A 105,446-nucleotide genomic window follows, 5' to 3' on the forward strand; every position below is an offset into this window, starting at 1 on the left:
CATCGAACCAGAGCTGGCCCGCCCGCTCCCAGGAACTGCCGCCGAGCGCGGTCGCCAGCAGGTAGACACGGCCCGGCGGCCGGGCCGTGACCCGCACGGCACTCCCGGCCCTACCGGGCCCGCCTGCGGAAGAAGTAGGCACCGCAGGCCGCGCCCGCGACGAACATCACGATCAGCCACACGTACAGCGGCATGGTCACCAGCGGGATGATCAGACGGACCTCGACGTCCTTGGTGTTCTCGGCGATGAACACGACCGACAGGACCGCGATGACGAGGACCAGGATGCGGGCCGGAGTGAACGCGCCCGAACCGCCCTTGCCACCGCTCGACACATCTTTCGGGCTCATGGAGCGGCCCCTTCCCTGCTCCGGGGCACATTGCACCCGGAGCACCAGGATGGCTCCACGGCCGCCCCGGCGGGCCGCTCTGTACCGCCGTTCGGGTGAACGGTGGTGCGGAGCGGCCCCCGGGGCGCTCAGCTCGGCGCGGGGGTCTCGACGGTGAGGGTGGCCGGGGTGCCGTCCCCGGGGGCGTCCAGGACGGCGGGCACCCCGAGCGGGACGGTGAGCCCCGTGGGGCCGTGCCCGAAGCCCAGTTCCTCGACGACGGGGACGCCCAGCGGAGCGAGCCGGTCGACGAGGACCGCGCGCACCGCCTCGTACGGTCCGCAGCCCTCCCACGATCCGCAGGCGACCCCGGCGATCCCGTCGAGCGCCCCGGCCCGCAGGAGCTGGGTGAGGATCCGGTCGAGGCTGTAGGGGTCCTCGTGGGTGTCCTCGATGAGGAGCAGTCCGCCCCGGGCCGAGGTCCGGGCGTGCGGGGTGGCCAGATCGGCGGCCAGCAGGCTGACACAGCCGCCGTACGTGATGCCCCGGGCCCGCCCCGGCACCAGGCTCCGCGCGCCGGGGAGCCCCAGCACGCGCGCCGATCCTGGCGCGAACAGGGTGGTCCGCAGGGACTCCTGGGTCGCCGGGTCCTTGAGGAAGGTGTCCGTGCCCACCATCGGTCCATGCAGGGTGGCGAGTCCGGTCCGCAGCGCGAACGCCTCGTGCAGGACGGTGATGTCGCTGTAGCCGACGAACACTTTGGGCCCGGCGGCCCGCATCGCCGCCCAGTCCACCAGGTCGACCATGCGGTGGGCCCCGTAGCCGCCGCGCGCGCAGATCACCGCCTCGACCGACGGATCGCACCAGGCGTCCTGGAGGTCCTTGGCGCGCGCCGCGTCCGCCCCCGCCAGGTAGTCCAGCTCCGGGTGGACGTCGAGCACATGCGGCATCACGACCGGGTCCAGGCCCCAGCCGCGCAGGAGGTCGAGTCCCGGCTCCAGCCGGTCCGCCGGGACCGGGCCGCTCGGGGAGACGACGGCGACCCGGGACCCGGCCCGCAGCCGGGGCGGCCGGGTCAGGGGGACGAGTCCGGTGTTCATGTGCGCAGCTCCAGACGCGGTACGTCGTCACGGTCGATCCCGAACGTCTGGAGGTACAGGGAGAGTTCGGACTCCAGGGCACTGATCATGGTCTCGGCGCGGCGGAACCCGTGCCCCTCGCCGGCGTAGGTGAGGTAGGCGTGCGGGACGCCGCGCCCCTCGACCGCCGCCAGGAAGCGTTCGCACTGGACGGGCGGGCAGATGGGGTCGTCCTCCCCCTGGAGCAGCAGGAAGGGGGTGGCGAGCCGGTCGGTGCGGGTGATCGGGGAGCGCTCGCGGTAGCGGTCGGGGACCTCGGCGAGCGGGCCGACGAGCGACTCCAGGTACTGGGACTCGAAGTCGTGGGTCTCGTCGGTGCCCCAGCCGGTGAGGTCGAGGATGGGGTAGATGATCGTGCCGCAGGCGTAGACGTCGGTGCCGGTCAGCGAGGCGGCGGTGGTCCAGCCGCCCGCGCTGCCGCCCCGGACGGCGAGCCGCGCCGGATCGGCGGTGCCCTCGTCGGCGAGCGCCCGCGCCACGGCGGCGCAGTCCTCCACGTCGACGACGCCCCACTGTTCGCGCAGCCGGTTGCGGTAGGCGCGTCCGTAGCCCGTGGAGCCGCCGTAGTTGACCTCGGCGACGCCGATGCCGCGCGAGGTGAAGTAGGCGATCTCCAGGTCGAGGACGAGCGCGGCGTGCCCGGTGGGTCCGCCGTGCGCCCAGATGACGTAGGGCGGCAGTTCGCCGTCCGGGCCGGTGTATTCGGGGTGGTGCGGTGCGTAGACCTGGGCGTGGATCTCCCGTCCGCCGGGGCCGGTGAAGGTCCGCACGACGGGCCGGGGGTAGTACGCGGGGTCGACCGCGTCCCGGTGGGGGGCGCCGATGACGCGGGTGTGCCCGGTGGCGGTGTCGAGTTCGACGATCTCGTACGCGCGGTGCGGGCTCGCGGCGACGCCGACCACGCGGCTGCCCCGGACGGCGAGGGTCTCGGCCCAGGCGGTCCAGGGTCCGGCGATGTCGGCGAGCCGTCCGGTCTCGGGGTCGAGGACGCCGAGCGTGGTGGAGCCCGTGCCGTGAAGGGTGGCGATCAGTCCGTTCTCCAGCGGCTGGAACCAGGTGAGCCCGATCTTCCAGAGCGGGCCGGCGAACTCCTCCTCGCGGGCGCAGAGTCCGGCGGCCTCGCCCCCGCCCCCGGCGTCGAGGCGGTACAGGTTCCACCAGCCGTCGCGGTCGCTCGCGAACAGCAGGCGCCCGGCGCCGTCCCAGCGGATCTGCGGAACGGACTCCTCCGGGCCGCCCACGAGCGGACGGGCGTCATGGAAGGTGCCGTCCTCCCCGATGTCGGCGAGGATCACCTCGGTGCCGTCCCACGGCATCCGGGGGTGGTCCCAGGCGATCCAGGCGGCGCGCCGCCCGTCGGGCGAGACCTCGGGCCCGGTGACGAACCGGTGTGCTCCGTCGGAGAGTTCGCGTACGGCGGTGCGGTCGTCGGCCGCCGAGCCGTCGAGCGGCACGGCGGCGATCACCCGGCGCAGCTCGGTGGGGCCCTCGCCGGTGAACTCCTCCAGGACGCACCAGATCTCCCCGGCCGCGCCGCGCTCCGGCCGCGGGCGGGGGTCGGCCCAGCGCAGTCCGCCGCCGGTGGCGGAGACGGGGGTGAGCGGCCGGGGCGGGGTCCCGCTGTCGGGTTCGTAGGCGTAGAGCCGCTGGTCGTCGAAGTGGACGAAGACGATCAGCGGGCCGCCCTCGGCGCGTTCGGTCCCGGCCCAGGGCTGTCCGCCGTACTCGATGACGCGGCTGCGCGCGTTCCACGGGGCGGGCAGCTCCGTGGTGGTGCCGTCCGCCAGGCGGCGGACCAGGGCGCGCCGCCCGGACTCGGCGGGACGCGGCTCGGTCCACCACAGTTCCTCGCCGACCGCCCCGAGGTATTCGGGGCGGCCGTCGTGGGAGGCGGCCAGCGCGGCGTCGATGGGTGAGGGCCAGCTTCCGTGGGCCCCGGTGGTTGCCATGATCGATTCCCCCGTGCGGTTCAGGCGGTGCGCAGATAGTGGTCCAGGACCCGGACGCCGAAGTGCAGCGCGTCCACGGGGACGCGTTCGTCGACGCCGTGGAAGAGGGCCTGGTAGTCGAAGCCGTAGGGCAGCTTCAGCGGCGAGAAGCCGTAGCCCGTGATGCCGAGCCGGGAGAACTGCTTGGCGTCCGTGCCGCCGGACATGGAGTAGGGCACGGTGTGCCCGTCCGGGTCGAAGCGTTCGACGGCGGCCCGCAGCTTGGCGAAGGTCGGCGAGTCGACGGGCGCCGTGAGGGGCACCTCGCGGTGGTGGAACTCCCAGTCGACCGAGGGGCCGGTGAGCCGGTCGAGGGTGGCGTGGAACTCCTCCTCGCCGCCGGGGACCATCCGGCCGTCGATGTACGCGGTGGCGTGCCCCGGGATCACGTTGACCTTGTAACCGGCCTCCAGCATCGTGGGGTTGGAGCTGTTGCGGACGGTCGGCGCGATCAGGGCGGCGGCCGGGCCGAGCTTGCCGAGGAGTTCGTCCACGTCGAAGCCGGGGGCGTCGAGGTCGGGGTGGATGCCGTGCAGGGCGGCGATCTCGGTGAGGGCGGCGCGGACCGTCGGGGTGAGGCGGACCGGCCAGTCGTACTCCCCGATCCGGGCGACGGCGGCGGCCAGGGCGCTGACGGCGTTGGCGTGGTTGACCTTGGAGCCGTGCCCGGCCTTGCCGTGGGCGGTGAGCTTGAGCCATCCGGTGCCGCGTTCGCCCGCGGCGATGGGGTAGAGCGGCATGCCGGGTCCGGCGTGGAAGGTGAACGCCCCGGACTCGCTGATGCCCTCCGTACAGCCGTCGAAGAGCGCGGCGTGCCGCGCGGCGAGGAATTCGGAGCCGTCCTCGGCGCTGGCCTCCTCGTCGGCGGTGTACGCGATCACGATGTCGCGCCGGGGGCGGATGCCGGACCGGGCCCAGAAGCGGGCGACGGACAGGATCATCGCGTCCATGTTCTTCATGTCGATGGCGCCCCGGCCCCAGACGACGCCGTCGCGTACCTCGCCGGAGAACGGGTCGACGCTCCAGTCGGCGGCCTCGGCGGGCACCACGTCCAGGTGCCCGTGGACGAGCAGGGCGTCGGCGGAGGGGTCGGTGCCGGGGATCCGGGCGACGACGTTGGTGCGTCCGGGGGTGCGTTCCAGCATCGCCGGTTCGAGCCCGGCGCCGGCCAGCCGCTCGGCGACGTACTCCGCGGCCGGGCGTTCGCGGCAGTCGCCGCCGCCCCGGTTGGTCGTGTCGATGCGGATCAGTTCGGAGGTGAACGTCACCACCTCGTCGAGCGCGGTGGCGTCGATGCCGACGCCGTCCCCGCCGCCGTCGTGCCGCATGCTCGCCTCAGCCATACTGCTCCTCCACGGCGGACGACACGAGGGTCGTGACCGCCTTGAACGTGCGGATTCCTTCGTACATCGTGGCGCTGGTGTAGGAGACACGCCTCTCGCCGACGACGGCGACGCCGGGGACGACGGTCGCGGCGGCAGCCAGGTGCTCGGCGTCGAACTCCAGCTCCACGGTGAACGGACCGCCCTCCACCGGGGTGTACCGCCCGGCCAGGGGCACGGCCCGCGCGGCGGCCTCCCGGATGTCGGCGGCGGTGCGCGCCGGGGTGCGGCACACCGCCGCGTAGCGCGACACGTAGTCCTTGACGGCGACCTTGCGGGCCTCGGGGGCGTACCCCTCGGCGTCCACGCAGGTGAGGTCGTCCCCGGTGACGAGGACGACGGGGACGCCGTACTCGGCGGCCACATGGGCGTTGAGCAGCCCTTCGCTGGCCCGGACGCCGTTGAGCCAGACCCCGGTGATGGAGTTGGCGAGGTAGGTGTGCGCGAGGACGCCCTCCGTACCGGCGCCCGTGTGGTAGCCGACGAAGGCGACCGCGTCCACGTCGCCGTGCTGGATGCCCTCGACCATGCTGAGCGACTTGTGCTTGCCGGTGAGCATCTGGACGCGCTCGTCCAGCCGCTCCAGCAGCAGGTTGCGCATGGTCCAGTGCGCCTCGTTGATCAGCACCTCGTCCGCTCCCCCGTCGAAGAAGCCGAGGGCGGCGGCGTTGACGTCGGAGGTGAACAGGGAGCGGCACCGCTCCCACTGCGGGGTGCCGGGCAGCACATCGGCCGGCCAGGTCACGCCGGTGGCGCCTTCCATGTCGGCGCTGACGAGGATCTTCATGCGGCCACACGGTACGCGCCGCCGAACGCGCAGGCCAGGGGTGGTGAGCCCGCCACAGGTCCATGCCTCTGACGGGGGATGCGGACGAGGCCGCATCCCCGGGACGGCGTACGCCTCAGCGGCGCCGGGCGCCCTTGAGGAGCTTGTCGATCGCGGTGAGCTCCTTGGCGTCGAACTCCAGGTTGCGCACGGCCTCGACGCTGTTCTCCAGCTGGGCCACGCTGCTCGCCCCGACGACCGCGGAGGTGACCCGGCCGCCGCGCAGCACCCAGGCGAGGGCCATCTGGGCGAGGGACTGGCCCCGGGCGGCGGCCAGCCGGTCCAGTTCCCGGAGCCGGTCCACGAGGTCGGGGGTGACCGCGTCGGCCGACAGGAAGGGGCTGCTGCCGGCGGCGCGGGAGCCCTCGGGGATGCCGCGCAGATAGCGGTCGGAGAGGATGCCCTGCTCCAGCGGCGAGTAGGCGATGGAGCCGACACCCAGCTCGTCCAGGGCGGTGAGCAGCCCGTCCTCGACCCAGCGGTCCAGCATCGAGTAGCGCGGCTGGTGGATGAGGAGCGGGGTGCCCAGCTCCTTGAGGATGCGGGCGGCCTCGCGGGTCTGCTCGGCGGAGTAGTTGGAGATGCCGACGTACAGGGCCTTGCCCTGGCGCACCGCCGTGTCCAGGGCCCCCATGGTCTCTTCGAGCGGGGTCTCGGGGTCGGGGCGGTGCGAGTAGAAGATGTCGACGTAGTCGAGGCCGAGCCGCTCCAGGCTCCGGTCCAGCGAGGCGAGCAGGTTCTTGCGCGAACCCCACTCCCCGTACGGGCCGTCCCACATCAGATAGCCGGCCTTGGTGGAGACGACGATCTCGTCCCTGTGGCGGGCGAAGTCCGTGGCCAGCGCCCGGCCCATGGCGGTCTCGGCGGAACCGGGCGGCGGACCGTAGTTGTTCGCCAGGTCGAAGTGGGTGATGCCGAGGTCGAACGCGCGTCGCAGGATGCGGCCCTGGGACTCCGGGGTCCGGTCGCCGCCGAAGTTGTGCCAGAGGCCGAGCGAGAGGGCGGGCAGCTTCAGGCCGCTGCGTCCGGTGCGCCGGTAGGGCATGTCCTGGTAGCGGCCGGCGGACGGGATGTACATGCGGGACTCCACAGCGAAGGGGGTACGGGGGTCGCGGGGCGGGTCGCGGAGCCGGCCCGGACGGGGTGCGGGCTCCAGGCTCGCGCACTTCGATCCAGCGGTCCAACAGGAGATTCCGCTGGGATTCAGCGCCTATATTTCTCAATCATGGAGTTGCGCCAGCTGGAGCATTTCGTCGCGGTCGCCCGCGAGCAGCATTTCACCCGGGCCGCCGAGCGCGTCGCCGTCTCGCAGTCAGGGCTCTCGGCCTCGGTCCGGGCGCTCGAACACGAGCTGCGCACCCCGCTGTTCAGCCGGACCACGCGCCGGGTGCGGCTGACCGAGGCGGGGCGCGCCCTGCTGGTGGAGGCGGAGCGCACGCTGGCGGGCGCGCGGGCGGCCCGGGACGCGGTCGACGCGGTGCGGGGGCTGCTGCGCGGCACGCTGTCGGTGGGCGTGGAGCAGTGCGTGGCGGGGGTGCGGCTGCCCCGGCTGCTCGCGGCGTTCCACCGGGCCCATCCGCAGATGGAGATCCGGCTCCGGCAGGAGGGCACGACGCATCTGGTCGAGGGGGTGGCGGGCGGGCGGCTGGACATCGCCTTCGCCTCCGGGGTCGCGCCGGGCGAGTGGCGCGGCGAGCTGGTGCCGCTCGCCCGCGAGCCGCTGGTGCTGCTCTGCGCTCCGGGGCACCGGCTGGCGTCGGCGGAGCGGGCCGGGTGGGGCGAGCTGCCGGAGGAGGCGTTCATCGACTTCCATCCGGACTTCGGCCCGAGGCGCGCGGCCGACGCCGCCTTCGCCGCCGCCGGGGTGCGGCGCACGGTGGCGCTGGAGGTCAGCGATGTGCACAGTCTGCTGGAGCTGGTGCGCGAGGGGCTCGGGATCGCGGTCGTGCCGCACCACTTCGCCCGCAAGCCCGAGGCCGGTGGGCTGGCGGCGGTCGCGCTGGACGGCGCGGACCGGCCGTCGTACGAGAGCGTGATGGTGCTGCCGGAGGCGCAGGCGATGAGCCCGGGGGCGCGGGCGCTGATGGCGCTCGTCCGGGAGGACACCGGCCGCTGAGCGGCGGGGGCCGGGGCGCCGCTCGCGGACCGGAGCCGCCCGTGGGGGCTCCGGTCCGGACGGGGCTCAGTCCTCGTGGCCGAGTTGGAGATCGCGTTCGGTGCGTCCGCCGCCCGCGACCTGGAGGACGGTGGCCACCGGCGGGTAGCCGGCGGCGATCACGGTGTACTCGCCGGTGGACAGGTCGACGAAGCGGAACGCCCCGTCAGCTCCGGTGGTCTGGGTGTCGACGACGTTGCCGGCGGCGTCCAGGAGGGTGACCCGGGCGTCCTCGACGGGGCGTCCGCCGGTCGCCCGGACGATGCCGCGCAGCACGGCGCCGCCCGCGAGTTCGATGTCCTGCCGGGTCTCCCTGGCCGCCTGGACGCTGACGGGCAGCGCGGCGGGCCGGAAGGCGGGCGCGGAGGCGGCGAGGGTGTACTCCCCCGCGACCAGTTCGCCGATCACATAGCCGCCCTCGCGCCCGCTGCGGGTGGAGGCGACGACCTCGCCGCGGACGTCGGTGAGGGTGACGGAGGCGTCGCGCACGGGGATGCCGTCCGCCGTCAGCACGGTCCCGGCGAGCCGGCCGGCGCCGCCGAGCACCACGTCGAGGTCGACGGGGCGTTCCCCGACGGTGACGCTGACGGCCTGCGGCTGGTGGCCGCCGGCCGCGGCGATGAGGACGTACGATCCGGCGCCGGGCGCGCTGAGCGCGTACCGCCCGTCGTCGCCGCTGGCGCCTCGGCCGACCTGCCGGCCCTGGACGTCGATCAGGGTGAGGGCGGCGCGGGGCACCTTCGTGCCGTCGGGGTGCTGGACGGCTCCGCAGACCGGGACGCCGCCGGGGTGGACGGGGGCGGGGGTGCCCGGGTCCGTGCGGGCGGAGGGGATCGTCGCGGGCTCGGCTTCGGTTTCGGGGCTGTGGTGGGACACCAGGGGTTTCTCCTTGAGGAAGAAGGCGAGGACCAGGCCGAGCACGAGGACCGGCACGAGGTAGAGGAAGATCCGGGGCATGGCGTCGGCGTAGGCCCGGATGTAGGCGTCGCGCAGCGCGGGGTCCATCGCGTGGACCAGTTGCGGCGTGATCGATTCGGCGTCGGGCAGATCGCTGCCGGTGGGCAGTCGTACGGCGAGCGCGTCGGCCAGCCGGCCGGCGAAGAGCGTGCCGAACACGGCGGCGCCGACGCTGCCGCCGATCTGCCGGAAGTAGTTGTTGGCGCTGGTGGCGGTGCCGAGGTCGGCGGGGCGTACGGAGTTCTGCACGGCGAGGACGAGGACCGGCATGATCAGCCCGATGCCGAGGCCCAGGACGGCCTGGGCGATGCTGTACTCGATGCGCGGGGTGTCCGTCTCCAGCCGGGAGAGCAGCCACATGCCGACGGCGGAGACCGCGCTGCCGGCGATCGGGTAGACCCGGTAGCGCCCGGTGCGGGAGATCAGCTGGCCGGAGACGACGGAGGCGCCGACGATGCCGCCCATCATCGGGAGCATCAGCAGCCCGGACTCGGTGGCGGTGGCGCCGTCGACCATCTGGAGGAAGGTCGGCAGATACGAGGCGGCGCCGAACAGCGCGACGCCGACCACCGCGCCGACCAGAGCGGTGACGTTGAAGATCGAGTCGCGGAACAGCCTGAGCGGGATGATGGGTTCGGGGGCGCGGTGCTCGACGGCGACGAACAGCAGAGTCGTTCCGGCAGCTCCGGCGGCGAGGCCCAGGATGGTGCCCGACCCCCAGGCGTACTCGGTGCCGCCCCAGCTGGTCAGCAGCACCAGACAGGTGGAGGCGGCGGCCAGCAGGATCGCGCCGAGGATGTCCAGGCGGGGCCGGACGGCCGGTTTCGGCAGCTTCAGCACGAGGGTGATGACGGCCAGGGTGACCAGCCCGAACGGTACGTTGATGTAGAAGCACCAGCGCCAGGAGGCGTGGTCGGTGAAGAAGCCGCCGAGCAGCGGGCCCGCGACGGAGGCGAGACCGAAGGCGGCCCCGATCAGGCCCATGAACCGGCCGCGTTCGCGGGGCGGGACGACGTCCGCGATGATCGCCTGCACGCCGATCATCAGCCCGCCGCCGCCGACGCCCTGGAGGGCGCGGAAGGCGATGAGTTCGTCCATGGTGCGCGACCAGCCGGCCAGCGCGGAGCCGATGACGAAGGTGACGATCGCGAACTGGAAGACGCCCTTGCGCCCGAAGAGGTCGCCGAGCTTGCCGTAGACCGGCAGTCCGATGGTCGAGGCGAGGAGGTAGGCGGTGACCGCCCAGGACATCTTCTCCAGGCCGTGCAGTTCGCCGACGATCTTCGGGAGCGCGGTCGCGACGATCATCTGGTCGAGCGCCGCGAGCAGGAGTGTGAGCATCAGCCCGACGAAGACGAGCCGGATCCGGCGGGGATCGGTCACCGCCCCCTCGGGCGCGGCCGGTACGGCCGGTTCCGGGGTCGTGCCGGGGGGCGGTGGGGCGGCCGCCCCGGGCGGTCCTCCGGTGCCGTCCGTCCCGTCCGGCTCGTCCTTCACCAGAGTGATGCCACCCACCACGTGCCGCTCCCCTCGTCGCGCTGCCGCACATTTCTCGCATTGACTGACAAGCGAGGGCAAACGCGACGAGGGGGCGCCGACGGCGCACTCCGGGGCTTAATCCCCGGTCGGAGCCACTACGGCGCACCACCGGAGGTCCGGAAAGACCACCCGAACCGGTGAGGCCGCACAGCGGGCCCGGGGACTACTTCTCGACCTCGGCGGCGAGGTTGGCGAGGAGTTCGTCGTAGATGCGCCCAAGTCCCTTGGGGGCGAAGGTCTTCTCGAAGAATCCGCCGATGCCGCCGGCGCCGTTCCAGACCGTCGAGACGACGGCCTTGGCGCGGCCCTCGCCGGCCGGGGTGACGGTCCAGGTGGTGACCATCGAGGAGTTGCGGTCCTTCTCGACGAGCTGCCCGTCGGTCGGCTCGCTGACCTCCAGCAGGCAGTCGCGCACCCGCTTGCTGGTGGCCTGGAGCTTCCAGTGCACCAGGGTGCCCTCGCCGTCGCCGCCCTCGCGCACCTCGTACTCGCTGAAGTGGCCGGGCAGCACCTTGCCGCGCACGTCCTTGTAGTCGGCCAGCGCGTCGAACACCGCCTCCGCGTCCGCCGCGATGATCCGCTCCGTCGTGGCCTCGACCTGCGCCATGCCTGCTCCTCCAGCACTCGGTTGTTCGGGGTCCCGCTGAGCCAACCACCTCGGCGGCCGGGCTCAAAATCCGGTCCGGGACGAAGGGGAGAAAACGATCAAGGGAACACATGTTCTATTCTCGGGGCAGTGCTACCGAGGAGGCGTCCATGCGCTGGGACCATCTGGCCGAGAACAGCTCCGGTGCGCCCGCGACCGGTGCGGGTGCGCTCTTCGCCGCCGACGCGGTGACCACGAGGACCTTCGACACCCCGGAGTTCAGGGGCATCACCTTCCACGAGGTCCGGGCCCGTTCGATCGTGAACCGGGTGCCCGGGGCCTCCCGGATGCCGTTCGAGTGGACCGTGAACCCGTACCGGGGCTGCTCGCACGCCTGTGTCTACTGCTTCGCCCGCAAGACCCACAGCTATCTCGACCTCGACACCGGGCTCGGCTTCGACTCGCAGATCGTCGTCAAGGTCAACGCGCCAGCCCTGGTCCGCCGCGAGATCGCCTCGCCGCGCTGGCACGGGGCGCACATCGCGATGGGCACCAATGTCGACTGCTACCAGCGCGCGGAGGGCCGCTACCGGCTGATGCCCGGCATCCTGGCCACCCTGCGCGACCACGCCAACCCCTTCTCGATCCTCACCAAGGGCACGCTGATCCTGCGCGACCTCGATCTGCTGCGGCAGGCCGCCGAGGTCACCGAGGTCGGGGTCTCGGTCTCGGTCGGCTTCACCGACCCGGAGCTGTGGCGCACGGTGGAGCCCGGCACCCCGGCCCCCGAGCGCCGCCTCGACGTCGTCCGGACGCTCGGCGAGCACGGGATCGGCTGCGGGGTGCTGATGGCGCCGGTGATCCCCTTCCTCGGCGACCGCCCGGAGCAGCTGCGCGAGACCGTCCGCGCGATCGCCGCCGCCGGGGCCACCTCGGTCACCCCGCTCGTCCTGCATCTGCGGCCGGGCGCGCGGGAGTGGTTCATGGAGTGGCTGGGACGGCACCACCCGGAGCTGGTGGGACGGTACGAGCGGCTGTACGCGGACGGGGCGTACGCCCCCACCTGGTACCAGCGCCGGATCACCCGGCACGTCCACGAACTCGCCGCCGAGTACGGCATCGGCCCCTCGCACCGGGGCACCCCCCGGGCGCTCCCCCGGCGCGAGGCCCCGGAAGCCGGACCGGCCGCCGCTCCGGGCCCGACACAGCTCACGCTCCTCTGACCCGAGCCGCCCTCCCGGCGCACGTTCCGGCGCGTGCGCGGGCAAACGGGTCATCTCTCACCGGAACAGGTCCTTCCGACCCCGAATGCGGGGAGCATGCGGCCGGGGCTGCGTCGCGCGCAGCCGTGCTCCCCGTCACGGAAGGCCCTTATGACGAACCGTTCAGGAACCCGCCCAGGACTGCTCCTCGCCGTCGGGGCGACGGTCGCCGGTCTGGTGACCGCGGCCCCGGCCACGGCGAGCGCCGGCACCGGCGCCCGCGCCGCCGCGCTCGCGTGGACCGACTGCGCCACCGCGTCCGCCCCGACGCTCCAGTGCGCCACGGTGCGCTCCCCGCTCGACCACGACGATCCCACGGGCCGCACGGTCACCCTCGCGCTGACCCGGGTGCCGCACACCGCGAAGACCTTCCAGGGCCCGCTGCTGGTCAATCCGGGCGGCCCCGGCGGCAGCGGCCGGTCGATGGCGGCGTTCGTCGCCTCCGCGCTGCCGGAGTCGGTGGCCTCGCAGTACGACGTCATCGGCTTCGACCCGCGCGGTGTCGGCCGGAGCCGGCCCGCGCTGGACTGCGTGCCGAAGTACTTCGACCCGGTCCGCCCCGACCCGGTGCCGCAGTCGCTCACGGACGAGCGGGTCAACCGCGACCGCGCCCGCGACTTCGCCGCCGCCTGCGGGACGAAGTACCCCGACCTGCTCCCGTTCATGGACACCGTGAGCGCGGCCAAGGACCTCGACGTGATCCGGCGCGCGACCGGCGCGCGGCAGCTGAACTACTTCGGCTACTCCTACGGCACCTATCTGGGCGCGGTCTACGCCAAGCTCTTCCCGGAGCGGGTGCGGCGGCTCGTCCTCGACTCCAACGTGGACCCGGACGGCGTCTGGTACGACGACAACCTGGACCAGGACTACGCGTTCGACGCCCGGCACAAGGCGTTCGCCGCCTGGGTCGCGAAGCACGACGACGCCTACGGGCTCGGCACGGACCCGGCCGGGGTCGAGCGGGCCTGGTACCGGATGCGGGACGCCGTCGCGAAGCGTCCGGCGGGCGGCACGGTCGGCCCCGGCGAGCTGGACGACACCTTCCTGCCGGGCGGCTACTACAACGGCTACTGGCCCACGCTGGCCACCGCGTTCGCCTCCTATGTGCACGACAAGGACGAGAAGGCCCTGGTCAAGGCGTTCGAGCGGTTCGGCGCGGTCGACGCCGGGGGCGACAACGGGTACGCGGTCTACACGGCCGTCCAGTGCCGTGACGCCCAGTGGCCGCGCGACTGGAACGTGTGGCGCAACGACACCGCCCGGATCCACGCCAAGGCGCCCTTCATGGCCTGGGGCAACACCTGGTACAACGCGCCGTGCGCCGACTGGCCGGTGGAGCCGCTCAACCCGGTCCGGGTCTCCAACCGGTCGCTGCCCCCGGCCCTCCTCTTCCAGGCGACGGACGACGCGGCCACCCCGTACGCGGGCGGGGTCACCCTGCACCGCAAGCTCAAGGGATCCAGCCTCGTCGTCGAGCGGGGCGGCGGCAACCACGGCATCACGCTCAGCGGCAACGACTGCCTGGACCGCTATCTGACGGACTACCTGGCCGGGGGCACGGTGCCCCGGGGGCGGGGCGGCGACGCCGACGCGGTCTGCGCGAAGACGCCAGATCCGAAGCCCGCGAGCGCCAAGTCGGCCCGGCCGGCGTACCGTTCGGAGGAGAATGGCCGGGGGAGCATCCTGCACGGACTGCTCGGCTTCCGGCGCTGAGACGGCACGGCGTGCGGTGAAGAGGGCGGGGTGACCCGCCCCCTTCACCGCGCCGGGAGCCTGCCGAGCGCGGCGGAGGCGGCGGCACCCAGCCGCGGATGGGGCAGCGCCGCCTCCAGGACCGGGCGGGCCCGGACGTCGCCCAGCGCCCCCAGCCCCTCCACGCAGGCCAGGGCCACCCGCCAGTGGGGCTCGTCGGGGCCCAGCAGCCGGGAGAGCGTGGCCATCAGGGCGGGGGCGGACTCCGGGGCGCGCAGCACGGTGAGCAGACGGACGGGGTGCAGGGCGTAGGCCGTGCGCAGGGAGTTGGTGGCGAGCGCGGCGGCCGCGCGGGGGGTGCGGGGGTCGCCGAGGCGGGCCAGGGCGTGGGCGGCGCCGACGCAGCGTTCCGGGTCGCGGTGGTTGAGCAGCAGCACCAGGGGCTCGAAGGCGCGCCGGTCGCCGCCGCAGCCGAGCCGGAACGCCGCGATCTCCCGGGCCCAGAGCGGCCGTTCGCGTTCGACGAGGACCCGGGCCAGCTCCTCGTCGTCCTCGGTGGCCAGCAGTCGGCGGTACTCCGCCGACTCCCCCGCCTCGTCCGCCAGTCGGTGCGCCAGTGAGCGGAACTCCTCATCCATGACGCTCAGCGTATCGCCGCGCACACAGCGTGCCGATGGGGGCGTCGGCTGTGAGCGGGGCCACAGAAGCGAGGGGCTGGTGCGCTCATTACCCGTCGGTTAATCTCAAGTGAGCGGGACACACTCCCCGCTTGCTCCGGTGGCCTGGTGACGCAGCCTCCGGAGTGTCGGTCGGTTCGGCAGTTCTGCCAGACGTGACTCCGGGACAGGGTCCGTCGCCCCTCGTGGGCCGTGTGCGCTCCGCGCGCACCGGTCCGAGCACTACGACAGGTATTTCCCGCGCGCCGGTCGGGCTCCTCGCCCCTCGCATCGGCCCCGCGTCCCCCAGTCGTCACTCATCCCTGGAGTCCCGTGATGGACACCCCCTTCAGCACCATTGCCGTCGTCGGCCTCGGCACCATGGGCACCGGCATCGCCGAGGTCCTGACCTGCGCCGGCCACGAGGTCGTCGGTATCGACGTCAGCGAGGAGGCGGCCCGGCAGGCCGTCGCCTCCCTGGAGGCCGCCACCGCCCGTGCCGTGCGACGCGAGCGGATCACCGAGCAGGAGCGGCGCGACGCCCTCGCCCGGTTCCGCACCTTCTCCGATCTCCAGGCCGCCGCGGACGCGGAGCTGGTGATCGAGGTCGTGCCGGAGAACTACGAACTCAAGCAGCAGGTCTTCCGGGAGCTGGACGCGGTCGTCGCCCCGGCCACGATCCTGGCCACCGGCACCAACGCCCTGTCCGTGACCCGGCTCGCGGCCGAGTCCCGGCACCCCGAGCGCGTCCTCGGACTGCACTTCTTCAACCCTGCCCCGGCGATGAAGCTGGTCGAGGTGGTCTCCTCGGTGCTGACCGCGCCGCCGGCCGTCGAGGCCGTCACGGCGTTCGCCCGGCAGCTCGGCAAGGAGCCCGTCGCGGTCGGCGACCGGCCGGGCTTCGTCGCCGACGGGCTGCTGTTCGGCTATCTCAACCAGGCCGCCGCCATGTACGAGGCGAACTACGCCTCCCGCGAGGACATCGACGCGGCGATGCGGCTCGGCTGCGGTCTTCCGATGGGGCCGCTCGCCCTGCTGGACCTGATCGGCATCGACACGGCGCGCACGGTGCTGGAGGCGATGTACTCCGCCTCGCACGACCGGCTGCACGCCCCGGCCCCGATCCTCGGCCAGCTCAGCGAGGCCGGGCTGACCGGCCGCAAGGCGGGCCGCGGCTTCTACACGTACGCGGAGCCGGGCAGCCCGGACGTGGTGCCGGACGCGCTCACCCCGGCGCCGGACCGCGCGGCGGACGCCGGGCGCCCGGTGCGTTCGGTGGGTGTCGCGGGGTCCGGGACGATGGCCTCGGGCATCGCGGAGGTCTTCGCCAAGGCGGGGTACGACGTGGTGCTGGCCGCGCGCGGCCGGGAGAAGGCGGACACCGCCAAGGCCCGGATCGCCACGTCCCTGGAGCGTTCGGTCGCCAAGGGCCGGCTGACGGCCGAGGCGCGGGACGAGACGCTGGCCCGGATCGTCCCGGCCGGTTCGCTGGACGCGTTCGCCGAGGTGGACCTCGCCGTGGAGGCGGTCGCCGAGGACCTGGCGGTCAAGCGGCAGCTCTTCGCCACGCTGGACAAGGTGTGCCGGCCGGGCGCGGTGCTCGCCACCACCACCTCCTCGCTGCCCGTCGTCTCGATCGCCCGCGCCACCACACGGCCCGAGGACGTCATCGGGATGCACTTCTTCAACCCCGCGCCGGCGATGAAGCTGGTCGAGGTCGTCCGCACGGTACTCACCGCCGACAACGTCCGCGCCACGGTCCGCGAGGTCTGCGCCAAGGTCCGCAAGCACCCCGTGGACTGCGGGGACCGGGCCGGGTTCATCGTGAACGCGCTGCTCTTCCCGTACCTGAACAACGCCATCAAGATGGTCGAGGAGCACTACGCCACCCTCGACGACATCGACGCCGCGATGAAGCTGGGCGGCGGCTACCCGATGGGCCCCTTCGAACTGCTGGACGTCGTCGGGCTCGACGTCTCGCTGGCCATCGAGAAGGTGCTGCACAGCGAGTTCCGCGATCCGGGCCTGGCGCCCGCCCCGCTCCTGGAGCATCTGGTGGCCGCGGGCTGCCTCGGCCGCAAGACGGGCCGCGGCTTCCGCGAATATGCCCGGCGCTGACCCCGGGGCCGGTTGGGGCGGGCTGCTCGGACCCCCGGGCGGCCCGCCCCCGCAGGCGCGCTCCCCGGGACCGATGCAGTACGTTCACACCATGTCCCAGCCCGCCAGGTCCCCCCGTGTGTCCGCCGCGCCCGACGTCCCGGAAAGTTCCGCGGGCACCCGCGCCGCCGCCCAGCGGCTCAAAATGCGCCGCGAACTGGCCGCCGCGGCGATGGAGCTCTTCGCCACGAAGGGGTACGAGGCGACGACCGTCGACGAGATCGCGGGCGCGGCGGGCGTCGCCCGGCGGACCTTCTTCCGCCACTTCCGCTCCAAGGAAGAGGCGATCTTCCCTGACCACGACGACACCCTCGTCCGGGCCGAGGCCGTCCTGAACGCGGCCCCCGCGCACGAGCATCCGCTCGACACGGTCTGCCGGGGCATCAAGGAAGTCATGCGGATGTACGCGGCGAAGCCGGCGGTCTCCGTGGCCCGCTACAAGCTGACCCGCGAGGTGCCCACCCTGCGCCAGGCCGAGATCGCCTCGGTGGCCCGCTACGAGCGGCTGTTCACCCGCTATCTGCTGGGCCATTTCGACGAGCGCGAGCACCAGGCCGGCAACGACGACCCGTTGCTGGCCGAGGTCGCCGCCTCCGCCGTGGTCACCGCGCACAACCACGTGCTGCGCCGCTGGCTGCGCGCCGACGGCCGGGGCGATGTGGAGGCCCAGCTCGACCAGGCCTTCGCGATCGTCCGGGACACCTTCGGCACGGGGATCGGCGCCGGCCGGAAGGCCGCGTCCGAACCCGCCAAGCCGGCCGCCTCGGTGAGCACGGAGGGCGAGGTCCTGGTCGCCGTGGCCCGGACCGACGCCCCGCTGGACGAAGTGATGCGCACGATCCAGCAGGCCCTCGGGGAGCGCTGAGCGGGCCGAAACCCGATTGCCGGGGCCGCCGCGCGGTGCTGGGGTGGCCGGATGGACTCGCACCCCGCCGCCCGCGCGGCCGAACTCCTCGCCGTCTTCGACCGCGAGATGCGTGAGCACGCCCGCCCCGACGGCCCCGGCGTGCGCGTGGAGCGCACCGCCGACGTCGTCCGCCAGGTCGGCACCGATGACGACTGGAACGGGGTCGTCTGGTCGGCGCCCGACCTGGACGGCGCCCGCGCCGACGCGGCGATCGCCGCGCAGGTCGCGCTCTGCGAGGAGCGCGGGTACGGCTCCTTCGAGTGGAAGCTCTACGCGCACGACCGGCCGGCCGATCTGGGGGACCGGCTGCGGGCTGCCGGTTTCGTGCCGGAGGAGCCGGAGACGCTGCTCGTGGCGCCGGTCGCGGAACTGGCCACGGACGTACGCCTCCCCGACGGGGTCCGGCTGGTCACGGTGCGCGACGAGGCCGGCGCCGCACTGATGGCGCGCGTCCACGAGCGGGCCTTCGGCGACGACGGCGAGCGGCTGCGCAGGCAGCTCGTGGCCCGGCTCCGCGAGGACCCGGAGCACATCGTGGCGGTGGTGGCCCTGGCGGACGGGGAACCGGTCTCCTCGGCCCGGATGGAGCTGTACCCGGGCACCGGCTTCGCCGGGCTGTGGGGCGGCGGCACGGTCGCCGCGTGGCGGGGGCGGGGCATCTACCGGGCGCTGATCGCCCACCGGGCGGGGATCGCCGCCTCGCGCGGCTTCCGGTACCTCCAGGTCGACGCCACCGAGGACAGCCGCCCGATCCTCCAGCGGCTCGGCTTCACGGCCCTGGGCACGACGACCCCGTACGTCTACCGCCCCTCCGTCTGACCACCCGTAACGGGGCATATCGCATCAGACCGGCCCCCCTGTTGCTCATGCGTGGCAGGCGAATGACAATTGAGGGAAATTACTGGCACGCAGTGCCTTGTCAGCTGTCACGGAGTGCCATACGTTGAAGACGTCCGGGCGGCCGGCGCAGCGAGACCTCGCGTACGCCGGCTGTCCCCGCGGGCCAGGTGCCCGCGCGCCCGGACGCCTGCGTCACAGGCGAACCCTTCTGCTCCACAGAGCGACCCAGCCGAGCACCACCCGCCGAACCGACGGCACACCTCCACGCTCCACCGCTCCCCCTGCACCGCAGGCCCCTCAAGCGTTCCCTCAACGCCGCACCGCCGGAGGCACACCGTGAAGGAAATCCTGGACGCGATCCAGTCCGAGGACAGCACCGCCGCAGACTTCGCGGCCCTGTCCGTTCCCGAGTCGTACCGCGCGGTGACCGTGCACAAGGACGAGGCGGAGATGTTCGCCGGCCTCGCCTCCCGCGACAAGGACCCCCGCACCTCCCTCCACCTCGACGAGGTGCCGGTCCCCGAACTCGGCCCCGGCGAGGCCCTGGTCGCCGTGATGGCCAGTTCGGTGAACTACAACTCCGTCTGGACCTCGATCTTCGAGCCGGTCTCCACCTTCGGCTTCCTGGAGCGCTACGGACGGCTCAGCGAGCTGACCAAGCGCCACGACCTGCCGTACCACGTCATCGGCTCCGACCTCGCGGGCGTCGTCCTGCGCACCGGCCCCGGCGTCAACGCCTGGAAGCCCGGTGACGAGGTCGTCGCGCACTGCCTCTCCGTCGAGCTGGAGTCCTCCGACGGCCACAACGACACGATGCTCGACCCCGAGCAGCGCATCTGGGGCTTCGAGACCAACTTCGGCGGCCTGGCGGAGCTGGCCCTGGTGAAGTCCAACCAGCTGATGCCGAAGCCCGGCCACCTCTCCTGGGAGGAGGCGGCGGCACCGGGCCTGGTCAACTCGACCGCGTACCGCCAGCTCGTCTCCCGCAACGGCGCCGGGATGAAGCAGGGCGACAACGTCCTCATCTGGGGCGCCAGCGGCGGACTCGGCTCCTACGCCACGCAGTTCGCGCTGGCCGGCGGCGCCAACCCGATCTGTGTGGTCTCCAGCCCGGAGAAGGCGGACATCTGCCGGGCGATGGGCGCCGAGGCGATCATCGACCGCAACGCCGAGGGCTACCGGTTCTGGAAGGACGAGCACGACCAGGACCCGCGCGAGTGGAAGCGCTTCGGCAAGCGCATCCGCGAACTGACCGGCGGCGAGGACGTGGACATCGTCTTCGAGCACCCGGGCCGCGAGACCTTCGGCGCCAGCGTCTACGTGACCCGCAAGGGCGGCACGATCGTCACCTGCGCCTCCACCTCCGGCTACAACCACGAGTACGACAACCGCTACCTGTGGATGTCGCTGAAGCGGATCATCGGCTCGCACTTCGCCAACTACCGCGAGGCGTGGGAGGCCAACCGGCTGGTCGCCAAGGGGAAGATCCATCCGACGCTGTCCAAGGTCTACTCCCTGGAGGACACCGGCCAGGCCGCGTACGACGTGCACCGCAACCTCCACCAGGGCAAGGTCGGCATCCTGGCGCTGGCCCCGCGCGAGGGCCTGGGCGTGCGCGACGAGGAGATGCGCGCCCAGCACCTCGACGCCATCAACCGCTTCAGGAACGTCTGACATGGCCGGCCGCCAGAAGGACCGCCCCTGGCTGATGCGGACGTACGCGGGCCACTCCACCGCCGAGGCGTCCAACGAGCTGTACCGGCGCAACCTCGCCAAGGGCCAGACGGGCCTGTCGGTCGCCTTCGACCTGCCGACCCAGACCGGCTACGACCCCGACCACGTGCTCGCCCGCGGCGAGGTCGGCCGGGTCGGCGTGCCCGTCTCGCACCTCGGGGACATGCGCCGGCTGTTCCAGGACATCCCCCTGGAGCAGATGAACACCTCGATGACGATCAACGCCACCGCCATGTGGCTGCTGGCGCTCTACCAGGTCGTCGCCGAGGAGCAGGGCGCCGACCCCGCGAAGCTCCAGGGCACCACCCAGAACGACATCGTCAAGGAGTACCTCTCGCGCGGGACGCACGTCTTCCCGCCGGGCCCCTCGCTCCGGCTGACCACCGACATGATCACGTACACGGTCGGCCGGATCCCCAAGTGGAACCCGATCAACATCTGCAGCTACCACCTCCAGGAGGCGGGGGCGACCCCGGTCCAGGAGATCGCGTACGCCCTGTCGACGGCGATCGCCGTGCTCGACGCGGTCCGCGACTCCGGCCAGGTGCCACAGGAGAAGTTCGGCGATGTGGTCGCCCGGATCTCCTTCTTCGTGAACGCGGGCGTCCGCTTCATCGAGGAGATGTGCAAGATGCGCGCCTTCGGCCGGCTCTGGGACCGGATCACCCGGGAGCGCTACGGCATCACCGACGCCAAGCAGCGCCGGTTCCGCTACGGCGTCCAGGTCAACTCGCTCGGGCTGACCGAGGCCCAGCCGGAGAACAACGTCCAGCGCATCGTCCTGGAAATGCTGGCCGTCACCCTGTCCAAGGACGCCCGCGCCCGCGCCGTGCAGCTGCCCGCCTGGAACGAGGCGCTGGGCCTGCCCCGGCCCTGGGACCAGCAGTGGTCGCTGCGCATCCAGCAGGTGCTGGCCCACGAGAGCGATCTGCTGGAGTACGAGGACATCTTCGCCGGCTCCCACGTCGTCGAGGCCAAGGTCGACGAGCTGGTCACCGACGCGCTGGCCGAGATGGACCGGATCGAGCGGATGGGCGGCGCGATGGCGGCCGTCGAGTCCGGCTACCTCAAGTCAGAGCTGGTCTCCTCGCACGCCGAGCGGCGGGCCCGGATCGAGGCGGGCGACGAGAAGATCGTCGGCGTCAACGTCTACGAGACGACCGAGCCCAGCCCGCTCACCGCCGACCTCGACGCGGCGATCATGACCGTCGACCCGGCGAACGAGGCCCGGGTCGTCGCCGCGCTCCACGAGTGGCGCGACAACCGCGACGAGCCCCGCGCCACCGAGGCGCTGGCCGCGCTGAAGAAGGCCGCGGCGGGCACCGGGAACCTGATGGCGGCGACCCTGGAGTGCGCCCGCGCGGGCGTCACCACCGGTGAGTGGTCCTGGGCGCTGCGCGACGTCTTCGGCGAGTTCCGTGCGCCGACCGGGGTCTCCTCGGCGCCGGTCGCGGTGACCGCCGAGGAGGGCTCGCCGCTCGCCCTCGTACGGGAAAGGACCGCGCGGACCGCCGAGGACCTGGGCGTCGGCCGGCTGCGGCTGCTGGTGGGCAAGCCCGGCCTGGACGGGCACTCCAACGGCGCCGAGCAGATCGCCGTACGCGCCCGCGACGCCGGCTTCGAGGTCGTCTACCAGGGCATCCGCCTCACCCCCGAACAGATCGTCTCGGCCGCCGTCGCCGAGGACGTGCACTGCGTCGGTCTGTCGATCCTGTCGGGTTCGCACGCCGAGCTGGTGCCCGACGTACTGACCCGGCTGCGCCGCACCGGGGCGGGCGACATCCCGGTGATCGCCGGCGGGATCATTCCGCCCGCCGACGCCGAGGCCCTGATCAGCGCCGGTGTCGCCGCCGTGTTCACCCCGAAGGACTTCGGTATCACGGAGATCATCGGCCGTATCGTCGACGAGATCCGGAAAGCGAACAAGCTCGACCCTCTGGAGGTCCCCGCATGACTGCCGCCGTCAACCGTCTGCGCCCGCGCCGCTCGTGCCTGGCCGTGCCCGGCTCGAACCCGCGGTTCCTGGAGAAGGCCCAGGGCCTCCCCGCCGACCAGGTCTTCCTGGACCTGGAGGACGCCTGCGCCCCGCTCGTCAAGGAGAGCGCCCGCCACCACATCGTGGACGCGCTGAACAACGGCGACTGGACGGGCAAGACCCGGGTGGTGCGGGTCAACGACTGGACGACCCACTGGACGTACCGCGATGTGATCACGGTCGTCGAGGGCGCCGGCCCGAACCTCGACTGCATCATGCTGCCGAAGGTCCAGGACGCCCAGCAGGTCGTGGCGCTCGACCTGCTGCTCACCCAGATCGAGAAGACGATGGGCTTCGAGGTCGGGCGGATCGGCATCGAGGCGCAGATCGAGAACGCCAAGGGCCTCGTCAACATCGACGACATCGCCGCCGCGTCGCCGCGCCTGGAGACGCTGATCTTCGGCCCGGCCGACTTCATGGCGTCGATCAACATGAAGACCCTGGTCGTCGGCCAGCAGCCGCCCGGCTACCCGGCGGACGCGTACCACTACATCCTCATGCGCATCCTGATGGCGGCCCGCGCCCACGACCTCCAGGCGATCGACGGCCCCTTCCTCCAGATCCGCGACGTGGACGCCTACCGCGAGGTGGCCGGCCGTGCCGCGGCGCTCGGCTTCGACGGCAAGTGGGTGCTCCACCCCGGCCAGGTCGACGCGGCCAACGAGGTCTTCTCGCCCTCGCAGGAGGACTACGACCACGCCGAGATGATCCTCGACGCCTACGACTGGTGCACCTCCGAGGAGGGCGGCAAGAAGGGCTCGGCGATGCTCGGCGACGAGATGATCGACGAGGCCAGCCGGAAGATGGCCCTGGTGGTGGCGGGCAAGGGACGCGCGGCCGGGATGCGGCGCACCACGAAGTTCGAAGCGCCGGAGGCCTGAGCATGCAGTTCGGACGCACCTACGAGGAGTTCGAGGTCGGCGCGGTCTACAAGCACTGGCCCGGCAAGACGGTCACCGAGTACGACGACCACCTCTTCTGTCTGCTGACCATGAACCATCACCCGCTGCACATGGACAGCAACTACGCGGAGCGGACGACCGACTTCGGGAAGAACGTCGTCGTCGGCAACTACATCTACTCGCTGCTGCTCGGGATGTCGGTCCCGGACGTCTCCGGCAAGGCCATCGCCAATCTGGAGGTCGAGTCGCTGAAGCACGTGGCGCCGACCTTCCACGGCGACACGATCTACGGCGAGACGACGGTGCTCGACAAGACCCCGTCGAGGTCGAAGAACGACCGCGGCATCGTGTACGTGGAGACCAAGGGCTACAAGCAGGACGGCACGCTGGTCTGCGTGTTCCGCCGCAAGGTCATGGTCCCCACCGAGACGTACATCACGGAGCGGGGCGGCGAGCAGCCCGGCCGCCCGGAGCTGAACCAGCCCTCGCAGAAGAACGTGGAGAAGTAGCCATGACGCGACTCGCCCAGACGGCCGGGCTCACCGAGGTCCAGCGGGAGATCCTCTCCACGGTCCGGGATTTCGTCGACAAGGAGATCCTTCCGGTCGCGACGGCGCTGGAGCACCGCGACGAGTACCCCACGGAGATCGTCGAGGGGCTCAAGGAGCTGGGCCTGTTCGGCCTGATGATTCCCGAGGAGTACGGGGGCCTGGGCGAGTCGCTCCTCACCTACGCGCTCTGCGTGGAGGAGATCGCCCGCGGCTGGATGAGCGTCTCCGGGATCATCAACACGCACTTCATCGTGGCGTACATGCTCAAGCAGCACGGCACGCAGGAGCAGAAGGACACCTTCCTGCCGCGGATGGCGCTGGGCGAGGTGCGCGGGGCCTTCTCCATGTCGGAGCCGGCGCTGGGCTCCGACGTGTCGGCGATCAGCTCCAAGGGCGTCAGGGACGGCGAGGAGTACGTTCTCAACGGCCAGAAGATGTGGCTGACCAACGGCGGCACCTCCTCGCTCGTGGCGGTGCTGTGCCGCAGTGACGAAGGCCACCCCGAGGGGACGGCCCCGCACAAGTCGATGACGACCTTCCTGGTGGAGAAGGAGCCGGGGTTCGGCGAGGTCCGGCCCGGCCTCACCATCCCCGGGAAGATCGACAAGATGGGGTACAAGGGCGTCGACACCACCGAGCTGGTGATGGACGGACTGCGCATTCCGGCCAATCGTGTGCTGGGCGGGGTCACCGGCCGAGGGTTTTACCAAATGATGGACGGCGTCGAGGTTGGACGGGTGAATGTCGCCGCCCGTGGCTGCGGTGTCGCGCAGCGTGCGTTCGAACTGGGCGTTTCCTACGCACAGCAGCGGCAGACCTTCGGAAAGCCGATCGCCCAGCACCAGGCGATCCAGTTCAAGCTGGCCGAAATGGCCACCAAGGTCGAAGCGGCCCATGCCATGATGGTGAACGCGGCACGCAAAAAGGACTCCGGGGAGCGAAACGACCTGGAGGCAGGGATGGCGAAGTACCTCGCCTCCGAATACTGCAAGGAGGTCGTCGAGGACGCCTTCCGTATCCACGGCGGCTACGGCTTCTCCAAGGAGTACGAGATCGAGCGCCTCTACCGGGAGGCGCCGATGCTGCTGATCGGTGAAGGTACCGCCGAGATCCAGAAAATGATCATCGGGCGCCGACTCCTTGAGGAGTACCGTTTCCAGGGGTGATTATCCCTTTTGGGGTGATTTAACCGCGAAGAACATCACACCCTGTCATCCTCAACCGGTGCCTTCCCCATGTCCGACTCGGCTGCTGGCTTGCCCAGTTGCTGGCCGCAACCGATAACATCGCCGGAAAAGCCGCCGTCCCCCATTGCCAACGCGGCCTCATCCGCTACGAAGGTCAACCATGCCCGACAGCCATTCCTCCGCACCCCGCGGCGGGGTCCGCCTTGCACGCGGAGCTTCGCCGTGGCTCCTGCCGACCGTCGCCACCGCCGCACTCAGCCTGTCCCGGGCCCGCAGGTCCGGACGCTGGGCGGCGGTGGCCGTGCCCACCACCGCGCTCGCGGCGGGCATGCTGTGGTTCTTCCGCGACCCCGAGCGCGAGATCACCCAGGGGCGCGTCATCTCGCCGGCCGACGGCGTGGTCCAGAGCATCATGCCGTGGAAGGACGGGCGCACCCGCGTCGCGATCTTCATGAGCCCGCTGAACGTCCATGTGAACCGGGCCCCCCTGGCCGGCACCGTGACGTCCGTCGAGCACGTGCCCGGCGGCTTCGTCCCGGCGTTCAACAAGGAGAGCGAGAACAACGAGCGCGTTGTCTGGCACTTCGACACCGAGCTGGGTGACATCGAGATGGTGCAGATCGCGGGCGCGGTGGCCCGTCGCATCGTCCCGTACATCCCGCAGGGCACCAAGGTGGAGCAGGGCGAGCGCATCGGCCTGATCCGCTTCGGCTCCCGGGTGGACATCTACCTTCCGGAAGGTGTCGATGTCGCGGTCGAGGTCGGCCAGGCCACCACCGCGGGGGTGACTCGAATTGACCGTGATTGATCCGGACACACAGACCGGCTGGGTCCCGGAGGCCGAGGCGGAGGACGACTCCGAGGACATGCCGCTCTCGATGCGGCTGTCGATAGCGGACACCCTCACGCTCGGCAACGCCACGTGCGGATTCATGGCGGTGTACTTCACCACCACCGGAATCCTCATCCCGCACCTCACGGGCAGCGACGAGAGCGGGATGGCGCGGCACTCCGCGGCCACCGCCGTGATCCTCATGCTCATGGCGGCGGTCTTCGACCTCTTCGACGGGCTCGTGGCGCGCAAGCTGCGGTCCTCGCCGATGGGGGCCGAGCTGGACAACCTCTCGGACCTGATCAGCTTCGGGCTCGCCCCGGCGTACTTCGTCCTCGTGTACGGCATGGTCGCGGACGACGCACACCAGCGGGTCTCGGCGCTCGCGGCGATCGTGGTGCTGCTGGCGGTGGTGCTCAGACTGGCGCGGTTCTCCTGCGTGACCATGAAGGACGGCATGTTCCAGGGCATGCCGAGCCCCTTCGGAGCGCTCACGGTCATCTCGATCGTGCTCCTGGAGCTGCCCTTCGTCCCGACGCTGCTGGCGATCGTCGGCGTGGCGTGGCTGATGGTCAGCCGGGTCGAGTACCCGAAGCCGCGGGGCGTCCTCGCGGTGGCGATGCTCGGCTGGATCGTGGCCGCGATGGGGCTGCTGGCGGCCTGGGCGTTCGACGCCCCCGGCGGCCAGCTCCTGCTCCAGACCGGCTGTGCGCTCCAGGTGGTCCTCGGCGCGGTCATCCCGCTCTTCGCGACCGCCCGCCGGGTGAACACCTTCCGCGACAACCGTCGCGAGGCCCGCGCGGCGCAGCTGCCGTAGCGGACCGTACGCACGACGCGAGGGCCCGGACGCCGGAAGGCGTCCGGGCCCTCGCGCGTGGGCGGGGGCGGGTCAGCCGGTGCCGTACAGGTCCGAGAGGCTGATGCCCGTCGTGGAGCCCGCGCCGCCGAGCGGCACCTCGTGGTCGAGGCCGACGAACTTGCCGTTCTCCTGCCACAGGGCGGTCTTGAGGAGGGCGTACTTGGCCTCGTCCCAGGTGGCCCAGTCGTAGCCGAGGAGACCGCCGGTGTCACCGGAATTGGGGTTCAGGCACCAGAAGGTCTGGCTGATCCGGTTGTCGACGACGAGGTCGCGCAGCGCCTTCATCCACTTCTCGTTGGGGCCGTTGTCGAGGAAGCCGCCCCATTCGCCGATCAGCAGGGGCGCGGTGTCGTTCTTGTGGAGGTAGAGCCAGTTCGGGCCCCAGACGTCGCGTTCCAGGGTCGTACGGTTCCAGTCGCCCTGGAACCAGGGCTGCTGGTAGACGAGCGGGCCGTAGTCGTGCGGCGAGTAGACCAGCTGGTCCTGCTGGGCGCCGAGGTCCACGGGGTGCTGGGCGGCGCCCCGCAGGTTCCCGCCCCACCAGACGGAGTCGTAGTCGGCCGCCGAGGTGGACGTCCAGTCCGTGCCGTTCTTGGGGTAGACCTCGATGCCCTCGCAGAGGATCAGCACCTTGGGATTGACGGCCAGGATGCGCCGGCCCGCGGTCTGGCAGGCGTACTTGAAGTTGTCCGGGTCGGTGGAGCCGTCCCACTTGGCGCGCGGGCTCTCGGAGGGCTTGCCGTGCGGCTCGTTCTTGATGTCCATCGCCACGAGGGTGTCGTCGTCCTTGTAGCGGCCGGTGACCCATTCCCAGGCCGAGTAGAACTGCTCGGTGGTGATCGATCCCTTCCACCACACGGGGTGGATGTGCCCCGAGTTGTCCGCCTCGGCGCTGTGCACGTCGAGCATGACCTTGATGCCGTACTTCCGGGCCGTCGCGAGGAAGGCGTCGAAGACCTGGAGCGTGGTCTTGTCCTTCAGCTCGGGGTTGGCCCAGGTGTTGACCGCGCTGGAGACCGCCGCCTGGCCGTTCTTCCACTCCAGCAGCAACTGGGTGGAGATCGGCACCCGGACGAGGTTGATGCCGCGCTGGGCCATCTGCCGGGTGAGGGTGTCCAGGTTGGCCGACCAGAGGCCGTGGAAGACGCGTTCGGTGGCGTTGAAGCCGAACCAGTTGACGCCGGTCAGCCAGACCGGATCGCCGTTCTCGTCGACGATCCGGTTGCCGTCGGTGTGCAGCCAGTCCGTGCCCGTGGCGGCGGCACGGGGAGCGGGCGCGGCGGCGGGCTCGGCCTGGGCGGCGACCGGTCCGCACAGCGCGAACAGGGCGGCGAGAGCGGTGGCGGCCGCCGCCGCGCCCAGGCGCTTGCTTCTGAAGGGGGTCATGCTTCTTCGCCTTTCGGTGGGGGTGCGTGGGGGTGCGTGGGGCGCGAGAGCATTGCGGGAGCGCCGCTATGGGAGCGCTCCCACAGCGGGGGCAGAGCGACACCCGCAGGCCGAACCGTGGCATCGGCCCGCAGGGCGCGTCAACACTTTCGACAGTGTTTCGATGAGCGCAAGAACTTGCGTCCACCTTGCGCCCGGCGGGGCGCAACCCTGCCCAACCCGTCCACAGGGCCGCATTTCCCACGGGTTTGCGTCGTGTAATTGAGTCATATCATCGAAATCTTGCGCACGCTCATAGACTTCCTTGCGGTGGCACTCCTAGCCTATGGACGTCCGGATCCCTCCCCCACGAGCCGCAAGGACGCATCTGACGTGACCCCACCACCCCGCCATCCCTGGCCGAGGCGTTCACTCGCCGCCTCCCTCTCGCTGGCCCTGGCCGCGTTCGGCACCGCCGCCGCCGTGGTCCTGTCCGGTGCCCCGGCCGCCGAGGCCGCAGGAGTCCCCGCCCCCTCGCCGCTGGCCGTCCCCGGTCGCGGCGCGACCGTCCCCTTCACGGAGCAGGAGGCCGAGTACGCCGCCACCAACGGCACCCTGATCGGTCCGAACCGGCTGTACGGCACGCTGCCCTCCGAGGCGTCCGGCCGGCAGGCCGTGACCCTCGACGCCGTCGGTGAGTACGTGGAGTTCACGCTCACCGCCCCGGCGAACGCCATGTCCTTCCGGTACTCGCTGCCGGACAACGCCGCCGGATCGGGCCGGGACGCCTCGATCGACGTACGGGTGAACGGCGGCTCGGCCAAGGCCGTGCCGGTCACCTCGAAGTACGGGTGGTACTACGGCGGATACCCCTTCAACAACAACCCGGGCGACACCGACCCGCACCACTTCTACGACGAGGCCCGGACCATGTTCGGGTCGACACTGGCGGCGGGCACCAAGGTCCGGCTCCAGGTCTCCTCGACCGCCGACTCACCGTCGTTCACCATCGACCTGGCCGACTTCGAGAAGGTGGCCGACCCGGTCGCCAGGCCCTCGGGCGCGCTCGACGTCGTCGCCGACTTCGGGGCCGACCCGACGGGGGCCGCCGACTCGACGGCCAGGATCCAGGCGGCCGTGGACGCGGGCCGGACGCAGGGCAGGGAGGTGTACATCCCCCGGGGCACCTTCCAGGTCCGCGACCACATCGTCGTGGACAAGGTGACGCTGCGCGGCGCGGGGCCCTGGTATTCCGTCCTGACCGGACGCGACCCCTCCGACCGCTCGAAGGCCGTCGGCGTCTACGGCAAGTACGCCGCGCAGGGCGGTAGCAGCGACGTCCTGCTCAAGGACTTCGCCATCATCGGCGACATCCGGGAGCGGGTGGACAACGACCAGGTCAACGCCATCGGCGGCGCCCTGTCGAACTCCACGGTGGACAACGTCTGGATGCAGCACACCAAGTGCGGCGCCTGGATGGACGGCCCGATGGACCACTTCACCATCAAGAACAGCCGCATCCTGGACCAGACCGCCGACGGCGTGAACTTCCACTACGGAGTGACGAACTCCACGGTCACTCACACCTTCGTCCGCAACACCGGTGACGACGGTCTGGCGATGTGGGCGGAGAACGTCCCGAACGTGAAGAACACGTTCTCCTTCAACACGGTGATCCTGCCGATCCTCGCCAACAACATCGTGACCTACGGCGGCAAGGACATCACCATCGCGGACAACGTGATGGCCGACACGATCACCAACGGCGGCGGGCTGCACATCGCCAACCGCTACCCCGGCGTCAACTCCGGCCAGGGCACGGCCGTCTCCGGCACCATCACCGCGGCCCGCAACACCCTGATCCGGACCGGGAACAACGACTACAACTGGCGCTTCGGCGTCGGCGCGGTCTGGTTCAGCGGGCTCAACGAGCCCATCAACGCCACCGTCAACATCTCCGACAGCGAGATCCTGGACAGCTCCTACGCCGCGATCCATCTGATCGAGGGCGCGACGAACGGGCTGCACTTCGACCGCATCAGGATCGACGGCGCCGGAACGTACGCGCTGCAGGTCCAGTCCCCGGGCACGGCCACCTTCGACAACGTCGTGGCCACGCACATCGCCCAGTCCAACCCGATCCACAATTGCGTCGGCAGCGGCTTCCGGATCACCCGGGGCGCCGGGAACTCCGGCTGGTACGCCGATCCCCCGGCCTGCACCGGCACCTGGCCCGACCCGGTGTGGACCAACGGCGGTGTGCCGGGCGGCGGCAGCGGCCCGACCGACCCCACGGACCCGCCGACCGACCCGACCGATCCGACCGACCCGCCCGAGGAGACGGGCAACCTGGCCCAGGGCCGTACCGTCACCGCCTCCGGGCACGCGGACGTCTACACGGCAGCGCGCGCCGTCGACGGCGACGCGAACAGCTACTGGGAGAGCACCAACCACGCCTTCCCGCAGACCCTGACCGTCGACCTCGGCGCGGCCAAGGCCGTGAAGCGGCTGGTCCTGAAGCTGCCGCCGGCGGCGGCCTGGTCGACCCGTACGCAGACCCTGGCGGTGTCCGGCAGCACCGACGGCACCACGTACAACACGCTGAAGGGCTCTGCCGGTTACACCTTCGATCCGGCGGGCGGCAATCGGGCGACCGTCGCGCTGCCCGGCACGGCGATCCGGTATCTGCGGCTGACGTTCACCGCGAACACCGGCTGGCCCGCGGCGCAGCTCTCGGAACTGGAGGCGTACACGAGCTGATCCGGCACCCGTAAGCACCGGCGGGCGGCACACCGTGAGGCGTGCCGCCCGCCGGCCGTGCGGTCCGGCTACTTCACGGGGTAGGACTTCGCCGCGGCGGCGGCCTGGGCGGGCCTGACCACCTTCAGACCGCCGGGGGTCTTCAGGTCCGGCTTCATGATCACGCTCTCCCGGGTGGAGGGCGCCGCCGGGTCGGAGAAATCGTGCGGCATCCCGAAGTCCGCGCCGAAGTCCTTGATGGTGAGCAGCGCCCGGTCGACGCCCTCGCGGGTGAGGTCCTTGGCGGCGCACGCCTTCTTCAGTGCATCGCCGAAGAGGCTCGCGGCGTTGTAGCCCGCGATGACGCCGTTGTCGAGGCCGTCCTTGGGGTAGGCGGCCGAGTAGTCCTTGGCGAGCTTGGCGGGGCCGGCGCCCGGGTCTCCGATCGGGAGGGTGGAGGCGGCGACGTAGTAGTCCTGGGCGAGGGCCGGTCCGGCCTGGGTCTTGAGGAGCTGCGGAGCGAAGGCGGAGTTGTTGCCGATGACCGGGACCTTGAAGCCGGTGGCGGCGGCGACGCCGACGAGCGAGGCGGCCTGACGCGGGCCCGCGCTGACGACGACGGCCTTGACGCCGGCCTGCTTGAGCGCGGCGACCTGCGCGGTCATGTCGTTGTCGGTGGGCTTGATCTTCTGCTCGACGACGGTGAGCCCGGCCTCCTTCGCCGCGTACTTCGCGCCCGCGAGGGCGTTCTCGCCGTAGTCGCCCTCGAAGTAGACGTGCCCGATCCGGTCGCCGCGGGCGATGCGCTTCTCGGAGAGGAGGTAGTCGATCGCGTTGATGGTCTCGACGTCGTAGGTGGCGCCGATGACCCGGATGGAGGAGCTGCCGAGGAGGTTGGCGGACCACGCCTGGGGCAGGACGAGTCCCTTGTCGGCGTTGACGCGGCTCTCGACGGCGGCGACGAAGGGCGAGCCGATGAACTGGGCGAAGCCCAGCACCTTCGGTTCCAGCTCGGTGTATCCGGCGACGGCCTTCTGGGGGTCGTAGCCGTGGTCGCGGACCGTCAGTTCGATCGTGCGGCCGCAGATCCCGCCTGCGGCGTTGGTCTCCTTGACCCAGAGCTGCTGGGCCTGGGTGACGCTCTTGCCGAGGGAGGCGTAGACGCCGGTCATGTCGGTCAGCGCGCCGAGCGTGATCGTCTTGCCGGTGACGCCCTCGCCGGTCTTGATGCCGCCCTTGTCCTCGCCGCCGCCGGAGGGTTCGGCCTTGCCGCTGCAGCCCACGAGGGTGAGGGCGAGGGCCGCGCACACGGCCCCGAGCACACGCAGTTTCATTTCTTGTCTCCCGGGTTCTTCGGCGGACGTGTCAGGCCGCCGGGCAGGAACAGGACCACCGCGACGACCGCGGCGCCGTACAGGTAGCGCGAGGCCTCGCCCGGTGACAGACCGCCCGTGCCGGGGGCGGAGACCAGGGGCAGGGAGTCGCTGTAGTGGGTGAGCAACTGCGGGAGCAGCGTGACGAAGGCGGCGCCGACGACGGCGCCCGCCACGGTGCCGAGCCCGCCGATGACGATCATGGCGAGGTATTCCAGGGAGAGGACCATGCCGAAGTACTCGGGCACGGTCCGCTGGAAGACGAGGGCGAGCAGGACGCCGGCCAGTCCGGCGTACATCGACGACAGGACGAAGACGGCGGCGCGGTAGCGGGCCACCGGGACGCCCATCACCCCGGCGGCGATCCGGTGGTCGCGCAGCGCGTTGAGGGCCCGGCCGGGCCGGCCGCGCAGCACGCCCCGGGCGAACAGCCCGCTCAGCAGCAGGGCTGTGAGGGCCAGGTACCAGAGCTTCTCCGAGGACTGGAACGGGACCGAGGCGACCAGCATCTCGGTGTCGTCGAAGGTGATGCCGAACAGGGAGAGCGGAGGGACGTCGCGGCCGTTGAACCCGCCGGTGAGCGAACCGGCGTTGAACAGCACGTGCTGGCCGATGAAGATCAGGGCGAGGGTGGCGATGCCGAGGTAGGCGCCGCGCAGCCGGCTGGCGATGGGGCTGAACAGTCCGCCGGCCGCGCCGGCGAGGAGCACGGCGAGCAGCGCGGCGAGCCAGCCGGGCAGTCCGAGTCCGGTCAGCCGGTGCCCGTTGTCCGTACCGCTGTCCCCCGCCAGGACGCAGTAGCCGTAGGCGCCCACGGCGAGGAAGAAGGCGTGGCCCATGGAGAGCTGGCCGGTGGCGCCGGTGAGCAGGTTGAGGCCGATCGCGCCGATGGCGGCGGCCATCGCGAAGAGACCGGCCTGGAGCCAGAAGCGGTCGAGGTAGAACGGGAGGGCGAGCAGCAGGACGGAGCCCGCGGCCCAGAGGTAGGTACGGGGCCGGCGCAGCCGGGCGGCGGTGGCGCCGAGGCCCGTGGCGGCGGGTGCGGTGGTGGTGTCAGACACGGGCCAGCTCCTTGGTTCCGAGGAGTCCCGCGGGCCGCAGCAGCAGCACGAGCACCATCACCAGATAGGGGGCGAGGTCGCCGATGCCGCGGCCGAGGAAGGACAGATCGCTCTGGTAGCCGGTGGCGAGCGCCTCGGTGACGCCGACGATCAGCCCGCCGGCCAGGGCGCCGGTGGTGGAGTCGAGTCCGCCGAGGATGGCGGCGGGGAATGCCTTGAGGGCGGCGAGCGAGGTGGCGCGTTCCAGACCGGGGGTGGGGAAGACGGTGAGGAAGAGCGCGGCCACGGCGGCGAGCGCCCCGGCCACCGCCCAGGCGGTGAGCGAGACCCGGCCGAGCCGGATGCCCATCAGGGCGGCCGTCTGCGGGTTCTCCGCCGCCGCGCGCATCGACACGCCCCAGGAGGTGAAGCGGAAGGCGAGCAGGAACACGGTGATGAGCAGGGCCGCGGCGACGAAGGCCGCGATGCGGGTCTGCGCCAGGGTGACGTCGCCGAGGGTGACGACCTTGTCGCCCCAGGGGTCGCCGAGGGAGAGGACCTCGGTGCCCATGCGGCGGGTGAGTTCGGTGGTGAGCAGGATGTCGACGCCGATGGTGACGATGGCCAGGACGCTCTGGTCGCCGCCCCGGTAGCGGCGCATCACCAGGTACTCGACGGCGGCGCCGACGACCGCGGCGCCCGCGATCCCGGCGCCGAGCGCCGGCCAGAAGCCGATGTCGTCGTGGAGGACGGCGGTGACGTAGCCGCCGGCCAGGAGCAGCGAGGCGTGGGCGAAGTTGACGACCTCGGTGGCCTTGAAGATGACGACGAAGCCGAGCGCGATGAGCGCGTAGACCGAGCCGATGGACAGTCCGCCGAGGAGGAGTTCGATGAAAGTGGTCATTCCTGTGTCCCCAAGTAGGCCTGGACGACGGCCGGATCGTTCTGGACCTCGGCGGGGGTGCCGCCGGAGATCCTGCGTCCGAAGTCGAGTACGGTCACGGCGTCCGCGAGCCGCATGACGACGCCCATGTCGTGTTCGACGAGCACGATCGAGATGCCGAGGCTGTCGCGGATCCCGGCGACGACGGCCGCCGTGCGCCGGCGTTCGTCGGCGGTCATGCCCGCGACGGGTTCGTCCAGGAGCAGGACGCGCGGTTCCATGCAGAGCGCCCGGCCGAGTTCGACGAGCTTCTGCGTGCCGTACGGGAGGGCGGCGGCCGGGCGGTCCAGTTCCTTGTCCAGGCCGATGAACGCGGCGATCTCGCGGACCCGTTCGCGGTGGCGCTGCTCCTCGCGGGCGGCGGCGGGCAGCCGCAGCCCGGCGGCGAGGAAACCTGCCCGGGTGAGCCGGTGCCGGCCGAGCATCAGGGTGTCGGCGACGGTGGCGTACGGGGGCAGCGCGAGGTTCTGGAAGGTGCGGGCCACGCCGAGCGCGGCGATGCGGTGCGGGGCGAGTCCGGTGAGCCGGGTGGTGCCGAGGTGGACGGTCCCGGAGGCGGCCCGGTAGACCCCGGAGAGCACGTTGAACGTGGTGGACTTCCCGGCGCCGTTGGGGCCGATGACGGCGTGCACGCTGCCCGGCTCCACGGTGAAGGAGATGCCGTCGAGCGCGGTGAGTCCGGCGAAGCGCACGGTGACGTCGCGGACCGTGAGGGCCTCGGGGGCCGCCGCGGCGGTGTCCTGAGCGGTCGTCACGCGGACCACCTGCTGAGGGTGGGTGCGGTGCCGGCGGCGCGGCCGGCGTCCTCGGCGGCGGTCTCGTCGACCACGCCGAGGTAGCGGCGGCGGACCTCGTCGGAGGCGGCCAGTTCGTCGGCCGGGCCCTCCAGGGTGACCTCGCCGACCTCCAGGACGTAGGCGGTGGAGGCGAGGCGCAGGGCGATCGCGGCGTTCTGCTCGACGAGCAGGACGGAGGTTCCGGCGGCGTTGATCTCCCGCACCGTGTCGGCGATGCGGGCCGCCATCAGCGGGGCGAGGCCGAGCGAGGGTTCGTCCAGCAGCAGCAGCCGGGGCCGGGCCATCAGCGCCCGGCCCATGGCCAGCATCTGCTGTTCGCCGCCGGAGAGCAGCCCGGCCCGCTGGTGGGCGCGCCGGGCGAGGACGGGGAACAGCTCGTGGACGCGGGCCTGGGCCTCGGCGGCGGCCCGGCGGCCGCCCCGGGCGCCGAGCGCGCCCGCCCGCAGGTTGTCGGCTACCGTCATCCGGGCGAACACCTGCCGGCCCTCGGGGACCTGGACCACTCCGGCGGCGACCACCTGGGCGGGGTGCAGCCCGTCCAGGGGCCGTCCGTCGAAGCGGACCGTGCCCGTACCCGTCCCCCGGTGGAAGCCGAGGGTCCGCGAGACGGCCCGCAGCAGTGTGGTCTTCCCGGCCCCGTTGCCGCCGAGCACGGCGGTGATCGTGCCGGCCGGCACATCGAGCGAGACGTCGCGCAGCGAGCGGACCGGGCCGTAGCCCACCGACAGTGCGCGGATCTCCAGCGTTGCCATGCGTCCTCCTCCTTCCGCGTGTCATGGAGCGGACGCGTCGGTGCCGTACGGGCACGGGGGTCCCGGCCCGGAGGCGGCCGGCGGGTTGCCCGTCCGGTGCGTCCGTGGGCCACAGACCAGCAGCGGGCGGGCCGCGCGTCCACGGCCCGGGGCCCGGACGCTGCGGATGACCAGTGCCGAAGCGGCCCGGTTGGGCACGCGCACAGACGGGCGCCCGGCCCGCTCCCCCGGACCGGGCGGCGGTGTCATCCTCACGGCGCGGGCCGGGCGGCACGGACGTCGGATGCCGGATGCCGTGGACCGGACGGGACACCGGCGCGGTCGGCCGGGGAGACGGAGCGGGTATGCGGCGGCGCGGGGACGGACGGGAGGGGGCGCTCCTCGACGCGTTGCTGGACGGCGACGGCGGCCCGGAACTCGTCCGTCTGGCGGCCGGTGCGCTGGCTTTGCCGGAGCGGGGGCGGTACGCCGTCGCGGTCCTCGTTCCGCGCGCGGACGCCGGTGAACGGCCCGCCGGGGCGCACGGTTTGCGGTTCCTGTGGCGGGTGAGGCCGGGCCGGGAGATCGCCGTCGTCGTGGCCGGGGACGCGGAGGCGGCCTCGGTGGCCGCGGCCGTCTCGGCCGTCCGGCCGGGCCCCGGCGGGGTCGGCCCCGTGGTGGAGGGGCTCTCGGGGCTGGGGGCCGCGCGCCGGCTGGCCGAGGCGGCGCTGCTGGTCTGCGGTCCGGGCACCGAGCGGGCGGTGTGCCTGGCGGGCCGGGTTCCGGCGGCCCTCGTGGCGGGCGGCCCGGACCTCGCGGCCCATCTGGCCGGGGAGGTGTTCGGCCCCCTGCTGGACCGCGCCCCGGCGGACCGGGCGGTGCTCGTGGCGACGCTGGAGGCGTGGCTGGACTGCGAGGGCTCGGCGGCGCGGGCCGCCATCCGCCTGCGCTGCCACCGCAATACGGTCCTCAACCGTCTGCGCCGCCTGGAGGAGCTGACCTCCCGCTCGCTGTCACGGCCCCGGGAGCTGGTGGAGGTGGTCCTCGCCCTGGAGGCGGTCCGCCGCCCGCAGGATCGCGGGTGTCCCTAGCGTGGCGAGCGGGGACGCCCGGACGTAGTGGGGCCCGCGACCAGGGACACCCGGACGCGGTGGGTCGCGACCGGGGACACCCCCGGGCGCGGCCCCACGGCCTCAGAGCGCCACGGTCGGCCGCGACGCCACGCCCCGGCGTCGCCGTCTCACCGCATCAGCTCAGGAAGTCCCGCCCGATGGACTCCGCCACCCGCTCCAGCAGCGGACCGGCCTCGGCCATGCAGACGGCGGAGTCCGGCTCCAGGGCGGTGAGGGGGTAGGCGCGGCGGATGCCGGCGCGGCCGAGGGCCTCCGGGGGGAGGGCGAGGCGTCCGCAGACCGCGACGACGTCGAGACCGGCGGCGCGGGCCGCCGAGGCGACTCCGGCCGGGGCCTTGCCGTGCAGGGTCTGTTCGTCGAGGGAGCCCTCGCCGGTGATGACGAAGGTGGCGCGGGCCAGGGCGGGGGCGAAGCCGAGGACGTCCAGCATCACCTCGATGCCGGGCCGGAAGCGCGCTCCGAGGGCGACGAGGGCCCCGTAACCGACGCCGCCCGCCGCGCCCGCGCCGGGAAGCCCGGCCTGTTCCGGCCCGAGCAGGGAGGCGTAGCGGGCGAGCGCAGCGTCGAGAAGGGCGATGTCGTCCTCGGTGGCGCCCTTCTGCCGGCCGTAGACCTCCGGCGCGCCGGTGGGTCCGGTCAGCGGGTTGTCGACGTCACTGGCGAGGATCAGGTCGACCGCGCCGAGCCGGGGGTCGAGCCCGGACAGATCGGCCGTGGCCAGATCCGCGAGGGCCGCGCCGCCGGGGCCGACGGGCTTGCCGTCCGCGTCCAGGAAGCGGGCGCCGAGCGCGCTCAGCATGCCCGCGCCGCCGTCCGTCGTCGCGCTGCCGCCGACGCCGAAGACGATGGTCCGCGCGCCGGCCTCCACCGCGGCGAGCAGCAGTTCGCCGGAGCCGTACGTGGTGGCCGTCAGCGGGGCGAACACGCCGGAGGGCAGATGCTGGAGGCCGGATGCCTCGGCCATCTCGACGACGGCGGTGGTGCCGCGCACCGCGTAGGCCGCGGTGACGGGGTCGCCCAGCGGTCCGGTCACCCGGGCCTCGCGGCGTTCGAATCCGGCGGCCACCGCGGCCGCCACCGTGCCGTCGCCGCCGTCCGCGACGGGCAGGGCCTCGACCCGCACTCCGGGAACGGCCCGCCGCAGCCCGGCCGTGACCCGCTCCGCGACCTGTACGGCCGTCAGCGAGCCCTTGAACTTGTCCGCCGCGACGAGCACGCGTGCGGTCTCCATCACTGCTCCGTCCGTCACCTTGATTCCCTTTGCATTCGAACAGGCAGTCGCGCCGCCCCGACCCTATCCGCAGCACCCCCTCCCTGCCCATGGGTGTCCGGGCCCTGGACCGCACCCCGGGCAGGGCCGCCGTGCCCGCCGCGCCGCTACGCTGCTGCCGTGACGACCTCCGACTACACCACCTACATCGCCGGTCTGCCCAAGGTGCTAGCGGGCGCGGCCTGCCTGTTCCGCGACGCGCGGGGCCGGGTGCTGCTCGTCGAGCCGAACTACCGGGAGGGCTGGACGCTGCCGGGCGGCACGATCGAGTCGGCGGACGGCGAGACCCCCCGGCAGGCCGCGCGGCGCGAGTCGGCCGAGGAGATCGGGCTGGACCTGGAGCCGGGCCGGCTGCTCTCCGTCGACTGGACCCGGGGCACCGCCCGGCCGCCGATCGTCGCCCATGTGTACGACGGCGGGGTCCTCGACGACGAAGCGTTGAAGGCGATCCGGCTCCAGGAGGAGGAGTTGCTGTCCTGGAAGCTCGTCGAGCCGGCGGAGCTGGACGCGTATCTGCCCGGCGCGCTGCTCTTCCGGGTGCGCGCCTCGCTGGAGGTGCTGGACTCCGGCGCGGGCACGGCGGAGCTGGTGGACGGCCGGCCCGCCGTCTGATCCCTCGGCCGGTGCGGACCGCCCGGGTCAGCCCTGGGTGTCCTGCGGCCTGATCCCGTCCTCGCGTACGGTCTCCTCGCGGGCGGCCGTGCGCGCCTCCGTGCGGTGGCCGCGCGCGATGTAGTCGCGTACGACGAGTTCGACGGCGTCCTGGGGGTTGCCGACCCCCGCCAGGACCATGACTTCGACGACGAGTTCCGCGTCCAGACCCACCATTACCTTCGCCATGGCGGGACGGTAGCAGCCCGGGATATCGCCTCGCCGCAGGCCGCGTCGGCTGCGTACGCTCACCCCATGACACTCGTGGCGATCCTCAGCGGCGCCGGTATCTCCACGGACTCCGGCATTCCCGACTACCGCGGGCCGAACGGCTTGTGGCGCAAGGACCCGGAGTCCGAGAAGCTCGTCCAGTACGACCTGTACATGGCGGACCCGGAGATCCGCCGCCGCTCCTGGCTGATGCGCCGGACGAGCGCCACGTGGAACGCGGAGCCGAACGGGGCGCACCGCGCGGTCGTCGCGCTGGAGCGCGCCGGGGTCCCGGTCCGGGTGATCACGCAGAACGTCGACGGGCTGCACCAACTGGCCGGGATGCCCGCCCGCAAGGTCCTCGAACTGCACGGCACCGCACGCGAGGTGGTCTGCACCCGCTGCCACCGCCGGACGACGATGGCCGAGGCCCTGGACCGGGTGGAGGCCGGGGAGCCGGATCCGCCGTGCCGTGACTGCGGCGGAATCCTCAAGTCGGCGACGGTCATGTTCGGCGAACAGCTGGACCCGGTGGTCCTGGGCGAGGCGATGGCGGTCGCCAAGGCCTGCGAGGTGTTCGTCGCGGTGGGCACCTCGCTCCAGGTGCAGCCCGCCGCCTCGCTGGCCGGCATCGCGGTGGACCACGGCGCCCGACTGATCGTGGTGAACGCGGAGCCGACGCCGTACGACGAGCTGGCCGAGGAGACGATCCGCGAACCGATCGGCACCGCCCTGCCCGCGCTGCTGGAACGCCTGGCGGAGGAATCGGGCGCCTGACCCCGCCCGGCGGGGCCCCGGTACGGTCCGCCCTACGACTCCCGCCGTCTCCCCCGGCCGAAGCTGCCGGCTTTCAAGGCGGGGGACGAACGGGTCAGGCTGGTGCGGGCGGCGGAGGCGACGCCTCAGGCGTTCCTGCCGGCGCGCAGGGGCGCGTAGGGGGTCAGTCCGCCGGGTGCGGGGTCTCGTCCTTGTGGCGGGCGTAGTAGCGGGCCACCCGGGCGCGGTTGCCGCAGCGGGCGGCCGAGCACCAGCGGCGGCGGGGGTGGGCGGGCAGGAAGAGCATCGTGCAGTCGTCCGCCTCGCACTCCCGGACCTTCGCGAGCGCAGGGCCGGCGAGCAGTCGTACGACCTCCTCGGCCAGCGCGGCGGCCACGCGTGCGCCGAGCGGGCCGGTGCGGCGGGGCTCCGCCGTGACCGCGCCGTCCCTCCACTCCGCGAACCGCACGGCGGGAGCGGCGCGTTGCGCCTCGTTCAGGGCGTGCAGATCGGCGGGGTCGGGGCGCTCGCCCCGGCGGGCGGCGGTGAGGGCGCGGGCGGCGTGGGTCCGCACCGCGCGGACGGCCGCCGCGTCGGCCGCGTCCGCCTCGCGTGCCCCGGCGGCACCGGGAAGTCGGCCGGCCTCCAGGGCCAGCCAGCGCAGCAGGCCCTCCGCGTCGGCGAGATGGTCGGGCGGATCGCCCTCGGCTGCGTACGGCAGCGTGTTGAGCAGGTCCAGGGCGAGCGGTTCGCCGGTCAAGGGCTCGGGGCCAGTCATATGACTAATGCTAACTCACCCGCTTGACACATTAGTCGATGGCCTCATAGAACTAATGGGTCATTCCATTGAGGAGGCATGTGAACATGGTGATCCAGACGGTTCCGCAGATCCGCCACCGGCACATCGAGGTCGACGGCGTCCGTGTCTTCTTCCGCGAGTCGCTCCCGTCACCGGGCGCGGACGGCGCCCCGGCGCTGCTCCTGCTGCACGGATTCCCGTCGGCCTCGCACCAGTTCCGCCGGCTGATGGACACCCTCGGCGCCCGCTACCGGCTGATCGCGCCCGACTACCCGGGGTTCGGTCACAGCGACGCCCCCGTCTCCACGTCCGAGGGCGGCTCCTTCGCGTACACCTTCGACCGGCTCGCCGACGTCATGGAGGGCTTTGCGCTCCGGCTCGGGCTGGAGCGCTTCGTGATGTACGTGTTCGACTTCGGCGCCCCCGTGGGGTTCCGGCTCGCGACCCGCCACCCGGAGTGGATCGCCGGACTCGTGGTGCAGAACGGCAACGCGTACGCGGAGGGGCTGTCGCCGATGGCCCGCGACTTCGTCGCGCTGCGGCGGGACACCCCCGGCGCCGCCGACACCGTGCGCGCGCTGCTGACACTGCCGGCGACGCGCGGCCAGTACGAGGGCGGCACCGCCGATCCGGAGCTGGTCGCACCGGACGGCTGGACACTCGACCAGCACTTCCTGGACCTGCCCGGACGCACCGCGCCCCAGCTGGACCTGGCCTTCGACTACCACTCCAACCTGGCGCTCTACCCGCGCTGGCAGGAATGGCTGCGGACGCACACCCCGCCGACGCTCGTCGTCTGGGGCGCGCACGACATGTTCTTCCCCGAGCCCGGCGCCCGCGCCTATCTGCGCGACCTCCCGGACGCCGAACTGCACCTCCTCGACACCGGGCACTTCGCGCTGGAGGACCGGCTGCCGGTGATCGCCCCGCTGATCGCCGCCTTCCTCGACCGTGTGGGGGCCTCCGGGGGGCGTCCGGTAGGATGAGACGCTGCGAAGGGGAGTAGCCCCGCGAACCGGTCGTCGACACACTGGAACCCCCGGGTTCCCGGTGGCCGGGTCCGCGCTCCGGTGCGGACGGGCGAGACCTTCGGTCAGGTATGACACGTCCACATCCCGTGGGCGGTGCCGTCATGCCGGGCCGAGTGGTCCTCCGAGACGCCCGAGCGGCACTTCGCGGAAGATCCGGAGCCCGGCTCCTACAGAAAGCCACCCGGAATGCATCTCGACCCCCTGGCGATCATCACCGCTTTCGGGCTGATCTTCCTCGCCGAACTCCCCGACAAGACGATGTTCGCGTCCCTCGCCATGGGCACGCGCATGCGTCCGCTCTATGTCTGGTTCGGCACCTCGTCCGCGTTCATCGTCCATGTCGCCATCGCGGTCGGGGCGGGCGGCCTGCTGGGGCTGCTGCCCGGCTGGATCGTCAAGATCGTCTCCGCCGCGCTGTTCGCCTTCGGCGCCTTCATGCTGCTGCGGGCCGACGGGGGCGACGACGAGGACGAGGACGGCCCGAAGACGGTGACCGGCTTCTGGCCGGTGTACTCGACCGCGTTCATGGCCGTGTTCATCAGCGAGTGGGGCGATCTGACGCAGATCACCACGGCCAACCTGGCAGCGAGCAACGGCGCCTGGTCCACCGCCATCGGCTCCGCCGCCGCCCTGATGTCCGTATCGGCACTGGCGCTCCTGGCGGGCCGCTTCATCGCCAAGCGCGTCCCGCTGAAGACGGTCCAGCGCATCGGCGGACTGTGCATGCTGGGTCTGGCGATCTGGACCGTGATCGAGATCTTCGTCTGATCCTGGCCTTCGTCTGATCCGGGCCTTCGTCGGACCGTGGTCCTCGTCCGGTCCGGCGGACAGGACGAGGAAGGGGGTGGGCCCCGCGTATGCGCGCGGGGCCCACCCCCTTTTCCGCGGTCGGCGATCCTCGGCGATCGGCGCGGGTCCGGATTCCCTAGAACAGCGCCGGAACGGCGTCCTCCGTGCCGTTCTCGAACGCCAGCAGCCGCTGTTTGCGGTCCAGGCCGCCGCCGTAGCCGGTGAGCCCGCCCGAGGCCCCGATCACCCGGTGACAGGGCACGATGATCCCCACCGGGTTCTTGCCGTTCGCCAGGCCCACCGCCCGGGAGGCCCCCGGCTTGCCCAGGTTCCCGGCCAGTTCCCCGTACGTCCGGGTCTCGCCGTACGGGATGCGCAGCAGCTCCGCCCAGACGAGGCGCTGGAACGGGGTGCCCTCCAGACGCAGCGGAAGGTCGAAGGCGCGCAGCTCACCGGCGAAGTAGGCGTCCAGTTGCTCGACCGCCTCGTCGAATGGGGCGGGATCGGGGACGCCGAAGGTCTCCTCGGGCGGCCGGTGCCGCTGTCCCGTCATGTACAGGCCGCAGAGGACGCCGTCGGAGGCGACGAGGGTCAGCGGCCCGTAGGGGCTGTCGGTCACGGTGTGCCGGCGCTCGGCAGGGGCGGTGGACGCGGATGCGGCGGATGCGGATGCGGTGCTCACGAGGAACCTTCGGCTGGCGCTGGGGCTGAGGCTGAGGCTGGGGGGAGATGGTTGATCGGGTGGTCGTCGACGGTCCAGAGGTACTGGACGGCGTACGCGCGCCAGGGCCGCCAGTCCGCGGCGCGGGCGGTCAGTGCGGCGGGGGTCGAGGGCAGGCCCAGGTGCTGGGCGGCCCGGCGGATGCCCAGGTCCGTCGGCAGGAAGGCATCCGGGTCGCCCAGCGCTCGCATCGCGATGACCTCGACGGTCCAGGGCCCGAATCCGGGCAGGGCGCCCAGGTCGGCGCGGGCGCGTTCCCAGTCGCTGTCCGGGCCCAGCCGCAGCGAGCCGTCCGCGAGCGCGCCGACGAGCGTGGTGAGCGTCCGGCGGCGGCTGCGCGGGAGCGCCAGCCCTTCGGGGTCCAGCCCGGCCAGGGCCTCCGGGGCCGGAAAGAGGTGGGTCAGCCCGCCTTCCGGGTCCTCCACGGGCGTGCCGTGTGCGGTGACCAGCCGGGCCGCGTGCGTCCGGGCGGCCGCGGTGGAGACCTGCTGCCCGAGGACGGCCCGTACGGCGAACTCCGCGCCGTCCACCGTGCGCGGAACCCTGCGGCCGGGGGCGGTGTCGACCAGCGGAGCGAGCAGGGCGTCGGCGCGCAGCTGGGCGTCCACGGCGACCGGATCGGCGTCCAGGTCGAGCAGCCAGCGGCAGCGGCTGATGGCCCGGGTGAGGTCGCGGGGGTCGGTGAGGGAGAGCCGGCAGGCGATGTGGTCGGGACGGGGGGCGAGGGTCACGATGCCGTGGCCGTGCGGCAGGTCGAGGGTGCGGCGGTAGGCGCCGTCGCGCCACTCCTCGACGCCGGGGACGGCGGTCGCGGCCAGGTGCCCGAAGAGGTTGCTCGGGTTGAGCGGGGCGCGGTACGGAAGCCTCAGCGCGATCACGCCGGGTACGGCCGGGGGGCGGGCCGAGCGGGCGGCGCGGGCGCGCAGTTCTCCGGGGGCCAGGGCGAAGACCTCGCGGACGGTCTCGTTGAAGGTGCGGATCGAGGAGAACCCGGCGGCGAAGGCGACCTCGGCCATGGGCATTCCGGTCGTCTCGATGAGCACCCGCGCGGTCTGGGCCCGCTGCGCGCGGGCGAGGGCCAGCGGTCCGGCACCCAGCTCGGCGAGCAGTTGCCGTTCGATCTGGCGGGCCGAGTAGCCGAGCCGCGCGGCCAGGCCGGGGACGCCCTCGCGGTCGACGACGCCGTCCCTGATCAGGCGCATCGCGCGGGCCACCGAGTCGGCGCGGGCGTTCCACTCGGGCGATCCGGGGCTGGTGTCGGGCCGGCAGCGCTTGCAGGCCCGGAATCCGGCCTGCTGGCAGGCGGCGGCGCTCGGGTAGAACGTCATGTTCTCGGTCTTGGGCGGGACGACCGGGCAGCTGGGGCGGCAGTAGATGCGGGTGGTCAGGACCGCGGTGAAGAACCAGCCGTCGAAGCGGGCGTCCTTGGACTGGACGGCCCGCACGCAGCGCTCGGTGTCGGTGTGCATGGTCCCAGCATGAGTCACCGGCCCGGCCCGGGGCTGGCGGAAATCCGACATGGGCGTGCGCCGCCCGTCCCCCTGCCGCCCCGCCCATGCGGGCCCGGGTGAGAGGGCGGGCGGCGAGTTGACAGACGCCCGCGCGGTGAGAGCCTGGAGGAGGCCCCGGGTCCGGTGGGCCGCGGTAGGGCCCGTAGGAGCTGTACGAGCCGCAGGGACCGGTGTCCGGTGGGCCGGTTGTCCGGCCGGGCCCGCGCTGGGCGGGCCCCTCTCCGGACCTCTCTCCGGACCCCTCCGCACCGCATCGCATCCCGTCGCACCGACGCGCAAGGGAGAACCGTCATGACGGACGCCTCGTCCGCGCCGATCTGTTCCCACCTCGACCAGGTGCGGCGCGTCCCGCCGGACAGCCCCGACTCCTGCCCCCAGTGCGTGGCGCAGGGTGACAGCTGGGTGCATCTGCGCATGTGCCAGAGCTGCGGGCACGTCGGCTGCTGCGACTCCTCGCGCAACCAGCACGCCACCGCCCATTTCCGGGCCTCGGGCCATCCTCTGGTCCGCTCCTACGAACCGGGCGAGACCTGGTGGTGGTGCTACGAGGACCAGGTCACCTTCGACGTGGAGGGCGTCGGCCCCGCGCGGGAGGCCTGAGCATCCGCCACGCTCCCGGGCCGGGGGCGGACGAACGCCCCCGGCCTCAGCGCTGGGCCGCCAGCGCCTCCTCGAACTCCACGTACGCGTGCGCGTCGAAGAGCACGAAGCGCACCTCCTCGACGGGCGGCGCGGCCTCGGCCAGCACGGTGCGGACGGCGATGCGCGCGCCGTCGTCCATCGGCCAGCCGTAGATGCCGGTGGAGACCGCGGGGAAGGCGATCGTCCGCGCGCCCAGCTCCGCCGCGACCTTCAGGGACTCCCGGTAGCAGGACTCCAGGAGGGCCGAGCGGTCCTCGGCGCTGCTGTAGACGGGTCCGACCGTGTGGACGACCCAGCGGGCGTCGAGCCGTCCGGCGGTGGTGGCGACGGCCTGGCCGGTGGGCAGCCCCCTGCCGTACCGGGAGGCGCGCAGGTCGCGGCAGGCGGCCAGGATCTCCGGGCCGCCCCTGCGGTGGATCGCGCCGTCGACCCCGCCGCCGCCGAGCAGCGAGGAGTTCGCGGCGTTGACGACGACATCGACCGACTGCTGGGTGATGTCGCCCCGGACGAGGGTGACGGCGACGGTGGAAGGTGTGCGCATGTGGCCATTCTGCCGTTGCCGGACGGGCTGTGGGGGCCGGTGGGGCTCCCGGGCCTCCGCCCGTCAGCGGCGGACGGCCGGCCCCGTCTCCCGCAGCCGCCGCCAGACGGCCTTCGCCGCGTGGTGTCCGGACATGCCGTGCACCCCGGGGCCGGGCGGAGTCGCCGAGGAGCAGATGTAGACCGACGGGTGCGGGGTCGCGTACGGGATGCGGGCGAGCCGGGGGCGGATCACGGTCTGGAGTCCGGCGAAGGCCCCGCAGGCGACGTCTCCGTCCACGTAGTTGGCGTTGCGGGCGGCCAGCTGCGGCGGACCGGCGACCGCGCGGGCGAGCACCAGATCGCGGAAGCCCGGGGCGAAGCGCTCCAGTTGGCGTTCGACGACCTCGGTGGCGTCGCCCTCCCAGCCCGCCGGGACGTGTCCGTACGCCCAGAAGACGTGCTTGCCCTCCGGGGCGCGGGACGGGTCGAAGAGGCTGGGCTGGGCGGTGATGAGGAAGGGCACGCTCGGGTCGCGCCCGGTGACGGCGGCGCGGAGCGCACGGTCGATCTCGCCGGCCGTGGGGCCGATGTGGACCGTGCCGGCGCGGCGGGCCTCTTCGGCGGTCCAGGGGACGGGGCCCGAGAGCGCGTAGTCGATCTTGAAGCAGGAGGCGCCGTAGCGGTATCCCCGGTAGGCGCGGCCGAGTCCGGCGATCCTGGCGAGCGCGGTCGGTGAGGTGTCGAAGATGTAAGCGCGGGCAGGCGGCAGTTCGTCCAGCCGCTTGACCTCGGTGCCGGTGCGGATGACGCCGCCCTGCTCGCGGAGGTACCCGGCGAGCGCGTCGGAGATGGCCTGGGAGCCGCCGCGCGGCACCGGCCAGCCGCGCTCGTGGGCGGCGAGCGCGAAGAGCAGGGCGATGCCGCCGGTCGCGAGGCCGCTCGTGGGCGCGATGGCGTGGGCGGCGAGTCCGGCGATCAGGCCCCGGGCCTTCTCGCCCCGGAAGCGGCGGGAGAGCAGGGTGGCGGGCTGGAGCGCGTCGAGCCCGAAGCGGATCCAGCGGTAGGGGTCGCGGGGCAGCCCGTCCCACGGGGTGCGCAGGAAGTCCTGCGCGAGGGTGTCCCAGTGGCCGACGTAGGGTTCGACCAGGCGCCGGTACGCGCCCGCGTCCTGCGGGCCGAGCGCCATGGCGGTCTCCCCCACCGAGGCCGCCAGCACGGCCGCCGTGCCGTCCGGGAAGGGGTGGGCCAGGGCCAGCTCGGGCTGGAGCCATTCCAGGCCGTGGCGGGTGAGCGGCATCGTGTCGAAGGCGGGCGAGCCGATGCCCAGCGGGTGGACGGCCGAGCAGGTGTCGTGCCGGAAGCCCGGCAGCGTCAGCTCCTCCGTGCGGGCACCGCCGCCGACGGTCGCTCCGGCCTCGAAGACCTCCACGGCATAGCCCCTGCGGGCCAGTTCGACCGCGGCGGTCAGTCCATTGGGGCCCGCCCCCACGACGACTGCATCGAGCATCGACGGCACCTTCGGACTCCTTTGTCAGCCGACGGTCTGGTCACCCAGGATATTCCCCGGCACCGACAGCGGGGGCGCGGGTAGGGTCACGGCCGATGACCACCACTCCGCATTCCGCGCCACGACGCCGGCCCGCCCCCGACGCCACGCCCGCCGCCCGCGCCGATGTCTCCCTGCCGCCCCGGATCGCCGCCATGGCCGGGCAGTTGACCGCCGTCCCGGGGATCCGGGCGGTCGCGCTCGGCGGCAGCCGGGCCCGGGGCACGCACCGCCCGGACTCCGACTGGGACCTCGGGCTGTACTACCGGGGCGCGCCGGACCTCGCCGCGCTGACCGCACTGGCCTCGGGGTTCCAGGGTTCGCCCGTCGAGGTCGCCGGTCCGGGCGGCTGGGGCCCCTGGGTCGACGGCGGAGCCTGGCTCCGGGTGGACGGCGTCCAGGTGGACTGGATCCTGCGCGATCTGGACCGCGTGGCATCGGTCTGGGCCGACTGCCGCGAGGGCCGCTTCGAGGTGGGGATCCAGCCCGGCCATCCGCTCGGCTTCTGGTCCCCCGCGTATCCGGGCGAGGTCGCGCTCGCGCGCGTACTGTCCGATCCGCACGGCGAGTTGACGCGGCTGCGGGAGGAGACGGCCCGGTATCCGGAACCGCTGCGCCGGGCGCTGGGCGATGCGGCCTGGGAGGCGGACTTCTCGGTCGCCGCCGCCGCCAAGTCGGCCGGTGCGGACGACCGGCTCCATGTGGCGCTCTGCCTCTCCAGGGCCTTCGGCATCCTGGCCCAGGCCCTGCACGCCCACCACCGCACCTGGTGCCTCAACGAGAAGGGCGCCCTCGCCGCCGCCGACGCCCTCCCGGACACCCCTTCCGGCTTCGCGGAACGGGCCGGGGAGGCGCTGCGCGCGCTGGACGCGGGTGCGGTGGAGTCGGCGGGAGCGCTCGTCCGGGAGGTACGGGCGGTGCTGTCGGCCGCGTCCTGAGCACCGGCGCCCGGCTCGCCGCGCGTGGCCGCGGGCCGCCGGCGCCCTGCGGGGCGGCACCTGCCCCGGTCGGGCCCCGGCGCCCGCCCTGGGGGCCGCGCCGTGCCGCCCGGTCAGGCCCCGGTGCGCAGCGCGGTCAGCACACGGTCGGCGGTCGCGCGGTCGCGGGCGGCGGTGAAGGGCAGCGCGTTGCCGCCGGTGATGCGGAAGGGCTCGCCGGACAGCGTGGCCTGGTGGCCGCCCGCCTCGGCGACCAGGAGCAGGCCCGCCGCGTGGTCCCACGCGTACTCCCAGTTGAAGGCGACGGCCTCGATCTCGCCACGGGCGACGGCGAGGTATTCGAGACCGGCCGAACCGCAGGGGCGGGGCTCGATGCCCTCGGTGTTCAGGCCCAGCAGGGCCCGCTTCTGCGCGTCCGTCGTGTAGTCGGGGTGCGATGTGGCGACCCGGAGCGCGGCGTCGGGGGCGGGCGAGCCGGAGCGTATGGGGGTGCCGTCGAGCACGGCCCCGCCGCCGCGCACGGCGACGGCCATCGAGTCGAGCGCGGCGGCGTACGTCCAGGAGGCCAGCAGCTCGCCCCGGTGGGCGAGGGCGACCAGGGTGCAGAATCCGGTCTCGCCCCGGACGAACTGGCGGGTGCCGTCCACCGGGTCGACGATCCAGACCGGGGCCTCGCCGCTCAGCTCCTCGTACACCGCCGGGTCGGCGTGCACGGCCTCCTCTCCGACGACCACGGAACCGGGCAGGATCCGGCTCAGGGAGGCGGTGAGGTGCCGCTCGGCCAGCCGGTCGGCGGCGGTGACCAGATCGTGCGGTCCGTTCTTCTCGACGATCTCCTCCTCGGTGAGCCGCCGATGGCGCGGCATGATCTCGGCGGCGGCCGCTGCGCGGACCGCCGCCTCGACCTCGGACAGGTCCCCGGCGAGAAAGTCATCGATCATGCCCCCAGCTAAGCACGGGGCTCCGGGGCGCCGACGACCCGGTCATGGCCGGGAGGTGGCCGCGGGACGGCGGGGCGCGAAGGGTGCCCCCGCCGCCGAGCCTTCGCCGGAGGTTCCGTGACGTCTACGGGTTCACCGTCCACTTCTGGTTGGCGGTGCCGGCGCACGTCCAGATCTGGAGCCGGGTGCCGTTGGCGGAGCTGTTGCCCGTGGCGTCCAGACACTTGCCGGCCTGCGGGTTGACGATGTCCCTGGCCCCCGTGACCGTCCACTTCTGGGCCGCCGAACCGTTGCAGTCCCAGAGCTGGACCACGGTCCCGTCGGCCGTCCCGCCGGAGGCCACGTCGAGGCACTTGCCGAGGGCGCGGATGGTGCCGTCGGCGTTCACGCTCCATTTCTGGGCGTTGGTGCCGTTGCAGTCGTAGAGCTGGACGGCGGTGCCGTTGGCGGTCGACGCCCCGGCCACGTCCACGCACTTGCCGGCCGGGCCGGTGATGGTGGAGCCGGTCTGCGGCTGGCTGTCACCGGTGGTGACCCGTACGTGATCGACGACGAGTTGCTGCGGGAAGGTGGTGCCGCCGTCCGGGTCGCCGGGCCAGTAGCCGCCGACGGCGAGGTTCAGGATGAGGAAGAAGGGCTTGTTGAAGACCCAGGTCCGGCCGGCCGTGTCGGCGGGGGTGCGGCGCTGGTAGACGGTGCCGTCCACGGACCAGGAAATGGAGTCGGGGGCCCAGTCGATGGCGAAGGTGTGGAAGGCGTCGGCGAATGCCTGGCCGTTCGGCAGGGTGTAGCCGGCGCCGATCCCGCCGGAGCCGGAGTAGCCGGGGCCGTGGAGCGTGCCGTGCACGGTGGACGGTTCGAAGCCGACGTTCTCCATGATGTCGATCTCGCCCGAGTTGGGCCAGCCGACCTGTCCGATGTCGTCGCCGAGCATCCAGAACGCGGGCCACATGCCCTGGCCGCGCGGGATCTTCATGCGCGCCTCGACGTGGCCGTACGCCTGGGTGAACCGGCCGGAGGTGTTGAGCCGGGCGGAGGTGTACTGACAGGTGCCGTACCAGCACTGGTAGTTGGAGGGGTTCTCCTTGCGGGCGGTGATGACCAGATGGCCCTGGCCGTCGAGGGCGGCGTTCTTGTTGCCCGAGGTGTAGTACTGCCGCTCGTGGTTGTTGACGTTGTCGCCGGTCTCGATGAGCCACTTGCCGCCGTCCACCGCGGATCCGGCGGGGCCGTCGAACTCGTCGGCGAAGGTGGTGACGGCGGCGGCCTGCGCGCGGGGGGCCGGGGCTGCCGCCGCGGCGGAGGGGCCGCCGCCGGCCAGGGCCGTGGTGACCAGGGCGAGGGTGAGAACCGGGAGCACGGCGTGGAGCAGCCGTCGGGTACGGCGTGGGGAGTCCATGACTCTCCCTTCCGGTGGGGGTGTGGGGAGGGAAGGGGATTCCGTCATGCGCATGTCATTTGTTCACCTGACGGAAGCGGAGCGCGCACTTAGTTCACTAGATGATTGAAGAAGTGAAGGAAGCGGGTGTCAAGAGTCTGGTCCGGACCACGGGCCGGACCGGTGGATACGCGGCCGGTCGGAGTAAACCCCGAGGCGTCGACGTTATGCCCGTTCGGACCGGTTCGTAGGCTTGGGTCCCGGACGGAAACTGGAGGCATGGCTGTGCACGGTGAGTACAAGGTGCCCGGCGGCAAGCTCGTCGTGGTGGATCTGGACGTACGGGGCGGGGCCCTGCGCGACGTACGGGTGGCGGGTGACTTCTTCCTGGAGCCGGACGAGGCGATCCTCGCCATCGACGCCGCGCTGGAGGGCGCCCCGGCCACCACCGACACCGCCGGACTGGCCGCCCGGATCGACGCGGCGCTCCCCGAGTCCACGGTGATGCTCGGCCTCACCTCCGAGGGCGTCGCCGTCGCCGTACGCCGGGCGCTGGCCCACGCCACCGAGTGGAGCGACTACGACTGGCAGCTCATCCACGACGCGCCGCAGTCCCCCGCGCTCCACATGGCGCTGGACGAGGTCATCACGGCCGAGGTCGCCGCGGGCAACCGCCCGCCGACGCTCCGGGTGTGGGAGTGGGACTCCCCCGCCGTGATCATCGGCAGCTTCCAGTCGCTGCGCAACGAGGTCGATCCGGAGGGCGTCGAACGCCACGGGGTCACCGTCGTCCGCCGCGTCTCCGGCGGCGGCGCGATGTTCGCGGAACCGGCGAGCACCATCACGTACTCCCTGGCCGTCCCCCAGTCCCTGGTCTCCGGGCTCTCCTTCGCCGACAGTTACGCGTATCTGGACGACTGGGTCCTCGAAGCCCTCGGCGACATGGGCATCAAGGCGTGGTACCAGCCGCTCAACGACATCGCGACCGAGGTCGGCAAGATCGCGGGCGCGGCCCAGAAGCGCGTGGTGGGACCCGACGGCGGGCCCGGCGCGGTGCTGCACCATGTGACCATGTCGTACGACATCGACGCCGACAAGATGCTCGACGTGCTCCGCATCGGCCGGGAGAAGATGTCCGACAAGGGCACGAAGAGCGCCAAGAAGCGCGTCGACCCGCTGCGCCGGCAGACCGGGCTCCCCCGGCACACCGTCATCGAGCGCATGATCGAGTCCTTCCGCCGGCGGCACGGTCTCACCCGGGGAGCGGTGACACCGGGCGAGCTGGCCCGCGCCGAGGAGCTCGTCCGCACCAAGTTCGCGACGCCGGAGTGGACCGCCCGGGTGCCGTGACCGGCCCCGCTCAGCGACCGCGCGGCTCCACGAGGCCCGACTCGTAGACGAAGACGACGAGTTGGGCCCGGTCGCGGGCGCCGAGCTTGGTCATGGCGCGGCTGATGTGGGTCTTGGCGGTGAACGGGCTGATCACCATGTGCGCGGCGATCTCCTCGTTGGTCAGACCGCGCGCCGCCAGCGCGCTGACCTCCCGTTCGCGACGGGTCAGGGCCTCGAAGCCGGGGGCGCTCGCCCGGTCGGGGGGCCGGGCCACGAACTCACCGATCAGCCGGCGGGTGATCGCGGGCGAGAGCAGCGCGTCGCCGCGCGCCGCCACCCGGACGGCCCGGAGCAGTTCGGCCGGCTCGGTGTCCTTGAGCAGAAAGCCCGCGGCCCCCGCCCGCAGCGCGTCGAACACGTACTCGTCCAGGCCGTAGTTGGTGAGGATGACCACGTGGACACCGCCGAGCCGGGGGTCGGCGGCGATCTCCCGGGTGGCCTCGATGCCCGTCATCACAGGCATCTGGACGTCGACCAGGGCCACGTCGGGCCTGTGCAGCCGGGCCAGTTCCACCCCGGCGCGCCCGTTCTCCGCCTCACCGACGACCTCGATGCCGTCCTCCGCGTCGAGCAGCGCCCGGAATCCGGCCCGCATGAGGGCCTGGTCGTCCACGATGAGCACCCGGAGCGGGGCGTCGCCGCCGCTCATCCGGCGGATCCGGTGGCGCCGAGCGGGAGTTCGGCGCGTACGGCGAAGCCTCCGGTGCGGCGGGGGGCGGCGGTCAGGGTGCCGCCGAGGGCGGTGACCCGCTCGCGCATGCCGGTGAGGCCGGTCCCCGCGGTGATCGCGTCGCCGGGTCCGCAGGGGCCCCGGTCCTCGACGGACACGGTCAGCGCGGTGGGCCCGTAGACGAGGGCGACCGCGGTCGGGGCCCGGTCGGCATGGCGGGCGACGTTGGTCAGGGCCTCCTGAACGATCCGGTACGCGGTGCGGTCCACGGCGGCGGGGAGCGGGCGCTCCCGGCCGGTGACGGTGACGGCGAGGGCGATGCCGGCGCCCCGGGCGCGGTCCGCGAGTTCACCGATGCGGCCGAGGCCGCTGCCCGGTCCGGAGACATCGGTGCGCAGCACCTCCAGGGTGGCGCGCAGTTCGCGCATCGCCTCGCCGCTGGCCTCCTCGATGGCCAGGAGCGCGGGTTCCACCTCGGTGCCGCGTTTGCGGGCCAGGTGCACGGCGACACCGGCCTGGAGCTTGACGATGGAGATCGAGTGGGTGAGGGAGTCGTGCAACTCACGGGCGATCCGCAGCCGTTCCTCACCGGCCCGGCGCAACGCGGCCTCCTCCCGGCCGCGTTCGGCGTCCAGCGCGCGCTGTTCGGTCTGGCGCAGGTACGCCTGCCAGTTCTTGTCGATGAGTCCGGTGACCCCGGCGCACAGGAACCAGCCCAGGAGCAGCAGGGTCCGCTCCACGACACCCTCGGCAGCCGGTTCCGCCGTGAGCAGCACGGTGACGTAGCCGCCGAGGAACAGGGCACCGGCCGCGATCCCCCAGCCCCGGTGCCCGCTGCGGGCGGCGGCGTGGACGGCGGCCAGGACGGGGAAGGCCGCCCAGCTGCCGGGGCGGTCGTGGAGCACGTAGCCGAACAGGGCGAGCGTGGTGACCGTCAGCACGGCGCGCGGAAAGCCCCGGTGCCCGGCCAGGGCCAGCGATCCGGCCACGATCAGGACGAGGTCCGGGGCGCCGGGGTCGGAAGCCGCCAGGGCCGCCGCGACGACCGCCGCGCCGATCGCGACCGCGAGCCCCGCGTCCAGCAACCGGGCGCGCAGGCGGGCCCGGCCGGCGCCGGGCGGTGCGGCGCTGCGGCCCGTCGTCGTGGTGCTGCCCCTCTCCCCCGTCATGTGCGGCACCTTAACTCCCGTACGGCGGGCGGGGCATCGCCCCGGGGGACGGGCCCGGCGCTACTCCCCGGGGAGTAGTTCCGGCCCGTCGGGGGTCGCGGGGCAGCAGCCGGCGATGCCTTCGGCGGTACGACGACGGGGGGCCGGTGCGGGGGCGAGCATCGTCGCCATGACCGGACCCTTCCGCTACACCTCACCCGAACCTCCCAAGGCGGCGACCGGCGTGGTCGCCGATGTCTACGCCCAGATGTCCGCCGACTTCGGGATCGACCGCGCGGCGACCTTCGTCGTCCTCTCGGCCTCCCCTCCGCTGCTCACCTCCACCTGGGCGCTGCTGCGCGAGACGCTGCTGGCCGGGCACGTGTCCCGTACGGACAAGGAGGTGGTGGCGGCCGGGGTGTCGCTCGCCAACCGCTGTCCGTTCTGCGTGGACGCGCACACGGTCCTGCTGCACGCCACGGGCGACCACCGGCTGGCCGAGACCGTCGCGCGGGACGGGCTGCCGGACGATCCCGGCCACCGGGCGCTGCTGGCCTGGGGCAAGGACATGAGCACCCCGCCGCCGTTCGCCCGGCGCGACGCGCCCGAACTGATCGGCACCGCGCTCGCGTTCCACTTCATCAACCGGATCGTCTCCGCGCTGCTGACCGAGAGCATGCTCCCGATGAGGCTCCAGCGGATCCGCTGTGTGCGGAGCCTGGCGGGCCGCACGCTGTCCCGGACGGTGCGGCGCAGTCCGGTGCCGGGTCTGAGCCTGCCCCTGCTGGAGACCGAGGGGGAGGCGCCCGCCTGGGCGGCCGGCACCCCGGCCGGGACCGCGTTCGGCGCGCTGCGCACGGCGGCCGGGACGGGCGCGGGCCTGCTGAGCGACGAGGACGCGGCGCTCGTCCGGGCATCGGTGGCCTCCTGGGACGGCGTCACCCCGCTGCCGCCGCACGGCGCGGACCTGCCGGACCGGACCCGGCGGCCGGGCGCCCGGCTGGCGGTGCTCGCGGCGCGGGCGCCGTACCGGATCACGGACGAGGACGTGGCCGCCTGGATGGCACCCCCGTTCACCGACCACTGCCTCGTCCACCTCGTCGCCTTCGGCGCGATCCTCGCCGTCGAACGCGTGGAGGCCACGCTCACCACGGATGCGAGGGACCCCGCGTGACGCTCGCGGAGCCCGGCGCGGGCGACGGCGCACCGGTGCCAGGGCTTTCCCGGGTCCGTCCGTCTTTCCTAGGTCCCCGCGAAGCCCGGCGGCCGGTGGTCGGCCCAGCGGAGGTCCGCCTCCAGTTGGGCGGCCAGCGAGATCAGGGTCTCCTCGCTCCGTGAGGGGCCGAGGAGCTGGGCGCCGACGGGGAGGCCGCCCGGGGTGAACCCGGCGGGGACGTTGATGCCGGGCCATCCCAGGACGTTCCACGGCCAGGCGTACGGGCAGGCCTCGGCGATCGCCACGTCGGTGCGCCAGGCGCTCAGCCCGTCGAACCGCCCGACCGGGGGCGGCGGCAGCGCGGTCGTCGGGGTGAGCAGCACGTCGAAGCCCGCCCCGGAGCGTCCCCGGGGCGGGTGGAACAGCGCCCCGATCCTGCGGTGCTGGCGCACCTCCCGGGCGCGGGCCGCCCTCACGATCCGGCCGCCGAGACGGGTGCCGGTGCGCAGGGCGCTGCGGGTACGGGGGTCCAGCAGCGCCGGTTCGGGGTGCAGGGCGGCGAGTTCGGCGATGCCGGCGGTGGCGCGGGGCACGAAGCCGAGGCCGATCAGCCCGTAGCGGGGGCGCGCCTCCTCGACGTGGTGTCCGAGCCGGGCCAGGGCCTCGGCGAGCGCGGTGACGGCGCGCCGGACGTCGGGGTGCGGCGCGGCCCGGGTGAGGGTGAGCGGGGGCCGCCAGGCCAGTGCGATGCGCAGCCGGCCGGGGTCGCGGCGGGCGGCCTCGACGGCCCGGACGGGCGGCGGGCGGTGCGGGTCGTCGGGGTGGGGTCCGGCGACGGCGTCCAGCAGCAGGGCGGCGTCCTCGACGGTGCGGGCCAGCGGGCCGTTGACGGTGAGCCCCTGGAAGGCGTCGCTGTGCGGGTGGACGGAGATCCGGCCGCGCTGCGGTTTGATGCCGACGAGGTGGGTCCAGGCGGCGGGGATGCGGACGGACCCGGCGCCGTCCGAGCCGAGCGCGGCGGGCACGAGCCCCGCGGCCACGGCCGCCGCCGAGCCGCCCGAGGAACCGCCCGGGGTGTGCGCGGTGTTCCACGGATTGCGGGTGGCTCCGAACGCGGGCCCCTCGGTGAACGGCCACTGCCCCAGCTCGCAGGAGTGGGTCTTGCCGACGACGACCGCCCCCGCCGCGCGCAGCCTGCGCACCGCCTCGCTGTCGGCGGTCGCGGGCGGCCGGTCCCCCGCGCACCCGAAGTGTGTGGGCAGCCCCGCCACGTCGGTGTCGTCCTTCACCGCGACGGGGACCCCCAGCAACGGCAGGCGCTCCCCCGCCGCGAGCCGCCGGTCCGCCTCCTCGGCCTCGGCCCGTGCCGCCTCGTCCCGCAGATGCCGGAAGGCGTTGATCCGCCCCTGGCTCTCCGCGATGCGCTCCAGTGCCGCCGCCACCAGCCGCGCCGACGAGGTCTCCCCCGCCGCGAGCGCCCGCACACTGCCGGCCAGCCCGGCCTCGACCCCGGTGGACCGCTCTGAGGACATCGGCTCCGGCCTCCCTCGTACCGCGTCGGTGGGGCGTCCGACCGCCCGTACGGATGCCCGCGGCCAACGCCCGTACGGACTTACCGGAGAGTAACGAGCCGGGGGCGGGGGCTCAAGGGTGCGTCCCGTTCCCGGACCGCGTTCCGTGCGGCGAGGGGCCGTGCCGCCCCCGGCCGACGAGACGGTCCGAAGGCATCACGTGGTGTGTACGGGCGACGACGTCGCGTCCGCGCGGGCGGGCGGCTCGTGGCCGACGTACGCTCGAATGACCGAAGGCAGACCGCACACCCCCGCCACGACCTTTCGAGGAGGCGAACGTGACCGGTTCACACCTCGGCACCCGCCCGGCGGCCTGGACGGCCGCGCTGGTGCTCGGCGTCACCGCTGGCGGCGTCATCGGCGGGGGCGCGGCCCACGCGGAGGACATCGACACGCTCTCCGCCCAGCAGATCGCCGACCGCTCCCGCGACGCGCTGCTCGGCGTGGAATCCCTGCACCTGAGTTCCGAGGGGAAGCTCTCCGAGGGCGGCACGTCCATGTCGCTGGAGCTGACCCTGGACCGGGACGGCAACTGCAACGGCTCGGTCGATCTCGGGAGCGACCAGGGCTCCGCGCTCGTCGTGAAGCGCGGCGACGACATCTGGATCAAACCCGACGCGGACTTCTGGAAGAACCAGGTCCCCAACGGCGGGACGACGTTCGCCGCGATCGTCGGCGACCGCTACGTCAAGGGCCATGCCGACGACCCCCGGCTCCGGGCCGTGACGAAGACCTGTGATCTCAACACCTTCCAGAAGCTGGTCAGCGACAACGCCAACGACGACACGGGCACCCTCAACAAGGGCGAGAAGACCACCGTCGACGGCTCCTCCGTGATCCCGCTGACCCGCATGCGCGACGGCACCACCCTCACCGTGGACGTCGCGGCCACCGGAAAGCCGTACCCCCTGCGCCTCGCCGTGCGGGGCAACGGCGCCGACGCGGTCGTGAACCTCTCCGACTTCGGCGAGCCGGTGCCCAGGAACACGCCGCCGCCGAGCGAGACGTTCGACGTCAGCGCGTTGCTGGGGCGCACGAACAATCCGGTGTGAGGCGGGGCGTGTCCGGGGGCCGGTGGTTCAGGCGTCGCGCGCGCACAGCCGCGCGGCGCCGGCGCCGAGCGCGGCAAGGCTCCACAGGGCCACCACGCCCAGTCCCGCCCGCGGGCCGATCGGCAGCCGGTCGAGGCCGGTCGACGCCCGCACGGACATGCCCGCGGTCAGCGGCGCGAACTGCTGGAGGTGGCGCTGCCAGTCCGGGTCCGGAACCACCCGGGCGACGACCGGCAGGACGAACAGCACGCTCAGCACGATCCCGATGGCCGCCGCGGAGTTGCGGACCAGGAGGACCGCGCCGAGGCCGAGGAGCGCGGTCAGGGCGAGACACAGGACGGATCCGCCCGCCGCGCGCAGCGCCGTGGCGTCGAGCGGCCACATCGGCGCGTAGCCGTGTGACTCGGTGAAGCCCCGGCCGGGCAGCAGGGCTCCGCCCGCCAGCAGCGCCAGGAGAACACCGATGGCCCCGGCCACCAGCACCGCCGCCCCCAGGACCGCCGCCTTCGACAGGAGCACGGCCGGTCTCGCCGGTACGGCGGTGAGCGTCGTCCGGATCATTCCGGTGCCGTACTCGTCTCCCGCCGTCAGCACCGCGACGACGGCGACCAGGACCTGAGCCGCCGTCACCCCGGTGAGACAGAGCCGGACGGCGTCCTCCCCGCACCCCCGCACGTCGCAGCGGGCGGTCGCCGCCACGGCGGCGCCCAGCGCCGGAACGACGGCCACGGCCCCGAGCAGCAGCAGGACATGAACACGTTCGGTCCACAGCTTCGTCCACTCCGCGTGTCCCGCGCGGAGTGTCCCCCCCGTGGTTCTCATGCGTCCCTCCGGCGGACCAGGAACAGCGCGGCGACGAAAGCCGTCGCGACGTACGCGCACAGGACGGCGAAGCCCGCCCAGGGCAAGAGGGGAAAGTAGCCGTTCGCCGGGGACCGAACGGTGACGACCTGGTCGTACCGTGCGACGGTCTGCTGGACAGCGAACCCGGCCGCCGGGGTGGCCCTCAGCAGCCAGTCGGCGGCCGAGGACGGCAGCAGCGAGGCGGTGGACAGCAGGTACGGCAGTACCGTGCCGGCCACCACCGCGGTGACGGCCGCGGCGCCGCGCCGCAGGACGGCCCCGGCCGCCAGGGCGAGTGTGGCGGCGGCGGCGAGCAGCAGTCCGGTGCCGAGGACGGCGCGTGCCTCCGTGGCCGGAGTCACCGTCAGCACGGGAAAACCGCCCGCGCGGGAGAGCACCGCGCCCAGCGGGACGACGGCGGCGGCCGCGGCCGTCCCCACGACGAAGGCGGCACCGCCCACCACGAGCGCCTTGGCGGCCAGGACCCGGCCCCGGCTCGGTGTGGCGGCGAAGGTGACGTCGGTCAGGCCCCGGCGGTACTCGGACGTCATGTATCCCGCCGCCACAACGACGATCACGATCAGTCCGGCGAAGCCCCCGACCAGGAAGTCCGTGACGGTCCGCACCCCCGCGGCGCTCGGTCCGCCGACGACGGGGGCGATGTCACCGGCGCCGGTGATGCGGTAGCCCGTGGCGGTGGCCGTCGCCGCGCCCTTCGCCGTGGCGGTGTAGCTGCCGCTCGTCCCGGCGTCGCGGCCGACCCGTGTGTACCTCCAGGCGTCACCGGGCCGGCCGCCGGACAGGACGGGGGTGCCGAAGGTACCGGTGGCGACGGCGGGGGCGAACCCCGTGCCCGTACCGGTGTCCTCGGTGGCCGACGGAGAGGTGACGAACAGTCCGGCCCGGACCGTGGCGGAGAGCCCCGGCAGCCGGGCCGAGCCCACCAGCTCCCAGGCGGAGCCGTCGGCGGACCGGTATCCGGTCACGGTGTCACCGGAGCGCACCAGCCGCAGCAGCTGCGGCGCTGTGCCGGTCGCTCCGCCTCGCCCCCCCGCCGTGTCGTGGGTGTAGTCGTGCTGCATCCGTACACCGTGGTCGCCGGTGACCATCAGCGCCGCGTACGAGGAACCGGGCCGCAGGGAGTCCTTGACGATGATCCCCGCCTTCGCCCACGGTGCGAGGCCGGGCCGGTCACGGGTGGGTGATGCGGCGATCCGGCCGGTCAGCGAGGCGACCTCCACGGTGAGGGAGCCGTCGCCGCGCAACGGCCGGTGCAGGAAAGAGAAGGAGTCGTTGACGGCTTCCCCGGAGGGGCCGACGGGCAGCACCGGTGCGTTACCGCCGGAGCGGGCGCCCCCGGCCGTACCGAGCAGGCCGACGAGCACGACGGACACCAGCGCTCCGGCCAGGCCGAGCACCCACCCCCGTACTGTCCGGAACTTGGTCCATTCGGCGCGCAGCACACGCCCGAAGCGGTGCCGACGCGATTCGTCGTCAGCCGGCGCCGCGAGGGTGGTGCTCATCGTCCGGCTCATTCGGCGCCGCCCGCCCGGAACTGCGCCGCTGCGGAGGTGAGTTCCATGTACGCCTCCTCCAGCGTGGCCCGGTGCGCCGCGACTTCGGAGAACGGCACGGAGTCCACGGCGAGTGCCGCGACGATGTCCTCCGCGGCGAGACCGGCGACGGTCACCGTGTCCCCGCCCGTGGAGCTCACCGTCGCGCCGGCCCGCGCGAGCGCCGTCATGGCACCGGACCGGTCGGTGGTGCGCAGGGTGACGCGTCCGGAGGCGACCGAGTCGAGCAGTTCGCGCACCCCGGTGTCCGCGATCACCCGACCCCGCCCGACGACGACCACATGGTGGGCGGTGTCCTGGAGTTCGCTCATCAGATGGCTGGAGACGAGGACCGCCCCGCCCTGCCCGGCGAATCCGGCGAGGAAGCTCCGCATCCACCGGAAGCCCTCGGGGTCGAGGCCGTTGAAGGGTTCATCGAGCATGAGGACGGGAGGGTCGCCGAGCAGCGCCGCGGCGATGCCCAGCCGCTGTCGCATGCCGAGGGAGAAGCCGCCCGCTCTCCGCCCCGCCGCTTCGGTGAGGCCGACGCGGCGTATCGCGGCGTCCACGGCGGCGGTGCCGAGGCCCTGCGAATGCGCCAGCCAGAGCAGGTGGTGACGGGCGGTCCGGCCGGGCTGCACGGCTGCCGCGTCGAGCAGAGCACCGATCCGGGTGAGCGGTGTGCGCAGGCTGCGGTACGGACGTCCGCCGATCAGGGCGGTGCCCCGGTCCGGTGCGTCGAGGCCGAGGACGACGCGCATGGTGGTGGACTTTCCGGCTCCGTTCGGACCGACGAATCCTGTGATCCGGCCCGGCCGCACGTCGAACGTCATGCCGTCCAGGGCGCGGGTGCCGCCGAAGCGTTTGTGCACGTCCCTGATCTCGATCACGGCCTCTGATCCCTCGGTGGTCTTCTCCATGCCCGAAAGGCTAGGGACGGGCAGCGGTCCGCGGCGTCACGGCCGGGAGCGAGATTCCGGCGGGCTCCTGGGAGGGAGGGAGCGGGGTGTCCCCTCCCTCCTGGGAGTGAGGCGCGCGGGATCAGCCGGTCCGGCGGACCCCGGGCACGACGAGCCCCGACTCGTACGCCGCGATGACCGCCTGGGTACGGTCCCGCAGGCCCAGCTTGGCCAGGGTGCGACTGACGTGCGACTTCACGGTCTCCTCGGTGACGGTGAGGCGGTCGGCGACCTCCCCGTTGGAAAGGCCGTCGGCGACCAGGAGCAGCACCTCGGTCTCTCGCGCGGTGAGCGTGGCGAGCGGGTCCCCGGCCCCGGGCCGTATGCCGACGGGCCGTTGGGCGAACTCGCCGATCAGCCGGCGGGTGATCCCGGGGTCGAGCAGCGCGTCACCGGCGACGACGCGGACGGCGTCGAAGAGCCGCTCCGCCGTGGCGTCCTTGAGGAGGAAGCCGCTGGCCCCGGAGCGCAGCGCGTCGTACACGTACTCGTCCAGGTCGAAGGTGGTCAGCATGAGCACGCGCGGCGGTGCGGGCGACTCCGCGGCACCACCCAGGAGTTGCCGGGTCGCCTCGATTCCGTCGGTGCCGGGCATACGGATGTCCATCAGAACGACGTCCGGGGTGCTCTCCCGGCACATCCGCACCGCCTCCTCGCCGGTGGTGGCGGTGGCCACGACGGAGAACTCCGGCTGCGAGTCGAGAAGCGCGGCGAACCCGGTGCGGACGACCAGGTGGTCGTCGGCGATCACGACGCGGATCGGGCGGGGCGGTGAGGTCATGGAGTCCGTTCCGGTTCGGCGGGGCGGTGGGGCCGTGGGGCGCGTTCCGGTTCGGCCGGAAAGACGGCTTCGACGGCGAATCCCCCGGAGTCCGCCGGTCCAGCGGTGATCAGCCCGCCGACCGAGGCGACGCGTTCGCGCATGCCCAGCAGGCCGTGGCCGCAGTCGGGCGGCACGGAGGGGGCGGCGGGGCCGTGGTCACGGATGCTGAGGCGCAGGGTGCCGGGGGCGTAGTGCAGGCGTATGTCGACGGGGGCGCCGGCGGCGTGCTTGCGGGCGTTGGTGAGCGATTCCTGGACGACGCGGTAGGCCGCCAGTTCCGTGCCGGGATCCATGCGTCGCGGGGTTCCGCTGAGGACGAGTCGGATCGTGGCGGTGGAGGCTCCGCGCGCCTCGTCGAGCAGGGCGTCGAGGCGCCCGAGGTCCGGCTGGGGAGTCCTGACCCCTGCGGGGACGGTGTCGTCGTCGCGGAGGACACCGAGGAGGCGGCGCATCTCGGTGAGGGTGGCGCGGGCGGTGTCACCGATGCCGAGCAGCCGCTCCCTTCCGGCTGCTGGCATACCAGGGGTGGCCACCCGGGCCGTCTCGGCCTGCACGGCGATCATGGAGACATGGTGGCCGACCACGTCGTGGAGTTCGCGGACGATCCGGGCCCGCTCCTCGCGGGCCGCGTTCACCCCCCGGCTGTCGGCCAGCACCGCGCGCACGGCGCGGTGTTCACGGTCGTGTTCGGCGGCGCGCCGGACGAGACCGGCGAAGGCGGCCACGGGGACGAGGGAGGCGAGGAGCAAGGTGCGGACCCGGTAGCCGGTGCCGTCCTGGACACCGATCGCGGAGGCGAGGGCCGGGGCGAGAAGGAACGGGACGCAGAGCGCGGCCGCCGCGGTATGTCCGTGCCGGGCGAGCCGGTAGGTGACGAGGAGCTGGGCGGCGACACCTGCCGCGGTGAGCGTGTGGAGCAGGGCGAGCGAACCGAGGCTCACCAGGGTCACGACGGCCCCGGCGGGGAGGGGCGGCAGAAGGGCCGGAGACAGCGCGGTGCACAGGCACAGCAGGGCTACGAGGGCGGCGAGTTGGAGTCCCGCCGCGTCCGCACGCGGGTCCGTATGTCCCGCGCCGTGGGCGAACAGCCGGGCCACCGGGTCGTGGACGGCCACGGATTCGGCGAACGCCTCGGCGAACGCGAGCAGGCACAGCGCCATGAGGAGCACGCCCCCGCGCCGCGGCGCCCCGGCCCGCCGCGACACCGCGGTCCGGCTGTCACGCCAGGCGGCCGCACGGATCACATCGCTCAGTATGGCAGCAGGCCCCTCGCGCAGGCTTCCCCCGGAGCGGGGAGCGGCCGCTCCCTCTCGGGAGGGAACGACCCTCACTCGTACGGAGGAAGCCGCCCTCAGTCCGTCAGCGCCGGGATGATCTCGGCTCCGTACGCGTCGATGACCGCCTCGCGGGCGTCGTGCATGGCGTAGACGGCGAACTGGTCCACGCCCAGGCCGCGCAGGACGCGCAGCTTATCGATGTGCGCCTCCGGGGGGCCCAGCAGGCAGAAGCGGTCGACGATCTCGTCGGGCACGAAGGCCGTGTCGGGGTTCCCGGCGCGGCCGTGGTGGCTGTAGTCGTAGCCGGCGCGGCCGGCGATGTACGCGGTCAGGGCCTCGGGGACCAGGCCGGAGTGCTCGCCGTAGCGCGACACCAGGTCCGCGACGTGGTTGCCGACCATGCCGCCGAACCAGCGGCACTGCTCACGGGCGTGGGCGAGGTCGTCCCCGACGTACGCGGGGGCGGCGACGCAGATGGTGACGGCGTCGGGGTCCCGGCCCGCTTCGGCGGCGGCGTCGCGGACGGCCTTGATCATCCATTCGGTGAGGAAGGGGTCGGCGAGCTGGAGGATGAAGCCGTCGGCCTTCCGCCCGGCCAGGGCGAGGGCCTTGGGGCCGTACGCGCCCATCCAGACGGGCAGCTTCCCGTCCTTGATCCAGGGGATGCGGATCGGCTGCCCGTCGACCACCGCCTCGCGGCCCTCCGCGAGGTCGCGGATGACGTCGATGGCCTCGCCGAGCCGGGCGAGGGTGTTCGGGGGGCGCCCGGCGACGCGCATCGCGGAGTCGCCCCGGCCGATGCCGCAGACCGTGCGGTTGCCGTACATCTCGTTGAGCGTCGCGAAGGTGGAGGCGGTCACCTCCCAGGTGCGGGTGCCGGGGTTGGTCACCATCGGCCCGACGACGAGCCGGTCGGTGTGGTCGAGGATGCGGCTGTGGATGACGAAGGGCTCCTGCCAGAGCACCGTCGAGTCGAAGGTCCAGCCGTAGCGGAAGCCGTTGCGTTCGGCGCGGCGCATCAGGCCGACCACGGCCGAGGCGGGCGGGTCCGTCTGGAGTACGAGTCCGAAGTCCATGCCGGGTGCTCCTGTCCGGTGTCCGGGAAAGGGCGGGGACGGTCCGAGGCGGGGTGGGGCCGGGGGCGGGGAGGGCGCCGGGGCGAGAGGGGGACGTGCGGACGATCCTCGCACAACGGGAGGGACCGGACGGCGTAGCGGCCCCTTCCGGTGCGCGCGTCGCGGCCGGTCGCCGGGGCGCGGCGGTCACCCCGTGAACGGTGCCGCCCGGCGCGCCCCCGGGTCAGTTCGCGTACTGGCACAGCCCGCGGGGCACGTACGTCCCGTGGCCGGCCCTGCCGACGTACGCGCGGTTCTCGATGACGACGGTGCCCCGCGACAGGACGGTCTCGACCCGGCCGGTGATCTGCTTGCCCTCGTAGGCCGAGTAGTCGACGTTCATGTGGTGGGTGGCGGCGGAGATCGTCTGACGGGCCGCGGGATCGTAGACGACGACGTCGGCGTCGGAACCGGGGGCGATGGTGCCCTTCTTCGGGTAGAGGCCGAACATCCGGGCCGGGGCCGCGCAGGCGATCTCGATCCAGCGGCGGCGGCCGATGTGGCCGTCGACGACGGCCTGGTGCAGCAGGTCCATGCGGTTCTCGACGCCGGGCATGCCGTTGGGGATCTTCGAGAAGTCGCCGCGCCCCTTCTCCTTCTGGCCCTTGAAGCAGAACGGGCAGTGGTCCGTGGAGACCACCTGGAGGTCGTCGGTCCGCAGCCCCCGCCACAGGGCCTCCTGGTGCTCCTTCGGGCGCAGCGGCGTGGAGCAGACGTACTTGGCGCCCTCGAAGCCGGGCTCGGCCAGGTTGTCCGTGGACAGGAACAGGTACTGGGGGCAGGTCTCACCGAAGACGGGCAGTCCCTCGTCCCGGGCGCGGGCCAGTTCGGCGACGGCCTCCCGGGCGGAGACGTGCACCACGTACAGGGGGGCGCCCGCGACCTGGCTGAGCCGGATCACCCGGTGGGTGGCCTCCGCCTCCAGCAGGGCCTTGCGGACCTCCCCGTGGTAACGGGGGTCGCGTTCGCCGCGCGCCAGCGCCTGTTCGACCAGGACGTCGATGGCCAGGCCGTTCTCCGCGTGGGTCATGACCAGGCCGCCGTTGGACGCGGCGCGCTGCATGGCGCGCAGGATCTGGCCGTCGTCGGAGAAGAACACCCCGGGGTAGGCGGTGAACAGCTTGAAGGAGGTGACCCCGGACGCGACGAGACCGTCCATCTCCCGGAGGGAGGACGCGTTCACGTCGGACATGATCATGTGGAAGCCGTAGTCGATCGCGCAGACGCCGTCCGCCTTCGCGTGCCAGGCGTCGAGCCCTTCGGCGAGCGACTGCTCCTTGGACTGGATCGCGAAGTCGATGACCGTGGTCGTGCCGCCCCAGGCAGCGGCCCGGGTGCCGGTCTCGAAGGTGTCGGAGGCGTACGTCCCGCCGAAGGGCATCTCCATGTGGGTGTGCCCGTCGACGCCGCCCGGGATCACGTACTTGCCGGTGGCGTCGATGACGCGGTCGGCGGTCCAGCCGTGGCCGTCGGGGGTGGCCAGGGCCACCACGCGACCGCCGTCGATCAGGACGTCGGCGTGCAGTTCGTCGGCGGCGGTGATGACCAGTCCGCCGGTGATGAGGGTGCGTGCCAAGGCTTCTGCTCCATTCGCGTCGGGTCGGGGCCGTTCACTCATGAGCCGCCGTCGGGAGGTGCGCGGGCCGGCGCGGCGCACCCCGCTCGGTCTACGCACGTAGACGGAGGGCGTGCTGAAGAACGTAGGAGTGGGGTACCCACTGTGGCAATACCGCCTCCGCACACCGCCGAAGACGGTGCGGTTTCACCCGTCCGGCGCTGGACGCCCCCGGCGCCGGGTCCGTCACCCCCGCACACCTGCGGTTCACCCGTTACGGGCGGAACCCCGGTACGAGGAGCGGCGGTTCGGCTCCGGAGCGGGTGCCGCGCCTACCGTCGCCCCATGATCAGAAACGGATTCCTCGTCACGGCCGCCGCCTGCGCCGCCCTCGTCTCCGCGCTCCCGAGCGCCACCGCCGCGTCCGACGACTGGCAGCGGGTCGGTACGGGCATCACCGGCGGCGTCAGCGGTCTGGCGCTCGTCGAGGGCGCCCCGGCGGGCCGGGGCCGGGCCGACGCCGTCGTCGTACGGGACAACAAGGCGGAGGACCAGAGCCGCGTGGCGAGCGTGAGCCTGCGTCCCGGCCGGGCCCCGGTCGTACGCGAACTGGCGTGGCACGGCGCGCTCCCCAGGGACCTGGAGGCGGTGGACGCGGTGCCCGGCCGGCCGGGCCACTATGTCGCGCTGGCCAGCCGGGGCGAGGCGTACCACTTCGTGGTGGCGGGCGGCCGGGCGACGGTCCGGCGCGGCCCGGTCGCCCTGCCGGGGCGGCACGAGGGCGACAACTACGAGGCCCTCGCGCTGCACCTCGGCCGCTCGGGCCGGACCTACGCGGTGTGGGCGACCCGGGGCAGCGGCCCGCAGAAGGCGGTCGTCAGCGCGGCCCGGGTGCGCATCGGCGCGGACGGACTGGAGTTCGGCACGGTGACGGCCCGGCAGGAGTTCTCCGTACCGTTCCCCGACCGGGACGAGGTGCGCCACATCAGCGATCTGAAGGTGCGCGCGGACGGCACCGTCCTGGTGTCGGCGGCCTCGGACCCCAATGTGGACGACGGCCCGTTCGCCTCGGCGGTCTACGAGGCGGGGCGGTTCCGGGTGAACCACGCGAACGACGCCGTGCTGCGGCTGGATCCGGAGCGCTCCCTCGTCCCGCTGGTGCGTTTCACCCGCCGGGACAACCGGAAGATCGAGGCCGTCGCCGCACTGCCGCGCGGGCTGGGGCTGTGGGGCACGGACGACGAGAACTCCGGCGGTTCGCTGCGCTTCGACCGCATCGGGCGGTAGCCAGACGGGGCACCGGGGGCGATGGGGCGTCGGAGCAAGGCGACCGACGCCCTGTCGCAGATAACGGAACGGTGACGGGTCTGGTCCAGATGTCGGGTGCGGTTCATGCGCCCGTCCCGTTCGCGGTGCGAGCCGATCACCCCCGGGCGCGAGTGTCGGCGAGGTGACCGGGCTCCCCCGAAACGCCCGGTGCCACCGACCGATCCCGGAGGATCACGTGTCTCTTCCGCGCCCCGCGCGCACGGTGCTGGCCACCGCCGCCGTCGCCGCCCTCGCCCTCCCGTTCACCGTCGCCACCGCCCACGCGCGGGACGCCGCCGCCCCGTACGCGGGACTGCCGTCCGGCACCAAGAAGGCGAAGACCCTCGTCATCGGGATCGACGGCGCCACCTTCGACGCCTTCGCGCGCGCCGACGTCCCCCGTCTGGACGGGCTGCGCGCCGCCGGTCTGACGGCCCGCAGCAATCTGTACGCCTCCCCCATGGCGCCCACCGTCTCCGGCGCCGGCTGGTCGTCCGTCGCCACGGGTGTCTGGCCCGACAAGCACCGCGTGACCGACAACAACTTCACGGCCCCGAACTACGGCCGGTACCCCGACTACGCGACCCGGCTGGAGACGGCCGACCCGTCGGTCTCCACGCTCGTGGTCGGCACCTGGAGCCCGATCCCCCAGATCGTGTTCGGGGCCAGGACCGACCTGCGGATCGCCGGCGGCGACGACGAGGGGACCACGGCGAAGGCCGAGGACTACCTCGCGCACGGCAACCCCGACTCCACCTTCGTGCACCTCGACGAGGTCGACGGGGCCGGCCACGGCTCCGGTTCCTCCAGCGAGGCCTATCTCACGGCCCTGCACACCGCCGACACCCAGGTCGGCCGGCTGCTCGACGCCGTCGCCTCCCGTCCGACGTACGCCTCCGAGGACTGGCTCGTCGTCGTCACCGCCGACCACGGCCACACCCCGACCGGCGGTCACGGCGGCAACACGCCCCTGGAGCGGGGCACGTTCGTCATCGCCCGGGGCGGCGGCATCGCGCCCGGCTCGGTCCGCGACGACGTGAAGATCACCGACATCGCGCCCACCGTCCTGCGCCACGAGGGCGTCGCCACCGACCCGTCCTGGGACCTCGACGGGGCCGCGCTCGCCGATCCGCGCCCGGACGCCTTCGACGCGCTGCGCCCGGCACTGCGCACCCGGGTCGACGAGACCGGCCCCGCCTCCGGCGTCAAGGGCTGGACGAACACCGCGCCCTACGGCTGGAGCATCGACAACTCCCGGATGCCGTCCGGCGGGGTCACCGAATGGCGCGGCTGGGCCTTCGCCACCGACGAGTTCTGGTCCAACGCCGAACGCGGCCAGGGCCGCGAGACGAACGTCCGGGCGCGGAACGTCTTCGCCGTGGCCGACTCCGACGAGTGGGACGACAAGGCGCACGCCGCCGGCGCCTTCGACTCCACCCTCGTCAGCCCCGCGTACCGGCTGAACGGCGCGGCGCGCGCCACCCTCTCCTACGCGACGGACTACCGGGTCGACGGCCCGCAGACCGGTGATGTGTACGTGTCGTACGACGGCGGCGCCCCGCAGCCCGTGAAGTCCTACCGGGCCGACGCCAACACCGTGGAGCACCTGGAGCTGGCCGTGCCCGCGGGGGCCCGGGAGGCCCGGCTGAGCTTCCGCTACACCGGGACGAACAGCGCCTTCTGGACCGTCGACCAGGTCGCCCTGACCCAGCCGAACCCGCCGTCGCAGCTCGCCGTCGCCTCGTTCGGCGCCGCCACCCGGCTGCTCGGCCGGCCCGGTTCGGCCTCCGCCTGGCAGGTGACGGCGCAGGCCGTGGTGCGCACCGCGCAGGGCCGGCCGGTGAAGGGCGCGGAGGTCACCGCCGAGCTGAGCTGGGACGGCGCGGTGCGCCGGCTCACCGGCACCACGAAGAAGGACGGCTCGGTCCGGCTCAGGGGCACCGTCGCCCCGGGCGCCGGGCGGGCGGCGCTGACCGTCACCGAGGTGAGCCACCACGGTCTCGCGTACCACGGCGAACTCGACCCGGTGCGCACCCTGGACCTCACCCGCCCCACCGGCCACCGGGGCTGACGCCACGGGGTGCGGCGGCCACCGGGCAGCCGCACCCCCCTTTTTTTCGTGCTCAGCCGAGCGAGCGCAGCGCCTCGCCGAGGATCGACGCGCCCTCCTCCGCCTCCGGGACGGAGAGCGAGAGCGGCGGCGCGACGCGCAGCACGCTGGTGTCGTGGCCGCCGCCCTTGCCGATGAGCAGCCCGCCCTCCCGGGCCGCCTCCAGCACGGCGGAGGCGGCCCGGGGATCGGCCTCGTCGGTGCCGGGACGCACGAGTTCGATGCCGATCATCAGCCCGCGACCGCGCACCTCGCGTACGTACGCCGAACCGGCGGCGACCGCCCGCAGCCGTTCGATGAGCAGACCGCCGACGCGCCGCGCGTTGCCCTGGAGGTCGTGGTCGAGGAGGTAGCCGAGGTTGGCGAGGCCCGCGGCCATGGTGACCGGGGAACCGCCGAACGTGGAGATGGAGTTGGCGTCGAGACAGTTCATCACGTCGGCCCTGGCCACCACTCCGCCGATGGACATGCCGTTGCCGATGCCCTTGGCGAAGGTGAGGATCTCCGGCGGCCCGTTGCGGCCGTGTGCCTGCCAGCCCCAGAAGTGCTCGCCGGTGCGCCCCCACCCGGTCTGCACCTCGTCGGAGATCCACAGGATGCCGTGCCGGTCCAGCACCTCGCGGAAGGCCGCGTAGAGGCCGTCGGGCGGGGAGGTGAAGCCGCCGACGCCCTGGATGGGTTCGGCGATCAGCGCGGCGGGCTTCCTGGTGTGGCCGATCAGGTCCTCCAGGTCCGCGACGCAGGCGGCGATGAACTCGGCGTCGCCCAGGTGCGCGTACGGTCCCCGGGTGCGGACGCCGCCGTGCACGTACAGCGTCTGCAGCGGGGAGAGCGCGGTCGGCGACCAGGCCGTGTTGCCGGTGACGGAGACGGCGGAGAAGGAGCGGCCGTGGTAGCTGTTGCGCATCGCGAGGATCTCGTTCGACCCCCGGTGCGTGGTGGCCAGGAGCAGGGCCGTGTCGTTGGCCTCGGTGCCGGAGGTGGTGAAGAATACCCGGGCGTCGGGGATGCCGGAGAGCGCGGCGACGCGTTCGGCGAGTTCCACCATCGGCCGGTTGAGGTAGAGGGTGGAGGAGTGGATGATCCGCCCGGCCTGTTCGGTGACGGCCTCGGTGACCTCGGGCAGGGCGTGGGCGGTCATCGTGGTGAGGATGCCGCCGAAGAAGTCGAGGTACCGGTTGCCGTCCGCGTCCCAGACGTACCGGCCCTCGCCGCGCGTGATCTCCAGCGGGTGGCGGTAGTAGAGCGCCAGCCAGTCGGGTGCGACGGCCAGATGGCGGTGGTGCAGTCCGCTCACGGCGCCACCAGCCCGTCGTACGCGTCGGGCCGGCGGTCGCGGTAGAACGCCCACTGCCGGCGGACCTCCTCGATCATCCCGAAGTCGAGGTCGCGCACCAGCAGTTCCTCGTCCGTGTCGCTCGCGGGGTCCCCGACGAACTGTCCGCGCGGATCGACGAAGTAGCTGGTCCCGTAGAAGTCGTCGTCGCCGTACTCCTCGCGGCCGACCCGGTTGATCGCGGCGATGAAGTAGGCGTTGGCGACGGCCGAGGCGGGCTGCTCCAGCTTCCAGAGATAGCTGGAGAGACCGCGCGAGGTCGCCGACGGGTTGTACACCAACTGCGCTCCGTTGAGACCCAGTTGCCGCCAGCCCTCGGGGAAGTGCCGGTCGTAGCAGATGTAGACCCCGACCTTGCCGACGGCGGTGTCGAAGACCGGCCATCCGGCGTTCCCCGGTTTGAAGTAGTACTTCTCCCAGAAGCCCTTGAGCTGCGGGATGTGGTGCTTGCGGTACTTGCCGAGGTAGGTCCCGTCGGCGTCGATGACGGCGGCGGTGTTGTAGTAGAAGCCCGACTGCTCGACCTCGAAGACCGGGACGACGATCACCATGCCGGTCTCCCGGGCCAGTTCGCGCATCCGCGTCACCGTCGGGCCGTCGGGCACCGCCTCGGCCCAGCGGTAGTGCTCGGGGTCCTGGACCTGGCAGAAGTACGGGGCGTTGAACACTTCCTGGAAGCCGATGATCCCCGCCCCCTGCCGGGCGGCCTCGCGGGCGTGCTCCTCGTGCTTGGCGATCATGGATTCGGTGTCGCCGGTCCAGGTCGCCTGGACGAGGGCGGCGCGTACGACGTGGGACATGAGCTGCTCCTTCGGCACGGCGTCAGAGAGCCTCTTCGCGTTTCTACGCCCGTAGACGCGGGCGTAGGGGAGAACGTAGGCCCCGGCACACAGCGGGGCAAGACCACCACGGCGAACCGGCCGAACGGGGCGGGTTTCGTACCCGGGCGGCCGATGAGCGCGCCGGGGCCCCGGACCAGGTGCCCGGCGGGCGGCGCGCCGTTCCGTCTCAGGCCGGGGTGATCTCCCCGTCGAGGTGGCCGTAGGCGACGTGGCAGTGGAGCCGGACGCCGGCGAGGAGCGCGTCGTCGTCGGCGTAGAAGCGCGGGCTGTGGTTGGGGATCAGTCCCCGGCCGCCGGGGACCGGTTCCAGCGAGCCGTCCTCGGCCTGCCGGACGTCCTGCGCGCCGAGCAGCACGTACACCCCGCCGTACCGGTTGACGAACTCGGAGACGTCGTCGTAGCCGAGCGTCGGCGGGGTCTCGCAGACCGCCTCGTCGCCCAGGACGCGCTTCGCGACCGGCAGGACGGCGTCGATCCACTCCGGCGTGTTGTGGACGGCCGGGACGTCCTGCCGGTACTCCACCTCGGCCGTGCAGTGGTACGCGGCGGCCGTCCGCTCCGCGAGGGTGGTCAGCCGCTCCTGGACGTCGCCCATGTCGGCCTCGACCGCGCACCGGATCGTGCCCCACAGCGTGACCGACCCGGGCACGATGTTGAACCGGCCGACGTCCTCGATGTGCCCGATGGTGACGGTGATCGGGTCGTACGCGGGCAGCTGCCGGTACAGCTGCCCGATGCCGACCTGGATGGCACCGGCGGCGGGCACGGGGTCCACGCCCATCCACGGCGTGGAGCCGTGCACCTGCTCCCCGGTGAGGTGGATCCGGACCAGGCAGGAGGCGCCGAACTGGTTGCCGACCCGGTAGCCGAGGTACTTGTTGGGCAGCGGCGCCAGGTGCATGCCGAAGGCCATGGTCGGTTCGGGGTCGTCGCACGCCCCCTCCGCGAGCATCTGCCGCGCACCGGACGTCTCGTCGCCCGGTGCGCCCTCCTCGGCGGGCTGGAAGACCAGGAGCACGGTGCCGGGGAGGTGTTCGCGCATCCCGGCCAGCACGGTGGCGGCGCCCAGGAGCATCGCGGTGTGTCCGTCGTGGCCGCAGGCGTGCGCCACGGGGAACGGCCCGCCCGGATAGTCCTCGTCCACGACCGTCGACGCGAACGGCTCCCCGCTGTCCTCCTTCACCGGCAGCGCGTCGATGTCCGCCCGCAGGGCGACCACCCGGTCCCCCGGCCTGCCGCCCCGGAGCACGCCCACCACGCCGTGGCCCGAGATCCCCGTACGGACCTCGTCCAGGTCCAGCGAGGTCAGATGGTCCGCGATCAGCTTCGCGGTGGCCGCCTCCCGGTTCGACAGCTCGGGATTCCGATGGAGATGGTGACGCCAGGCGACGACCTGCCGCTCGACGTCGGCGCACCGCTGGTCCAGCTCGTCACGGATCGCCCCACTGCCCATGCTCCGGCTCCTTCGAAAGCCCCCTGCTCTGCTCCTCGCACGCTAGGGAACGCGGCTCCAGGGCACCGTCGCAGCGGGGCCGGTCGGGTGACACGGGGCGGTGAGGTGCCGGACGCCGCAGGCCGGTCCACGAGAATCCGCCGGACATGCCCCGAGGGCCGTCCCGCCGATCCGCCGGGGATCGCGGGACAGCCCTACCCGATGCCCGCCACCCGCAGCGCGTGCTCCACGTCCCGGCCGTGCGACTCCGAGACCGCGCGGGCCGAGGCGAGCAGCGGGGCGACGAGGCGGTGCGGGTCGCGCCGGGCGAGACCGGCCGCGTCCTGCGGTGTCCGTACGCGGACGAAGGCACCGAGCAGCGCCCGCATCTGGCCGCCCCGGCCGGCCCGGCCGAGCGCGAGCGCGGCGTCGGCGATCTCGGCGGCGGGGCGGGCCACGCCCTGGCGCAGCAACTGCCCGCAGTCCGCCGCGCGTCCCGCCCCGGCGAGCGCGTCGGCCGCGGCGGCGAACCCGGCCGGGGGCAGCGAGGCGACCTCCCACAGCAGCGTGGGCCAGTCGGCGCCGAGGCCCGCGCGGTGGAGTTCGTCGGCCAGCAGCGGCAGTTCGGCGGCCGGGCGGCCGGCCGCCTCGCAGAGCACGCCGTGCGCCTCGCCGCTGCGGCCCTCGGCGCGGAGCCGCAGCAGGGTGGCGACCGTGGTCCGCGCGGAGCCCAGCGCGGCCGGGTCCGGGGGTCCGGGGCGCCCGCCGTCCCGGTCCTTGTCCGCTCCGCGCGCCGCCCCGCCGAACCTGGCGCCCCGGGGGGCGGTGGCCGCCGGGGGCGGAACGGGCAGGACGGGCGGGGCCGCGACGGGCCCGTCGTCGGCGTCCTCCAGCCCGGCGAACCGCGCGCCCCTGGGCTTACGGCGCGCGGGGGCCGCCGCCGGGGTGTCCGTCACCGCTTCCGGGGAGGTGTGCTCCGGGGCCGGCTCCGCGCCGCTCCCGTCCGGCGAGGCCGTCACGGCCTCCAGTCTGCGGCGGAGTTCCGCGCAGCGGGCCGAGGCGCGGTGGTGGTCGTCGCGGGCCCAGGCGAGCGCGTCGGCGCCGTCCGGGTCGCCCCGGGCGGCTTCGACCCGGCGGGCAGCCTCGGTCCGCGCGCGGAGCATGGTCTCCAGGCGCTCCACGAGCTGCCGGCGTCCTCCGGGGCGGCGGTCGTGGGCGGCCGCGGCCGAGGCGTACAGTTCCGCCGTCCGCACCGAGGCCCGCTGCGCGAACGCGGCGCCGTGGAGGGCGGCCAGATCGGTGAGCAGGGACTCCAGCACGTCCCAGGGCGGGATCTCCACGCCGTCGAGACAGGCCCGCATGCCCTCGGGGTCGCGTCGGCAGAAGACGCCGTACCACCCCTGGGCGGGATCGAGCCGCGCCGCCACCTCCCGGAGATGGCGCGCGAACTCCCCTACGGAAACCGCCTGCTGATGCACCGTCATCGTCGCCCTCGGCCGTCTGCGGACTGAAGTCCTCCCGTCCGCAGGCATTCGACCGCAGCCGTGTTACGGGACGACTACACGCGCTTTACGGGCGGGAAGCGGGCGGTGCGCGCCCCTCCGGCGCACGCCCCGCCGCACGCCCCCGTGGCGCGGCCTCAGAAGGTGATGGCGATTCCGGCGTGGGGCCGCTTGCCGAGGCGGACGATCAGCGCGGGGTAGTCGATCAGCCAGTACTTCCAGGTGTACTTCCGGCCGATGGCCTTGCGGACGGCGGTGGTCTCCTTCGCGTCGAGGAGCCTGCCGGTGCCGTCGGCCGCCGGGGCGCCCTCCTGGACGCGGCCCCGTACGTCGCAGACGGCGACGTGGACCCGGCCGTCCCTGCGGAGGCGCTTGACCTTGTACGAGTCGGACCTGGTCCAGACGACCAGTTCGCCCCCGACCACCGCGCACCACACCGGGGTGGCGACCGGGGTGCCGTCCTTCCGGTACGTGGTGAGGCTGATGTACTCGCTGCGGGCGAAGTCCTGGAGGCTCATACGTCAACCCTACGCATCCGAGGGGGCCCGTGAGCCCGGCCCGGCCCCCCTCGAAGGACGCAGGGGATGTCACTTTCGGAACATGCGCGTCCGGTCGCTCGCGTCCGATCACGCGCATCCCCTCGCGCGCGTCCGGTCAGGCGCGTCCGGTCCGCCGGACGGCCGCCTTATCCGGCGAGCGGGACGGCGTCCGGTTCCGGGGCGCAGCGCGTGAGGATCTCGTCCATAGAGAGGCCGAGCGCCCCGGCGAGCGCGGCGACGGTGAAGAACGCCGGGGTGGGGGCGCGGCCGGTCTCGATCTTGCGCAGGGTCTCGGCGGAGATCCCGGCGCTCGCCGCGATGTCGGCCATGCTGCGGCGGCCGCGCGCCTCGCGGAGCAGTCGGCCGAGCCGTTCGCCGCGCAGGCGCTCTTCGGGGGTGAGGGGGGTGCGAACCATGCCGTCATTCTAATACCGCTCGGACCGGTATAGTAATTGGCATGGTGCAACTCAAGACAGACACATCCATCGAGGCCATGCGTGCGACCGGACGGGTCGTGGCACGAATGCTGACGGCCGCGCGCGAGGCGGCGGCGGTCGGCGTCACCCCGCGCGAACTCGACGAGGTGGCCCGCGCGGTGCTCCGCGAGGCCGGGGCGGGATCGCCCTTCCTGAACTACCGGCCGCACTTCGCGCCGACCCCCTTCCCCGCCGTGATCTGCGTCTCCGTGAACGACGCGATCGTGCACGGCATCCCGACCGACGAGCCGCTGCGCGACGGCGACCTGGTGAGCGTCGACGCCGGGGCGACGCTGGACGGCTGGGCCGGGGACTCCGCGATCAGCTTCACCGTCGGCCGGGCCCGCCCGGAGGACACCCGGCTGGTCGCCACGGCCTACGAGGCCCTGGACGCCGGCATCGCCGCGGCTGTCGTCGGCAACCGGATCGGGGACATCGCGCACGCCATCGGGACGGTCTGCCGCCGGGCCGGTTACGGCATCCCGGAAGGCTTCGGCGGCCACGGCGTGGGCCGGGCCATGCACGAGGACCCCGCCGTCCCCAACGAGGGCCGGCCGGGGCGCGGCATGGTGCTGCGCCACGGCATGGTCCTGGCCATCGAGCCGATGCTGATCGGGGGCGGTCAGGACGTCTTCCACCCCGACCGCGACGGCTGGACGCTGCGGACCACCGACGGCAGCCGGGCCGCGCACGCCGAGCACACCGTGGCGATCACCGACGACGGTCCCCGGATCCTGACCGCGCTGTGAACGGGCCGCCGGACGCCGTCAACGGGTGCGCAGGAACTCCCGGGCCAGGGCGTCCCCCGCGCTCCGGGCCGCCGCCCCGCTCTCGATCGGTTCCACGGCGGAGTCCTCGAAGAGGATGTACGTGACCCCGCCGGGGGCGCCGCCGCCCTTGGGGTCCGGGTCGATGCCCAGTTCCTCGGCCGCGGCGTAGGACGCCTCGCCGATGAGGCCGGACGGTCCGGTGTCGCCGACGACGGCGTACGCCACCCGGTCCTCGTGCACCAGCGCGACGACACCGCCGCCCCTGATCCCGTCGCGGGCGGGGTCCCACCGGGCGCTGCGGCTCGGCACCACGACGTACGGCAGTTCGCGGGCGTCCAGCGGGCGGCCGTCGGAGGCATGGAACGCGGTGTCGTTCCGGAAGGCGGGGTCCGTACGGGTGTTGCACGCCTCGGTCGTCCGGCCGTCGCAGTCGATGTCCAGGTCGGCCTTCCAGTGGACGGCGCCCTTCGCGCCGCACACCGGGACGGAGGGCGGGGCGCCCGCGTCGGTGCGGTACAGGCCCTCCGAGATCCGGTGGCAGGAGGCGGTTCTCGCCAGCAGGTCGGCGGCACCGACCGGCTTCGGCCGGACGGCGGGGCGGGCCGGGGCGGAGCGCGCGGCGCGCCGGGGCGCGGACACCGGGCGGGCGTAAGCGGCGGCGGTGAGCGCGAAGGAGCCGGGGGCCACCCGGCGGACCGGCGCGGGCGCCTCGGGCCGGGGCAGGACCCGGCCGTGGGCGGTGGGGGAGAGGGAGCCGGCCGCGAGCAGGGCGGCGCCGGAGACCGTGGTGAGGGCGAGCGTTCGCATGCGCACCGGGGGTGCCCTTCTGTGAGGAGTCTCTTCTGTCGCCGGAGGACCGGCCGTGACGCCCCCCTCGTGCCACCGTCGCGGCGGTGGGGGCGGACCGCCGCGCTGTGCGCGACCGGCCGCCCCCACCCGTAAGGTCATTGACGCAACGTCACCTCTACCGTGACGGCCGCACCACCATGGCCGATCCGCCTCCCCTGCGGACCTTCTCGGCCGCGGCCAGCCAGCGGCCGTCCGGCAGGCGCTGCACGCCGGTGGCCGCGCCGATCTCCGGGTTGGCCTTGAAGACATGGCCGAGCGCCTCCAGGCGGGCGCGGACCGGGCTGTTCCAGAGCGCCGGTTCCAGCTCCGTCGCGGCGGCGTTGCGCTGACTGGCGCGCGGGGCCGCGATGGCGTCCACCAGGGGCAGCCCCCGGTCGACCGCGCCGATCAGCGTCTGGAGCACGGTGGTGATGATCGTGGCGCCGCCCGGCGAGCCGAGGGCGAGAACCGGACGGCCGTCCTTCAGGACGATCGTGGGCGAGATGGACGAGCGCGGGCGCTTTCCGGGGCCCGGCAGGTTCGGGTCGTGGACGGCCGGGTTCGCCGGGGCGAACGAGAAGTCCGTCAGCTCGTTGTTGAGCAGGAACCCGCGTCCCGGCACGGTGATGCCGCTGCCGCCGGTCTGCTCGATGGTGAGGGTGTAGGCGACGACGTTGCCCCACTTGTCGGCGGTCGTGAGGTGGGTGGTGTTCTCACCCTCGTACGTCGTCGGCGCGGCCGTGCCGCCCGTGGCGCAGCCGGCGCCGGGCCGGCGCGGGTCGCCGGGGGCGAGCGGGCTGGTCAGCACCGCGTCGTCCTTGATCAGGCAGGCCCGTGCGTCGGCGAACCGCTGGCTGAGCAGTCCCCTGGTCGGTACGTTCTCGAACGCGGGGTCCCCGACCCAGCGCCCGCGGTCCGCGAAGGCGATCCGGCCGGCCTCGATGTAGCGGTGCAGGTACCGCTCCTCGCTCGCCCTCGACAGGTCCGTGGACTCCAGGATGTTGAGCGCCTCGCCGACCGTGGTGCCGCCGGAGGAGGAGGGGGCCATGCCGTAGACGTCGAGTCCCCGGTATTCCACGCGGGTCGGCGCCTGGCGCAGGGCCCGGTAGGCGCGCAGGTCCCGGGTGGTGAGGTCACCGGGGCGGACCACCCGGTCCGACGCGGGGTCGACCGGAGGGGTGCGCACGGTCCGCACGATGTCCTCGGCGAGCCGGCCCCGGTAGAGCGTCTCCACGCCCTCGCGGCCGATCTCTTCGTACGTACGGGCGAGGTCGGGGTTCTTGAGGACGGAACCGACCTCCGGGAGCCGGCCGCCGGGCAGGAAGAGCTTCCGGGTGGCGGGGAAGTCCGCGAACCGGGCCTGGTTGCCCTCGGTCTGGGAGCGGAAGGTGCTGTCGACGACGAACCCGTCGCGGGCCAGCCGCTCGGCCGGCTTCAGGACCTGGCGCAAGGACGTACTGCCCCAGGCGTCGAGGGCGGCGTCCCAGGTGGCCGGGGTGCCGGGGGTGCCGACGCCGAGTCCGCTGGTGACGGCCTGGTCGAAGCCGATGGGCCGTCCGTCCTCCAGGAACAGCGAGGCGTCGGCGCTGCGCGGCGCGGTCTCCCGGCCGTCGATGGTCTCGACCCGGTGGGTGCGGGCGTCGTAGTGGACGAAGTAGCCTCCGCCGCCCAGTCCGGCCGAGTACGGCTCGGTGACGCCGAGGGCCGCGGCGGTGGCGACGGCGGCGTCCACCGCGTTGCCGCCCCGGCGCAGGACCTCGATGCCCGCCGCGGTGGCGTCCGCGTCGACCGAGGAGACCGCCCCTCCGTAACCCACCGCCACGGGCGTCTTGGGCGGGGGCGAGGCCGGCGGCGCGGACGAGGACGGGGCTGCCGCCCCGACCGTGACCATGACGGCCAGAACCGCCGTTAACGACACGTTCCGTGCGGCGTTACGCCTCATGCGCACCTCCGGTGAAGGACTGTCCGCGCAGGGTAACGCCGCCCCGGGCGTCGCGTCAGGACCGCCTCGAACCTGGGGCCGAATGCCCGCTAACATGCCCGCCCATGACTGACGACGTACGCAACATCGTGCTGGGCGTGATAGCCGCCGGCATCAGCGCCGCCCTCGGCTGGCTCGCACGCACCTACCTGTGGCGCCGCAAGCTCCGGCGCAAGCAGGCCTTCTTCGGCCTGCCGGGGAACTCGGAGTGCCTGCTCGTCGTCAATCGCGACGCGGGCGGCGACGGGGCCGTCCACCGGCACGACGTCTTCGCGCTGCTGGAGCTCTCCGCCCTGATCAAGGACTGCTCGGCGCACGCGCAGATCCTGTCCCACGACATCGCCCAGCAGGGCTTCGGCGACCGCACCGAGTTCTGCGTCGGCGGCCCGGTCTCCAACCGCCGGATGGCCGCGCATCTGCACTCGCTGCTGCCCGGTGTCCGGATCAACACCGACCCGGAGCCGGGCCCGGACCGCAATGCCTTCCAGATCGGCTCGGAGCGCTACCGGGTGGAGAAGGGCGTCGCGGAGTACGTCATCCTGGCCCGGCTGACGGCCGGTCAGGAGGCCCGACCGGTCTTTCTGTTCTGCGGCCAGCAGGCCATCACCAACCAGGCGGCCACCCGCTATCTGACCCGCAACTACGAGCGTCTGGCCCGCAAGCACGGCAACAATTCCTTCTGCCTGCTGCTGAAGGTGTCCAACTCCCAGGCGTACGGGCCCGATGTGGTGGAGCTGGTGGCCGATGTGACCCGGGCGGCCCAGGCGCCCGCCCCGACGCCCCGCACCTCCCACCGCGCGACGGGCTGACCCGCGCCCGGTCAGCCCGGGCCGCGATGGGCGGCCCAGAGCTCGCCGGCCCGGCCCGCCGCCGAGGCGACCAGGGCCGCCAGTTCCGGCCGGTCGGGCACGGGGAACGAGACATAGGCGCCCCGGCCGCCGGCGACGGGCCGCCCGTACGCCTTCGCGGCGAGCCGTCCGTCCGGCAGGAGCCGCACGTTCAGCGTGCTCAGCACGTACTCCTCGCCCCGCCGGGTGTCCCTCCAGCGCAGCGCCTCGGGGATCGTGACGTTGATCGCCAGGGCGCTCACTTCCGGGTCGTCGCTCATGGACGGATGCTCTCACGCACCGCCGGGACCCCGGAGCGGCGGCAGTCCCATCCGTTCGCGGTGCGCGTCGCGCAGCAGGCTCGCGGGGCTGACGGCGGACGCGCCCGCGTCCAGGACGAGTTCGGACCCGTTGAGCAGGGCCGCCTCCGGGGACGCGGCGTACGCGACGGTCCCGGCGACGTGCTCGGGCGAGCCGAGGACGCCGAGCGGATTGCTCTGGCGCAGCCGGTCGAGGTCGCCGGCGCCGTCCAGGCGGGATTCGGTGGCCGGGGTGCGCACCCAGCCGGGTGAGACGGTGACGAACGTGATCCCGTACTGCCCGTAGTCCACGGCCAGTTGGCGGCCGAGCGCGGCGATCGCGCCCTTGGCGGCGGCGTAGGCGGGCAGTCCCGGTGCCGCCGTGCGGTGCAGGACGGAGCCCACCGTGACGACGGCGCCGGAGCCCGCCGCGATCATGCCGGGCAGCACCGCGCGGACACAGAGGAACACCGAGCCGAGGTTGGCCCGCAGCACCGCGTCCCACTCCTGTTCGGTGGTGCGGTGCAGCGGGGTGCCCTCGGTGACGCCGGCGCAGGTGACGAGCACGTCGACCGCGCGGCCGGGAGCCGCCGCGTCCACCGCGGCCGCCACCTCGGCGGCGACGGTGACGTCGGCGCGCAGGAACGTCACGCCAGGGATCGCGGGATCCTCCCGGTCGACCCCGACGACCCGGTAGCCGTCCGCGACGAAGCGCGTCGCCACGGCTCGGCCGATGCCGCCCGCGGCTCCGGTGATCAAGGCCGTACGGGCCATCTTTCCGCACCTCACAGCTCGGCCCGCTCCGGTGGTGGCCACCGGGGGCGGGGATATCACGGTACCCAAATACCGTATACGATCTACGAAACTTCCTCAATGAGTCCGGAGGCGCCCGGTGCAACCCGACCAGCTCATCAGTGCTCTCACCGCGCGACGGCTCGTCGCCATCGTGCGCGGGCACGATCCCGAGGCCGCGCTCGACACGGTGCTCACGCTCGTCCGCTCCGGGATCGACCTCATCGAGGTCTCGCTGAGCGGCACCGACGCGCTGCGGGTGATCGCCGGGGCGCGGGCCGCCCTGGGCCCCGGCGCGCTGCTCGGAGCGGGAACGGTGCTGACGGCCGAGGACGCCCGGCGCGCGGCCGACGCCGGCGCCTCGTACACCGTCACCCCCGCCGTCACCGAGGCCGTGGCGGCGTCCCGCGCGCTCGGCCTGCCGGTCCTGGCCGGGGCCCTCACCCCCACGGAGATCGTCGCCGCGCTGCGGGAAGGGGCCACGGCGGTGAAGCTCTTCCCGGCGGGCACGGGCGGCGTGGAGCTGCTGAAGGCCCTGCGCTCCCCGTTCCCCGACGTCCCGTTCGTCCCCGTGGGCGGTGTCGACGCCTCGGCCGCCCGCGCCCATCTGGCGGCGGGCGCGCTCGCGGTCGGGGTGGGCGGGCCGCTCGTCGGCCGGGCCGCCGACGGCGATCAGACGGGACTCACCGCGCGCATCGCCGCGTTCCGCACCCTGGCCGGGGAGGCGTCATGACCGACGTCCTGACCTTCGGCGAGGCCATGGCCTCCCTCCGCGCCGACCGGCCGGTCAGGACCGGGGGAAGCCTGCGGATCTCCGTCGCGGGCGCCGAGGCGAACGTCGCGATCGGCCTGGCCCGGCTCGGCCACCGGGTGCGCTGGGTCGGCTGCACCGGGGCGGACGAGTTCGGCGCGCTGGTGCTGCGGACCCTGCGCGCGGAGTGCGTCGACGTCGGCCTGGCCGACCGCGCCGAGGGACCGACCGGCCTGGTGGTCTTCGAGCCCCGCACCGCGGATCTGACCCGCGTCGCGTACTACCGGACGGGCTCGGCCGGTTCGCGCCTGGGCCCCCGGCATCTGGAACGCGCCCTGGCGGACGGCGCCCGCGTCCTGCACACCACCGGGGTCACCGCCGCCCTGGGCCCCGAGCCGCTCCGGGCCGTCCGCGCGGCCCTGTCCTCGGCCGCCGGAGCGGCCACGGTCTGCCTCGACGTCAACCACCGCGCGAAGCTCTGGTCCCGCGAGGCGGCGGCCGAGGCGCTGCGCCCCCTGATGCCGCACGTCGACATCCTCGTCGCCTCCGACGACGAACTCGCCCTGGCCGCGCCCGCCGGCCTCCGGTCCGAGGCCCGGCGGGCGGAGGCGCTGCTGGAGTGCGGTGTGCGCGAGGTGGTGGTCAAGCGCGGCGCGCGGGGCGCCGAGGTCTACGACGCGTCGGGGCGCACCTCGCGTCCCGCGGCCCCCGTGACGGTCGTGGACACGGTCGGGGCCGGTGACGCCTTCGTGGCCGGCTACCTGTCGGCATTCCTGGACGGCAAACCGGTCGCGGGCCGGCTCGACCGCGCGGTGACGACCGGCGCGTTCGCCGTGGCCTGCGCCGGCGACTGGGAGGGGCTCCCCACCCGCGACGAGCTCGACCTGCTGCGGGCCTCCCCCGGAAGCGCGATCCGGTGACCGGTGCGGCGAACGCCCCGGCCTGGCGCGCCCTGACCCCGGCACGCCACCACCTGGCCGAGGGGGCGCGCTGGACGGGCGGCGCCCTGCACTACGTGGACCTGCTGCGGGGCGATCTGTACCGGGTGCCCCGGGCGAGCGGTACGCGCCCCGTGCCGCTGCTGCGGTGCGGGGTTCCGCTCGGCGCGGTCGCGCCTCTGGCGGGGGGCCGCGCCGGGGAGTGGATCGCGGCGGTGGGGGACGGCATCGCGCGGGTGGGCGCGCGGGGCGGGCTCGACTGGCTGGCCCGGCCCGCCGCCCGCCGGGAGCTGCGGATGAACGACGGCGCCTGCGACCCCTCGGGGCGCTTCTGGGCGGGCAGCATGGGGACCGGTGCGGCGCCCGGGGCCGGCTCCCTCTACCGCGCCGATCCCGACGGCACGGTCCACGAGGTGCTGGACGGCCTCACGGTGCCCAACGGGCCCGCCTTCACGGCGGACGGGCGGTTCATGTACCTCGCGGACAGCGCCCGGGGCACCGTCGCACGGCACCCCGTGGATCCGGCGACCGGCCGCCTCGGCGCGGCCGAACCGTTCGCCCGCTTCGCCCCGGAGGAAGGCCGTCCCGACGGCATGACGGTCGACGACGGGCAGAACCTCTGGGTCGCCCTCTGGGGCGCGGGGCGCGTCGTCCGCCTGGCGCCGGACGGAACCCGCCGCCGCTCCGTGCCCGTTCCGGCCCGCCACCCGACGAGCGTCGCCTTCGGCGGCGGCCTGATGTACGTGACCACGGCCCGGCACCGCCTGGAGCGGCCGGGGGCGTGGGACGGCGCGGTGCTCACCCGCGCCACCGGGGTGACCGCCCCGGCGGCGCCGCCCTTCGGGCCGCCGAGCGGGAGGTGACCGCCCGGCCCAAGGGCGGAACGGTCGCCGGGCGACGGAACAACGACCGAGCGGAACGGCAGCGGCGAGAAAGTTGCCCCTCACCCCTGGACCTTATTTCGTATACGGAATACCTTCACTGCATCGCATCCCCCTTCCGCAGCGCGGATTCCTCCCCAGGTGGTGTACGCCCCCATGCGCACGTCCTCAGTCCCCCAGAGCCCGGCGCCGAGCCGGGACCGCCGACCCGCACAGCAGCGGCGCACGATGCTCGCCAGCACCGTCGGCACGGTGATGGAGTGGTACGACTTCAACCTCTACGGCCTCGCCTCGGCCCTGGTCTTCGGTCCGCTCTTCTTCGGCTCCTCCTCGACCGGTGCGACCCTGGCCTCCTTCGCCACCTTCGCCGTGGGCTTCGCCGCCCGTCCGATCGGCGGCATCGTCTTCGGCCACCTCGGCGACCGCGTCGGACGCAAGCAGGTCCTGCTGATCACCATGCTCGCCATGGGCCTGGCGACCGCGCTGGTCGGCGCCCTGCCCACCCATGCCGCGATCGGCGTCTGGGCCCCCGTCCTGCTGATCGTGCTGCGGATCGCCCAGGGCATCGCGGTGGGCGGCGAGTTCGCCGGCGCCACCCTGCTCACCGTGGAGAACGCGCCGCCCGGACGGCGCGGTCTGTACGGCGCCATCCCGGCCATGGGCACCGGTGCGGGATTCGTCCTGGCCAGCGCCGTCTTCGGTCTCGTCTCCCTGCTGCCGGAGGACGCGTTCCTGGCCTGGGGCTGGCGCGTCCCCTTCCTGCTCAGCTTCGGCCTGGTGCTCTTCGGGGTGTGGGCGCGCCGGAGCATCGAGGAGACGCCCGTCTTCTCCGAGGTCGAGGAGCAGGGCGAGACGGTCCGGTTCCCGCTGGTGCACACCCTGCGCACCCAGCCCGGCGCGGTGGTGCGCACCATGGGCATCACCGTCTCCGGGTTCGTCTGGGGCTATCTGATCCAGGCCTTCGCCCTCGCGTACGCCACCGGAGAACTGGACATCCCCAGGTCCACGCTGCTCTGGGCGATCGCGCTCGCCGCCACCCTGGAGATCGGCGCGATCCCCCTGTGGGGTCACGTGTCCGACAGGATCGGCCGGCGGCGGACGGTCGCCATCGGGCTCGCCGCCACCGCCCTGTTCGTCTTCCCCTTCTTCGCGCTCCTGGAGACCCGCAGCACCCCGCTGGTCTTCCTGGCCTTCGTGATCGCGATGCCGCTCTGCAAGGACATGGTGTTCGGGCCCCAGGCGGCCCTGGTCGCCGAGCAGTTCGACGCGAAGGTGCGGTTCAGCGGTGTCAGCACCGGCCGCGAGATCGGCGGCGCGATCTTCGGCGGCACGGCGCCGTTCATCGGTACGGCCCTGCAGTCGGCCACCGGCTCCGTCGTGCCCGTCGCCCTCTACGTCCTCGCCGCCTGCGCCCTCACCCTCGTCGCGGTCTTCGCCGGGCGCGAGACCGCCCACGACTGACCACCGTCCGACCCGCCGTCATCCGACCCGCACGACCCCCTGGAGAACCCCCGCATGTCCCCGCACCCCCTGCGCATCGCCAAGGTCGAGGCCCTGGCCCTGTCCGCCTCCTTCGACGACCTCTACGACTCGCCCGAGGACGTACCGGACTGGTTGCGCCACCCGGCCGCCAGCCACCGCGTCCTGCCGCGCCGCGGCCAGTACGCGACCCTGGTCAAGGTCCACGCCGAGGACGGTTCGGTGGGCATCGGCGAGTGCTACGGCCTCCCCTCCCCCGAGGTCACCGCGACGGTCGTCGCGACCGTGCTGGCCCCGCTGCTGACCGGCCAGGACGCCCTGGCCACCACCGCGGTGTGGGAGCGCCTGTACCGGGGCCAAGCGGCGGGCGGCCACAACCGGGGCTTCTACCTGGAAGCCCTGGCCGGGGTCGATCTGGCGCTGTGGGACCTGCGCGGCAAGGCCGCCGGTCTGCCGGTGCACCGCCTCCTCGGCGGCCCGCTCCGCGAGCGGATCGACTGCTACGCGAGCCCCGTCGCCCTGCACGCCGACCCCGCCGACTCGGCCCGGCAGGCCCTCGGGTTCGTCGAGGACGGCTTCCGGGCCCTCAAGGTCAAGATCGGCCGGGGGGAGCGCACCGACCGCGCCCATCTGACCGCCGTCCGCGAGGCCGTCGGCGGCGACGTGGAGATCCTCACCGACGCCAACTGCGCGTACGACCTGGACGAGGCGACCCGCGTCGGGGGCGTCCTGCGCGAGCTGGGCATCTCCTGGTACGAGGAGCCGCTCCCGGTGGACGATCTGGCGGGCCTCGGCGAGCTGCGCCGCCGCACCGGCCTCACCGTCGTCAACGGCGAGACCCACTTCACCCGTTTCGATCTGCGGGACTCCCTGCTCCACCGGGCCGTCGACGTCTTCATGCCGAACGTCGCGCGGTGCGGCGGCCTCACCGAGGCCGCCAGGCTGGCCGCCCTCGCCTCGGCATTCCACGTCGACATCGCCCCGCACGGCGTCGGGTCGGGGGTGAGCCTCTGCGCGGCCCTCCAGCTCTGCGCGGCCACCCCGAATCTGCGCACCTACGAGTACAACCGCCTGCCCAACCCGATCCGCGAGCGGATCCTCGTCGATCCGCCGGAGTTCCGGGACGGCGCGCTGACCGTTCCGCAGGGCCCGGGGCTGGGCGCCGAGATCGACGAGGCGGTCGTCGACCGCTATACGGTCGCCCGGTTCTGACGCGGGCGTCGCCCTCCGCCGCACGCCCACGCACCGGAAGATATCGCATACGATGAACGAATGACCGAGAAGGCGTGGGCGGGCCGGCTGCCCCCCGTGAAGAGCAAGGCGGACCTCGTCCACGAGAGCCTGCGCGCGGCGATCGCGGAGGGCAAGCTGCGGCCGGGGGCCAAGGTCAACATGGACGAGCTGGCGCGGGACTACGGCGTGAGCAAGATCCCGGTCCGCGAGGCGGTCAAGCGCCTGGAGTCCGAGGGGCTGCTGGTCTCCCGGGTCCACGCCGGGGTGAGCGTGGCGGAGGTGGACCTCACCGAGATGCGCGGGGTGTTCCTCGCCCGGGAGGCGATCGAGGGCCTGATCGCGGGCCTGGTCGCCGAGCGGGCCGACGGCACCGTGATCGCGGAGCTGGACGAGGTCCAGCGGGCGATGCGCGAGGCGCTGGACGAGGGAGCCGTGGACCGGCTGCCCGGACTGAACACCTCGTTCCACCGCACGCTCGCCTCGGCGACCGGCTACCGGATCCTCGACGAGCTGACGGAACAGCTGCTGATGACGATCCGGCGCTACCGCCTGGTCGCACCGGCCGACCCCATGAACTGGCGGGCCGTCGTCGAGGAACACGACACGATCATCGCCGCCCTGCGGGCCGGTGACGCCTCTGCGGCGAGCGAGGCCGCGCGGGCGCACACCGTCTCCCAGGCCCGCCACGAGGTCGCGGACTGAGCGCGGGCGCTCCCGGCCCCGCGCTCAGATCGCGCAGTGCGCGGGGCCGATCACCCCGTCCGTGCCGGTCACCGTCACCGCCTCGCCGCGATCGGCGGTACGCGCCTGCGCGGCGGTGCAGAAGAGCTGCTGGCGGGCCGGCTCGGAGAGGCGGGTGACCGGCCGGTCGAGGGTGACCCGCACCCCCTCGGCGCTGAGCTCGATCTGCACCACCGCCCGGCCCGAGGGCAGTTCGGAGCGGAGCCCGGCGTCCCGTTCGCCGCGCGAGGGACCCGCGAAGAGCATGGCCAGGGCCTTGGACGCGCCGGGCCGCGACCAGCCGGACGCGGAGTCCGAGATGGTCCCCTCGCCCTCCCCCGCGAAGCGGACGACGGGCATCAGCCGGGCGGCCGACGACGAGGAGACGAAGTAGAGGACGGTGCCGGTCTTCCCGTGCGGCACCACGGCGACGACGGCCGGCTCGCCCGCCTCGACGACCTCGGTGGCGCGGATACCGCACCCGGACAGGAACAGCAGCGCGGACAGGAGCGCGGCGCGGGCGGCCCTCATCGGCGTCCCAGGGGCAGGGTGACCGTGAACAGGGCGCCGCCGGACGGGGCGTTCACCGCGGTGACGGTGCCGCCGTGCAGCCGGGCGTTCTCCTGGGTGATCGCGAGCCCGAGCCCGCTGCCCGCCGAGCGGGTGCGCGCCGCGTCCGCCTTGTAGAAGCGGTCGAAGATGTGCGGCAGGACCTCGGCGTCGATGCCGGGGCCGGCGTCCTGGACCTCGGTCACCAGCAGCGCGGCCCCGTCGTCGTCCCGGTCGGTGCGAACGCGTACGGTGACGGGCTCGGCGCCGTGCCGCAGGGCGTTGCCGACGAGGTTGGCGACGATCACGTCGAAGCGTCGGGGGTCGAGGACCGCGCGTACGCCGTCGGGGAGTTCGGTGCGGACCCGGCCCTCCCAGTGCCGTGCCTGGAGGGTCTTGCGGACGGTCTCGGCGAGGTCGACCTCGTCGCCGTGCAGGTCGGCCGCCCCGGCGTCGAAGCGGGACATCTCCATCAGGTCCTCGACGAGTGTGGCGAGCTTTCCGGTCTCGGCGCTGATCAGCCGGACGGCCGCCGCCGTGTCGGGGTGCAGCGCCGCGGCGTCCTCGTCCAGGACCTCGGTCACGGCGAGCATACCGGCGAGCGGGGTGCGCAGTTCGTGGGCGACGTCGGAGGCGAAGCGCCGGGCCCGTTCCTCGGCCCGCCGCAACTCCTCGACGGAATGCTGGAGCTGACTGGACGATTCGTTGAACGTCCAGGCCAGCTCGGCCAGTTCGTCGGTCCCCCGGACGGTGATCCGGGTGTCCAGCTCGCCCCGGCCGATTCCGGCGGCGGCCCGGCGCAGTTCGCGCACCGGGCGCAGCACGCTGCGGGCCGCCAGCAGCGCCGGAACGATCGCGACGAGGAGCGCGGGCACGGCTCCGTCGCGGGCGGCGGTCACCATGGCGGCGATGTTCGCCTCCTCGGTGGACAGCGGCATCACGGCGTAGACGACGAGGCCGGTGGGCTGGCGGCCGTCGCCCCGGTCGAAGACGGTCGGCATGCCGACGGTGAGCCAGGGCCGGCCGCCGGAGACGACCCGCTGGAACGAACCGTGGGCGTTGGCCCGGGTGGCCGCGCGCAGCTCCGGGGTGATGACGCCGGAGGTCGGCCGGTCCGAGGAGGAGGCCCGCAGCGTCCCGTACTCGGCGAAGACGGTCCAGGTGTGCGACTTGCCCTCGCGGGCGAGGGCGAGGCACATGTCCCGCAGGGTGACGCGGTTCAGCGGCAGGCTGATGCCCTGCGCGCCGACCCGGTCGCGGAACTGCGCGACGGCGGTGTCCTGCGTCTGCTGGAGGATCGCGGAGCGGGCCTCGCGGTAGGTGAGGGCCGCGGTGGCGACGGCGCTGACGGCCGCGACGAGGAGGAAGGCCGCGACGAGGCGGGTGCGCAGACCGAACCGGGCGGCGAGGCGGGGCCGCCTCATCCGACGGGGCCGAAGCGGTAGCCGAAGCCGCGGACGGTCTGGATGTAGCGGGGGCTGCCCGGCACGTCCTCCACCTTCTGGCGCAGCCGGCGCACACAGGCGTCCACCAGCCGGGCGTCCCCGTGGTAGCTGTGCTCCCAGACGTATTCGAGGAGTTGCTGCCGGCTGAAGACCTGCTCGGGCGAGGCGGAGAGGTGGAGCAGCAGCTTCAGTTCGGAGGGGGCCAGCAGCAGCCGCTCCCCCGCCTTGGCGACGGTCAGTCCGACCCGGTCCACGGTCAGCGCCCCGTGCGTCTCGGTGCCGCCGCGCCCGGCCGGTTCGGCGAGCCGTCGCAGCACGGCGCGGATCCGGGCCTCGATGACCTCGGTGCGGGCGGGCTTGACGATGTAGTCGTCGGCCCCGGCCTCCAGCCCGACGACCACGTCGAAGTCGTCGCCGCGCGCGGTGAGCATGATGATCGGCAGCTGGCTGGTCTCCCGGATCAGCCGGCAGACCTGCACCCCGTTCATGCCGGGCAGCATCAGGTCGAGCAGGACCAGGTCGGGCCGGAACTCCGCGAGCGCCGCGAGCCCCGCCTCGCCGGTCCCGACGCCGCGCAGTTCGTGACCGCGACGGCGCAGCCCGAGTTCGACCCCTTCCCGGACGGAGGGGTCGTCTTCGATGAGCAGTACGCGGGGCATGGCGTCGGTATCCCGGGGTCGAGAAGGGCGGGGAGGGCAGGAGTCAGCGTCGGCCGAGTCGGCCGCGTACGGCACCGAGCGCGGTGGCCACCTCGGTCAGCCGCAGCGGGCGGGCCAGCGCGGCCACCACCAGGACGAGGACGGCGGTGCCGGCCCCGGCGGCGGCGAGGTCGCCGACTCCGGATCCGCGGGTGTCGACGGCGCGCGCCGCCGCGTACGCCAGCAGCCCCGCGGGCACACAGGCGAGGGCCAGCCGGGCGTGCGCCGCCAACCCCGGCGAGCGCAGCAGCGAGGTGCGGCCGGCCCCGGCCGGGGAGAGCCTGCGGTGCAGGACGTACGCGGTGGCGGCGAATCCGGCGAACAGGGCCACGGAGTACGCCCCGGCCATGCCGGTCACCGCCCAGCGCGCCGGGAGCAGCAGATAGGCGGTGGCCGAGAGCCCGGCGTTGAGGGCGGCGATGACCAGGTTGAGGAGGAAGGGGGTCCGGGTGTCGCTCATCGCGTAGAAGCCGCGCGAGAGCACGTACTGCCCGGAGAAGGCGACGAGCCCCGGGGCGAACGCCGCCATCATCCCGGCCATCACCGTGATGTCGGCCGGTCCGGTGCGCCCGTAGCCGAAGACGGAACCCATCACCCACGGTGCGAGCGCCAGCAGGGCGGCGGCGGCCGGGACGACCACGGCGGCGGAGGTGCGCAGCGCGTACGAGACGTCGCGCCGCACCCCGGCGAGGTCGCCCTCGGTCGCGGCCCGGCTCATGCGCGGCATCAGCGCGGTGACGAGGCTGACGGTCACGATGCCCTGGGGCACCACCCAGAGCTGATAGGCGTAGCTGTACGCGGTGTAGCCCGCGCCGCCCAGGACGCCCTGGTCCGCGGCGTGCTGGCCGGTGGCGGTGGAGAGCCGGGTCACCACCCAGTAGGCGGCCTGGTTGGTCAGCACGAGCATGACCAGCCAGCCGGCCGCGCGCAGCGGCCTGGTCAGCCCGCTGCCGCGCCAGTCGAACCGGGGCCGCCAGCGGAACCGGGCGGCGCGCAGGGCGGGGAGCAGGGCGAGGGTCTGGACGGCGATCCCGGCGGTGGTGCCCCAGCCGAGCAGCCGGGTCTGTCCGTCGCTCAGCGTGCCGTCGGAGCCGGCGGCGGTCCACAGGTAGATCCCGAACACCGCGATGATCACGAGGTTGTTGAGGACGGGCGTCCACATCATGGCCCCGAACCGGTTCCGGGCGTTGAGGACCTGTCCGAGCAGGGTGAAGAGCCCGTAGAAGAGGATCTGCGGCAGGCAGTAGCGGGCCAGCGCGATGGTCAGCTCGGCCTGGTCGCCGTCGTAGGTCGGCGCGTACACCGAGATGATCAGCGGGGCGGCGGTGACGGCGAACCCGGTGAGGGCGAGGAGTCCGACGGTGCACAGGGTGAGCAGCCGGTCGGTGTAGGCGGCGCCGCCGTCGGCGTGCTCCTTGGCGGCCCGGACCAGTTCGGGGACGAACACGGCGTTGAGGGCGCCGCCGATGAGCAGGATGTAGAGGATGTTGGGGACGGTGTTGGCGACCGAGTAGCCGTCGGCCCGCAGTCCGGTGCCGAGCGCGGCGACGACGACCGCCGAGCGTATGAAGCCGGTGGCGCGCGAGACGACCGATCCGGCGGCCATCACGGCGCCGCTGCGCAGCACGGAGCCGGAGGTCCGCGCCCCCGTGCGGTCGGTGGCCGCTCCGGCGGCCGTGTCCGCCGTCACCGGTGCGCCAGATAGGTCTGGAACGCCCGGTACAGCGCGTTGTTGGCGGCTCCGCCCACCGATGTCTCCCACTCTCCGAGGGTCTCCACGACCTGCCCGCCGGTGCCGAGCTTCCAGCGCAGCAGTCCGAAGGGGCGGTCATCGGGATCGAGGGTGGAGGATACCCCGCGCATGTCGTACACCTCGGCGCCCAGGGCGTGGGCGTCCTGGAGCATCTGCCACTGCAGGGCGTTGCTGGGGCGGACCTCGCGCCGGTGGTCGGCGGAGGCGCCGGTCTGGTACCACACCCGCCGGCCGGTGGTGATCATCGTGTGGGCGGCCAGGATCTCGCCCCGGTGGACGGCGAGGCAGAGCCGCATCCGGCCGGGGCTCTCGGCGTTGAGCACCGCGTACTGGCGCTGGTAGTAGGCGAGGGAGCGGCCGAGCCGGAAGCCGTCGCGCTCCTCGGTGATCCGCAGCAGCCGGTGGAACTCGGGCAGTTCGGCCGCACCGCCGGTGACGATGCGCACCCCCGCCTTCCCGGCCTTGCGGACGTTGCGGCGCCACTCCTGGTTGAGGCCGGTCCACAGGTCCTCGGTGGTGCGGCCGGCGAGGGGGACGCGGAAGACGTGGCGGGGCTGGGCGTCGGCGTCGGCGCCGTCCCCGCCGCAGCGCCGCCAGCCCCGGGCCCGCAGCCGGTCGGCGACGGCCACGCCGAGCGGGTCGACCGCGCAGGCGAGCACGTCGCCGATGCTGCGGCCCGGCCCGGTCCCGGCCTTGAGCCGGGGCGCGTCCCAGCTGCGGTAGGCGGGGGACGGTCCGATGCGTACGGCGAAGGCGCCCGCGGCGCGCACATGGGCCAGCAGCGGGCGCAGCCAGCGGTCCATGCCCGGATCGGCCCAGTCGGCGACCGGGCCCTCCGGCATATAGGCGAAGTATTTCCGGGTGCCCGGGAATTGCCGGTAGAGAATGAGGGCGCTGCCGGCCAATTCTCCGCGGTCGTCGGTCCAGCCGACGCTTTCGGCTTTCCACTGCTCCTTCACCCCGGCCCAGGACGGATACTGCAGAAAACTCGCGTCCGGCCGCCCGGCGAGGTGCGCGCGGTGCTGGTCGGCCGTCAGCGGGTGTATCGGCAGTTCCTGGTCACGGCTGCGGTCTCCGGTCGCGAGCAGCGCTGACATCTCCGTGGCCCTTCCTCGTGGGCCCCGCGGTCGGTCCTGCGGGGCTGCACAGGATGCTCACAGCGGTCCGTGACCGGTCCGCGCGCCGGATGTGACGGGACGATGACCGTTCCGCTGCGTTTCCCGTCACACGGCGCATTCCCGGTTTTCCGCGGATTCACGGAACCTAGGCTCCGGAGAATGCCTCTCATTCCACGACACAGGACGGCCCAGGAGGTTGTTCCGTTGATTCCCGCCTCTCTCATATCCCTTTTCCGGAGCGCCGCCCGTACCGGGCCGGCCCCCCGGATCGCCCTGATCGCCGGGACGGCGGTCCTCGGGCTCACGCTCACGGCCTGTTCCGGCGGTGCCTCGGCCTCGGACCGCGCGGCGGACGGGAAGGACGGAGCCTCGTCCGCCGCCCCGGCGAAGGCCCGGATCTCGGTGAGCCCGCACGGCGCCGCGGTCCGGGCGGGCACACCGGTCACGGTCACCCTGGCCGCCGGGAAGCTGCGCGCCGTCACCGTCGAGGCGCGGGGCGGCGCGGCCCTCACCGGCCGGATCTCCCCGGACGGCAGGACCTGGACGTCCGACCGGCCGGCCGCGCCCGGCACCACGTACCGCGTGACGGCGAAGGACACGGCGGGCGGCGGCGACACGGCCGGTTTCACCACGGCCGCGGCGGAGAAGGTCAACAAGCTGACGCTGGCGCCCGGCAAGAACACCACGGTGGGCATCGCGCAGCCGCTGTCGATCGTCTTCGACCACCCCGTGAAGAACAAGGCGGCGGTGGAACGGGCGCTCACGGTGACCACGTCGAACGGCACCGAGGGCTCCTGGGGCTGGGTGGAGGACTACTCGGGCCGGGACCGGGTGGACTGGCGGCCCAAGGAGTACTGGAAGCCGGGCACCCGGATCACCCTCGCGGCCGGGCTGAACGGGGTCGACTCGGGCCCCTCGGGCGGCTTCTTCGTCCGCGACTACGCGACCGGGTTCACCGTCGGGGAGAGCCAGGTGGTCACGGTCGATCTGGACCGCCACCGGCTGGCGCTGAAGCGGGACGGCCGCACGGTCATGGACGTGCCCGTGTCGGGAGGGACCCCGGGCGGCGACCGGGCGTCCTGGCGGGGGACGGCCGTTCTGATGGCCAAGGAGGGCACGATCAACATGCGGTCCGAGACGGTCGGGCTGGGCGACGCGTACGACAAGATGGTCGACTACTCGATGCGGCTGACCTGGTCGGGGATGTACGCGCACGCGGCGCCGTGGAACGCGGCGTACTTCGGGCGGGCCAACCACAGTTCGGGGTGTGTCGGGATGAGCGACGCGAACGCCGCCGAACTGTTCCGGCGGGCCCGCGTCGGTGACCCCTTCGAGATCACCGGCGCGGACGCCAAGGGCACGGTCGCGGTGGGCAACGGCTACGGGGCGTGGAACGTCTCCTGGGCCGGCTGGCGGGCCCGGAGCGCTCTGCGATGACCGGACCGGCCGGCGCGCAGCTGACCTTCTTCCTCCGGTCCGGACCTCGTGCGCGTCCGTGCCGTGGGCGAGAAAGTGATCACCGGCTGCCGCCGGACGGTGCACCGCTCCCCGGGAGCCGCCTCGCGGCGGTTCCCGGTCTACTGGGCGCCGGGCATCAGCGTGGCCGGCTGGGCCGGGCCGACGCCGGTCCCCTCGGTCTTCGGATTGCGGCGTTCCCGCTTGGCCACCCAGGTCGCGAACCAGGACAGCAGCATGCACATCCCGATGTAGATCGGTGAGATCACCATGACGACGGGGATGAACGGGAGGTCGTAGTCGAGGTTGGAGGCGATGAGCTTTCCGGCGTGGAGGAACTCCTCGTAGGTGATCAGATAGCCGAGCGAGGTGTCCTTCAGCGCGACGACGAGCTGGCTGATGATGGTCGGCAGCATCGCGCGGACCGCCTGCGGGGCGAGGACGAAGGTCATGACCTGGGTCTTGCGCATGCCGAGCGCGAAGGCCGCCTCGCCCTGGCCGCGTTCCACGGAGTTGATGCCGGTGCGGAAGACCTCGGCGAGCACCGAGCCGTTGTACAGGGTCAGTCCGGCGACCAGGGCGGGCAGCGGCTGCACCTTCAGGGCGACGAAGATGAAGAAGATCATCACCAGGACGGGCATGGCGCGGAAGAACTCGACGAGGACGGCCGCCACCCAGCGCACCGGCCGGTGGTCGGAGAGCCGCCCGACCGCGAGGACCGCGCCGAGCGCCAGCGAGAGCACCGCCGCGTAGGCGAACGCCTTGAGGGTGTTGCCGAGTCCGCGCAGCAGGAGTTCCTGGATGCCCTTGTACTCGAAGGGGGTCCATTTGGCGCTGGTGAACTGGTCGGTGTCGAAGAGCAGGTAGATGATCCAGCCGACCAGCGCGGCGATCAGGACCGTGGAGACGATCCCGTAGACCAGGTGCCGTTTGCGGGTGGCCGGGCCGGGGATGTCGTAGAGCGCGGTGGCGGTCGGGGCGGAGTGGGTGGTCATCGGGCGACTCCCCAGCGCTTCTCCATCACATGGAAGAGCGCACTGATGAACAGGGTGATGATCAGATAGCCGACGGCGATCCAGACGAAGGTCCAGATGATGCTGTAGCCCAGCTCGTTCAGCGTCTTGTAGGTGCCGAGGAGTTCGGTGACGCTGAACGCCCCGGCGATCGCGGAGTTCTTGGCGAGGGCGATGAGGGTGGAGCCGATCGGCGGGATGACCGAGCGGAATGCCTGCGGGAGCACCACGTTGCCGAGCGTCTGGCCGAAGGTCATGCCCAGGCTGCGGGCCGCCTCGCCCTGCCCGGTGGGCACGGTGTTGATGCCGGAGCGCAGCACCTCGCAGATGAACGCGGAGGTGTAGCAGCCGAGCGCGAGGATGGCGAAGACGTTGAACGGCAGCACCAGGCCGAAGCGCGGCAGCCCGAGGAGCACGGCGAAGAACAGCAGGGTCAGCGGGGTGTTGCGGAGCACGGTCACCCAGACCGTGCCGATCACCCGGAACGAACCGACGGGCGCTACCCGGAACGAGGCCATCACGAAGCCGAGGACCAGCGCCAGCAGCGAGGCCCAGAAGGTGAGTTCGACCGTGCCGAGGAATCCCTTGCCGTAGAGCGAGAAGTTGTCGGTGAGTACGTCCATGGATCCGGCCGTCCTCTCAGTTCGCCGGGTAGCGGTCGATGGGCGGCGGCTTCGGCGCGGGCGCCCCGGAGAGCCCGAGCGTGGCCTCGAAGGCCTTCTTCCAGTTGCCGTTCTTCTGGTTGGCCTCCAGCGCGTCGTCGAGCGCGAACCGCAGCGCGTTGTCGCCGCGCGGGACCCCGATGCCGTACGGCTCCTCGGAGAAGGGCTTGCCCACGACCTTCATCTCGTCCGGCGCCTTCGCGGCAAAGCCGAGCAGGATCGCGTCGTCGGTGGTGACGACGTCGACCTGGTAGGTGAGCAGGTTGTCGACGCAGATCGAGTACGTGTCGTACGCGACCAGGTCGGCCTTGGGGTAGTCGGCGGCGATCCGCTGGTACGGGGTGGAGCCGGCCGCCGAGCAGACGGTCTTGCCGGCCAGGTCCTGGGGGCCGTGGATGTCGTTCTCGTCCGTGCGGACCAGCAGCCCCTGTCCGGCCATGTAGTACGGACCGGCGAACCCGACGAGCTTCTTGCGCATGTCGTTGATCGTGTACGTGCCGACGTAGTAGTCGATCTGCCCGTTCTGCAGGGCGGTCTCGCGGTTGGCGGAGGCGATGGTCTTGAAGCGGATCGTCCGGGGGTCGAAGCCCAGCGAGGCGGCCATCATCCGGGCGATCTCGATGTCGAAGCCGGAGTAGACGCCGGTGGCGGGATCCTTCTCGCCGAGGTAGGGCTGGTCCTCCTTGGCCCCCACCCGCAGATAGCCGCGCTTCTTGGCGCTGGTCCAGGTCCGGGAGTCCGGCAGCCGGAAGGCGGTGTCGACGTGGTAGACGGGCAGCGCCTCCGGCTGGGGGCCCTTCACGGGCGGGCTGCCCTCCTTGCCGCAGCCGGCGGCGACGAGGGCGAGCAGCAGTCCGGCGCAGGCGGCCAGCGCTTTTCGGGTACGCAACACAGGGCTCCCGTCAGTGCTTGAGGATCTTGGACAGGAAGTCCTTGGCGCGGTCGCTCTCCGGGGCGGTGAAGAAGTCCTCGGGGGTGCGGTCCTCGACGATGCGGCCGTCGGCCATGAAGACGACGCGGTTGGCCGCTGAGCGGGCGAAGCCCATCTCATGGGTGACGACGACCATGGTCATCCCCTCCCGGGCGAGCTGCCGCATGACCTCCAGCACCTCGTTGATCATCTCCGGGTCGAGCGCCGAGGTGGGCTCGTCGAACAGGAGTGCCTTGGGGTCCATGGCGAGGGCGCGGGCGATGGCCACGCGCTGCTGCTGTCCGCCGGAGAGCTGGGCGGGGAACTTGTCGGCCTGCGCGGCGAGGCCCACGCGCTCCAGAAGCTCCCGGGACCGCCGGTCGGCCGCGTCCTTCTTCCGCTTGCGGACCTTCATCTGCGCCAGGGTGACGTTGGCCAGGACCGTCTTGTGCGCGAACAGGTTGAACGACTGGAAGACCATGCCGACTTCGGCCCTCAGCCCGGCGAGCCCCTTGCCCTCCTCGGGCAGGGGCCGCCCGTCGATGACGATGTGTCCCGACTCGATCGTCTCCAGCCGGTTGATGGTCCGGCAGAGCGTCGACTTGCCCGAGCCGGAGGGACCGATGACCACCACCACCTCCCCGCGGCCGACGGTGAGATTGATGTCCTGAAGGACGTGCAAGCTCCCGTAGTGCTTGTTGACGTCCCTCAGTTCGATCAACGGATCGACGGCCATACGCTGCCCTGCCCACTTGTCGCTGTTCGAGGTCAGCGCAAACTAACCAGCCCGGAAAGGGACTTCGCGACCGACACGCGTAAATGGGGCATAAGGCTTTTTATCTCGCCGCAGGGTGGCACGGCCCCCCGCTCACCCCTCGGCGGACTCCGCGTACACCTGCGAGAGTTCGGGGCTGCCCGTCATCGCCCAGTCGAGGCCGGCCTCCACCACATCGATCTCGCGCCCCGAGGCCAGTCGCACCACCGGCTGACCACTCGGCCAGATGTGCCAGTGCGCGCCCTCCACCGTGCGCACCAGCACCGTGCCGAGATAAAGGCCGGCGTCGTTGCCCAGCCAGGGCAGCTCCTCCGGATCGTCCCGCCAGCGCGGCGGCAACTGGTCGAGCGCGACCAACGAGGCCGGGCTGTCGTCGAGTTCGAGCCCCCGGTCCCCGGCCCGGACACGCAGCAGCTCGCATTCGGCGAGCAGTTCGGCGACGCCCTCGGGGTCGGCCTCGACGGCGGCCGCCAGCCCCGCCCCGCGCGATCCGTCGTGACGCTTACGCCAGTTGTCCAAGAAAGGGATGTTCATACCGCTCAGGTTCCCATCCCGGCGCGGATCCGCACCACAGGGCGCGCGGCCTGTCGTTCGGGTGCTGACCACCACGTGGACGCCGGGCGTTCACCCGCGATCGGGTGGAGCCGCCCGGCGACGGCCTGATACCTTCGGCTGCGTGAGCACCCCCGAGTCCGACAGAGGCTAGCCACCGGTCCCCGGTGGCTTCCCGCGTCCGCGTCCCGCCGACCCCGTGTCGCCGGGGGCTCCGCGTTGCCGCCCGGACCCGTGCGATGCGGGTCGTGCCGCCGTTCCGCCGTTGCGTCGCTCGCCGCTCCTCGCCGCGAGCGGGTACGGCCCGCATCCCCGACCGACCGCTTCCGTTCCTCAAGCCGTCCATGGGGTCTCTTCATGCCGTTTGCCGTCTACGCGCTCGGGCTCGCCGTCTTCGCCCAGGGCACCTCCGAATTCATGCTGTCCGGTCTGCTGTCGGGCATCGCCGACGATCTGCACGTCTCGCTGCCCGCCGCGGGCCTGCTCACCTCCGCCTTCGCCGTGGGCATGGTGGTGGGGGCGCCGCTGATGGCGCTCCTGGGCCGCGACTGGCCGCGCCGCCGTGCGCTGCTGTTCTTCCTGGGGATCTTCGCCACCGTCCATGTCGTGGGCGCGGTGACCACGAGTTACGGGGTGCTGCTGGCCACCCGGGCCGTCGCCGCCGTCGCCAACGCCGGGTTCTGGGCCGTCGCCCTGGTCACCGCCGTCGCGCTCGCCGGGCCCGAGCGGCGGGCACGCGCCACGTCCGTCGTGGTCGGGGGCGTCACGGTCGCCTGTGTGGCGGGCGTCCCCGCCGGGGCCTGGCTGGGCGGGCTGTGGGGGTGGCGGGCCGCGTTCTGGGCCGTGGCCCTGGTCTGCGTGCCCGCGCTGGCGGTGATCGCGGCGGCGATCCCGGCCGGCCGTGCCGCCGAGCGGCTGCCGAGCGCCCGCGCCGAGCTGCGAACGCTGGCCCGGCCCCGGCTGCTGCTCGCCCTCGCCACCAGCGCCCTGGTGCAGGGCGCCACGTTCTGCGCGTTCTCCTACCTCGAACCGGTCGCCCGGGAGGTCGCCGGATTCGGCGCGGGCTGGGTGCCGGTGCTGCTCGCGCTGTTCGGCGTGGGGTCGTTCCTCGGGGTCGCCCTGTGCGGCCGGATCCTCGACTCCCGGCCCCTCGCGCTGACGGCGGCCGGTCTGGTGGCCCTCACCCTGGGCTGGTCGCTCTTCGCCTCGACCGCCGGCAGCCCGGTCGCCGTCACGCTGCTCGTCCTCGTCCAGGGCATGCTGGCGTTCGGCACCGGAACGGCGCTGATCTCGCACGTCTTCCGGCTGGCGGACGGCGCCCCGACGCTGGCGGGGTCCTTCTCCACGGCGGCGTTCAACGTGGGCGCCGCGCTCGGGCCGTGGCTCGGCGGTCTGGCGATCGGCGCTGGCCTCGGCTTCCGCTCACCGCTGTGGGTGAGCGCGCTGCTGATGGTCCTCTCCCTCGGGACGGCCTCGGCCGCGCTGGGCCGGGCGCGGACACGGCGGCCGGTGCCCGCGACGGCGGAGCCGGGCCGGCGGATCTGAGCGGAGACGGGTGCCGGGGTCCCGCCCCGGCACCCCCGCGCCTCAGAGCTCCAGGTCGACGACGACCGGCGCGTGGTCGGAGGCGCCCTTGCCCTTGCGCTCCTCGCGGTCCACGTAGCTGTCCTTGACTCCGGCGGTGAACGCGGCGTTGCCGTAGACGAGGTCGATGCGCATGCCCTTGTTCTTCGGGAAGCGCAGCTCGCGGTAGTCCCAGAAGGTGTAGGGGCGGTCGTACTTCAGCGGGCGGGGCATCACGTCCGACAGGCCCTCCTCGCGCAGGGCGGCGAGGGCGGCCCGCTCGGCGGGGGTGACGTGCGTGGCGCCCTCGAAGAGCGCGGGGTCCCAGACGTCCTCGTCGGTCGGGGCCACGTTGAAGTCGCCGAGGACGGCGAACGGGCGGGGCCCCGCCGCGTCCTGGGCGACGGCGGTGCGCAGCGCGTCGAACCATCGCAGCTTGTACGCGTAGTGCTCGTGCGCGACCTCGCGTCCGTTGGGCACGTACACCGACCAGAGGCGCACCGGGCCGCAGGTGGCACTGATCGCCCGGGGCTCCTGGACGCCGTCGTAGTCGGGGCCGCCGGGCAGCCCCGCCACGACGTCGTCGAGGCCGACTCTGGAGAGGAGGGCCACCCCGTTCCACCGGCCGGTGGCGTTGACCGCGGACTCGTAACCCAGCTCGCGCAGCGCGTCGGCCGGGAACTGCTCGGCGGTGCACTTGGTCTCCTGGACGCACAGCACGTCCGTGCCGGTGCTCTCCAGCCAGGCCAGCAGCCTCGGCAGTCGGGCGGTGATCGAGTTGACGTTCCAGGTGGCGATGCGCATGCACGTAAACCTAGCGGCTCCCACTGACAGCCGCCGGGGCGGCGGGTCAGACGCCCGTGGTTTCGCCCGGGGCCATGCGCTCGTGCCCGGCTCCGCCGAGGGCGCCGATCTGGTTGTCGTAGATCGGGCGGGCGAGGTCGGTGAGCAGGGCGTCGTGGATGTCGATGGCGCGGCGCGGCTTCACCTCGCGCACGTAGTCGATGACCTCGGAGATCTTGTTCCAGGGGGCCATCACGGGAAGCATCAGGGTGTCGACCGGCACCTCGGGGACGGTGAGGGCGTCGCCCGGGTGGAAGAGGGAACCGTCCACGAGGAAGCCGATGTTCGTGATGCGGGGGATGTCCGGGTGGATGACCGCGTGCAGTTCGCCGTGGACCTGGACGTCGAAGCCGGCCGCCTGGAAGGTGTCGCCGTTGCCGACCGTGCGGACCCGGCCGGGGAACGCCGCCGCGAGCTTGTCCGCGACGCTGCGCAGCGTCCAGATCTCGGCGGCCGGGTCGGCCTCCATGGCGGCCCGCAGCCGCCCCTCGTCGAAGTGGTCGGGATGCTCGTGCGTGACGAGGATCGCCTCGACCCCGAGGGCGGCGTCGGTCTCGGCGAAGCCCCCGGGATCGATGACGAGCGTCCGCCCGCCCTTCTCCAGACGGATGCAGGAGTGCGTCTGCTTGGTCAGCGTGAGCGCGAGCGGCTCGGCGTTCTGGGCGTCCATGGCGCCATCCTGCTACACGGGCGGGGTGGTTTCCTCCCGGATCACGTTCTGGGCGATCGTGAACGCGGCGCTCGCGGCGGGGATCCCGCAGTACACGGCGGTCTGGAGCAGCACCTCCCGGATCTCGGCCGGGGTGAGCCCGTTGCGCAGGGCGGCGCTGACGTGGGCGGCCAGACCCTCCAGATGTCCGGAGGCGACCACGGCGGTGAGCGCGACGCTGCTGCGGGTGCGCCGGTCGAGTCCCTCGCGCCCCCACACCTCGCCCCAGGCGTAGCGGGTGACGAATTCCTGGAAGTCGCCGGTGAAGCCGTCGGCGGCGGCCGTCACCGCGTCGACGTGCGCGTCGCCCAGCACCTCGCGGCGGATCCGCATGCCCTTCGGGTACGGGTCGGGGCGCACGCCGTCCGCCGTCTCGGGCGGGGCCCCGGCGGCGGTGAGTTCACCGGCCGGCTGCACGGGCGCGGAGAGCGGCGGCACGGGCACGGGCAGGGGGACCGCGGCCAGGGTGTCCTGCCAGGACGCGGACACGTGCGTGAGCAGCAGATCGGTCACCGCGCCCGGCTGCTCGACCGGGGCGAGGTGGGAGGCGCCGGGGACGAGGGCGAGCCGCGCGTCCGGTATACCGGCGACCAGGGTGCGGGCGTCGCCGGGCCCGGTGACCTGGTCCTCCGCTCCGACGAGGACGAGCGTGGGGACCCCGATCCGGCCCAGGTCGGCCCGGATGTCGAAGGTGGCGAGGGCTTCGCAGGCGGCGATGTAGCAGCCGGGGTCGGTGGTGCGGACCATCTGGACCGCCCATTCGACGATGGCCGGCTGCGCGGCGGCGAAACCGGGGGTGAACCAGCGCTCCGGCGCGGTGCGCGCCATGGGCTCCAGCCCGTTCGTCCGGACCATCACCCCGCGCTGCCGGAACTCGTCGGCGCTGCCGAACCGCGGCGAGGAGGCGACCAGCGCGAGCGTGGCGACCCGGTGCGGATGGCGCAGCGCGAGATCGGCCCCGACCGCCCCGCCGAGCGAGCACCCCGCGTACCCGAACCGCTGCACCCCGAGCCCGTCGAGCGTCGCGACCAGCCGGTCGGCCAGCTCACCGACGGCCGTGGCCGGGTGCGCCGGGGCGCCTCCGTGCCCGGGGAAGTCGTAGCGGAAGACCCTCCAGTGCTGGGTGAGCTCGGGTATCTGTCTGTCCCACATGTGCCATGTGGTACCCAGCGAGGGGCCCAGGATCAGGACAGGAGCGTCTTCTGGCCCGTCAAAGCGGTATTGCAGGGTGTTCGCTGGTGTCTCGCTCACCCGCCTGACCCTCTCATCTGTCACGAGGTGTCACATCGCCGGGGTGTACCTACCGAGCCTTGCCCCGCTCCGACACTGACGGACCCACCAACGAGAGTCCAGGCATACGCTCCCCGACGCACGCTCGTGGCCGTGTTGGCAGTGGGTCTTCTCGGCGCACGCCCTCGCTCAGTTCCGGCGAGCAACGCTTCCCTCCTTGACCACGGCCTCACGGAGCGAGTTGCAGCTGCAAGCGTGGCGGAACGAACGAGGATCGGCGTGACCAACCCGGAAACCTTCCGGAATCCCACCCAACAGCTGCTTGAACACCACGCGGCAACCTCATCTGTGACCGCTGGGCGGCTGCCTTGGCCGTAGCTGTGCGCCCTCGAAGCTGCTGCTGACGTACAGCCAGCAGCCAGCCTCCGAATTCCACCCCTACCCTGCTGGGCACACGACTCGGCAAGTCTCTCGGCTGCCAGACCACGTGACTCATGTCTGCCCCTCGGCGGCAACCCCGTGCAGGCCGTCCCAAGTGGTGGCGGCTTCGCGAAGATCCTCCACATCCGGCTTGACGTACCACCGCTTGGTCGTCTTGATATTCGGATGCCCGGCCCATCGCGCAAGGATGTGGTCTGGGGCACCGTTGTTGGCCAGGAATGTGGGGTCTGCCGCACGATCGGGTGACATCTGAACTGGCGTGCCCTGTGGGGCAGGTGGGAAGGATGTCGCTGTGCCCAAGCCCTATCCCCAGGGGTTTCGCGAGGACGTCGTGCGGGTCGCGAGGAACCGCGGTCCGGGCGTCACGATCGAGCAGGTGGCCGCCGACTTCGGTGTCCACGCGATGACGTTGTGGAAGTGGATGCGCCGTGCGGACATCGACGACGGCGTGAAGCCGGGGAAGACGAGCCAGGAGAGCGCGGAACTGCGGGAAGCGCGTCGGCGGATCAAGTTGCTGGAGCAGGAGAACGAGGTCCTGCGGCGGGCGGCGGCCTATCTGTCTCAGGCGAACCTGCCGGGAAAAGGATCTACCCGCTCGTGAAGGAGCTGGCCGCAGGCGGGGTGCCCGTCACGGTGACGTGCCGGGTGCTGAAGCTCGCCAGACAGCCCTACTACCGCTGGCTCGACGACCCGGTGACCGCTGCCGAGCTCGCCGAGGCCCATCGCGCGCACGCACTGTTCGCCGCCCACCGCGACGACCCGGAGTTCGGCTACCGCTTCCTGGCCGGCGAGGCCCGCGACGCCGGGGCCGACATGTCCGACCGGACCGCGTGGCGGATCTGCCGGGACAACCGCTGGTGGAGCGTGTTCGGCAAGAAACGCGGCAGGACCAGGAAAGCCGGCCCGCCGGTCCACGACGACCTGGTGAACCGGGCCTTCACCGCGACCGGCCCGAACCGCCTGTGGCTCACCGACATCACCGAACACGCCACCGGCGAGGGCAAACTGTATCTCTGCGCGGTCAAGGACGTCTTCAGCAACAGGATCGTGGGCTACTCCATCGACGCCCGGATGAAGTCCCGCCTGGCCGTGACCGCCCTGGACAACGCCGTCGCCCGACGCGGGCCCGTGGACGGCTGCATCGTGCACAGCGACAGACGATCGCAACTCCGGTCAAGGAAATTCGTCCAGGCCCTCGGCCGCCACCAGATGGCCGGCTCGATAGGAAGAGCCGGAGCAGCCGGCGACAACGCAGCCATGGAATCCTTCTTCAGCCTGCAGCAGAAGAACGTCCCCGACCGCCGCACCTGGGCCACCCGCGAAGAACTCCGCATCGCCATCGTGACCTGGATCGAACGGACCTACCACCGACGCCGCCGACAAACCGCCCTCGGCCGACTCACCCCCGTCGAATACGAGACCGTCATGACCACACCGGCCCTTCAGGCCGCGTGACTGAACCTGCCACCCAACGCTGCATCAGACCCGCTGCCGGGCGGCTGAACGAGGTCGTTTGAGGCTGTGTCGGCCGGTGGACATGGTGAGGGCCCGACGCGGTGGTCGGGTTCTCCAACGTCCTTCGGGTCGTGAGTGGTCGGGAGGCGCCGGGTCAGCTGGCGGGGCGGGGCAGTGCCCCCAGGCGGTGGCATGCGGCCGCGAGTTCATGTCGCCAGGGCCAGTTCGCCGATATCCGAAGGTGGAGACGGCGGCCGCCCCGGGTGATCCGGGCGGCGACGTGCAGGATCCGGTAGCGGAGTTTCTTGGGTTCGGCAGCCGCGAGTTCGCCGTCCAGCAGGAGGACGCGGGTCCAGGCGAGGAGGTCGATCGCTGCGAGGCTGAGTTCGAGCCAGGCGGCGTTGGCCGGGAAGCGGCGGGAGGGGAAGCGGCCGAAGCCGGTGGTCTTGCCGCACCGGATGCGGTCCTCGACGGTGGCGTGTCCGCGGTGGCGGACCTCCAGGAACTGGGCCGAGCCGGAGGTGAACGGGGTGTCGGTGAGGAAGACCTGGTGCCGCATGCCCTCGTCCTGGTCGAACAGCGAGAGCTGGGCCCCGGGGTGGGGACGTTCGCGGCGGACGATGACGCGGGTGCCGGCCGGGTAGCCGGCGAGGTCGGCCATGCCGGTCAGCTCGGCGACCTCGGCAGACTCGCGGAGGGTGCCGTCCTGGTCCAGGGCGGGATGCCAGACCTGCTCGGGCAGGGCCCGGATCGCGCGGCGGACCGGCTCGGTGACCGCGTATCCGACCGAGAAGAAGGTACGGATTCCGCGTGCTCGCAGGACTCGGACGTGGGTGAGGAAGGACTTCGCGGATCCGGCGCTGTCGGTGCGGATCAGGATGTCGGTGCCGTGCCGGTGGGCGTCGGGGATCTGCGCGAGAGCGTCGTCCGGCACCGCGATGTGATCCGCGGCGGTATTGGCTCCGGCGTTCCCGGGCCGAAGGCGCCCGGACAAGCCCTCGCCGGGGTTGGCCAGGAAACACAGCAGGGGGTGGAAGCCGAAGCCGCCTTTGTAGGTGGGCGCGGCCTGGTCCTTCTCGGAGTGGCAGGTGATCAGCGTGGCGTCGATGTCCAGGACCAGGCCGGGCACTTCCCGTCCACCGGCCTTCGCCGCCGGTATCCCGGAGCGGGTCTCGGATGCCTGCAGCCAGGCCACTTCCCGGGCCTGGGCGCGGGCCGAGCGCAGACGGTCCAGTACGCGTTCGTCGACGGCGGCCAGCAGCCGCCTGGCAGTCGGTGTCGAGGCGACCGGGCCGAACACCTCGCCCTGGTCGCGCAGCACGGCCAGATCCGTGATGGCCTCGCCGCCATCAGCCAGCATCACCGCGAGGTCGGTGGCGATCCGACCCGGGTCATGACCAGTGCCGCGTGGCCGAAGCGGTCTCAGCGCGGTGGAGTACGCGCTGGTCAGCCCGGTGGCATCGGCAAGATCAACCAGCAGCCGTGCACCGGCATGCCCCACCACCCCCGAACCGTCAGCGGAGACATGGAGCCGGGGACGCGAACCGATACCCTGCACGTAGAAAGTGCCTTCCACCTGGACCGACAGAACCCCTCGACAAGGTTCATCGTCCCAGCTCAGAAGACACTTTCGCGTTCCCGGCCAGCAACCGGTCACACGCCAAGTGAAACGGCGAGGCTAAGAGGTCCTAACAAAGGCGTTTCACGTGCCGGTGTGTGATGAGGCAGGTGGCGAGGCCGAGGAAGGCTTCGTGGATGTCGTCTCGCCGCTCCCAG

At 73.0% G+C, this 105,446-nt stretch carries 95 protein-coding genes; 37 read left to right on the forward strand and 58 right to left on the reverse strand.

Features of this window, described 5'->3' with window-relative positions:
- Positions 1–110 precede the first annotated feature (110 nt).
- From ACWCXC_RS27580 to ACWCXC_RS27605, 6 genes are all read right to left on the reverse strand, one after another.
- Positions 111–350 carry a DUF1049 domain-containing protein gene (locus tag ACWCXC_RS27580; protein ID WP_450685661.1) on the reverse strand — a complete coding sequence of 80 codons (240 nt, stop codon included), beginning with the start codon at positions 348–350 and terminating at the stop codon, positions 111–113.
- Positions 351–478: 128 nt separating this feature from the next.
- Positions 479–1,429 (reverse strand): S66 peptidase family protein, encoded by a 951-nt coding sequence (locus tag ACWCXC_RS27585; protein WP_450890844.1) that lies wholly within the window; start codon positions 1,427–1,429, stop codon positions 479–481.
- Positions 1,426–3,417 carry a prolyl oligopeptidase family serine peptidase gene (locus tag ACWCXC_RS27590; protein WP_450890845.1) on the reverse strand — a complete coding sequence of 664 codons (1,992 nt, stop codon included), beginning with the start codon at positions 3,415–3,417 and terminating at the stop codon, positions 1,426–1,428. Before ACWCXC_RS27590 ends, ACWCXC_RS27585 begins: the two co-directional genes overlap by 4 nt.
- 20 nt (positions 3,418–3,437) lie before the next feature.
- Positions 3,438–4,799 carry a M20/M25/M40 family metallo-hydrolase gene (locus ACWCXC_RS27595; protein ID WP_450685658.1) on the reverse strand — a complete coding sequence of 454 codons (1,362 nt, stop codon included), beginning with the start codon at positions 4,797–4,799 and terminating at the stop codon, positions 3,438–3,440.
- Positions 4,792–5,625: a M55 family metallopeptidase gene (locus ACWCXC_RS27600; protein WP_450685657.1), complete on the reverse strand. Its 834-nt coding sequence runs from the start codon at positions 5,623–5,625 to the stop codon at positions 4,792–4,794. Before ACWCXC_RS27600 ends, ACWCXC_RS27595 begins: the two co-directional genes overlap by 8 nt.
- A 115-nt stretch (positions 5,626–5,740) precedes the next feature.
- On the reverse strand, positions 5,741–6,742 hold the full coding sequence (locus tag ACWCXC_RS27605) for an aldo/keto reductase (protein WP_450890846.1): 1,002 nt from the start codon (positions 6,740–6,742) through the stop codon (positions 5,741–5,743).
- Between the two features lie 147 nt (positions 6,743–6,889).
- On the opposite strand from ACWCXC_RS27605, the gene ACWCXC_RS27610 reads away from it, so the two are divergent.
- The gene (locus tag ACWCXC_RS27610; RefSeq protein WP_450685655.1) at positions 6,890–7,780 is read left to right on the forward strand and encodes a LysR family transcriptional regulator; all 891 of its coding nucleotides are present in this window, start codon (positions 6,890–6,892) and stop codon (positions 7,778–7,780) included.
- Positions 7,781–7,846: 66 nt separating this feature from the next.
- On the opposite strand, the gene ACWCXC_RS27615 is transcribed toward ACWCXC_RS27610, so the two are convergent.
- Positions 7,847–10,294 (reverse strand): MFS transporter, encoded by a 2,448-nt coding sequence (locus ACWCXC_RS27615; RefSeq protein WP_450890847.1) that lies wholly within the window; start codon positions 10,292–10,294, stop codon positions 7,847–7,849.
- Between the two features lie 184 nt (positions 10,295–10,478).
- Positions 10,479–10,922: an SRPBCC family protein gene (locus tag ACWCXC_RS27620; RefSeq protein ID WP_450685653.1), complete on the reverse strand. Its 444-nt coding sequence runs from the start codon at positions 10,920–10,922 to the stop codon at positions 10,479–10,481.
- 149 nt (positions 10,923–11,071) lie between these two features.
- Between ACWCXC_RS27620 and ACWCXC_RS27625 the strand changes: the two genes are divergently transcribed.
- Positions 11,072–12,124: an Rv2578c family radical SAM protein gene (locus ACWCXC_RS27625; protein WP_450890848.1), complete on the forward strand. Its 1,053-nt coding sequence runs from the start codon at positions 11,072–11,074 to the stop codon at positions 12,122–12,124.
- A 150-nt stretch (positions 12,125–12,274) separates the two neighbouring features.
- Positions 12,275–13,876 carry an alpha/beta hydrolase gene (locus ACWCXC_RS27630; RefSeq protein ID WP_450890849.1) on the forward strand — a complete coding sequence of 534 codons (1,602 nt, stop codon included), beginning with the start codon at positions 12,275–12,277 and terminating at the stop codon, positions 13,874–13,876.
- Positions 13,877–13,920: 44 nt separating this feature from the next.
- On the opposite strand, the gene ACWCXC_RS27635 is transcribed toward ACWCXC_RS27630, so the two are convergent.
- On the reverse strand, positions 13,921–14,493 hold the full coding sequence (locus ACWCXC_RS27635) for an adenylosuccinate lyase (protein WP_450890850.1): 573 nt from the start codon (positions 14,491–14,493) through the stop codon (positions 13,921–13,923).
- 354 nt (positions 14,494–14,847) lie between these two features.
- Between ACWCXC_RS27635 and ACWCXC_RS27640 the strand changes: the two genes are divergently transcribed.
- From ACWCXC_RS27640 to pssA, 10 genes are all read left to right on the forward strand, one after another.
- Entirely contained in the window at positions 14,848–16,629 is a 1,782-nt protein-coding gene (locus ACWCXC_RS27640) for a 3-hydroxyacyl-CoA dehydrogenase family protein (protein WP_450890851.1), read from the forward strand.
- A gap of 91 nt (positions 16,630–16,720) precedes the next feature.
- Positions 16,721–17,533 (forward strand): TetR family transcriptional regulator, encoded by an 813-nt coding sequence (locus ACWCXC_RS27645; protein ID WP_450685648.1) that lies wholly within the window; start codon positions 16,721–16,723, stop codon positions 17,531–17,533.
- A 51-nt stretch (positions 17,534–17,584) separates the two neighbouring features.
- A complete protein-coding gene (locus ACWCXC_RS27650) occupies positions 17,585–18,394 on the forward strand; it encodes a GNAT family N-acetyltransferase (RefSeq protein WP_450890852.1) in 810 nt (269 codons plus the stop codon).
- A 357-nt stretch (positions 18,395–18,751) separates the two neighbouring features.
- The gene (gene ccrA, locus ACWCXC_RS27655) at positions 18,752–20,089 is read left to right on the forward strand and encodes a crotonyl-CoA carboxylase/reductase (protein WP_450684364.1); all 1,338 of its coding nucleotides are present in this window, start codon (positions 18,752–18,754) and stop codon (positions 20,087–20,089) included.
- A 1-nt stretch (position 20,090) separates the two neighbouring features.
- Positions 20,091–22,103: a protein meaA gene (locus ACWCXC_RS27660; protein WP_450890853.1), complete on the forward strand. Its 2,013-nt coding sequence runs from the start codon at positions 20,091–20,093 to the stop codon at positions 22,101–22,103.
- Positions 22,100–23,065 carry an HpcH/HpaI aldolase/citrate lyase family protein gene (locus tag ACWCXC_RS27665; RefSeq protein WP_450684362.1) on the forward strand — a complete coding sequence of 322 codons (966 nt, stop codon included), beginning with the start codon at positions 22,100–22,102 and terminating at the stop codon, positions 23,063–23,065. The genes ACWCXC_RS27660 and ACWCXC_RS27665 overlap by 4 nt, the downstream gene beginning before the upstream one ends.
- Positions 23,066–23,067: 2 nt before the next feature.
- Positions 23,068–23,595, forward strand: a complete 528-nt coding sequence (locus ACWCXC_RS27670) for a MaoC family dehydratase (RefSeq protein ID WP_450684361.1) — start codon at positions 23,068–23,070, stop codon at positions 23,593–23,595.
- Positions 23,596–23,597: 2 nt separating this feature from the next.
- Positions 23,598–24,803 carry an acyl-CoA dehydrogenase family protein gene (locus tag ACWCXC_RS27675; protein WP_450684360.1) on the forward strand — a complete coding sequence of 402 codons (1,206 nt, stop codon included), beginning with the start codon at positions 23,598–23,600 and terminating at the stop codon, positions 24,801–24,803.
- A 181-nt stretch (positions 24,804–24,984) separates the two neighbouring features.
- Positions 24,985–25,632 (forward strand): phosphatidylserine decarboxylase, encoded by a 648-nt coding sequence (locus ACWCXC_RS27680; RefSeq protein WP_383638913.1) that lies wholly within the window; start codon positions 24,985–24,987, stop codon positions 25,630–25,632.
- Positions 25,619–26,473 (forward strand): CDP-diacylglycerol--serine O-phosphatidyltransferase, encoded by an 855-nt coding sequence (gene pssA, locus ACWCXC_RS27685; protein WP_450684359.1) that lies wholly within the window; start codon positions 25,619–25,621, stop codon positions 26,471–26,473. Before ACWCXC_RS27680 ends, pssA begins: the two co-directional genes overlap by 14 nt.
- Before the next feature lie 72 nt (positions 26,474–26,545).
- Here pssA and ACWCXC_RS27690 read toward each other — a convergent pair whose 3' ends face one another.
- Positions 26,546–27,901 (reverse strand): glycoside hydrolase family 5 protein, encoded by a 1,356-nt coding sequence (locus ACWCXC_RS27690; RefSeq protein WP_450890854.1) that lies wholly within the window; start codon positions 27,899–27,901, stop codon positions 26,546–26,548.
- 372 nt (positions 27,902–28,273) lie between these two features.
- Between ACWCXC_RS27690 and ACWCXC_RS27695 the strand changes: the two genes are divergently transcribed.
- A complete protein-coding gene (locus ACWCXC_RS27695) occupies positions 28,274–30,640 on the forward strand; it encodes a discoidin domain-containing protein (protein WP_450890855.1) in 2,367 nt (788 codons plus the stop codon).
- Between the two features lie 68 nt (positions 30,641–30,708).
- On the opposite strand, the gene ACWCXC_RS27700 is transcribed toward ACWCXC_RS27695, so the two are convergent.
- The 5 genes from ACWCXC_RS27700 to ACWCXC_RS27720 are packed head-to-tail and all read right to left on the reverse strand — an operon-like array spanning position 30,709 to position 35,524.
- Positions 30,709–31,953 carry an ABC transporter substrate-binding protein gene (locus ACWCXC_RS27700; RefSeq protein WP_450684356.1) on the reverse strand — a complete coding sequence of 415 codons (1,245 nt, stop codon included), beginning with the start codon at positions 31,951–31,953 and terminating at the stop codon, positions 30,709–30,711.
- Positions 31,950–33,053 (reverse strand): branched-chain amino acid ABC transporter permease, encoded by a 1,104-nt coding sequence (locus tag ACWCXC_RS27705; protein WP_450684355.1) that lies wholly within the window; start codon positions 33,051–33,053, stop codon positions 31,950–31,952. Before ACWCXC_RS27705 ends, ACWCXC_RS27700 begins: the two co-directional genes overlap by 4 nt.
- Positions 33,046–33,936 carry a branched-chain amino acid ABC transporter permease gene (locus ACWCXC_RS27710; RefSeq protein WP_450684354.1) on the reverse strand — a complete coding sequence of 297 codons (891 nt, stop codon included), beginning with the start codon at positions 33,934–33,936 and terminating at the stop codon, positions 33,046–33,048. The genes ACWCXC_RS27705 and ACWCXC_RS27710 overlap by 8 nt, the downstream gene beginning before the upstream one ends.
- Positions 33,933–34,739 carry an ABC transporter ATP-binding protein gene (locus tag ACWCXC_RS27715; RefSeq protein ID WP_450890856.1) on the reverse strand — a complete coding sequence of 269 codons (807 nt, stop codon included), beginning with the start codon at positions 34,737–34,739 and terminating at the stop codon, positions 33,933–33,935. Before ACWCXC_RS27715 ends, ACWCXC_RS27710 begins: the two co-directional genes overlap by 4 nt.
- Positions 34,727–35,524: an ABC transporter ATP-binding protein gene (locus ACWCXC_RS27720; RefSeq protein WP_450890857.1), complete on the reverse strand. Its 798-nt coding sequence runs from the start codon at positions 35,522–35,524 to the stop codon at positions 34,727–34,729. The genes ACWCXC_RS27715 and ACWCXC_RS27720 overlap by 13 nt, the downstream gene beginning before the upstream one ends.
- Before the next feature lie 344 nt (positions 35,525–35,868).
- On the opposite strand from ACWCXC_RS27720, the gene ACWCXC_RS27725 reads away from it, so the two are divergent.
- Positions 35,869–36,594 (forward strand): PucR family transcriptional regulator, encoded by a 726-nt coding sequence (locus ACWCXC_RS27725; RefSeq protein WP_450890858.1) that lies wholly within the window; start codon positions 35,869–35,871, stop codon positions 36,592–36,594.
- 157 nt (positions 36,595–36,751) lie between these two features.
- Here ACWCXC_RS27725 and ACWCXC_RS27730 read toward each other — a convergent pair whose 3' ends face one another.
- Positions 36,752–37,867 carry a glycerate kinase gene (locus ACWCXC_RS27730; RefSeq protein ID WP_450890859.1) on the reverse strand — a complete coding sequence of 372 codons (1,116 nt, stop codon included), beginning with the start codon at positions 37,865–37,867 and terminating at the stop codon, positions 36,752–36,754.
- A gap of 159 nt (positions 37,868–38,026) precedes the next feature.
- On the opposite strand from ACWCXC_RS27730, the gene ACWCXC_RS27735 reads away from it, so the two are divergent.
- Positions 38,027–38,518 carry an NUDIX domain-containing protein gene (locus ACWCXC_RS27735; protein ID WP_450684349.1) on the forward strand — a complete coding sequence of 164 codons (492 nt, stop codon included), beginning with the start codon at positions 38,027–38,029 and terminating at the stop codon, positions 38,516–38,518.
- A 27-nt stretch (positions 38,519–38,545) separates the two neighbouring features.
- Here the strand turns inward: ACWCXC_RS27735 and ACWCXC_RS27740 are convergent, their stop codons facing one another.
- A complete protein-coding gene (locus ACWCXC_RS27740) occupies positions 38,546–38,746 on the reverse strand; it encodes a DUF2191 domain-containing protein (protein WP_450684348.1) in 201 nt (66 codons plus the stop codon).
- A 66-nt stretch (positions 38,747–38,812) separates the two neighbouring features.
- On the opposite strand from ACWCXC_RS27740, the gene ACWCXC_RS27745 reads away from it, so the two are divergent.
- The gene (locus tag ACWCXC_RS27745) at positions 38,813–39,544 is read left to right on the forward strand and encodes an SIR2 family NAD-dependent protein deacylase (protein ID WP_450890860.1); all 732 of its coding nucleotides are present in this window, start codon (positions 38,813–38,815) and stop codon (positions 39,542–39,544) included.
- A gap of 163 nt (positions 39,545–39,707) precedes the next feature.
- Here ACWCXC_RS27745 and ACWCXC_RS27750 read toward each other — a convergent pair whose 3' ends face one another.
- Positions 39,708–40,301 (reverse strand): CGNR zinc finger domain-containing protein, encoded by a 594-nt coding sequence (locus tag ACWCXC_RS27750; RefSeq protein ID WP_450890861.1) that lies wholly within the window; start codon positions 40,299–40,301, stop codon positions 39,708–39,710.
- A gap of 86 nt (positions 40,302–40,387) precedes the next feature.
- Here ACWCXC_RS27750 and ACWCXC_RS27755 point away from each other — a divergent pair, with 86 nt between their 5' ends.
- Positions 40,388–41,308 (forward strand): alpha/beta fold hydrolase, encoded by a 921-nt coding sequence (locus ACWCXC_RS27755; RefSeq protein WP_450684345.1) that lies wholly within the window; start codon positions 40,388–40,390, stop codon positions 41,306–41,308.
- Between the two features lie 231 nt (positions 41,309–41,539).
- On the forward strand, positions 41,540–42,121 hold the full coding sequence (locus ACWCXC_RS27760) for a TMEM165/GDT1 family protein (protein ID WP_383638964.1): 582 nt from the start codon (positions 41,540–41,542) through the stop codon (positions 42,119–42,121).
- A gap of 157 nt (positions 42,122–42,278) precedes the next feature.
- Here the strand turns inward: ACWCXC_RS27760 and ACWCXC_RS27765 are convergent, their stop codons facing one another.
- On the reverse strand, positions 42,279–42,824 hold the full coding sequence (locus tag ACWCXC_RS27765; RefSeq protein WP_450684344.1) for a methylated-DNA--[protein]-cysteine S-methyltransferase: 546 nt from the start codon (positions 42,822–42,824) through the stop codon (positions 42,279–42,281).
- On the reverse strand, positions 42,821–44,332 hold the full coding sequence (locus ACWCXC_RS27770) for an AlkA N-terminal domain-containing protein (protein ID WP_450890862.1): 1,512 nt from the start codon (positions 44,330–44,332) through the stop codon (positions 42,821–42,823). The genes ACWCXC_RS27765 and ACWCXC_RS27770 overlap by 4 nt, the downstream gene beginning before the upstream one ends.
- Positions 44,333–44,665: 333 nt before the next feature.
- On the opposite strand from ACWCXC_RS27770, the gene ACWCXC_RS27775 reads away from it, so the two are divergent.
- Positions 44,666–44,974, forward strand: coding sequence for a UBP-type zinc finger domain-containing protein (locus ACWCXC_RS27775; RefSeq protein WP_450684342.1), 309 nt, complete (start codon positions 44,666–44,668; stop codon positions 44,972–44,974).
- 46 nt (positions 44,975–45,020) lie between these two features.
- On the opposite strand, the gene ACWCXC_RS27780 is transcribed toward ACWCXC_RS27775, so the two are convergent.
- Complete coding sequence (locus ACWCXC_RS27780) at positions 45,021–45,557, reverse strand: O-acetyl-ADP-ribose deacetylase (protein ID WP_450684341.1); 537 nt, start codon at positions 45,555–45,557, stop codon at positions 45,021–45,023.
- 63 nt (positions 45,558–45,620) lie between these two features.
- A complete protein-coding gene (locus ACWCXC_RS27785) occupies positions 45,621–47,054 on the reverse strand; it encodes a phytoene desaturase family protein (protein WP_450890863.1) in 1,434 nt (477 codons plus the stop codon).
- Positions 47,055–47,239: 185 nt separating this feature from the next.
- Between ACWCXC_RS27785 and ACWCXC_RS27790 the strand changes: the two genes are divergently transcribed.
- Positions 47,240–48,022 (forward strand): nucleotidyltransferase domain-containing protein, encoded by a 783-nt coding sequence (locus ACWCXC_RS27790; protein ID WP_450684367.1) that lies wholly within the window; start codon positions 47,240–47,242, stop codon positions 48,020–48,022.
- A 113-nt stretch (positions 48,023–48,135) separates the two neighbouring features.
- On the opposite strand, the gene ACWCXC_RS27795 is transcribed toward ACWCXC_RS27790, so the two are convergent.
- Entirely contained in the window at positions 48,136–48,963 is an 828-nt protein-coding gene (locus ACWCXC_RS27795) for an inositol monophosphatase family protein (protein WP_450684339.1), read from the reverse strand.
- Between the two features lie 124 nt (positions 48,964–49,087).
- Positions 49,088–50,362 (reverse strand): RICIN domain-containing protein, encoded by a 1,275-nt coding sequence (locus ACWCXC_RS27800; RefSeq protein ID WP_450890864.1) that lies wholly within the window; start codon positions 50,360–50,362, stop codon positions 49,088–49,090.
- A 264-nt stretch (positions 50,363–50,626) separates the two neighbouring features.
- Between ACWCXC_RS27800 and ACWCXC_RS27805 the strand changes: the two genes are divergently transcribed.
- Entirely contained in the window at positions 50,627–51,691 is a 1,065-nt protein-coding gene (locus ACWCXC_RS27805; protein ID WP_450684366.1) for a lipoate--protein ligase family protein, read from the forward strand.
- Positions 51,692–51,701: 10 nt separating this feature from the next.
- Here ACWCXC_RS27805 and ACWCXC_RS27810 read toward each other — a convergent pair whose 3' ends face one another.
- Positions 51,702–52,382 carry a response regulator gene (locus tag ACWCXC_RS27810; RefSeq protein ID WP_450890865.1) on the reverse strand — a complete coding sequence of 227 codons (681 nt, stop codon included), beginning with the start codon at positions 52,380–52,382 and terminating at the stop codon, positions 51,702–51,704.
- Complete coding sequence (locus ACWCXC_RS27815; protein ID WP_450890866.1) at positions 52,379–53,572, reverse strand: sensor histidine kinase; 1,194 nt, start codon at positions 53,570–53,572, stop codon at positions 52,379–52,381. The genes ACWCXC_RS27810 and ACWCXC_RS27815 overlap by 4 nt, the downstream gene beginning before the upstream one ends.
- A gap of 169 nt (positions 53,573–53,741) precedes the next feature.
- Between ACWCXC_RS27815 and ACWCXC_RS27820 the strand changes: the two genes are divergently transcribed.
- Positions 53,742–54,725, forward strand: coding sequence for a carboxymuconolactone decarboxylase family protein (locus ACWCXC_RS27820; RefSeq protein WP_450890867.1), 984 nt, complete (start codon positions 53,742–53,744; stop codon positions 54,723–54,725).
- A gap of 68 nt (positions 54,726–54,793) precedes the next feature.
- Here the strand turns inward: ACWCXC_RS27820 and ACWCXC_RS27825 are convergent, their stop codons facing one another.
- On the reverse strand, positions 54,794–56,239 hold the full coding sequence (locus ACWCXC_RS27825) for an amidase (protein WP_450890868.1): 1,446 nt from the start codon (positions 56,237–56,239) through the stop codon (positions 54,794–54,796).
- 317 nt (positions 56,240–56,556) lie between these two features.
- On the opposite strand from ACWCXC_RS27825, the gene ACWCXC_RS27830 reads away from it, so the two are divergent.
- A complete protein-coding gene (locus ACWCXC_RS27830) occupies positions 56,557–57,330 on the forward strand; it encodes a hypothetical protein (RefSeq protein ID WP_450890869.1) in 774 nt (257 codons plus the stop codon).
- 27 nt (positions 57,331–57,357) lie between these two features.
- On the opposite strand, the gene ACWCXC_RS27835 is transcribed toward ACWCXC_RS27830, so the two are convergent.
- From ACWCXC_RS27835 to hydA, 7 genes are all read right to left on the reverse strand, one after another.
- A complete protein-coding gene (locus ACWCXC_RS27835; protein ID WP_450890870.1) occupies positions 57,358–58,152 on the reverse strand; it encodes an ABC transporter permease in 795 nt (264 codons plus the stop codon).
- Positions 58,149–59,696, reverse strand: a complete 1,548-nt coding sequence (locus ACWCXC_RS27840) for an ABC transporter permease subunit (RefSeq protein WP_450890871.1) — start codon at positions 59,694–59,696, stop codon at positions 58,149–58,151. Before ACWCXC_RS27840 ends, ACWCXC_RS27835 begins: the two co-directional genes overlap by 4 nt.
- Before the next feature lie 8 nt (positions 59,697–59,704).
- On the reverse strand, positions 59,705–60,646 hold the full coding sequence (locus ACWCXC_RS27845; protein WP_450684330.1) for an ATP-binding cassette domain-containing protein: 942 nt from the start codon (positions 60,644–60,646) through the stop codon (positions 59,705–59,707).
- 121 nt (positions 60,647–60,767) lie between these two features.
- Positions 60,768–61,466 (reverse strand): response regulator, encoded by a 699-nt coding sequence (locus ACWCXC_RS27850; protein ID WP_450684329.1) that lies wholly within the window; start codon positions 61,464–61,466, stop codon positions 60,768–60,770.
- Positions 61,463–62,752 (reverse strand): sensor histidine kinase, encoded by a 1,290-nt coding sequence (locus ACWCXC_RS27855; RefSeq protein ID WP_450684328.1) that lies wholly within the window; start codon positions 62,750–62,752, stop codon positions 61,463–61,465. Before ACWCXC_RS27855 ends, ACWCXC_RS27850 begins: the two co-directional genes overlap by 4 nt.
- Positions 62,753–62,859: 107 nt before the next feature.
- Entirely contained in the window at positions 62,860–63,861 is a 1,002-nt protein-coding gene (locus ACWCXC_RS27860) for a TIGR03842 family LLM class F420-dependent oxidoreductase (RefSeq protein WP_450684327.1), read from the reverse strand.
- Positions 63,862–64,084: 223 nt separating this feature from the next.
- Complete coding sequence (gene hydA / locus ACWCXC_RS27865; protein WP_450890872.1) at positions 64,085–65,476, reverse strand: dihydropyrimidinase; 1,392 nt, start codon at positions 65,474–65,476, stop codon at positions 64,085–64,087.
- 324 nt (positions 65,477–65,800) lie between these two features.
- Here hydA and ACWCXC_RS27870 point away from each other — a divergent pair, with 324 nt between their 5' ends.
- Positions 65,801–66,742, forward strand: coding sequence for a hypothetical protein (locus ACWCXC_RS27870; RefSeq protein ID WP_450890873.1), 942 nt, complete (start codon positions 65,801–65,803; stop codon positions 66,740–66,742).
- Between the two features lie 217 nt (positions 66,743–66,959).
- Positions 66,960–68,834, forward strand: coding sequence for an alkaline phosphatase family protein (locus ACWCXC_RS27875; protein WP_450890874.1), 1,875 nt, complete (start codon positions 66,960–66,962; stop codon positions 68,832–68,834).
- A gap of 52 nt (positions 68,835–68,886) precedes the next feature.
- On the opposite strand, the gene ACWCXC_RS27880 is transcribed toward ACWCXC_RS27875, so the two are convergent.
- The 6 genes from ACWCXC_RS27880 to ACWCXC_RS27905 form a co-directional block, all read right to left on the reverse strand.
- Entirely contained in the window at positions 68,887–70,170 is a 1,284-nt protein-coding gene (locus ACWCXC_RS27880) for an aspartate aminotransferase family protein (RefSeq protein WP_450890875.1), read from the reverse strand.
- Positions 70,167–71,009, reverse strand: a complete 843-nt coding sequence (locus tag ACWCXC_RS27885) for a nitrilase-related carbon-nitrogen hydrolase (RefSeq protein ID WP_450685771.1) — start codon at positions 71,007–71,009, stop codon at positions 70,167–70,169. Before ACWCXC_RS27885 ends, ACWCXC_RS27880 begins: the two co-directional genes overlap by 4 nt.
- A gap of 208 nt (positions 71,010–71,217) precedes the next feature.
- Positions 71,218–72,504 carry a M20 metallopeptidase family protein gene (locus ACWCXC_RS27890; protein ID WP_450685770.1) on the reverse strand — a complete coding sequence of 429 codons (1,287 nt, stop codon included), beginning with the start codon at positions 72,502–72,504 and terminating at the stop codon, positions 71,218–71,220.
- Between the two features lie 194 nt (positions 72,505–72,698).
- Complete coding sequence (locus ACWCXC_RS27895) at positions 72,699–73,967, reverse strand: hypothetical protein (protein WP_450890876.1); 1,269 nt, start codon at positions 73,965–73,967, stop codon at positions 72,699–72,701.
- 155 nt (positions 73,968–74,122) lie between these two features.
- Positions 74,123–74,503, reverse strand: coding sequence for a PPOX class F420-dependent oxidoreductase (locus ACWCXC_RS27900; protein ID WP_450685768.1), 381 nt, complete (start codon positions 74,501–74,503; stop codon positions 74,123–74,125).
- A 167-nt stretch (positions 74,504–74,670) separates the two neighbouring features.
- Positions 74,671–74,940, reverse strand: a complete 270-nt coding sequence (locus ACWCXC_RS27905; protein ID WP_450685767.1) for a helix-turn-helix domain-containing protein — start codon at positions 74,938–74,940, stop codon at positions 74,671–74,673.
- A gap of 41 nt (positions 74,941–74,981) precedes the next feature.
- Between ACWCXC_RS27905 and map the strand changes: the two genes are divergently transcribed.
- Complete coding sequence (map, locus tag ACWCXC_RS27910) at positions 74,982–75,749, forward strand: type I methionyl aminopeptidase (protein ID WP_450685766.1); 768 nt, start codon at positions 74,982–74,984, stop codon at positions 75,747–75,749.
- Positions 75,750–75,767: 18 nt separating this feature from the next.
- Here the strand turns inward: map and ACWCXC_RS27915 are convergent, their stop codons facing one another.
- Positions 75,768–76,577, reverse strand: a complete 810-nt coding sequence (locus ACWCXC_RS27915) for a glycoside hydrolase family 75 protein (protein WP_450685773.1) — start codon at positions 76,575–76,577, stop codon at positions 75,768–75,770.
- Between the two features lie 157 nt (positions 76,578–76,734).
- Positions 76,735–78,540, reverse strand: coding sequence for a gamma-glutamyltransferase (ggt, locus tag ACWCXC_RS27920; protein ID WP_450685765.1), 1,806 nt, complete (start codon positions 78,538–78,540; stop codon positions 76,735–76,737).
- A 104-nt stretch (positions 78,541–78,644) separates the two neighbouring features.
- Here ggt and ACWCXC_RS27925 point away from each other — a divergent pair, with 104 nt between their 5' ends.
- On the forward strand, positions 78,645–79,388 hold the full coding sequence (locus tag ACWCXC_RS27925) for a hypothetical protein (protein ID WP_450685764.1): 744 nt from the start codon (positions 78,645–78,647) through the stop codon (positions 79,386–79,388).
- Between the two features lie 11 nt (positions 79,389–79,399).
- Here the strand turns inward: ACWCXC_RS27925 and ACWCXC_RS27930 are convergent, their stop codons facing one another.
- Complete coding sequence (locus ACWCXC_RS27930) at positions 79,400–79,687, reverse strand: hypothetical protein (RefSeq protein WP_450685763.1); 288 nt, start codon at positions 79,685–79,687, stop codon at positions 79,400–79,402.
- 12 nt (positions 79,688–79,699) lie between these two features.
- Positions 79,700–80,479 (reverse strand): SDR family NAD(P)-dependent oxidoreductase, encoded by a 780-nt coding sequence (locus tag ACWCXC_RS27935; protein ID WP_450890877.1) that lies wholly within the window; start codon positions 80,477–80,479, stop codon positions 79,700–79,702.
- 118 nt (positions 80,480–80,597) lie between these two features.
- Between ACWCXC_RS27935 and ACWCXC_RS27940 the strand changes: the two genes are divergently transcribed.
- The 6 genes from ACWCXC_RS27940 (at position 80,598) to ACWCXC_RS27965 (ending at position 86,481) form a co-directional block, all read left to right on the forward strand.
- Positions 80,598–81,230: a bifunctional 4-hydroxy-2-oxoglutarate aldolase/2-dehydro-3-deoxy-phosphogluconate aldolase gene (locus ACWCXC_RS27940; RefSeq protein ID WP_450890878.1), complete on the forward strand. Its 633-nt coding sequence runs from the start codon at positions 80,598–80,600 to the stop codon at positions 81,228–81,230.
- Positions 81,227–82,168, forward strand: a complete 942-nt coding sequence (locus ACWCXC_RS27945; protein ID WP_450890879.1) for a sugar kinase — start codon at positions 81,227–81,229, stop codon at positions 82,166–82,168. The genes ACWCXC_RS27940 and ACWCXC_RS27945 overlap by 4 nt, the downstream gene beginning before the upstream one ends.
- Positions 82,165–83,049 (forward strand): SMP-30/gluconolactonase/LRE family protein, encoded by an 885-nt coding sequence (locus ACWCXC_RS27950; RefSeq protein ID WP_450890880.1) that lies wholly within the window; start codon positions 82,165–82,167, stop codon positions 83,047–83,049. The genes ACWCXC_RS27945 and ACWCXC_RS27950 overlap by 4 nt, the downstream gene beginning before the upstream one ends.
- A 246-nt stretch (positions 83,050–83,295) precedes the next feature.
- A complete protein-coding gene (locus tag ACWCXC_RS27955; protein ID WP_450890881.1) occupies positions 83,296–84,528 on the forward strand; it encodes an MFS transporter in 1,233 nt (410 codons plus the stop codon).
- 54 nt (positions 84,529–84,582) lie between these two features.
- Positions 84,583–85,758 carry a mandelate racemase/muconate lactonizing enzyme family protein gene (locus ACWCXC_RS27960; protein WP_450684129.1) on the forward strand — a complete coding sequence of 392 codons (1,176 nt, stop codon included), beginning with the start codon at positions 84,583–84,585 and terminating at the stop codon, positions 85,756–85,758.
- A 60-nt stretch (positions 85,759–85,818) separates the two neighbouring features.
- Complete coding sequence (locus tag ACWCXC_RS27965; protein ID WP_450684128.1) at positions 85,819–86,481, forward strand: GntR family transcriptional regulator; 663 nt, start codon at positions 85,819–85,821, stop codon at positions 86,479–86,481.
- Positions 86,482–86,505: 24 nt separating this feature from the next.
- Here the strand turns inward: ACWCXC_RS27965 and ACWCXC_RS27970 are convergent, their stop codons facing one another.
- From ACWCXC_RS27970 to ACWCXC_RS27990, 5 genes are read right to left on the reverse strand one after another with little or no spacing between them, the layout of a single operon-like run.
- Positions 86,506–87,030, reverse strand: a complete 525-nt coding sequence (locus ACWCXC_RS27970; RefSeq protein ID WP_450684127.1) for a hypothetical protein — start codon at positions 87,028–87,030, stop codon at positions 86,506–86,508.
- A complete protein-coding gene (locus ACWCXC_RS27975; protein ID WP_450890882.1) occupies positions 87,027–88,472 on the reverse strand; it encodes an ATP-binding protein in 1,446 nt (481 codons plus the stop codon). The genes ACWCXC_RS27970 and ACWCXC_RS27975 overlap by 4 nt, the downstream gene beginning before the upstream one ends.
- A complete protein-coding gene (locus ACWCXC_RS27980; RefSeq protein ID WP_450684125.1) occupies positions 88,469–89,152 on the reverse strand; it encodes a response regulator in 684 nt (227 codons plus the stop codon). The genes ACWCXC_RS27975 and ACWCXC_RS27980 overlap by 4 nt, the downstream gene beginning before the upstream one ends.
- Positions 89,153–89,195: 43 nt before the next feature.
- Positions 89,196–90,881 (reverse strand): murein biosynthesis integral membrane protein MurJ, encoded by a 1,686-nt coding sequence (gene murJ, locus ACWCXC_RS27985; protein WP_450684124.1) that lies wholly within the window; start codon positions 90,879–90,881, stop codon positions 89,196–89,198.
- Complete coding sequence (locus tag ACWCXC_RS27990) at positions 90,878–92,041, reverse strand: lipid II:glycine glycyltransferase FemX (protein ID WP_450684123.1); 1,164 nt, start codon at positions 92,039–92,041, stop codon at positions 90,878–90,880. The genes murJ and ACWCXC_RS27990 overlap by 4 nt, the downstream gene beginning before the upstream one ends.
- A gap of 225 nt (positions 92,042–92,266) precedes the next feature.
- Between ACWCXC_RS27990 and ACWCXC_RS27995 the strand changes: the two genes are divergently transcribed.
- Complete coding sequence (locus ACWCXC_RS27995; protein WP_450684122.1) at positions 92,267–93,499, forward strand: Ig-like domain-containing protein; 1,233 nt, start codon at positions 92,267–92,269, stop codon at positions 93,497–93,499.
- Between the two features lie 140 nt (positions 93,500–93,639).
- Here the strand turns inward: ACWCXC_RS27995 and ACWCXC_RS28000 are convergent, their stop codons facing one another.
- From ACWCXC_RS28000 to ACWCXC_RS28020, 5 genes are all read right to left on the reverse strand, one after another.
- The gene (locus ACWCXC_RS28000; RefSeq protein WP_450684121.1) at positions 93,640–94,512 is read right to left on the reverse strand and encodes an amino acid ABC transporter permease; all 873 of its coding nucleotides are present in this window, start codon (positions 94,510–94,512) and stop codon (positions 93,640–93,642) included.
- A complete protein-coding gene (locus ACWCXC_RS28005) occupies positions 94,509–95,153 on the reverse strand; it encodes an amino acid ABC transporter permease (protein WP_383639102.1) in 645 nt (214 codons plus the stop codon). Before ACWCXC_RS28005 ends, ACWCXC_RS28000 begins: the two co-directional genes overlap by 4 nt.
- Positions 95,154–95,169: 16 nt before the next feature.
- Positions 95,170–96,081: a glutamate ABC transporter substrate-binding protein gene (locus tag ACWCXC_RS28010; protein ID WP_450684120.1), complete on the reverse strand. Its 912-nt coding sequence runs from the start codon at positions 96,079–96,081 to the stop codon at positions 95,170–95,172.
- Positions 96,082–96,094: 13 nt separating this feature from the next.
- Positions 96,095–96,838 (reverse strand): amino acid ABC transporter ATP-binding protein, encoded by a 744-nt coding sequence (locus ACWCXC_RS28015; protein WP_450684119.1) that lies wholly within the window; start codon positions 96,836–96,838, stop codon positions 96,095–96,097.
- A gap of 132 nt (positions 96,839–96,970) precedes the next feature.
- Positions 96,971–97,411, reverse strand: coding sequence for a DUF6278 family protein (locus tag ACWCXC_RS28020; protein ID WP_450684118.1), 441 nt, complete (start codon positions 97,409–97,411; stop codon positions 96,971–96,973).
- 375 nt (positions 97,412–97,786) lie between these two features.
- Here ACWCXC_RS28020 and ACWCXC_RS28025 point away from each other — a divergent pair, with 375 nt between their 5' ends.
- Positions 97,787–98,974 (forward strand): Cmx/CmrA family chloramphenicol efflux MFS transporter, encoded by a 1,188-nt coding sequence (locus tag ACWCXC_RS28025; protein ID WP_450684117.1) that lies wholly within the window; start codon positions 97,787–97,789, stop codon positions 98,972–98,974.
- Between the two features lie 42 nt (positions 98,975–99,016).
- Here ACWCXC_RS28025 and ACWCXC_RS28030 read toward each other — a convergent pair whose 3' ends face one another.
- The 3 genes from ACWCXC_RS28030 to pcaDC are packed head-to-tail and all read right to left on the reverse strand — an operon-like array spanning position 99,017 to position 101,795.
- Positions 99,017–99,796: an exodeoxyribonuclease III gene (locus tag ACWCXC_RS28030; protein ID WP_450684116.1), complete on the reverse strand. Its 780-nt coding sequence runs from the start codon at positions 99,794–99,796 to the stop codon at positions 99,017–99,019.
- Between the two features lie 46 nt (positions 99,797–99,842).
- Entirely contained in the window at positions 99,843–100,505 is a 663-nt protein-coding gene (locus tag ACWCXC_RS28035; protein WP_450684115.1) for an MBL fold metallo-hydrolase, read from the reverse strand.
- A gap of 12 nt (positions 100,506–100,517) precedes the next feature.
- On the reverse strand, positions 100,518–101,795 hold the full coding sequence (gene pcaDC, locus ACWCXC_RS28040; protein WP_450890883.1) for a bifunctional 3-oxoadipate enol-lactonase/4-carboxymuconolactone decarboxylase PcaDC: 1,278 nt from the start codon (positions 101,793–101,795) through the stop codon (positions 100,518–100,520).
- Between the two features lie 712 nt (positions 101,796–102,507).
- Here pcaDC and ACWCXC_RS28045 point away from each other — a divergent pair.
- Positions 102,508–103,670, forward strand: a protein-coding gene (locus ACWCXC_RS28045; protein WP_450890884.1) for an IS3 family transposase whose coding sequence is annotated in 2 segments (ribosomal slippage) — positions 102,508–102,792 and positions 102,795–103,670 — 1,161 coding nt in all. Because the reading frame shifts where the segments join, the coding sequence is not laid out codon by codon here.
- A gap of 154 nt (positions 103,671–103,824) precedes the next feature.
- On the opposite strand, the gene ACWCXC_RS28050 is transcribed toward ACWCXC_RS28045, so the two are convergent.
- Positions 103,825–105,228 (reverse strand): IS1380 family transposase, encoded by a 1,404-nt coding sequence (locus ACWCXC_RS28050; protein WP_450890885.1) that lies wholly within the window; start codon positions 105,226–105,228, stop codon positions 103,825–103,827.
- Between the last annotated feature and the right edge of the window lie 218 nt (positions 105,229–105,446).

This window comes from Streptomyces sp. NPDC001515 (genome assembly GCF_053597115.1).

What these genes read in the sequence shown, in the direction of transcription:
- ACWCXC_RS28025 (WP_450684117.1), top strand. Translation starts at nt 97,787, where the DNA reads ATGCCGTTTGCCGTCTACGCGCTCGGGCTCGCCGTCTTCGCCCAGGGC.
- ACWCXC_RS27635 (WP_450890850.1), bottom strand. Translation starts at nt 14,493, where the DNA reads ATGGATGAGGAGTTCCGCTCACTGGCGCACCGACTGGCGGACGAGGCG.
- ACWCXC_RS28005 (WP_383639102.1), bottom strand. Translation starts at nt 95,153, where the DNA reads ATGGACGTACTCACCGACAACTTCTCGCTCTACGGCAAGGGATTCCTC.
- ACWCXC_RS27645 (WP_450685648.1), top strand. Translation starts at nt 16,721, where the DNA reads ATGTCCCAGCCCGCCAGGTCCCCCCGTGTGTCCGCCGCGCCCGACGTC.
- ACWCXC_RS28020 (WP_450684118.1), bottom strand. Translation starts at nt 97,411, where the DNA reads ATGAACATCCCTTTCTTGGACAACTGGCGTAAGCGTCACGACGGATCG.
- ACWCXC_RS27745 (WP_450890860.1), top strand. Translation starts at nt 38,813, where the DNA reads ATGACACTCGTGGCGATCCTCAGCGGCGCCGGTATCTCCACGGACTCC.
- ACWCXC_RS27845 (WP_450684330.1), bottom strand. Translation starts at nt 60,646, where the DNA reads ATGGAGAAGACCACCGAGGGATCAGAGGCCGTGATCGAGATCAGGGAC.
- ACWCXC_RS27620 (WP_450685653.1), bottom strand. Translation starts at nt 10,922, where the DNA reads ATGGCGCAGGTCGAGGCCACGACGGAGCGGATCATCGCGGCGGACGCG.
- ACWCXC_RS27930 (WP_450685763.1), bottom strand. Translation starts at nt 79,687, where the DNA reads ATGAGCGACGACCCGGAAGTGAGCGCCCTGGCGATCAACGTCACGATC.
- ACWCXC_RS27650 (WP_450890852.1), top strand. Translation starts at nt 17,585, where the DNA reads ATGGACTCGCACCCCGCCGCCCGCGCGGCCGAACTCCTCGCCGTCTTC.
- ACWCXC_RS27640 (WP_450890851.1), top strand. Translation starts at nt 14,848, where the DNA reads ATGGACACCCCCTTCAGCACCATTGCCGTCGTCGGCCTCGGCACCATG.
- ACWCXC_RS28035 (WP_450684115.1), bottom strand. Translation starts at nt 100,505, where the DNA reads ATGGACGCCCAGAACGCCGAGCCGCTCGCGCTCACGCTGACCAAGCAG.
- ACWCXC_RS27915 (WP_450685773.1), bottom strand. Translation starts at nt 76,577, where the DNA reads ATGCGAACGCTCGCCCTCACCACGGTCTCCGGCGCCGCCCTGCTCGCG.
- ACWCXC_RS27890 (WP_450685770.1), bottom strand. Translation starts at nt 72,504, where the DNA reads ATGGGCAGTGGGGCGATCCGTGACGAGCTGGACCAGCGGTGCGCCGAC.
- ACWCXC_RS27605 (WP_450890846.1), bottom strand. Translation starts at nt 6,742, where the DNA reads ATGTACATCCCGTCCGCCGGCCGCTACCAGGACATGCCCTACCGGCGC.
- ACWCXC_RS27690 (WP_450890854.1), bottom strand. Translation starts at nt 27,901, where the DNA reads ATGACCCCCTTCAGAAGCAAGCGCCTGGGCGCGGCGGCGGCCGCCACC.
- ACWCXC_RS27895 (WP_450890876.1), bottom strand. Translation starts at nt 73,967, where the DNA reads ATGACGGTGCATCAGCAGGCGGTTTCCGTAGGGGAGTTCGCGCGCCAT.
- ACWCXC_RS28030 (WP_450684116.1), bottom strand. Translation starts at nt 99,796, where the DNA reads ATGCGCATCGCCACCTGGAACGTCAACTCGATCACCGCCCGACTGCCG.
- ACWCXC_RS27670 (WP_450684361.1), top strand. Translation starts at nt 23,068, where the DNA reads ATGCAGTTCGGACGCACCTACGAGGAGTTCGAGGTCGGCGCGGTCTAC.
- ACWCXC_RS27795 (WP_450684339.1), bottom strand. Translation starts at nt 48,963, where the DNA reads ATGATCGATGACTTTCTCGCCGGGGACCTGTCCGAGGTCGAGGCGGCG.
- ACWCXC_RS27775 (WP_450684342.1), top strand. Translation starts at nt 44,666, where the DNA reads ATGACGGACGCCTCGTCCGCGCCGATCTGTTCCCACCTCGACCAGGTG.
- ACWCXC_RS27860 (WP_450684327.1), bottom strand. Translation starts at nt 63,861, where the DNA reads ATGGACTTCGGACTCGTACTCCAGACGGACCCGCCCGCCTCGGCCGTG.
- ACWCXC_RS27840 (WP_450890871.1), bottom strand. Translation starts at nt 59,696, where the DNA reads ATGAGCACCACCCTCGCGGCGCCGGCTGACGACGAATCGCGTCGGCAC.
- ACWCXC_RS27590 (WP_450890845.1), bottom strand. Translation starts at nt 3,417, where the DNA reads ATGGCAACCACCGGGGCCCACGGAAGCTGGCCCTCACCCATCGACGCC.
- ACWCXC_RS27780 (WP_450684341.1), bottom strand. Translation starts at nt 45,557, where the DNA reads ATGCGCACACCTTCCACCGTCGCCGTCACCCTCGTCCGGGGCGACATC.
- ACWCXC_RS27980 (WP_450684125.1), bottom strand. Translation starts at nt 89,152, where the DNA reads ATGCCCCGCGTACTGCTCATCGAAGACGACCCCTCCGTCCGGGAAGGG.
- ACWCXC_RS27850 (WP_450684329.1), bottom strand. Translation starts at nt 61,466, where the DNA reads ATGACCTCACCGCCCCGCCCGATCCGCGTCGTGATCGCCGACGACCAC.
- ACWCXC_RS27760 (WP_383638964.1), top strand. Translation starts at nt 41,540, where the DNA reads ATGCATCTCGACCCCCTGGCGATCATCACCGCTTTCGGGCTGATCTTC.
- ACWCXC_RS27945 (WP_450890879.1), top strand. Translation starts at nt 81,227, where the DNA reads ATGACCGACGTCCTGACCTTCGGCGAGGCCATGGCCTCCCTCCGCGCC.
- ACWCXC_RS27755 (WP_450684345.1), top strand. Translation starts at nt 40,388, where the DNA reads ATGGTGATCCAGACGGTTCCGCAGATCCGCCACCGGCACATCGAGGTC.
- ACWCXC_RS27750 (WP_450890861.1), bottom strand. Translation starts at nt 40,301, where the DNA reads ATGACTGGCCCCGAGCCCTTGACCGGCGAACCGCTCGCCCTGGACCTG.
- ACWCXC_RS27870 (WP_450890873.1), top strand. Translation starts at nt 65,801, where the DNA reads ATGATCAGAAACGGATTCCTCGTCACGGCCGCCGCCTGCGCCGCCCTC.
- ACWCXC_RS27790 (WP_450684367.1), top strand. Translation starts at nt 47,240, where the DNA reads ATGGCCGGGCAGTTGACCGCCGTCCCGGGGATCCGGGCGGTCGCGCTC.
- ACWCXC_RS27600 (WP_450685657.1), bottom strand. Translation starts at nt 5,625, where the DNA reads ATGAAGATCCTCGTCAGCGCCGACATGGAAGGCGCCACCGGCGTGACC.
- ACWCXC_RS27770 (WP_450890862.1), bottom strand. Translation starts at nt 44,332, where the DNA reads ATGCACACCGACACCGAGCGCTGCGTGCGGGCCGTCCAGTCCAAGGAC.
- ggt (WP_450685765.1), bottom strand. Translation starts at nt 78,540, where the DNA reads ATGAGGCGTAACGCCGCACGGAACGTGTCGTTAACGGCGGTTCTGGCC.
- ACWCXC_RS27960 (WP_450684129.1), top strand. Translation starts at nt 84,583, where the DNA reads ATGTCCCCGCACCCCCTGCGCATCGCCAAGGTCGAGGCCCTGGCCCTG.
- ACWCXC_RS27810 (WP_450890865.1), bottom strand. Translation starts at nt 52,382, where the DNA reads ATGAGCGGCGGCGACGCCCCGCTCCGGGTGCTCATCGTGGACGACCAG.
- ACWCXC_RS27835 (WP_450890870.1), bottom strand. Translation starts at nt 58,152, where the DNA reads ATGAGAACCACGGGGGGGACACTCCGCGCGGGACACGCGGAGTGGACG.
- ACWCXC_RS27630 (WP_450890849.1), top strand. Translation starts at nt 12,275, where the DNA reads ATGACGAACCGTTCAGGAACCCGCCCAGGACTGCTCCTCGCCGTCGGG.
- ACWCXC_RS27925 (WP_450685764.1), top strand. Translation starts at nt 78,645, where the DNA reads ATGACTGACGACGTACGCAACATCGTGCTGGGCGTGATAGCCGCCGGC.
- ACWCXC_RS27710 (WP_450684354.1), bottom strand. Translation starts at nt 33,936, where the DNA reads ATGACCACTTTCATCGAACTCCTCCTCGGCGGACTGTCCATCGGCTCG.
- ACWCXC_RS27580 (WP_450685661.1), bottom strand. Translation starts at nt 350, where the DNA reads ATGAGCCCGAAAGATGTGTCGAGCGGTGGCAAGGGCGGTTCGGGCGCG.
- ACWCXC_RS27625 (WP_450890848.1), top strand. Translation starts at nt 11,072, where the DNA reads ATGCGCTGGGACCATCTGGCCGAGAACAGCTCCGGTGCGCCCGCGACC.
- ACWCXC_RS27675 (WP_450684360.1), top strand. Translation starts at nt 23,598, where the DNA reads ATGACGCGACTCGCCCAGACGGCCGGGCTCACCGAGGTCCAGCGGGAG.
- ACWCXC_RS27965 (WP_450684128.1), top strand. Translation starts at nt 85,819, where the DNA reads ATGACCGAGAAGGCGTGGGCGGGCCGGCTGCCCCCCGTGAAGAGCAAG.
- ACWCXC_RS27955 (WP_450890881.1), top strand. Translation starts at nt 83,296, where the DNA reads ATGCTCGCCAGCACCGTCGGCACGGTGATGGAGTGGTACGACTTCAAC.
- ACWCXC_RS27730 (WP_450890859.1), bottom strand. Translation starts at nt 37,867, where the DNA reads ATGGAGACCGCACGCGTGCTCGTCGCGGCGGACAAGTTCAAGGGCTCG.
- ACWCXC_RS27740 (WP_450684348.1), bottom strand. Translation starts at nt 38,746, where the DNA reads ATGGCGAAGGTAATGGTGGGTCTGGACGCGGAACTCGTCGTCGAAGTC.
- ACWCXC_RS27970 (WP_450684127.1), bottom strand. Translation starts at nt 87,030, where the DNA reads ATGAGGGCCGCCCGCGCCGCGCTCCTGTCCGCGCTGCTGTTCCTGTCC.
- ACWCXC_RS27660 (WP_450890853.1), top strand. Translation starts at nt 20,091, where the DNA reads ATGGCCGGCCGCCAGAAGGACCGCCCCTGGCTGATGCGGACGTACGCG.
- ACWCXC_RS27800 (WP_450890864.1), bottom strand. Translation starts at nt 50,362, where the DNA reads ATGGACTCCCCACGCCGTACCCGACGGCTGCTCCACGCCGTGCTCCCG.
- ACWCXC_RS27610 (WP_450685655.1), top strand. Translation starts at nt 6,890, where the DNA reads ATGGAGTTGCGCCAGCTGGAGCATTTCGTCGCGGTCGCCCGCGAGCAG.
- ACWCXC_RS27975 (WP_450890882.1), bottom strand. Translation starts at nt 88,472, where the DNA reads ATGAGGCGGCCCCGCCTCGCCGCCCGGTTCGGTCTGCGCACCCGCCTC.
- ACWCXC_RS27905 (WP_450685767.1), bottom strand. Translation starts at nt 74,940, where the DNA reads ATGGTTCGCACCCCCCTCACCCCCGAAGAGCGCCTGCGCGGCGAACGG.
- ACWCXC_RS28000 (WP_450684121.1), bottom strand. Translation starts at nt 94,512, where the DNA reads ATGACCACCCACTCCGCCCCGACCGCCACCGCGCTCTACGACATCCCC.
- ACWCXC_RS27825 (WP_450890868.1), bottom strand. Translation starts at nt 56,239, where the DNA reads ATGTCCTCAGAGCGGTCCACCGGGGTCGAGGCCGGGCTGGCCGGCAGT.
- ACWCXC_RS27820 (WP_450890867.1), top strand. Translation starts at nt 53,742, where the DNA reads ATGACCGGACCCTTCCGCTACACCTCACCCGAACCTCCCAAGGCGGCG.
- ACWCXC_RS27595 (WP_450685658.1), bottom strand. Translation starts at nt 4,799, where the DNA reads ATGGCTGAGGCGAGCATGCGGCACGACGGCGGCGGGGACGGCGTCGGC.
- ACWCXC_RS27585 (WP_450890844.1), bottom strand. Translation starts at nt 1,429, where the DNA reads ATGAACACCGGACTCGTCCCCCTGACCCGGCCGCCCCGGCTGCGGGCC.
- ACWCXC_RS27885 (WP_450685771.1), bottom strand. Translation starts at nt 71,009, where the DNA reads ATGTCCCACGTCGTACGCGCCGCCCTCGTCCAGGCGACCTGGACCGGC.
- ACWCXC_RS27900 (WP_450685768.1), bottom strand. Translation starts at nt 74,503, where the DNA reads ATGAGCCTCCAGGACTTCGCCCGCAGCGAGTACATCAGCCTCACCACG.
- ACWCXC_RS28015 (WP_450684119.1), bottom strand. Translation starts at nt 96,838, where the DNA reads ATGGCCGTCGATCCGTTGATCGAACTGAGGGACGTCAACAAGCACTAC.
- ACWCXC_RS27665 (WP_450684362.1), top strand. Translation starts at nt 22,100, where the DNA reads ATGACTGCCGCCGTCAACCGTCTGCGCCCGCGCCGCTCGTGCCTGGCC.
- ACWCXC_RS27990 (WP_450684123.1), bottom strand. Translation starts at nt 92,041, where the DNA reads ATGTCAGCGCTGCTCGCGACCGGAGACCGCAGCCGTGACCAGGAACTG.
- ACWCXC_RS27725 (WP_450890858.1), top strand. Translation starts at nt 35,869, where the DNA reads ATGCGGCGGCGCGGGGACGGACGGGAGGGGGCGCTCCTCGACGCGTTG.
- ACWCXC_RS27935 (WP_450890877.1), bottom strand. Translation starts at nt 80,479, where the DNA reads ATGGCCCGTACGGCCTTGATCACCGGAGCCGCGGGCGGCATCGGCCGA.
- ACWCXC_RS27680 (WP_383638913.1), top strand. Translation starts at nt 24,985, where the DNA reads ATGCCCGACAGCCATTCCTCCGCACCCCGCGGCGGGGTCCGCCTTGCA.
- ACWCXC_RS27815 (WP_450890866.1), bottom strand. Translation starts at nt 53,572, where the DNA reads ATGACGGGGGAGAGGGGCAGCACCACGACGACGGGCCGCAGCGCCGCA.
- ACWCXC_RS27720 (WP_450890857.1), bottom strand. Translation starts at nt 35,524, where the DNA reads ATGGCAACGCTGGAGATCCGCGCACTGTCGGTGGGCTACGGCCCGGTC.
- ACWCXC_RS27700 (WP_450684356.1), bottom strand. Translation starts at nt 31,953, where the DNA reads ATGAAACTGCGTGTGCTCGGGGCCGTGTGCGCGGCCCTCGCCCTCACC.
- map (WP_450685766.1), top strand. Translation starts at nt 74,982, where the DNA reads ATGGTGCAACTCAAGACAGACACATCCATCGAGGCCATGCGTGCGACC.